General features: G+C 70.1%; 102 protein-coding genes, 4 tRNA genes, 3 pseudogenes and 1 riboswitch (2 of these 110 cut by a window edge). Of the genes and pseudogenes, 58 read left to right on the forward strand and 51 right to left on the reverse strand.

All coding sequences use genetic code 11. From position 1 onward, the window contains the following. Positions 1–1,115, forward strand: the 3' portion of a protein-coding gene (gene hppD / locus ACIQ7Q_RS12285) for a 4-hydroxyphenylpyruvate dioxygenase (protein ID WP_403859343.1). 31 nt of this gene lie to the left of the window's left edge; only the last 1,115 of its 1,146 coding nucleotides appear in the window; the start codon falls outside the window, past its left edge; its stop codon occupies positions 1,113–1,115. A gap of 207 nt (positions 1,116–1,322) precedes the next feature. Here the strand turns inward: hppD and ACIQ7Q_RS12290 are convergent, their stop codons facing one another. Further along, positions 1,323–2,951 (reverse strand): tetratricopeptide repeat protein, encoded by a 1,629-nt coding sequence (locus ACIQ7Q_RS12290; RefSeq protein WP_403859345.1) that lies wholly within the window; start codon positions 2,949–2,951, stop codon positions 1,323–1,325. A gap of 109 nt (positions 2,952–3,060) precedes the next feature. Between ACIQ7Q_RS12290 and ACIQ7Q_RS12295 the strand changes: the two genes are divergently transcribed. Further along, positions 3,061–4,428 carry an FAD-binding oxidoreductase gene (locus ACIQ7Q_RS12295; RefSeq protein WP_403860517.1) on the forward strand — a complete coding sequence of 456 codons (1,368 nt, stop codon included), beginning with the start codon at positions 3,061–3,063 and terminating at the stop codon, positions 4,426–4,428. Between the two features lie 52 nt (positions 4,429–4,480). On the opposite strand, the gene ACIQ7Q_RS12300 is transcribed toward ACIQ7Q_RS12295, so the two are convergent. Then, a complete protein-coding gene (locus ACIQ7Q_RS12300) occupies positions 4,481–4,951 on the reverse strand; it encodes an SsgA family sporulation/cell division regulator (protein WP_403859347.1) in 471 nt (156 codons plus the stop codon). A 225-nt stretch (positions 4,952–5,176) separates the two neighbouring features. On the opposite strand from ACIQ7Q_RS12300, the gene ACIQ7Q_RS12305 reads away from it, so the two are divergent. Both ACIQ7Q_RS12305 and ACIQ7Q_RS12310 read left to right on the forward strand, forming a co-directional pair. Further along, positions 5,177–6,757: an RDD family protein gene (locus tag ACIQ7Q_RS12305; protein ID WP_403859349.1), complete on the forward strand. Its 1,581-nt coding sequence runs from the start codon at positions 5,177–5,179 to the stop codon at positions 6,755–6,757. A 97-nt stretch (positions 6,758–6,854) separates the two neighbouring features. Next, on the forward strand, positions 6,855–7,625 hold the full coding sequence (locus ACIQ7Q_RS12310) for an RDD family protein (RefSeq protein ID WP_403859351.1): 771 nt from the start codon (positions 6,855–6,857) through the stop codon (positions 7,623–7,625). Here ACIQ7Q_RS12310 and ACIQ7Q_RS12315 read toward each other — a convergent pair. Next, a complete protein-coding gene (locus tag ACIQ7Q_RS12315) occupies positions 7,614–7,922 on the reverse strand; it encodes a hypothetical protein (RefSeq protein WP_403859353.1) in 309 nt (102 codons plus the stop codon). The genes ACIQ7Q_RS12310 and ACIQ7Q_RS12315 overlap by 12 nt on opposite strands. A gap of 378 nt (positions 7,923–8,300) precedes the next feature. Here ACIQ7Q_RS12315 and ACIQ7Q_RS12320 point away from each other — a divergent pair, with 378 nt between their 5' ends. Beyond that, positions 8,301–10,718 (forward strand): immune inhibitor A domain-containing protein, encoded by a 2,418-nt coding sequence (locus ACIQ7Q_RS12320; RefSeq protein WP_403859355.1) that lies wholly within the window; start codon positions 8,301–8,303, stop codon positions 10,716–10,718. Between the two features lie 122 nt (positions 10,719–10,840). Then, positions 10,841–11,149, forward strand: coding sequence for a hypothetical protein (locus ACIQ7Q_RS12325; RefSeq protein ID WP_403859357.1), 309 nt, complete (start codon positions 10,841–10,843; stop codon positions 11,147–11,149). A gap of 574 nt (positions 11,150–11,723) precedes the next feature. Here the strand turns inward: ACIQ7Q_RS12325 and ACIQ7Q_RS12330 are convergent. After that, positions 11,724–12,308, reverse strand: coding sequence for an isochorismatase family protein (locus ACIQ7Q_RS12330; RefSeq protein ID WP_403859359.1), 585 nt, complete (start codon positions 12,306–12,308; stop codon positions 11,724–11,726). A 195-nt stretch (positions 12,309–12,503) separates the two neighbouring features. Beyond that, a complete protein-coding gene (locus ACIQ7Q_RS12335; RefSeq protein WP_403859361.1) occupies positions 12,504–13,832 on the reverse strand; it encodes a nicotinate phosphoribosyltransferase in 1,329 nt (442 codons plus the stop codon). Positions 13,833–13,938: 106 nt separating this feature from the next. On the opposite strand from ACIQ7Q_RS12335, the gene clpS reads away from it, so the two are divergent. From clpS to ACIQ7Q_RS12375, 8 genes are all read left to right on the forward strand, one after another. Then, positions 13,939–14,250 (forward strand): ATP-dependent Clp protease adapter ClpS, encoded by a 312-nt coding sequence (gene clpS, locus ACIQ7Q_RS12340; RefSeq protein WP_403859363.1) that lies wholly within the window; start codon positions 13,939–13,941, stop codon positions 14,248–14,250. Then, a complete protein-coding gene (locus ACIQ7Q_RS12345) occupies positions 14,250–14,843 on the forward strand; it encodes a DUF2017 domain-containing protein (protein WP_403859365.1) in 594 nt (197 codons plus the stop codon). The genes clpS and ACIQ7Q_RS12345 overlap by 1 nt, the downstream gene beginning before the upstream one ends. A 351-nt stretch (positions 14,844–15,194) precedes the next feature. Then, the gene (locus tag ACIQ7Q_RS12350) at positions 15,195–16,643 is read left to right on the forward strand and encodes an amino acid permease (RefSeq protein ID WP_403859367.1); all 1,449 of its coding nucleotides are present in this window, start codon (positions 15,195–15,197) and stop codon (positions 16,641–16,643) included. 103 nt (positions 16,644–16,746) lie between these two features. Then, positions 16,747–17,169 carry a M67 family metallopeptidase gene (locus tag ACIQ7Q_RS12355; protein ID WP_356630552.1) on the forward strand — a complete coding sequence of 141 codons (423 nt, stop codon included), beginning with the start codon at positions 16,747–16,749 and terminating at the stop codon, positions 17,167–17,169. Positions 17,170–17,392: 223 nt separating this feature from the next. Beyond that, complete coding sequence (locus tag ACIQ7Q_RS12360) at positions 17,393–17,509, forward strand: putative leader peptide (protein WP_356630550.1); 117 nt, start codon at positions 17,393–17,395, stop codon at positions 17,507–17,509. Positions 17,510–17,600: 91 nt separating this feature from the next. Further along, positions 17,601–17,879 carry a MoaD/ThiS family protein gene (locus ACIQ7Q_RS12365; RefSeq protein WP_356630548.1) on the forward strand — a complete coding sequence of 93 codons (279 nt, stop codon included), beginning with the start codon at positions 17,601–17,603 and terminating at the stop codon, positions 17,877–17,879. A 6-nt stretch (positions 17,880–17,885) separates the two neighbouring features. Further along, positions 17,886–18,836 (forward strand): PLP-dependent cysteine synthase family protein, encoded by a 951-nt coding sequence (locus ACIQ7Q_RS12370; RefSeq protein WP_403859370.1) that lies wholly within the window; start codon positions 17,886–17,888, stop codon positions 18,834–18,836. A gap of 219 nt (positions 18,837–19,055) precedes the next feature. Beyond that, positions 19,056–19,808, forward strand: coding sequence for an MBL fold metallo-hydrolase (locus ACIQ7Q_RS12375; protein WP_403859372.1), 753 nt, complete (start codon positions 19,056–19,058; stop codon positions 19,806–19,808). 102 nt (positions 19,809–19,910) lie between these two features. On the opposite strand, the gene ACIQ7Q_RS12380 is transcribed toward ACIQ7Q_RS12375, so the two are convergent. Together ACIQ7Q_RS12380 and ACIQ7Q_RS12385 are read right to left on the reverse strand one after the other, a co-directional pair. After that, positions 19,911–21,179, reverse strand: coding sequence for a PTS transporter subunit EIIC (locus tag ACIQ7Q_RS12380; RefSeq protein WP_403859374.1), 1,269 nt, complete (start codon positions 21,177–21,179; stop codon positions 19,911–19,913). Positions 21,180–21,430: 251 nt separating this feature from the next. Then, a complete protein-coding gene (locus tag ACIQ7Q_RS12385) occupies positions 21,431–22,687 on the reverse strand; it encodes a PTS transporter subunit EIIC (protein ID WP_403859376.1) in 1,257 nt (418 codons plus the stop codon). A 195-nt stretch (positions 22,688–22,882) separates the two neighbouring features. Between ACIQ7Q_RS12385 and ACIQ7Q_RS12390 the strand changes: the two genes are divergently transcribed. From ACIQ7Q_RS12390 to rdgB, 4 genes are all read left to right on the forward strand, one after another. After that, the gene (locus ACIQ7Q_RS12390; protein WP_356630538.1) at positions 22,883–23,161 is read left to right on the forward strand and encodes a PTS glucose/sucrose transporter subunit IIB; all 279 of its coding nucleotides are present in this window, start codon (positions 22,883–22,885) and stop codon (positions 23,159–23,161) included. Between the two features lie 106 nt (positions 23,162–23,267). Further along, the gene (gene rph, locus ACIQ7Q_RS12395; protein ID WP_403859378.1) at positions 23,268–23,990 is read left to right on the forward strand and encodes a ribonuclease PH; all 723 of its coding nucleotides are present in this window, start codon (positions 23,268–23,270) and stop codon (positions 23,988–23,990) included. Between the two features lie 188 nt (positions 23,991–24,178). Beyond that, positions 24,179–24,565 carry a hypothetical protein gene (locus ACIQ7Q_RS12400; RefSeq protein WP_356630534.1) on the forward strand — a complete coding sequence of 129 codons (387 nt, stop codon included), beginning with the start codon at positions 24,179–24,181 and terminating at the stop codon, positions 24,563–24,565. An 8-nt stretch (positions 24,566–24,573) separates the two neighbouring features. Next, a complete protein-coding gene (gene rdgB, locus ACIQ7Q_RS12405; protein ID WP_403859380.1) occupies positions 24,574–25,176 on the forward strand; it encodes an RdgB/HAM1 family non-canonical purine NTP pyrophosphatase in 603 nt (200 codons plus the stop codon). 53 nt (positions 25,177–25,229) lie between these two features. Here rdgB and ACIQ7Q_RS12410 read toward each other — a convergent pair. The 5 genes from ACIQ7Q_RS12410 to bcp form a co-directional block, all read right to left on the reverse strand. Beyond that, a tRNA-Leu gene (locus ACIQ7Q_RS12410) sits at positions 25,230–25,305 on the reverse strand. A 12-nt stretch (positions 25,306–25,317) separates the two neighbouring features. Further along, complete coding sequence (locus ACIQ7Q_RS12415) at positions 25,318–26,166, reverse strand: HNH endonuclease signature motif containing protein (protein ID WP_403859382.1); 849 nt, start codon at positions 26,164–26,166, stop codon at positions 25,318–25,320. Continuing rightward, positions 26,163–26,789 (reverse strand): HNH endonuclease, encoded by a 627-nt coding sequence (locus ACIQ7Q_RS12420; RefSeq protein ID WP_403859384.1) that lies wholly within the window; start codon positions 26,787–26,789, stop codon positions 26,163–26,165. Before ACIQ7Q_RS12420 ends, ACIQ7Q_RS12415 begins: the two co-directional genes overlap by 4 nt. 130 nt (positions 26,790–26,919) lie before the next feature. Next, on the reverse strand, positions 26,920–28,416 hold the full coding sequence (gene proP, locus ACIQ7Q_RS12425; protein ID WP_403859386.1) for a glycine betaine/L-proline transporter ProP: 1,497 nt from the start codon (positions 28,414–28,416) through the stop codon (positions 26,920–26,922). 151 nt (positions 28,417–28,567) lie between these two features. Further along, complete coding sequence (bcp, locus tag ACIQ7Q_RS12430) at positions 28,568–29,035, reverse strand: thioredoxin-dependent thiol peroxidase (protein WP_356630524.1); 468 nt, start codon at positions 29,033–29,035, stop codon at positions 28,568–28,570. A gap of 135 nt (positions 29,036–29,170) precedes the next feature. Between bcp and ACIQ7Q_RS12435 the strand changes: the two genes are divergently transcribed. The 3 genes from ACIQ7Q_RS12435 (at position 29,171) to ACIQ7Q_RS12445 (ending at position 30,391) form a co-directional block, all read left to right on the forward strand. After that, positions 29,171–29,491, forward strand: coding sequence for a DUF3618 domain-containing protein (locus ACIQ7Q_RS12435; RefSeq protein ID WP_403859388.1), 321 nt, complete (start codon positions 29,171–29,173; stop codon positions 29,489–29,491). Between the two features lie 43 nt (positions 29,492–29,534). Continuing rightward, on the forward strand, positions 29,535–29,891 hold the full coding sequence (locus tag ACIQ7Q_RS12440; protein ID WP_403859390.1) for a GroES family chaperonin: 357 nt from the start codon (positions 29,535–29,537) through the stop codon (positions 29,889–29,891). Positions 29,892–29,955: 64 nt separating this feature from the next. Next, positions 29,956–30,028, forward strand: a riboswitch (guanidine-III (ykkC-III) riboswitch). A 42-nt stretch (positions 30,029–30,070) separates the two neighbouring features. Further along, a complete protein-coding gene (locus ACIQ7Q_RS12445; protein ID WP_403859392.1) occupies positions 30,071–30,391 on the forward strand; it encodes a DMT family transporter in 321 nt (106 codons plus the stop codon). Here ACIQ7Q_RS12445 and ACIQ7Q_RS12450 read toward each other — a convergent pair. Further along, the gene (locus ACIQ7Q_RS12450) at positions 30,385–33,189 is read right to left on the reverse strand and encodes a transglycosylase domain-containing protein (RefSeq protein WP_403859394.1); all 2,805 of its coding nucleotides are present in this window, start codon (positions 33,187–33,189) and stop codon (positions 30,385–30,387) included. The genes ACIQ7Q_RS12445 and ACIQ7Q_RS12450 overlap by 7 nt on opposite strands. A gap of 140 nt (positions 33,190–33,329) precedes the next feature. Here ACIQ7Q_RS12450 and ACIQ7Q_RS12455 point away from each other — a divergent pair, with 140 nt between their 5' ends. From ACIQ7Q_RS12455 to ACIQ7Q_RS12470, 4 genes are read left to right on the forward strand one after another with little or no spacing between them, the layout of a single operon-like run. Further along, the gene (locus ACIQ7Q_RS12455) at positions 33,330–34,130 is read left to right on the forward strand and encodes an ABC transporter permease (RefSeq protein ID WP_403859396.1); all 801 of its coding nucleotides are present in this window, start codon (positions 33,330–33,332) and stop codon (positions 34,128–34,130) included. Next, the gene (locus tag ACIQ7Q_RS12460; RefSeq protein WP_403859398.1) at positions 34,123–34,926 is read left to right on the forward strand and encodes an ABC transporter permease; all 804 of its coding nucleotides are present in this window, start codon (positions 34,123–34,125) and stop codon (positions 34,924–34,926) included. The genes ACIQ7Q_RS12455 and ACIQ7Q_RS12460 overlap by 8 nt, the downstream gene beginning before the upstream one ends. 15 nt (positions 34,927–34,941) lie before the next feature. Beyond that, on the forward strand, positions 34,942–35,898 hold the full coding sequence (locus tag ACIQ7Q_RS12465; protein ID WP_403859400.1) for an ATP-binding cassette domain-containing protein: 957 nt from the start codon (positions 34,942–34,944) through the stop codon (positions 35,896–35,898). Between the two features lie 26 nt (positions 35,899–35,924). Further along, entirely contained in the window at positions 35,925–36,629 is a 705-nt protein-coding gene (locus ACIQ7Q_RS12470; protein WP_403859402.1) for a DUF1707 domain-containing protein, read from the forward strand. 452 nt (positions 36,630–37,081) lie between these two features. On the opposite strand, the gene ACIQ7Q_RS12475 is transcribed toward ACIQ7Q_RS12470, so the two are convergent. Further along, complete coding sequence (locus tag ACIQ7Q_RS12475; protein WP_403859404.1) at positions 37,082–38,326, reverse strand: SGNH/GDSL hydrolase family protein; 1,245 nt, start codon at positions 38,324–38,326, stop codon at positions 37,082–37,084. 113 nt (positions 38,327–38,439) lie between these two features. On the opposite strand from ACIQ7Q_RS12475, the gene ACIQ7Q_RS12480 reads away from it, so the two are divergent. Beyond that, on the forward strand, positions 38,440–39,825 hold the full coding sequence (locus ACIQ7Q_RS12480) for a DUF445 domain-containing protein (RefSeq protein ID WP_403859406.1): 1,386 nt from the start codon (positions 38,440–38,442) through the stop codon (positions 39,823–39,825). Between the two features lie 347 nt (positions 39,826–40,172). Here ACIQ7Q_RS12480 and ACIQ7Q_RS12485 read toward each other — a convergent pair whose 3' ends face one another. Together ACIQ7Q_RS12485 and ACIQ7Q_RS12490 are read right to left on the reverse strand one after the other, a co-directional pair. Beyond that, positions 40,173–40,475, reverse strand: a complete 303-nt coding sequence (locus ACIQ7Q_RS12485) for a hypothetical protein (RefSeq protein ID WP_356630502.1) — start codon at positions 40,473–40,475, stop codon at positions 40,173–40,175. Between the two features lie 162 nt (positions 40,476–40,637). Further along, a complete protein-coding gene (locus tag ACIQ7Q_RS12490; RefSeq protein WP_403859408.1) occupies positions 40,638–41,579 on the reverse strand; it encodes a CHRD domain-containing protein in 942 nt (313 codons plus the stop codon). Positions 41,580–41,760: 181 nt separating this feature from the next. Between ACIQ7Q_RS12490 and ACIQ7Q_RS12495 the strand changes: the two genes are divergently transcribed. Then, a complete protein-coding gene (locus ACIQ7Q_RS12495) occupies positions 41,761–42,366 on the forward strand; it encodes a hypothetical protein (protein WP_403859410.1) in 606 nt (201 codons plus the stop codon). A 42-nt stretch (positions 42,367–42,408) separates the two neighbouring features. Here the strand turns inward: ACIQ7Q_RS12495 and ACIQ7Q_RS12500 are convergent, their stop codons facing one another. The 5 genes and pseudogenes from ACIQ7Q_RS12500 to ACIQ7Q_RS12520 form a co-directional block, all read right to left on the reverse strand. Continuing rightward, positions 42,409–43,263, reverse strand: a complete 855-nt coding sequence (locus tag ACIQ7Q_RS12500) for an excalibur calcium-binding domain-containing protein (RefSeq protein ID WP_403859412.1) — start codon at positions 43,261–43,263, stop codon at positions 42,409–42,411. A gap of 164 nt (positions 43,264–43,427) precedes the next feature. Beyond that, positions 43,428–43,857 (reverse strand): annotated as a pseudogene (locus tag ACIQ7Q_RS12505) (hypothetical protein). 89 nt (positions 43,858–43,946) lie between these two features. Then, positions 43,947–45,185 carry a damage-control phosphatase ARMT1 family protein gene (locus ACIQ7Q_RS12510; RefSeq protein WP_403859414.1) on the reverse strand — a complete coding sequence of 413 codons (1,239 nt, stop codon included), beginning with the start codon at positions 45,183–45,185 and terminating at the stop codon, positions 43,947–43,949. 23 nt (positions 45,186–45,208) lie between these two features. Continuing rightward, positions 45,209–45,418 (reverse strand): DUF397 domain-containing protein, encoded by a 210-nt coding sequence (locus ACIQ7Q_RS12515; RefSeq protein WP_403859416.1) that lies wholly within the window; start codon positions 45,416–45,418, stop codon positions 45,209–45,211. Beyond that, positions 45,415–46,263, reverse strand: a complete 849-nt coding sequence (locus ACIQ7Q_RS12520) for a helix-turn-helix domain-containing protein (RefSeq protein WP_403859418.1) — start codon at positions 46,261–46,263, stop codon at positions 45,415–45,417. Before ACIQ7Q_RS12520 ends, ACIQ7Q_RS12515 begins: the two co-directional genes overlap by 4 nt. Positions 46,264–46,440: 177 nt before the next feature. On the opposite strand from ACIQ7Q_RS12520, the gene ACIQ7Q_RS12525 reads away from it, so the two are divergent. Further along, a complete protein-coding gene (locus ACIQ7Q_RS12525) occupies positions 46,441–47,097 on the forward strand; it encodes an ATP-binding protein (protein ID WP_403859420.1) in 657 nt (218 codons plus the stop codon). A gap of 265 nt (positions 47,098–47,362) precedes the next feature. Here ACIQ7Q_RS12525 and ACIQ7Q_RS12530 read toward each other — a convergent pair whose 3' ends face one another. Both ACIQ7Q_RS12530 and ACIQ7Q_RS12535 read right to left on the reverse strand, forming a co-directional pair. Further along, positions 47,363–50,500 (reverse strand): DUF3427 domain-containing protein, encoded by a 3,138-nt coding sequence (locus tag ACIQ7Q_RS12530; RefSeq protein ID WP_403859422.1) that lies wholly within the window; start codon positions 50,498–50,500, stop codon positions 47,363–47,365. Positions 50,501–50,565: 65 nt separating this feature from the next. After that, positions 50,566–51,576: a YecA family protein gene (locus ACIQ7Q_RS12535; RefSeq protein ID WP_403859424.1), complete on the reverse strand. Its 1,011-nt coding sequence runs from the start codon at positions 51,574–51,576 to the stop codon at positions 50,566–50,568. A gap of 124 nt (positions 51,577–51,700) precedes the next feature. Between ACIQ7Q_RS12535 and ACIQ7Q_RS12540 the strand changes: the two genes are divergently transcribed. Further along, positions 51,701–52,489 carry a class E sortase gene (locus tag ACIQ7Q_RS12540; protein WP_403859426.1) on the forward strand — a complete coding sequence of 263 codons (789 nt, stop codon included), beginning with the start codon at positions 51,701–51,703 and terminating at the stop codon, positions 52,487–52,489. A gap of 25 nt (positions 52,490–52,514) precedes the next feature. Here the strand turns inward: ACIQ7Q_RS12540 and ACIQ7Q_RS12545 are convergent, their stop codons facing one another. Continuing rightward, positions 52,515–53,606, reverse strand: coding sequence for a sugar ABC transporter substrate-binding protein (locus ACIQ7Q_RS12545; protein ID WP_403859428.1), 1,092 nt, complete (start codon positions 53,604–53,606; stop codon positions 52,515–52,517). A gap of 263 nt (positions 53,607–53,869) precedes the next feature. On the opposite strand from ACIQ7Q_RS12545, the gene ACIQ7Q_RS12550 reads away from it, so the two are divergent. Beyond that, the gene (locus ACIQ7Q_RS12550; protein WP_403859430.1) at positions 53,870–54,187 is read left to right on the forward strand and encodes a DUF6412 domain-containing protein; all 318 of its coding nucleotides are present in this window, start codon (positions 53,870–53,872) and stop codon (positions 54,185–54,187) included. Positions 54,188–54,279: 92 nt separating this feature from the next. Beyond that, positions 54,280–55,032 carry a YidC/Oxa1 family membrane protein insertase gene (locus ACIQ7Q_RS12555; RefSeq protein ID WP_403859432.1) on the forward strand — a complete coding sequence of 251 codons (753 nt, stop codon included), beginning with the start codon at positions 54,280–54,282 and terminating at the stop codon, positions 55,030–55,032. 43 nt (positions 55,033–55,075) lie between these two features. Here the strand turns inward: ACIQ7Q_RS12555 and ACIQ7Q_RS12560 are convergent, their stop codons facing one another. Continuing rightward, complete coding sequence (locus tag ACIQ7Q_RS12560) at positions 55,076–55,411, reverse strand: YnfA family protein (protein WP_403859434.1); 336 nt, start codon at positions 55,409–55,411, stop codon at positions 55,076–55,078. 192 nt (positions 55,412–55,603) lie between these two features. Here ACIQ7Q_RS12560 and ACIQ7Q_RS12565 point away from each other — a divergent pair, with 192 nt between their 5' ends. After that, positions 55,604–56,464: a fumarylacetoacetate hydrolase family protein gene (locus ACIQ7Q_RS12565; RefSeq protein WP_403859436.1), complete on the forward strand. Its 861-nt coding sequence runs from the start codon at positions 55,604–55,606 to the stop codon at positions 56,462–56,464. Between the two features lie 144 nt (positions 56,465–56,608). On the opposite strand, the gene ACIQ7Q_RS12570 is transcribed toward ACIQ7Q_RS12565, so the two are convergent. Further along, complete coding sequence (locus tag ACIQ7Q_RS12570) at positions 56,609–57,091, reverse strand: heme-degrading domain-containing protein (protein ID WP_403859438.1); 483 nt, start codon at positions 57,089–57,091, stop codon at positions 56,609–56,611. Beyond that, on the reverse strand, positions 57,088–58,179 hold the full coding sequence (locus ACIQ7Q_RS12575) for a Gfo/Idh/MocA family oxidoreductase (RefSeq protein WP_403859440.1): 1,092 nt from the start codon (positions 58,177–58,179) through the stop codon (positions 57,088–57,090). Before ACIQ7Q_RS12575 ends, ACIQ7Q_RS12570 begins: the two co-directional genes overlap by 4 nt. A gap of 56 nt (positions 58,180–58,235) precedes the next feature. Here ACIQ7Q_RS12575 and ACIQ7Q_RS12580 point away from each other — a divergent pair, with 56 nt between their 5' ends. The 11 genes and pseudogenes from ACIQ7Q_RS12580 to ACIQ7Q_RS12630 all read left to right on the forward strand — a co-directional run bounded on the left by ACIQ7Q_RS12580 (position 58,236) and on the right by ACIQ7Q_RS12630 (position 71,171). Beyond that, positions 58,236–59,435, forward strand: a complete 1,200-nt coding sequence (locus ACIQ7Q_RS12580) for an ROK family transcriptional regulator (RefSeq protein WP_403859442.1) — start codon at positions 58,236–58,238, stop codon at positions 59,433–59,435. Positions 59,436–59,567: 132 nt separating this feature from the next. Further along, the gene (locus tag ACIQ7Q_RS12585; RefSeq protein ID WP_403859444.1) at positions 59,568–60,518 is read left to right on the forward strand and encodes a hypothetical protein; all 951 of its coding nucleotides are present in this window, start codon (positions 59,568–59,570) and stop codon (positions 60,516–60,518) included. 35 nt (positions 60,519–60,553) lie between these two features. Next, entirely contained in the window at positions 60,554–61,339 is a 786-nt protein-coding gene (locus ACIQ7Q_RS12590; RefSeq protein WP_403859446.1) for a GntR family transcriptional regulator, read from the forward strand. A 65-nt stretch (positions 61,340–61,404) separates the two neighbouring features. Then, a pseudogene (locus ACIQ7Q_RS12595) lies at positions 61,405–61,653 on the forward strand (HAD family hydrolase); the annotation flags it as partial. Positions 61,654–62,263: 610 nt separating this feature from the next. Beyond that, a pseudogene (locus tag ACIQ7Q_RS12600) lies at positions 62,264–62,634 on the forward strand (nucleotide pyrophosphatase); the annotation flags it as partial. 89 nt (positions 62,635–62,723) lie between these two features. Next, a complete protein-coding gene (locus ACIQ7Q_RS12605; protein WP_403859448.1) occupies positions 62,724–63,503 on the forward strand; it encodes an HAD-IIA family hydrolase in 780 nt (259 codons plus the stop codon). A gap of 90 nt (positions 63,504–63,593) precedes the next feature. Continuing rightward, positions 63,594–64,334 (forward strand): hypothetical protein, encoded by a 741-nt coding sequence (locus ACIQ7Q_RS12610; RefSeq protein ID WP_403859450.1) that lies wholly within the window; start codon positions 63,594–63,596, stop codon positions 64,332–64,334. Position 64,335: 1 nt separating this feature from the next. Next, positions 64,336–65,016 carry a class F sortase gene (locus tag ACIQ7Q_RS12615; RefSeq protein ID WP_403859452.1) on the forward strand — a complete coding sequence of 227 codons (681 nt, stop codon included), beginning with the start codon at positions 64,336–64,338 and terminating at the stop codon, positions 65,014–65,016. Between the two features lie 495 nt (positions 65,017–65,511). Next, positions 65,512–69,222 (forward strand): hypothetical protein, encoded by a 3,711-nt coding sequence (locus tag ACIQ7Q_RS12620; RefSeq protein ID WP_403859454.1) that lies wholly within the window; start codon positions 65,512–65,514, stop codon positions 69,220–69,222. After that, the gene (locus ACIQ7Q_RS12625; protein ID WP_403859456.1) at positions 69,209–69,715 is read left to right on the forward strand and encodes a hypothetical protein; all 507 of its coding nucleotides are present in this window, start codon (positions 69,209–69,211) and stop codon (positions 69,713–69,715) included. Before ACIQ7Q_RS12620 ends, ACIQ7Q_RS12625 begins: the two co-directional genes overlap by 14 nt. Before the next feature lie 436 nt (positions 69,716–70,151). After that, complete coding sequence (locus ACIQ7Q_RS12630) at positions 70,152–71,171, forward strand: glycoside hydrolase family 6 protein (protein ID WP_403859457.1); 1,020 nt, start codon at positions 70,152–70,154, stop codon at positions 71,169–71,171. Positions 71,172–71,232: 61 nt separating this feature from the next. Here the strand turns inward: ACIQ7Q_RS12630 and ACIQ7Q_RS12635 are convergent, their stop codons facing one another. The 3 genes from ACIQ7Q_RS12635 to ACIQ7Q_RS12645 form a co-directional block, all read right to left on the reverse strand. Next, positions 71,233–73,185, reverse strand: coding sequence for a galactose oxidase-like domain-containing protein (locus tag ACIQ7Q_RS12635; RefSeq protein WP_403859459.1), 1,953 nt, complete (start codon positions 73,183–73,185; stop codon positions 71,233–71,235). After that, positions 73,182–75,128, reverse strand: coding sequence for a glycosyltransferase family 2 protein (locus tag ACIQ7Q_RS12640; RefSeq protein ID WP_403859461.1), 1,947 nt, complete (start codon positions 75,126–75,128; stop codon positions 73,182–73,184). The genes ACIQ7Q_RS12635 and ACIQ7Q_RS12640 overlap by 4 nt, the downstream gene beginning before the upstream one ends. A gap of 465 nt (positions 75,129–75,593) precedes the next feature. Beyond that, positions 75,594–75,667, reverse strand: a tRNA-Lys gene (locus ACIQ7Q_RS12645). Positions 75,668–75,878: 211 nt separating this feature from the next. On the opposite strand from ACIQ7Q_RS12645, the gene ACIQ7Q_RS12650 reads away from it, so the two are divergent. The 4 genes from ACIQ7Q_RS12650 to ACIQ7Q_RS12665 all read left to right on the forward strand — a co-directional run bounded on the left by ACIQ7Q_RS12650 (position 75,879) and on the right by ACIQ7Q_RS12665 (position 79,687). Continuing rightward, the gene (locus tag ACIQ7Q_RS12650; protein ID WP_403859463.1) at positions 75,879–77,153 is read left to right on the forward strand and encodes a peptidoglycan-binding protein; all 1,275 of its coding nucleotides are present in this window, start codon (positions 75,879–75,881) and stop codon (positions 77,151–77,153) included. 109 nt (positions 77,154–77,262) lie between these two features. Then, positions 77,263–78,417: an SPFH domain-containing protein gene (locus ACIQ7Q_RS12655; protein ID WP_403859465.1), complete on the forward strand. Its 1,155-nt coding sequence runs from the start codon at positions 77,263–77,265 to the stop codon at positions 78,415–78,417. Between the two features lie 121 nt (positions 78,418–78,538). After that, positions 78,539–79,126 (forward strand): lytic polysaccharide monooxygenase, encoded by a 588-nt coding sequence (locus tag ACIQ7Q_RS12660; RefSeq protein ID WP_403859467.1) that lies wholly within the window; start codon positions 78,539–78,541, stop codon positions 79,124–79,126. A gap of 165 nt (positions 79,127–79,291) precedes the next feature. Beyond that, complete coding sequence (locus ACIQ7Q_RS12665; protein WP_403859469.1) at positions 79,292–79,687, forward strand: hypothetical protein; 396 nt, start codon at positions 79,292–79,294, stop codon at positions 79,685–79,687. 83 nt (positions 79,688–79,770) lie between these two features. Here the strand turns inward: ACIQ7Q_RS12665 and ACIQ7Q_RS12670 are convergent. From ACIQ7Q_RS12670 to ehuB, 6 genes are all read right to left on the reverse strand, one after another. Further along, positions 79,771–79,844: transfer RNA gene (locus tag ACIQ7Q_RS12670), tRNA-Lys, on the reverse strand. A gap of 102 nt (positions 79,845–79,946) precedes the next feature. Next, positions 79,947–80,705: an IclR family transcriptional regulator gene (locus tag ACIQ7Q_RS12675; protein WP_403859471.1), complete on the reverse strand. Its 759-nt coding sequence runs from the start codon at positions 80,703–80,705 to the stop codon at positions 79,947–79,949. A 167-nt stretch (positions 80,706–80,872) separates the two neighbouring features. Next, positions 80,873–81,649, reverse strand: a complete 777-nt coding sequence (ehuA, locus tag ACIQ7Q_RS12680) for an ectoine/hydroxyectoine ABC transporter ATP-binding protein EhuA (protein WP_403859473.1) — start codon at positions 81,647–81,649, stop codon at positions 80,873–80,875. Next, entirely contained in the window at positions 81,639–82,289 is a 651-nt protein-coding gene (gene ehuD, locus ACIQ7Q_RS12685) for an ectoine/hydroxyectoine ABC transporter permease subunit EhuD (protein WP_403859475.1), read from the reverse strand. The genes ehuA and ehuD overlap by 11 nt, the downstream gene beginning before the upstream one ends. Further along, positions 82,286–83,026, reverse strand: a complete 741-nt coding sequence (gene ehuC / locus ACIQ7Q_RS12690; RefSeq protein WP_403859477.1) for an ectoine/hydroxyectoine ABC transporter permease subunit EhuC — start codon at positions 83,024–83,026, stop codon at positions 82,286–82,288. Before ehuC ends, ehuD begins: the two co-directional genes overlap by 4 nt. After that, on the reverse strand, positions 83,023–83,877 hold the full coding sequence (ehuB, locus tag ACIQ7Q_RS12695) for an ectoine/hydroxyectoine ABC transporter substrate-binding protein EhuB (protein WP_403859479.1): 855 nt from the start codon (positions 83,875–83,877) through the stop codon (positions 83,023–83,025). The genes ehuC and ehuB overlap by 4 nt, the downstream gene beginning before the upstream one ends. A gap of 69 nt (positions 83,878–83,946) precedes the next feature. Here ehuB and ACIQ7Q_RS12700 point away from each other — a divergent pair, with 69 nt between their 5' ends. After that, complete coding sequence (locus ACIQ7Q_RS12700; protein ID WP_356638392.1) at positions 83,947–84,447, forward strand: DUF3830 family protein; 501 nt, start codon at positions 83,947–83,949, stop codon at positions 84,445–84,447. Positions 84,448–84,473: 26 nt separating this feature from the next. Here ACIQ7Q_RS12700 and ACIQ7Q_RS12705 read toward each other — a convergent pair whose 3' ends face one another. Continuing rightward, on the reverse strand, positions 84,474–85,868 hold the full coding sequence (locus ACIQ7Q_RS12705) for an amidase (protein WP_403859482.1): 1,395 nt from the start codon (positions 85,866–85,868) through the stop codon (positions 84,474–84,476). After that, positions 85,849–86,811, reverse strand: a complete 963-nt coding sequence (locus ACIQ7Q_RS12710; protein ID WP_403859484.1) for a D-2-hydroxyacid dehydrogenase — start codon at positions 86,809–86,811, stop codon at positions 85,849–85,851. Before ACIQ7Q_RS12710 ends, ACIQ7Q_RS12705 begins: the two co-directional genes overlap by 20 nt. 96 nt (positions 86,812–86,907) lie before the next feature. Here ACIQ7Q_RS12710 and ACIQ7Q_RS12715 point away from each other — a divergent pair, with 96 nt between their 5' ends. From ACIQ7Q_RS12715 to ACIQ7Q_RS12725, 3 genes are all read left to right on the forward strand, one after another. After that, the gene (locus tag ACIQ7Q_RS12715) at positions 86,908–87,711 is read left to right on the forward strand and encodes a decarboxylase (RefSeq protein WP_403859486.1); all 804 of its coding nucleotides are present in this window, start codon (positions 86,908–86,910) and stop codon (positions 87,709–87,711) included. Then, positions 87,708–88,454, forward strand: coding sequence for a decarboxylase (locus tag ACIQ7Q_RS12720; protein ID WP_403859488.1), 747 nt, complete (start codon positions 87,708–87,710; stop codon positions 88,452–88,454). Before ACIQ7Q_RS12715 ends, ACIQ7Q_RS12720 begins: the two co-directional genes overlap by 4 nt. Before the next feature lie 136 nt (positions 88,455–88,590). Next, on the forward strand, positions 88,591–89,685 hold the full coding sequence (locus tag ACIQ7Q_RS12725; protein WP_403859490.1) for an LLM class flavin-dependent oxidoreductase: 1,095 nt from the start codon (positions 88,591–88,593) through the stop codon (positions 89,683–89,685). Positions 89,686–89,727: 42 nt separating this feature from the next. Here the strand turns inward: ACIQ7Q_RS12725 and ACIQ7Q_RS12730 are convergent, their stop codons facing one another. After that, positions 89,728–91,560: a putative bifunctional diguanylate cyclase/phosphodiesterase gene (locus tag ACIQ7Q_RS12730; RefSeq protein WP_403859492.1), complete on the reverse strand. Its 1,833-nt coding sequence runs from the start codon at positions 91,558–91,560 to the stop codon at positions 89,728–89,730. Between the two features lie 478 nt (positions 91,561–92,038). Between ACIQ7Q_RS12730 and ACIQ7Q_RS12735 the strand changes: the two genes are divergently transcribed. Beyond that, on the forward strand, positions 92,039–93,217 hold the full coding sequence (locus ACIQ7Q_RS12735) for a M6 family metalloprotease domain-containing protein (RefSeq protein WP_403859494.1): 1,179 nt from the start codon (positions 92,039–92,041) through the stop codon (positions 93,215–93,217). Positions 93,218–93,286: 69 nt separating this feature from the next. Here the strand turns inward: ACIQ7Q_RS12735 and ACIQ7Q_RS12740 are convergent. The 7 genes from ACIQ7Q_RS12740 to ACIQ7Q_RS12770 form a co-directional block, all read right to left on the reverse strand. Beyond that, a tRNA-Lys gene (locus ACIQ7Q_RS12740) sits at positions 93,287–93,360 on the reverse strand. Beyond that, positions 93,351–93,968, reverse strand: a complete 618-nt coding sequence (locus tag ACIQ7Q_RS12745; protein ID WP_403859496.1) for a bifunctional DNA primase/polymerase — start codon at positions 93,966–93,968, stop codon at positions 93,351–93,353. Before ACIQ7Q_RS12745 ends, ACIQ7Q_RS12740 begins: the two co-directional genes overlap by 10 nt. Positions 93,969–94,148: 180 nt before the next feature. After that, complete coding sequence (locus ACIQ7Q_RS12750; RefSeq protein WP_403859498.1) at positions 94,149–94,490, reverse strand: hypothetical protein; 342 nt, start codon at positions 94,488–94,490, stop codon at positions 94,149–94,151. A 74-nt stretch (positions 94,491–94,564) separates the two neighbouring features. Beyond that, entirely contained in the window at positions 94,565–95,893 is a 1,329-nt protein-coding gene (locus ACIQ7Q_RS12755; protein ID WP_403859499.1) for an AAA domain-containing protein, read from the reverse strand. After that, the gene (locus ACIQ7Q_RS12760) at positions 95,890–97,479 is read right to left on the reverse strand and encodes a hypothetical protein (protein WP_403859501.1); all 1,590 of its coding nucleotides are present in this window, start codon (positions 97,477–97,479) and stop codon (positions 95,890–95,892) included. Before ACIQ7Q_RS12760 ends, ACIQ7Q_RS12755 begins: the two co-directional genes overlap by 4 nt. Further along, positions 97,470–98,723: a hypothetical protein gene (locus tag ACIQ7Q_RS12765; RefSeq protein ID WP_403859503.1), complete on the reverse strand. Its 1,254-nt coding sequence runs from the start codon at positions 98,721–98,723 to the stop codon at positions 97,470–97,472. The genes ACIQ7Q_RS12760 and ACIQ7Q_RS12765 overlap by 10 nt, the downstream gene beginning before the upstream one ends. After that, the gene (locus ACIQ7Q_RS12770; protein WP_403859506.1) at positions 98,620–99,531 is read right to left on the reverse strand and encodes a phosphatase PAP2 family protein; all 912 of its coding nucleotides are present in this window, start codon (positions 99,529–99,531) and stop codon (positions 98,620–98,622) included. Before ACIQ7Q_RS12770 ends, ACIQ7Q_RS12765 begins: the two co-directional genes overlap by 104 nt. Before the next feature lie 135 nt (positions 99,532–99,666). Between ACIQ7Q_RS12770 and ACIQ7Q_RS12775 the strand changes: the two genes are divergently transcribed. Continuing rightward, complete coding sequence (locus ACIQ7Q_RS12775) at positions 99,667–100,263, forward strand: histidine phosphatase family protein (RefSeq protein ID WP_403859509.1); 597 nt, start codon at positions 99,667–99,669, stop codon at positions 100,261–100,263. A 56-nt stretch (positions 100,264–100,319) separates the two neighbouring features. On the opposite strand, the gene ACIQ7Q_RS12780 is transcribed toward ACIQ7Q_RS12775, so the two are convergent. Beyond that, positions 100,320–101,735, reverse strand: a complete 1,416-nt coding sequence (locus ACIQ7Q_RS12780; protein ID WP_403859512.1) for a tetratricopeptide repeat protein — start codon at positions 101,733–101,735, stop codon at positions 100,320–100,322. 242 nt (positions 101,736–101,977) lie between these two features. Here ACIQ7Q_RS12780 and ACIQ7Q_RS12785 point away from each other — a divergent pair, with 242 nt between their 5' ends. Together ACIQ7Q_RS12785 and ACIQ7Q_RS12790 are read left to right on the forward strand one after the other, a co-directional pair. Beyond that, positions 101,978–102,439 carry a hypothetical protein gene (locus ACIQ7Q_RS12785; RefSeq protein WP_403859515.1) on the forward strand — a complete coding sequence of 154 codons (462 nt, stop codon included), beginning with the start codon at positions 101,978–101,980 and terminating at the stop codon, positions 102,437–102,439. Between the two features lie 118 nt (positions 102,440–102,557). Then, on the forward strand, positions 102,558–103,421 hold the full coding sequence (locus ACIQ7Q_RS12790; RefSeq protein ID WP_403859518.1) for a spermidine synthase: 864 nt from the start codon (positions 102,558–102,560) through the stop codon (positions 103,419–103,421). A 16-nt stretch (positions 103,422–103,437) separates the two neighbouring features. Here ACIQ7Q_RS12790 and ACIQ7Q_RS12795 read toward each other — a convergent pair whose 3' ends face one another. Further along, a complete protein-coding gene (locus tag ACIQ7Q_RS12795; protein WP_403859520.1) occupies positions 103,438–103,974 on the reverse strand; it encodes a hypothetical protein in 537 nt (178 codons plus the stop codon). A gap of 69 nt (positions 103,975–104,043) precedes the next feature. Between ACIQ7Q_RS12795 and ACIQ7Q_RS12800 the strand changes: the two genes are divergently transcribed. From ACIQ7Q_RS12800 to ACIQ7Q_RS12810, 3 genes are all read left to right on the forward strand, one after another. Beyond that, positions 104,044–104,769, forward strand: a complete 726-nt coding sequence (locus tag ACIQ7Q_RS12800) for a response regulator transcription factor (RefSeq protein ID WP_403859523.1) — start codon at positions 104,044–104,046, stop codon at positions 104,767–104,769. Then, complete coding sequence (locus tag ACIQ7Q_RS12805; protein WP_403859526.1) at positions 104,766–106,163, forward strand: sensor histidine kinase; 1,398 nt, start codon at positions 104,766–104,768, stop codon at positions 106,161–106,163. The genes ACIQ7Q_RS12800 and ACIQ7Q_RS12805 overlap by 4 nt, the downstream gene beginning before the upstream one ends. Positions 106,164–106,332: 169 nt before the next feature. Further along, on the forward strand, positions 106,333–107,820 hold the full coding sequence (locus ACIQ7Q_RS12810; RefSeq protein ID WP_403859529.1) for a cellulose binding domain-containing protein: 1,488 nt from the start codon (positions 106,333–106,335) through the stop codon (positions 107,818–107,820). Positions 107,821–107,944: 124 nt separating this feature from the next. Here the strand turns inward: ACIQ7Q_RS12810 and ACIQ7Q_RS12815 are convergent, their stop codons facing one another. The 3 genes from ACIQ7Q_RS12815 to ACIQ7Q_RS12825 form a co-directional block, all read right to left on the reverse strand. Beyond that, positions 107,945–109,369, reverse strand: coding sequence for a GH1 family beta-glucosidase (locus ACIQ7Q_RS12815; RefSeq protein WP_403859532.1), 1,425 nt, complete (start codon positions 109,367–109,369; stop codon positions 107,945–107,947). Positions 109,370–109,438: 69 nt separating this feature from the next. Next, positions 109,439–110,392, reverse strand: a complete 954-nt coding sequence (locus ACIQ7Q_RS12820; protein WP_403859535.1) for a carbohydrate ABC transporter permease — start codon at positions 110,390–110,392, stop codon at positions 109,439–109,441. Positions 110,393–110,402: 10 nt separating this feature from the next. Next, on the reverse strand, positions 110,403–110,611 hold the 3' end of the coding sequence (locus ACIQ7Q_RS12825) for a carbohydrate ABC transporter permease (RefSeq protein ID WP_403859538.1). 727 nt of this gene lie beyond the right edge of the window; only the last 209 of its 936 coding nucleotides appear in the window; its start codon lies beyond the right edge, outside the window — the gene reads right to left on this strand; its stop codon occupies positions 110,403–110,405.

Genomic DNA, 110,611 nt, shown 5'->3' on the forward strand with positions numbered 1-110,611 from the left:
CCGCGCGGCAGGCCGACCCCTTCCCGGTGAAGGGAATGGACGCGGTCGTCTTCGCCGTCGGCAACGCCAAGCAGGCCGCCCACTACTACTCCACGGCCTTCGGCATGAAGCTCGTCGCCTACTCCGGACCGGAGAACGGCAGCCGGGAGACCGCGAGTTACGTCCTCACCAACGGCGCCGCCCGCTTCGTCTTCACCTCCGTGATCAAGGCGTCCACCGACTGGGGCCGCTTCCTCGCCGAGCACGTCGCCGAGCACGGCGACGGCGTCGTCGACCTGGCCATCGAGGTGCCGGACGCCCGCAAGGCGTACGCGTACGCCGTCGAGCACGGCGCCACCGGCATCACCGAGCCGTACGAGGTCAAGGACGAGAACGGCACGGTCGTGCTCGCGGCGATCGCCACCTACGGCAAGACCCGCCACACGCTCGTCGAGCGCAGCCGTTACGACGGTCCCTACCTGCCCGGCTTCGTGGCCGCCGACCCGATGGTCGAGCCGCCCGCCAAGCGCACCTTCCAGGCCATCGACCACTGCGTCGGCAACGTCGAGCTCGGGAAGATGAACGACTGGGTGGCGTTCTACAACAACGTCATGGGCTTCACCAACATGAAGGAGTTCGTGGGCGACGACATCGCCACCGAGTACTCTGCCCTCATGTCGAAGGTCGTCGCCGACGGCACGCTGAAGGTGAAGTTCCCGATCAACGAGCCGGCGATCGCGAAGAAGAAGTCGCAGATCGACGAGTACCTCGAGTTCTACGGCGGCGCCGGCGTGCAGCACATCGCGCTGGCCACCAACGACATCGTCGCGACCGTCCGCTCCATGCGCGCCGCGGGCGTGCAGTTCCTCGACACTCCCGACTCGTACTACGACACTCTCGGCGAGTGGGCGGGCGAGACCCGGGTGCCCGTGGAGACGCTGCGCGAGCTGAAGATCCTCGTCGACCGGGACGAGGACGGCTACCTGCTGCAGATCTTCACCAAGCCGGTCCAGGACCGCCCCACGGTCTTCTTCGAGATGATCGAGCGACACGGTTCGATGGGCTTCGGCAAGGGCAACTTCAAGGCGCTCTTCGAGGCGATCGAGCGAGAGCAGGAGAAGCGCGGAAACCTGTAACCGCCACGCCGGCCACAGCAGCGGCCCCACGGACCTGACCCATGGGGCCGCTGCTGTGCCGTGGGCCTCGGCCTCCCGCTCGTCGCGACCGCCAAAGACGCGGCGCCCCGCACCGAAAGCTCGCGGGCGCCGACTGCCGCGACCGTCGTCCGCGCCGCCGCCGCGGCGTCACGTCAGCCCGCCGTCCGGCACCCCTGCCGCGTGCCGTCAGTCCGCGGTCGCCGGTGCCGAGGGCAGGACCGGACGCAAGTGCGGAGCGGGCCGCGCCGCAGCCGGAGCCGCAGACCCCGTCGCACGCTCGGAAGCCGGCGCGGACGACGGAACCGGAGCAGGCGACGACGACGGCTCCTCCGCAGCCGCGGAGGGCCCGGACGAAGCGGAAGCGGACTGCGAGGGCGAAGGCGTCGACGGTGACTCCGACGGCGACTCCGACTCCTCCGTGTCCCACGGTTCGCCCATCACGTCCGCAGGTCCCTCCAGCGGTGGTTCGCCGAGCGACTCCTGCGCCGAGCGCGCCCGCGGCGCGAGCAGCGGCGAGAAGTGCGGGTTCGTCCGCAGCGCCTCGTCGATGTTGCGCCGTGCCGCACCGTATTCGCCCAGCGTGCGCTGGATCTGCCCGAGGTGGTACGAGAACAGCGCGCTGCGCACTCCCCGGTTGTTGGCGAGCTTCGCGAACGGCAGCCCGTCCTCCGGCCTGCCCGCCTTGTACAGCGCCCAGCCCATCGTGTCCGCGACCTCCACGCTGCGGTGGCCGCGCCGCCACTCGCCCTGCATACGGCGTACCGCCGCCGCCGGGTCGCCGTGGTCGGCCTCGTAGCGGGCCAGGACCAGATCCCCGTCGACACCGTGCTCTCCGGCGCGGGTTACCTGCCGGCGCAGGAGCTCGTACCGGGTGGTGGCGTCCCCGTTCAACCCCAGCGACTCGTACAGCTCGCCCGCCTCCAGCAGGTACTCCGGCAGCGGCAGTTTCTTCAGGGCGATCTCGTAGTCGTGCAGCGCTTCGTCGGTGCGCTCGAGCGCGGCCAGGGCTCTGGCCCGTCCGACCAGCGACCGGTAGTGCTCGGGCACGGCCTTGAGCGCGTCGGTGAAATGCTCGACCGCGTCCTCGGGCTCGCCCCGCTCCCAGGCCAGTTCGCCCTCCCGGTGCAGGGCCATGGCCCTCTCGGTGGGGGTGCGGGAGTTCGCGGTGGCGCCGTACGCCAGGGCCGCGGCGTCCTCGCGCCAGCCCCGGTTCCGGTAGACGGTCACCTCCCGGCCCTGCGCCTGCGGTCCTGAGTGCAGCTCCAGCAGCGTGTCCATGGCCTTGCCCGCGGCGCCGTAATTGCCGAGCCCGTTGTACGCGTCGATCAGGGCCGGATACACGGTCCAGCGCTTCGGCTTCTGCTTTCTGGCGCTCTCCGCGTATCCACGCGCCCCGGCGAAGTCCTGCCGGGCGTTGGCCAGCTCGGCCAGCCCGACCAGCGCCTCGATGTTGCCCTTGGACGCCGGGACCTCGCGCAGCGAGCGTCGCAGCGCGCGTTCCGCTTTCGGGTAGTGGTCCGTCCGCCCGAGCCGTGTCCCCCGTTCGACGTAAGCGGATCCCAGTTGGGCCCACGACAGTGCGTCGTCCGGAAAGGCGCGGACGAGCTTCTCCCGGTCGCGGATCAGTGCGTTCAGATCGGCGAGCGAGGGCGGCGCGCCCGTGTCGGACGCGGCGAGCGCCCGCGCCGCGGGCCCCGATGCGGGCGGCGGGGCCTCCTTCTTCTCCCACCCGGGCGCGAGCATGATCACCCCGGTGACCAGTGCCGCGCCGACCAGCGTGCTGACAGCGGCGTTCTTCAGGGTTTTGCTCCTCATGGCGCTCACTGTGCGGCAGCAGCCAGCCAATACGAAGAACACACTCTGACCCATGGAACGGAACGCATACGGGTTCACACCGATGGCCCCCGGTGCGAGGCTGGGGATCATGGACGATCTTCTCGAGCGGCTGCGCACAGGTCTTCCCGCCGAAGCCCTCATCACCGATCCGGACGTCACCGCGTCGTACGGCAACGACATGGCGAGCTTCTGCGCGGCGGGCACTCCCGCCGTCGTCGTACTGCCCCGCACCGTCGAGCAGGTGCAGCACGTCATGCGCACCGCCACCGAACTGCGCGTGCCGGTTGTCCCGCAGGGCGCCCGTACGGGACTTTCCGGCGCGGCCAACGCCTCCGACGGCTGCATCGTGCTGTCCTTGACCAAGATGGACCGGATCCTGGAGATCAGCCCGGTCGACCGGATCGCCGTCGTCGAACCGGGTGTCGTCAACGCCGTGCTGTCACGCGCCGTGGGCGAGCACGGCCTGTACTACCCGCCGGACCCCTCCAGCTGGGAGATGTGCACGATCGGCGGCAACATCGGCACCGCCTCCGGCGGCCTGTGCTGCGTCAAGTACGGCGTCACGGCCGAGTACGTCCTCGGGCTGAAGGTCGTCCTCGCCGACGGGCGGCTGCTGAACACCGGGCGGCGCACCGCCAAGGGCGTCGCCGGCTACGACCTGACGCGGCTCTTCGTCGGCTCCGAAGGCAGCCTCGGCATCGTTGTCGAGGCGGTCCTGGCGCTCCGTCCGCAGCCACCCGCCCAGCTCGTGCTGGCCGCCGAGTTCCCCTCCGCGGCCACCGCCTGCGACGCCGTCTGCGCGATCATGGAGCGCGGCCACACCCCCTCCCTGCTCGAGATCATGGACCGCACCACCGTCCACGCGGTCAACAAGCTGGCCGACATGGGGCTCCCGGAGACGACGGAGGCCCTGCTCCTCGCCGCCTTCGACACAGCGGACCCCGCGGCCGACCTGGCCGCCGTCGGCGTGCTCTGTGAGGCCGCCGGCGCGAGCGAGGTCGTGCCCGCCGACACCGTCGCCGAGTCCGAACTGCTGCTCCAAGCCCGCCGGATGTCGCTGACGGCACTGGAGGCCGTCAAGCCGGCGACGATGATCGACGACGTGTGTGTACCGCGCTCGAAACTCGGCGCCATGATCGAGGGAACGGCCGCTGTCGCGGAGAAGTACGACCTGACCATCGGCGTCTGCGCCCACGCAGGCGACGGCAACACCCATCCCGTCGTCTGCTTCGACCACCTCGATGCCGACGAGTCGCGCCGTGCCCGCGAGTCCTTCGACGAGATCATGGCGCTCGGCCTGGAACTGGGCGGCACCATCACCGGCGAACACGGCGTCGGCGTGCTGAAGAAGGAATGGCTGGCCCGCGAACTCGGGCCGGTGAGCCTCGAGTTGCAGCGTGGCATCAAGGAGACCTTCGACCCGCTCGGCATCCTCAACCCGGGCAAACTCTTCTGAGGTCGTGTCCCTCCCGGGCGTACGCACTCGGCCGGCGTGGACGGCGTGCCGATCAGATGTCGCCGTCCTGCGCGTCACTGGAGGGGCGGTGGGTGCGCAGCTCGTCCGCGCCGGCCGGCGCGAGCAGTTCGGCCAGGGCCTCGTCGATGCCGAGCCGCTCCGACTCCGAACCCGGTGGGACCATCCGCAGAGTCCGCTCCAGCCACGGGGAGACCGCCGTCGACGGCGCCTCCAGCAGGGCGTCACCATCGGGTGAACTCAACGCCATGAGGATGACGCCGCGGCCCTTGTTCTTCGACGGCCAGACCCGCACGTCCCCGGTCCCGGCCGGCCGGAACACTCCTTCGACGAGCAGCTCGCGCGCGAACGTCCAGTCGACGGGATGGTCGGAGCCGAGGTGGAACACGATGTGCACGGCGTAGGGGTCCTCGGTGCGGTAGGTCATCCGGGCCGGGACGGGGATGCTGCGCTCGGGGGACAGCACCAGGTTCACTTCGAGCTCACGTTCCACCACGGTGTGCATGGCCACTTCCTTCCTCTACGCCTTCTGGGGCGGCCCGCCGGTCGGGCCTCACCAGGAAGAGACAGGCTCCCGCCGCAGCCATTACGCGGGTTTCGTCAATGACTTTCCGTGATGGCATCGTGACCGGAAAGTGGTCGTTACGGCAGGACCGGCCCAGGGGTGCGCGCGGGTCTGATAGATGTGGTGCCTTGTATTGAGGCCTCGAAGAGATACGGGACCACGGTGATGAGCGCCCCAACCCCGGCAACCGGCGACGGCAGCCCCACGCCCGGCTACTACCCGGACCCCTCCATTCCCGGATATGTCCGGTACTGGAACGGCGCGGCGTGGGTGCCCGGCACGAGCAGGCCGGCCCCGAAGGCGGGCGAGGCGATGCCCGCGCCGCCCCACTCGGCGGCGTCCTCGGCCCCGGCCGTGGCAGCCCCCGCCCCGCCCGCGCCCACCCCCTCCATGGAGGAGACGGGCCCGGTCTTCCTCGACGAGGAGCCGTCCGACGAGCCGTCACGCCCCGAACCGGCGAGCGTCTGGCAGGCCGACGTCGCACGCCAGGCCGGTTTCGGCGGCGACCTGGACAGCCGGGTGTCATGGGGAGGCACCGATCCCCGTACGCCCGATCGGCCGGCCGCGTTGGACCCGCGCCGGGCCGCCGCGTCCGACGCACCGTCCGCCGACCCGACCGGCGGCAAGCTGCCCGGCATGCGCTCTGCGGTTCCGCAGGCCGGGCCCGCCGACGACGAGCTCCCCGGCGGCGTCCGCTCGCTGGGCGGCCCTGCCTCCGCCGGAGAGCCGCCGACGGACGGCACCGTCGCCATCCGCGCGCTGCGCCCCGGCGGTGGCGCCCCGTCAGGTACGGGAACGAGTGCCGCCGCGGACGGCCCCCGCATGCCCAAGCCGCAGCAGCCCGCCGAGAACACCGTCACCATCCGTGCCCAACGGCCGGGCGGCTCCGCCCCGCAGGCCGACGGCACGATGACGATCCGTGCGCTCGGGGCGGGCGCGGAAGCGCCCGCGGCCCAGCAGGGTCCGGGCGCCCCTCAGGCAGGCGCGACCTCCCCTCCCCAGCCGCAGGCGCGTCCGATGCACGCGCCCCAGGCCCCGGCGCCCCAGGCCCCGGCCCCCCAGGCCCAGTCGGCCATGCCACAGCAGCAGGCGCCCGCCCCGTCACAGCCGCCCGTCACCACCAGCGCGGGCGGCGGCGCGGCCTCCTGGGCCCAGCAGGTGCATCAGCTCGCCCAGTCCCCGGCCGCCGACGAGGGCGAGCCCGTGCTGCCGTGGAAGCCGCCGGTCAACGACCCGTTCCTGGCCGTCGCGCAGGCCCAGGCGGCGGCCCGACCCGCGGCTCTCGGCAAGCGTCTCGCCGCCCGCCTGATCGACACCGTTTTGCTCGGCGCGCTCGTCGGCGCCGTCGCCGCCCCGGTCTTCGACCGGGCGCGCACCCATATCGACGGCAAGATCGAGGCGGCGAAGCTGTCCGGCGAGACGGTGACCGTCTGGCTGCTCGACGCCACCACGGCGGGCCACATCGGCATCGTCCTGGGCGCCCTGCTCGTCCTCGGTCTGCTCTACGAGTCGTTGCCGACCGCCAAGTGGGGCCGGACCGTGGGCAAGAAGCTGTGCGGGCTCAAGGTCGTGGACATCGAGACCCATGAGCCGCCGTCGTTCGGCGGCGCGCTGCGCCGCTGGCTCCTCTACAGCGTGCTCGGTGTGCTTGTCGTGGGCGTGCTCAATGTCCTGTGGTGCCTGTTCGACCGCCCGTGGCGGCAGTGCTGGCACGACAAGGCGGCGCACACGTTCGTGACCGGCTGACCTCTCTGCTGCCGCTTTCGGACGGCTCGCGCGCCGGCGTTCCCCCGAACGCGCGCGAGCCGTTGCGGGGGCGTCGGGGGCGAGGTGCACTGCCCCCATGAGTAACGACCAGCCGCCGCCCGAGGACGACCCCTTCCGTAAGAAGGCACAGGAACCGCAGGAGCCGCAGGGCCCACGGGAGCCCGGGGGGCCGACCCCGCCCCCGTCGGGGGGCCCGACGCACGGCGGCGGTTCGCCTTACGACTCTCCGCCCGGTGGTTCGGGCGGCACCGGCGGTCCGTACGGTGCGGGGGGCGCCGGCGGCGCCGGTGGTCCCTACGGTGGCGCCGGAGGTCAGCCTCCGCCGTACGACGGAGGGGCATTCGGCGGCCCGTACGGAGGGGCCGACCCGCTCGCGGGCATGCCGCCGCTCGCCGACTTCGGCAAGCGCGTGCTGGCCCGGCTCATCGACATGATCATTGTTTTCGTGCCGCTGTTCCTCATCTCCCTGATCTTCGGCGGCCTCGGCGTGGCCACCGGCGGCGACGACTGGGACGAGATCACGGACCGGGTGAACACCGGTGAACAGTGGCTGTGGTCGCTGATCTCCCTTGTCGTGTACGTCGGTTACGACACGATCATGACGAAGATGGGCGGCCAGACCGTCGGCAAGAAGATCATGAAGCTGCGCGTCGCCATGCTCAACGACGGCAGGGCGCCCGACACCGGCTCCTCGCTGTTGCGCGCCGTCGTGCTGTGGGTGCCGGCGCTGGTGTGCTGCTTCTGCGTCTGGTGGCTGGTCATTCTCATCACCGTGTTCACCAACAAGCCGTACCGGCAGGGCCTGCACGACAAGGCGGCCAAGACGGTGGTGGTGTCAGCGGCGTAGCGAGTGCTCGCCGACCCTGGTCTCGGCGCCGGAGTGGGCGCGCGAATCGCGCACATGGTGGGTGAGGCCGTCCGGGGCGGCGGAGGCGGCCGTCGCCCCCTGGGCGGTCCCCGCCTGCGTGGTGCCGCGGCGAATGGGCAGAGCCAGTGCGACCAGCAGTCCCAGTCCCAGAGAGGCGATTCCGATCGCGGCGACCGCGACGCCGTTGGTGGTGCGGGTCAGCAACAGGAGGGCCACCGTCGAGAAGACGACGGTGGCCGAACCGTAGGCGAGCTGTGCGGCAGTCGGTCGCGGCATGACGGTATCCGTCCTCGGGACAGTGGCAGGTCTGGAGTGTCTGGGACAGTTCGCACTGACACAGACTCTACGACGGTGGATGCCCCTGCCCAACCGGCAGTAAGCGTGACCTAACCCACGGTGCCGATGCATGGGGGGCGCACGGGGTCATTCGACCCGCCAAGTGGCTTGAATTGTGCGCCTCTCGTCCTGATTCGGCGTCGTCCGCATAGCGGAGCCGTGCTCCTGCATAGTGCAGTTGGTATGTCCAAGTCAAGGACTGTCTTTTCTTCCTCAACTCCGGTCGAATGTCGTCACTTGAGACGCGTATACCGCGCGCGCGGATGACCCCACAACCGGTCCGCGGCGGCGACGGAACGCGGGGGAGGACACCATCAAGTGACCAGCAAGCGACGGACGTTCAGAGCGTCCGCGGTGCTCGTGGCCCTTGCCGCGACCACCGCGACCGCGTCTGCGTTCACCAGTGCGCAGGCCGACGGCCAGAAGTCGTCGGACCCTGCGGGCATCGAGCGGCACGACCCGGCACCCAACAAGGGCCATGTCGAGCACGACCTCGAGGGTCCGTTCAGCAAGCAGCAGGAGCAGCAGCGCCAGGCGGCCCTCGAACAGGTCATCTCCGGCGACGCGACCGTGCAGTCGCGCGGTGGCTCCAAGGTGATCAAGCTCGACGACAAGAAGTACGTCGAGCTCGCCCGGGAGAAGACCGACAAGATCTTCACCATCCTCGTGGAGTTCGGCGACAAGGTCGACGACACCACGATGTTCGACCCGGACGGGGCCGCAGGCCCCAAGCCGCCGGTCAAGAAGTACGGCGGCGCGCCCGGTCCGCTGCACAACAAGATCGCCGAGCCCGACCGGTCGAAGGACAACTCGACCGCCTGGCAGGCGGACTACAACCAGCAGCACTTCCAGGACCTCTACTTCGGCACCGGCAAGGACAAGAAAGGCCAGCCGAAGGAGTCGCTGAAGACGTACTACGAGAAGGCCTCTTCCGGCCGCTACTCGGTCGACGGCACGGTCTCCGACTGGGTCAAGGTCGATTACAACGAGGCCCGTTACGGCTCGAACTACTGCGGTCAGTCCAACTGCGCCAACGCCTGGGACGCCGTCCGCGACGGCGTGAACGCCTGGGCCGCGGACCAGAAGGCCAAGGGCAGGACCGACGTCGAGATCAAGGCGACGCTCGCCGAGTACGACAAGTGGGACCGGTACGACCACGACGCCGACGGCAACTTCAACGAGACCGACGGCTACATCGACCACTTCCAGTTCGTCCACGCGGGTGAGGACGAGTCGGCCGGCGGCGGCACCGAGGGCCCGAACGCCCTGTGGGCACACCGCTGGTACGCCTACGGCACCGACGCCGGCAAGTCCGGCCCGGAGAACAACAAGGCCGGCGGCACCCAGATCGGCAACACCGGCATCTGGGTCGGCGACTACACCGTGCAGCCCGAGAACGGCGGCCTCGGGGTCTTCGCCCACGAGTACGGCCACGACCTCGGCCTGCCGGACCACTACGACACCTCCGGCGCCGGCGAGAACTCGACCGGCTACTGGACCCTGATGTCGGCCGGCTCCTGGCTCGGCACCGGCAAGGACTCCATCGGCGACCTGCCGGGCGACATGACCGGCTGGGACAAGCTGCAGCTGGGCTGGCTCAACTACGAGACGGCGAAGGCGGCGACGAAGTCCACCCACACCCTGGGTGTGTCGGCGTACAACACCAAGAAGCCGCAGGCGCTCGTCGTCGAGCTGCCGAAGAAGCCCGTCACCACGACTGTCGTGAAGCCCTCCGAGGGCTCCAAGCAGTGGTGGAGCGACATGGGTGACGACCTCAAGAACACCCTGTCCCGTTCGGTCGACCTCACCGGCAAGGCGAAGGCCTCCCTGGAGCTCGACGGCTGGTGGGACATCGAGGCCGACTACGACTACCTCTACACCGAGGTGTCGACGGACGGCGGCGCCAACTGGACGCCGGTGGACGGCACGGCCGACGGCAAGGCCATCACCCGTGACGCGAGCGACAAGCCGGCACTGACCGGCCCGTCGGGCGCTCACAAGAAGCTCGTCTACTCGCTGGACGCCTACGCGGGCAAGAAGGTCGACGTCCGCTTCCGTTACCAGACGGACGGCGGCGTGGCGGGCAAGGGCTTCTCGGCCGACGCGATCACGATCAAGGCCGACGGCGCGCCGGTGTTCTCGGACAACGCCGAGGGCGAGGTAGAGGGTTGGACCGCGAAGGGCTTCAACCGCATCGGTGAGTCCTTCACGCTCGAATACGAGCAGTACTACATCGCCGAGAACCGCCAGTACGTGTCGTACGACAAGACCCTCAAGGTCGGCCCGTACAACTTCGGCTTCAAGGCGCCCAAGGACGGCTGGGTCGAGCACTACCCCTACCAGAACGGTCTGATGATCTGGCAGTGGGACACCTCCCAGAAGGACAACAACACCAGCGCCCACCACGGCCAGGGTCTGATCCTTCCGGTCGATGCCCACGCCAAGCCCATGAAGTGGGCGGACGGCACGCTGCTGCGCAACAAGATCCAGACGTTCGATTCGTCGTTCAGCACGTATCGCACGGACAGCTTCTGGCTGCACAACGCGGACAAGCCGCAGTGGATAGCCTCGCAGCGCGGCAACCCGGTCTTCGACGACCGCAAGGGCGTCTACTGGTATGCCGAGAACCCGACGGGCAGCGTCAAGGTAACTGACACCAACACCAAGATCGCGATCGTCAAGGAGCCGCGCAGCGGCGAGACGATCACCATCAAGGTTGGTCCGTCGAACAAGTAATCCGTAACGCCGCAGGTCAAAGCATGATCGGCCGTCGCCCTCTAGCGGGCGGCGGCCGTTCGTGTTTAGGTGCGTCTGACGAAGTCCTTATTGACAGTGAGCTCACGGGGGAGTGGTTCCGCATGCCCGGCGGAGGTTTCTGCAAGCTGCCGAACGGCAGCGTGGTCGTCGCGCTCAGCCTGCTCAGCCCAGTCGGCGGCGAAGGAACGGTCCGCTTCCTGGTCCACGCGCCGAACCGCGCGAGAGCGCTGACGCGACTGCGCAACCTGGGGTTCAGAGCGGTGTATCTGCGGGGCAACGCGGAGCCGCCGACGCCGGACGAGATCACGGCGGTGCTGCACCATCCGGACGGCCTGCTGTGGCGTCCGGACCGGAACCCGACGGCAGAACTCTGGCACCCGGCCCGAGCCCTCCTCCGCCGCCCGGCATAGCACTTGTGGGCTCGCCCCCGAGCCGGGGCGAGCCCCAGGGCCCGCGCCTCGGCGAGGCTGAAGCCGCGCCGGGTGGCCTCGGACCGTCCGGCGGTCGAGGACACGGCGCGGTACCGGGACCGGGCGGCACCTTGCGAGGGCGGCAGCGAGCCCGGCAGGTCCGTCACGCGGGCGGCGACGAGCCCTGACCCTGTGCCTCGGCGGGCTGAAGCTGCTGGGCAACCGGCCGGTCGGCGATCGGGGGACACGGCGCGGAGCGCTGTACCGCAGCCAGGACGAGCCGACCACGTACCCGCCACCGGCACGGAGCGCGAACGGCCCCGGGGCAACCCCGCCGCGTGCCTGCTACCGGCGCGCAGCGCCCTGCCGTTCCGGGTCGGTCCCGGGCTCCGCGTGCCGTCGCGCGGGCGGCGACGAGCCCTGGACCCACGCGCCTCGGCGAGGTCGGCCGCCGGGCAGCCTCAGGCCGTCCGACGGCTGCGGGGCACCGCGCGGAGCGCGCTGCCGGGTCCGGGGCGGCCCCGCCACGCGGGGGACGGCGACCCGCCCGGCACAGGCGGCACGCGCCGCGGTGTCAGACCACCGGCTTGCCGGTCAGTTCCACGCCCGCTGCGCGCATCTGCTCCAGCGCCCGCGACGTCGTCGCCTCCGAGACCCCCGCCGTCAGGTCCAGCAGGACCTTCGTCGTGAAGCCCTCCCGGGCCGCGTCGAGCGCGGTGGCGCGTACGCAGTGGTCGGTGGCGATGCCAACCACGTCGACCTCGGTGACCTCCCGTGCGTGGAGCCACTCCGCCAGCGTCGAGCCGTTCTCGTCGGTGCCCTCGAAGCCGCTGTACGCCGCCGCGTACGCGCCCTTGTCGAAGACCGCGGCGATCGCGCCCGACGTGACGGCAGGGGCGAAGTTGGGGTGAAAGCCGACGCCTTCCGTGCCGGCGACGCAGTGGCGCGGCCAGGAGTCGACGAAGTCGGGGTGGTCCGAGAAGTGGTCGCCCGGCTCGATGTGGTGGTCGCGGCTGGCGACCACGTAGCGGTAGCCCGGCTGGGCCTGGCCGATCAGGTCGGTGATGGCGGCTGCGACATCGGCGCCTCCCGCCACCGCGAGGCTGCCGCCCTCGCAGAAGTCGTTCTGAACGTCCACGACGATCAACGCGCGGTGCATGGCGGATGTCCTTCGGTGGGGAGGAGGGCCGGCGGGGGATGCGGGGAGGGGACGAGCGGCTCGCACGCCCGGTGCGCACTGCCGCTCGCACGCCGGGCGTGAACTACCGAGCGTAGCCATTCGTCACGTCGTGCGGGAGGGGGCGTGGCACGTACGCCGCGGTGGGTGCGGATCGCTTGCCCGTTCGCTCGCTGTTCATACGTACTCGGTCGGGATGACGGGCTCGCCCCGCGAGAGCTGGACCGCGGACAACGGCAGCTTGGCCCGTGCCGCGATGTGCCGGTCGCGTGCCGCGTCCAGCGGCTCGCGCGCGACGACCTCGCCGCCCTTGACCAGCTCCACGAGCAGTTGGCGCTCCGCGAGGTCCGCGGGCACCTCGCCGACGCCGATGACCTCGGCCTCCGCGACTCCCTCGGCGTCCAGGCGGCGCGCGGCCCACTTACGGCCGCCGACCGACAGCTTGCCGCCCAGGGACTTCTTGGCCACCGCCTGGAGCGGCGCCGCAGGGTCCGTGGACTGGGCGCGGGCGACGAGCTTGTAGACCATCGAGCAGGTGGGGTGCCCGCTGCCGGTGACCAGTTGTGTGCCGACGCCGTACGCGTCGACCGGGGCGGCGGCCAGCGAGGCGATTGCGTACTCGTCGAGGTCCGAGGTGACAACGATCTTGGTGTCGACCGCGCCCAGCTCGTCCAGCTGCTGGCGCACCCGATGCGCGACGAGCAGCAGGTCACCGGAGTCGATGCGGACGGCTCCGAGATCGGGCCCGGCGATGTCGACGGCCGTCCGGACGGCCTCCGCGACGTCGTAGGTGTCGACGAGCAGCGTGGTGCCCCGCCCGAGCGAGGCGACCTGCGCCTGGAAGGCGCCGCGCTCGCTGTCGTGCAGCAGGGTGAAGGCGTGCGCGCTGGTGCCGACGGTGGGGATGGCGTACCGGAAGCCGGCGGCGAGGTCGGAGGTCGAGTCGAAACCGCCCACGTACGCGGCGCGCGCGGCGGCGACCGCCGCCAGCTCATGCGTGCGGCGCGCGCCCATCTCGATCAGCCTTCGTCCGCCTGCGGCCGTCGACATCCGCGAGGCCGCGGCGGCGATGGCCGAGTCGTGGTTGAGGATCGAGAGGATCACGGTCTCGAGGAGCACGCATTCGGCGAAGGAGCCCTCTACGCGGAGGATCGGGGAACCGGGGAAGTACATCTCGCCCTCGGGGTAGCCCCAGATGTCGCCGCTGAAGCGGTAGTGGGCCAGCCACTTCAGCGTGGCCTCGTCGACGATGCGCCGCTCCCTGAGGAAGCCGAGGATGTCCGCGTCGAAGCGGAAGTTCTCCACGGCGTCCAGAACGCGGCCGGTTCCCGCGACCACGCCGTAGCGGCGGCCCTCGGGCAGGCGGCGGGTGAAGACCTCGAAGACGCAAGTCCGTTCGGCCGTGCCCGCCTTCAGCGCAGCCTGCAGCATGGTGAACTCGTACTGGTCGGTGAAGAGCGCGGTCGACGGCACGTCCACCGGCAGCCCAAGGTCTGCTGTGTTCATGGCTGCGATGCTAGCGCACATTTCGTCACTCTGACGAGATGTCGCGGAGGAAGGTTGTCGCAAGGCGGCGGGGCCGTTTGTGCGACGGGGGCCCTCGGGTGGCAGCATGGGTGGAGTGACTGTGCCCGTAGAGATCGAACGACCGGAGTCGGCCGAGGAGACGCACGCCGTCCCGGAGCCGGATGTGCCCTGGGTGACGCTGGTGCACAACGATCCGGTCAACCTGATGAGCTATGTCACCTATGTCTTCCAGGCCTACTTCGGCTACTCCAAGGACAAGGCGCACAAGCTGATGCTCGACGTCCACCACAAAGGACGCGCCGTCGTCTCCAGCGGCACCCGCGAGGAGATGGAGCGTGACGTGCAGGCGATGCACGGATACGGACTGTGGGCCACGCTGACCCAGGACCGCGGCTGATGAGCTCTCACTTCGAGCCGCTGACCGGCGGCGGGGCCGCCGTCCGCCTGGACGAGGTCGAGATCTCGATCCTTCGCTCCCTGGCCGTCCAGCTCCTGGAGCTCATCGGGCCCGGCGACGAACCGGCGCAGGGGGAGGACCCACTGGCCGCCCTGTTCGCGGAGGGTCCGAGCGAGCCGCCCTCGGACCCGGCGCTCGCGCGCCTGTTCCCGGACGCCTACACCGACCCGGAGGCGGGGCTGCCGGACGAGGAACTGCGCGCCGCCTCCTCCGACTTCAGGCGCTTCACCGAGACCGACCTGCGCACGAAGAAGCGCGAGGACGCCCTCGCGGTCGTACGGTCCCTCGATTCCCTCACGCGGGACGGTGACGGCGGCGCCGTGCTGGAGCTGGGCGCCGAGGACTGCATGCGCTGGCTCGGTGCGCTCAACGACCTGCGACTGACCATCGGCACTCGTCTCGATGTCAGCGACGAGGACCAGAACGAGGATCTGTACCGCCTCCCCGACTCCGACCCGCGCAAGCCGATGGTCATGGCCTACCTCTGGCTGGGCGCGCTCCAGGAGACGCTCGTCGAGACGCTGATGCCCTGAGAGTCGAGCCCTGATGCACTGAGATCGGTGTATGGGGCACCTGTCGTTCTCGTTCGCTCAGCGGATGCTCAAATCCGGATAACGATCCCATTAATCGGGCATCCCCGTTCATCACTCCGCGTGTTTTTTGTCCGCTTCTCCCTGTGGCGTGGGCCACTTTCACCGCAGTGGATCACTGCTGAGGCCGTGATAGATCTTCACGATCGCTCGGGGACGCCATCCCTGTTTCCCGAGTGCGCTACAGCCGGCAGACCGCCGGTGGCACTCCATTCACATCCGGGGGGATCACGATCTGATCCGCAGCCACGCGACGCGGCGGGCGCGGATCGGCATGGAGAAAGGCGCATCACCATGACCTCGGTGCAGGTCGACAAGCACACCGGCGACGAGGCCGGTGGCAACACTTCGCAAGAGGGCTACGAGCGTGGACTCGGGAGCCGCCAGGTCCAGATGATCGCCATCGGCGGAGCCATCGGCGTGGGCCTGTTCATGGGTGCCGGGGCGAACATCGCCAAGGCCGGACCCAGCATCATCCTGATGTACGCCCTCGCGGGTGTCGTCATCTTCTTCATCATGCGAGCGCTCGGCGAACTGCTCCTCTACCGGCCCGTCTCCGGCTCCTTCGCCGAGTACGCCCGAGAGTTCCTCGGCCCGTTCTTCGGTTACGTCACCGGCTGGACGTATTGGCTGATGTGGATCGTCACCGGCATGGCGGAGCTGACGGCCGCCGCCATCTACATCCACTTCTGGTTCCCCGAGATTCCGCAGTGGGTCAGCGCCCTGGTCTTCCTGGTGGTGCTCTTCGGCGTCAACCTGATCTCGGTGAAGATCTTCGGAGAGGTCGAGTTCTGGTTCTCGATGATCAAGGTCACCGCGATCATCGGCATGATCGTGATCGGTCTCGGCGTCCTCACCCTCGGCTTCTCGGACGCCGGTGACACCGCCTCGGTCACCAACCTCTGGTCGTACGACGGGATCTTCCCCAACGGCATCGGCTCCAGCCTGATGACCCTCCAGGGCGTCATGTTCGCCTACCTCGCCGTCGAGCTCGTCGGCGTCACCGCGGGCGAGTCCGAGAACCCGGAGAAGACCCTTCCCAAGGCGATCAACACGCTGCCCTGGCGCATCATCATCTTCTACGTGGGCGCCCTGGTCGTGATCCTTTCCGTCGTGAAGTGGACCGAGTTCTCCGAAGGCGTGAGCCCCTTCGTCCACGCCTTCGAGAAGATCGGCATCCCGCTCGCCGCGGGCATCGTCAACTTCGTGGTGCTCACCGCGGCCCTGTCGTCCTGCAACTCCGGCATGTACTCCACCGGAAGGATGCTGCGCGACCTCGCCGCCAACGGCGAAGCCCCCAAGGCGCTCGGCAAGCTCAACGCCCGCCGCACCCCGGCCGTCGGCATCGCCATCTCCGTCGCCCTCATGGGCATCGGCGTGGTCCTCAACTACATCGTCCCGGAGAAGGCGTTCGGATACGTCGTGTCCGTGGCCACGGCCGCCGGCATCTGGACCTGGATGATGATCCTCGTCAGCCACATCCGCTACCGCTCGGCCGTGGACGCCGGACGGCTGCGCGCCTCGTCCTTCCCCGCCCCCGGCGGTGCGCTCTTCAGCTGGGTCGCCCTGCTCTTCCTGGTCGGGGTGACCGCCATGGTCGCACTCGACGAGGCCGGCCGGATCTCGCTGTACGTGGCTGCCGTCTGGGCCCTGGGCCTGGCCGTCGGCTGGCAGGTGCTGAAGCGGAAGAACCCGCAGATCGCCGACCGCGCGCAGCGCGAGTACGCCACCACGTCCGACTGATCGCCGGCTTCGGCCGACACCCGTCTCAGCGGCGGCCGATACCCGTCTCAACTGATGGCCTCCGGATCTCGTATCCGGAGGCCGTCTGCCTATCCTGTCGCTCATGCTGACCATCACCCAGGCCCTCTTCGACCAGATCGTCGCCCACGCCCGCGAGGACCACCCCGACGAGGCATGCGGCGTCGTCGCCGGACCGGAGGGCTCCGGCCGGCCGGAGCGCTTCATCCCCATGCTGAACGCCGCCCGCTCGCCCACGTTCTACGAGTTCGACTCCGGTGACCTGCTCAAGCTCTACCGCGAGCTCGACGACCGCGACGAAGAGCCGGTGATCATCTACCACTCGCACACCGCGACCGAGGCGTACCCCTCCCGCACCGACATCAGCTACGCCAACGAGCCCGGCGCCCACTACGTCCTGGTCTCGACGGCGGACACCGACGGCGCGGGCCCCTTCCAGTTCCGCTCGTTCCGCATCGTGGACGGCGAGATCACCGAAGAGGACGTGCAGGTCGTCGAGGCGTACTAGGACGAGGCCGCTGAAAGGTGTCCGGACCGTCGTCTCCAGGACTCGGCCGACGTCCCGACGCCGCAGTCGCCCGCCGACGTCCACGAAGCCGGGGGCGCCGGGCACCCTCCCACCGGCGCTTCGGCCACCGCCTATCCGCCTCCTGCCCGGATAGTGAGCCGGTGAGGTCCACCATGCGAGATCACACTCCGGGATCCGGACCGGGAATCGATACGATGACCGCATGGTTCCCCATGACGTGAGCGACAAGACGCCGAGCACCCTGCTGCTCGTGGCGCGGCTGCACGTCGACCTGTGCCGCCTCGCCAGCGCGATGTGTACGGCCCGCGCCGCGGCCTGACGGCCCAGCGCACCTCAGCCAGCACCACCCCCTCGCGCGGGGGCCACAGCCGCGCGCCCCTACGCCACCTTCCACAACAGGAGCCCACGCCATGGCCATCGAGGTCCGCATCCCGACCATCCTCCGCCCCTACACCGACGGCGCCAAGGCCGTCGAAGGCAACGGGGACACCCTCGCCGAGCTCTTCGCCGACCTCGAGTCCCGCCACAACGGCATCCAGGAGCGCATCGTCGACGGCGACCAGCTGCGCCGCTTCGTCAACGTCTACCTGAACGACGAGGACGTCCGCTTCCTGGACGGCATCTCCACCAAGCTCGCCGACGGCGACAACGTCACGATCCTGCCGGCCGTCGCCGGCGGCATGGTCTGATCGCTGATGCGATACGACTCCCCGCTCTCGGCCGTCGGCAACACGCCCCTGGTCCGGCTCCCGCGCCTGTCCCCCTCCGCCGACGTCCGCGTCTGGGCCAAGCTCGAGGACCGCAACCCCACCGGCTCGATCAAGGACCGTCCCGCGCTCCACATGGTCGAGCAGGCGGAGAAGGACGGCCGCCTCACCCCGGGCTGCACCATCCTCGAGCCCACCAGCGGCAACACCGGCATCTCGCTGGCGATGGCGGCCAAGCTCAAGGGCTACCGCATCGTCTGCGTCATGCCGGAGAACACGTCGCAGGAGCGCAGGGACCTGCTCAAGATGTGGGGAGCCGAGATCATCTCGTCCCCCGCGGCCGGCGGCTCCAACACGGCCGTGCGCGTGGCCAAGGAACTCGCGGAGCAGAACCCGTCCTGGGTGATGCTCTACCAGTACGGCAACCCCGACAACGCGGGCGCGCACTACGCCACCACCGGCCCCGAGATCCTCGCCGACCTCCCCTCCATCACCCACTTCGTGGCGGGACTCGGCACGACCGGCACGCTCATGGGCGTCGGCCGCTACCTGCGCGAGCAGAAGCCGGACATCAAGATCGTCGCCGCCGAGCCGCGTTACGACGACCTCGTCTACGGCCTGCGCAACCTCGACGAGGGCTTCGTCCCCGAGCTGTACGACGCCTCGGTCCTCACCAGCCGCTTCTCGGTCGGCTCCGCCGACGCCGTCACCCGCACCCGTGAACTTCTCCAGCAGGAGGGCATCTTCGCCGGCGTCTCCGCGGGCGCGGCTCTCCACGCTGCGATCGGCGTCGGGAAGAAGGCCGTCAAGGCCGGGGAATCGGCGGACATCGTCTTCGTGGTGGCCGACGGCGGCTGGAAGTACCTGTCGACGGGCGTCTACACGGCAGAGACCACGGAAGCGGCCATCGAGACACTGCAGGGTCAGCTCTGGGCCTAGCCTCCGCCGCATTCTGCGGGCGGGGTATCCGTTCACGGCGCGACCGGTCTTAACTTCATACGAACCAGGCGATGTCACCCCTCGTCCCGGACCCGGGACGGGGGGTGACGTTACCCACAACACGGGGCGGCTGAGGAGCGACCAGCCCTTTCGCGCCTTACGCTCGACGGACCGCACGACCTTCCGCCAGCCCTCCCCGTCCACGGAGGTTCCAGCTCCATGAAGCTCACCGTCGTCGGCTGCTCCGGGTCGTTCCCGTCCGCGGAATCGGCCTGCTCGAGCTACCTCGTAGAGGCCGACGGCTTCCGGCTGCTCCTCGACATGGGCAATGGAGCCCTCGGCGAGCTGCAGCGTCACTGCGGTCTCTACGACCTCGACGCCATCTTCCTCAGCCACCTCCACGCGGACCACTGCATCGACATGTGCGGGTACTTCGTCGCCCGCTACTACCGCCACGACGGCGGCCGCTGCGCCCCCCTCCCGGTCCACGGCCCCGAGGGCACGGAACAGCGGCTGACGACGGCCTACGCCGACACCCCCTCCGCCTCCTCCATGAGTGAGGTGTTCGACTTCCACACGCTCAAGTCGGGCCACTTCGAGATCGGCCCGTTCTCCGTACGCACGGAGAAGCTGGCGCACCCCGTGGAGGCGTACGGCATCCGCCTGGAGCACGGCGGCAAGTCGCTGACGTACTCCGGCGACACCGGTGTGTGCGACGGCCTCGACGATCTCGCGCGCGGCGCGGACCTGTTCCTGTGCGAGGCGTCCTTCACCCACGGCAAGGAGGACATCCCGGACCTCCACCTCAACGGCCGCGAGGCGGGCGCGTACGCGGAGCGCGCGAACGCGGGCCGGCTGGTCCTCACCCACATCCCGCCGTGGACGGACCCCACGCGGACCCTGGCGGACGCCAAGGCCGTGTACGGCGGCCCGACGGAGGTCGCCCACCCGGGCGCGGTCTACGAGATCTGACCATGCCGCGGACAAACGCGCCCCGCGCCGAGTACCGAACGCCGAAGCCCCCGCCCTGTGGAGCACAGGACAGGGGCTTCGGCGTTCGGCGGGCCGTACGGCTTACTTCGCCTCGGCCTTCTGCAGTTCGGCGAGCTCGACGTCGGACTCGCGGCCCGGCGTCGGCAGGTTGAACTTGGTGATCGCGAAGCGGAACACCACGTAGTAGACCGCCGCGAAGCACAGACCGACGAGCGCGAGACCCCACGGGTTCGACGCGATGCCCAGGTTCAGGAAGAAGTCCACCGCACCGGCCGAGAAGCCGAAGCCGTCCTTCATTCCGAGAGCCCAGGTCAGGGCCATGGAGACACCGGTCAGCACCGCGTGGACCGCGTACAGCACCGGCGCGATGAACATGAACGTGAACTCGATCGGCTCGGTGACACCGGTGACGAACGAGGTGAGCGCGAGCGAGAACATCATGCCGCCGACGACCTTGCGGCGCTCGGGACGGGCGCAGTGGACGATCGCGAGGCACGCCGCGGGAAGCGCGAACATCATGATCGGGAAGAAGCCGGTCATGAACTGTCCGGCCGACGGGTCACCGGCGAGGAAGCGGGCTATGTCGCCGCTCTTGCCCTCATAGGTGCCGGCCTGGAACCACGGGAAGGAGTTCAGCAGGTGGTGCATGCCGACCGGGATCAGCGCACGGTTGGCGACACCGAAGATGCCCGCGCCCACCGCGCCGGAGCCGACCAGCCATTCACCCAGGTTGTGCAGACCGGTGCCGAGCCAGGGCCAGATCAGGCCGAAGAGGATGCCGATGATCAGGCCGGCGAAGGCCGAGAGGATCGGGACGAGCCGGCGGCCGCCGAAGAAGCCGGCCCAGTCCGGCAGCTTGGTGCGGTAGAAGCGCTGGTAGAGCAGCGCCACGACGACGCCCATGACCACACCGCCGAGCACACCGGCATTGACCGGGGCCTCGTTCATGACGATCTTGCCGTCGACGACGGCGGCGACCTTCGGCAGATTGCTGTCCGTGAACTGGGCCAGGACGTTCTTGAAGACCAGGTAACCGGTCACCGCGGCGAGCGCGGTGGAGCCGTCCGACTTCTTGGCGAATCCGATCGCGATGCCGACGGCGAAGAGCAGCGGCATGTTGTCGAGCAGAGCGCCGCCACCGGCCGCCATATAACCGGCGATCTTGGTGATGAACCCCGGGAACGACTCCTTGCCGAGCATGTCGGGCTGGCCGAAACGCACCAGCAGCGCGGCGGCGGGCAGCACGGCGACGGGCAGCATCAGGCTGCGGCCGATGCGCTGCATGACAGCCATCGCACCCGCGCCCATCTTCTTCTTGTCCGCGCCGGGGGCGGCGCTGGCCGTGGTCATCAACATCCTCCAGTGGGCAAGGCGCCGCCAGAGGACAGACAACGGGGGAGGGCGGCGACTCAAAGGGGAAATGCGGCCGTGGTCTGGACCGCATGGTCTACACCACTGAGTGGTGTAGACCTGTTGTAGCACGGTGAGGGTTGGATAAGGAACCTGCGAATTTCCGGGGCCGCGTAACGATCAGGTCAATGCAGGCAAAGGCCCTCCGCACCCGAGCGGCTCGAAGGCCGCCGCCTCCCAGGTCGGAGCTCCTACTTCGTCGCCTCGCGCTCCATCTCCTGCTGGATCTCCTCCGGCTCGCGGCCAGGTGTAGGAATGTTGAACAAAGTGATCGCTGCCCGGAAGGCCACGTAGTAGACCACCGCGAAACAGGCGCCGATCGGCAGGATCAGCCACGGCTTCGTATCCAGGTGCCAGTTGACGACATAGTCGATCAGACCCGCCGAGAAGCTGAACCCCGCATGCACCCCGAGGGCCCAGGTGATCGCCATCGACACGCCCGTGAGCACCGCGTGCAGCCCGTACAGCAGCGGCGCCACGAACATGAACGAGAACTCGAGCGGCTCCGTCACCCCGGTCACGAACGACGTCAGACCGACCGAGAACATCAGCCCAGCCACCCGCTTGCGGTGCTCGGGGCGGGCGCAGTGGGTGATGGCCAGGGCGGCGGCCGGGAGACCGAACATCATGATCGGGAAGAAGCCCGACATGAACAGCCCGGCGTCCGGGTCGCCCGCGAAGAAGCGCGTCAGGTCGCCCTGCACCACCGTGCCGTCGTCGTCGTACTCGCCCGCCTGGAACCAGAAGAACGTGTTCAGGAACTGGTGCATGCCGATCGGGATCAGCAGCCTGTTGGCGACACCGAAGATGCCCGCGCCCCACGCGCCCAGGTCGATCAGCCGCTTCGAGAAGGCGGTCAGCGCGTCGCCGACCGGATCCCACAGCAGGCCGAACAGCACGCCCAGCACACAGCAGAGGAACGCCATGATGATCGGGACCAGCCGGCGGCCGTTGAAGAAGCCCAGCCAGTCGACCAGCCTGGTGCGGTGGTAGCGCTGCCAGACCACGGCCGTGAGCAGGCCGATCAGGATGCCGCCGAGGACCCCCGGGTTCTGCGGGGTGCCGTCCGGCATCGCCTCCGTCACCGTGCCGTCGACCGGGAAGGCCCTGAGCACGTTGTAGTAGACGAGGAACCCGGCGACGGCGGCGAGGGCCGTGGAACCGTCGGACTTCTTCGCGAAGCCGATCGCGACGCCGATGCAGAAGAGCAGGGGAAGGCCGAGACTGCCGTCGAGGATGCCACCCCCGCCTTTGATCAGGACCTCGGAGGTCCTGTCCCAGAACGGCCCGTCCAACGTGGCGCCGAAGAGATTGCCGAGGCTGACCAGCAGGCCGGCCGCGGGGAGGACGGCGACCGGCAGCTGGAGGCTGCGGCCGATCTTCTGGAGGCCCTGGAAGAGTCCGTTCCACCACTTCTTCCGCGGCGGGGCCGCGCTCTCGGCGCTCATCGGTCCTCCCGGAGCAGGCCTGGTTCGGCAGGTGTTGCAGACTGGTGTAGACCAGTTGCGATACGGTCCCCGGGGGCCGGTCGCGAGACGCGGCACCGGTGATCGTCATCCTTAGGTACAAGACGGTTACTCGCCCGTGAAGATGGGCCAACCGTGCGTTACCGTGACAAACCGGACCTACGGTGGGCCGAGACGGTGGGCCGCGACAGCGCTCAACGCTCCGAACGCAGGGAGAAAGACATGGCCAGCAAGGCTGAGAAGATCGTCGCCGGGCTCGGCGGCATCGACAACATCGAGGAGATCGAGGGCTGCATCACCCGCCTCCGCACCGAGGTCTCCGACCCCAGCCTCGTCGACGAAGCCGCCCTCAAGGCCGCCGGCGCCCACGGCGTCGTCAAAATGGGCACCGCCATCCAGGTCGTCATCGGCACCGACGCCGACCCCATCGCAGCCGACATCGAAGACATGATGTGAACTGACGACAACCCGCCGGCCACCCTGCCGGCCGTCGCGCCCCGAGGGGCCTGATTCCGAACGACCGGAACAGGCCCCTCACCCATGTGCCGATAGGCTCGGCACCATGTCTCGAATCGACGGCCGCACCCCCGAACAGCTCCGCCCGATCACCATCGAACGTGGGTGGAGCAAGCACGCCGAGGGCTCCGTCCTCATCTCCTTCGGAGACACCAAGGTCTTCTGCACCGCCTCCTTCACCGAAGGCGTCCCCCGCTGGCGCAAGGGCAGCGGCGAAGGCTGGGTCACCTCCGAGTACTCGATGCTGCCCCGCTCCACCAACACCCGCGGCGACCGCGAATCCGTACGCGGCAAGATCGGCGGCCGCACCCACGAGATCAGCCGGCTGATCGGCCGCTCCCTGCGCGCCGTGATCGACTACAAGGCCCTCGGCGAGAACACCATCGTGCTCGACTGCGACGTCCTCCAGGCCGACGGCGGCACCCGCACCGCCGCCATCACCGGCGCCTACGTCGCCCTCGCCGACGCCGTCACCTGGGCCCAGGGCAAGAAGCTGATCAAGGCCGGTCGCAAGCCCCTCACCGGCACCGTCGCCGCTGTCAGCGTCGGCATCGTCGACGGCACGCCGCTCCTCGACCTCTGCTATGAAGAGGACGTCCGGGCAGAGACCGACATGAACGTCGTCTGCACCGGCGACGGCCGCTTCGTCGAAGTCCAGGGCACCGCCGAAGCCGAGCCCTTCGACCGCAAGGAGCTCAACGCCCTCCTCGACCTCGCCACCGGCGGCTGCGCCGACCTCGCCGCCCTCCAGGTCGAAGCCCTCGGGTAAAGCCCGCGGGTTGATGCCGTCGGGTAAAGCCCCGCGGGTGATGCCGTCGGGTAAGGCCCGCGAACAAAGCCCGCGAACAAAGTCCGCGAGTAAAGAAGCAACCAAGAAGCCCTCAACGGGCGTCGTCACTGATACGGGCGCACGGGCCGAACCGTGCGCCCGTCCGTATCCGGGGAGGACCGTACCGAATGACTGCGCGCCGCCGCATCGCACTCACCATCGCCACCGCAGCCCTGATCCTGCCCGCCGCCGTCGGCTGCGGCGCCCTCGACAAGGCACTCGAATGTGTCGAGACCGCCGACTCGATAGCCACCAGCGTCGGCAACCTCCAGGACGCCGTCGCCACCGGCACCGAGGACCTGACACAGGCCAAGGAATCGCTCGACGCCATCGACCGCGAACTGAAGAACCTCGGCGACAAGACCGACAACGCCGACCTCAGCAAGGCCGTCGACGACCTCGGCGCCGGCGTCGAATCCGTCCGCAAGGCCATCGAAAGCGGCGACACCACCCCCGACATCAAGCCCGTCACCGACGCCGCCACCGAAATCGGCAAGGTCTGCACGCCCGGATAATCAAGGGCATGACCCGACTGATCCTCGCCACCCGCAACGCCGGAAAGATCACCGAACTCAAGGCCATCCTCGCCGACGCAGGGCTCACCCATGACCTCGTCGGCGCGGACGCCTACCCGGAGATCCCCGACGTCAAGGAAACCGGCGTCACCTTCGCCGAGAACGCCCTCCTCAAAGCCCACGCCCTCGCCAAGGCCACCGGTCTGCCCGCCGTCGCCGACGACTCCGGCCTCTGCGTCGACGTCCTCGGCGGCGCGCCCGGCATCTTCTCCGCGAGGTGGTCCGGCCGCCACGGCGACGACAAGGCCAACCTGGATCTCCTGCTCGCCCAGCTGGTCGACATCGACACCGCCCACCGCGCCGCCCACTTCGCCTGCGCGGCGGCCCTCGCCCTCCCGGACGGAACGGAACGCGTCGTGGAGGGCCGCCTCCCCGGCACCCTCCGCCGCACTCCGCACGGCACGAACGGCTTCGGCTACGACCCGATCCTCCAGCCGGAGGGCGAGACCCGTACCTGTGCGGAGCTGACCCCGGAGGAGAAGAACGCGATCAGCCACCGGGGGAAGGCGTTCCGGGCGCTGGTGCCGGTGGTGAAGGAGCTGCTGGGCTGAGCTCCGGACGCCGAAGGGCGCGGCACCGCCAAGCGGTGCCGCGCCCCTTCACGTGGGCCCGGTGGGACTCGAACCCACGACACACCGGACCTAAACCGGCGCCCTCTTGGCCAGCTGGGGTACGGACCCGCAGTGGTCACTTTACTGTGCCGCGCCTCTGGGCCGTGCAGAAGTACCTCGGGAAAAGGTGCTGGTCTGACTGTGGCATGACGGGCACAAGTACCGGAGATTCGCCTGCCGGTTGTCCAGACGATCGCCGTTGATGTGATCGATCTCCAGAACCAGCGGCCTGCCCTGCCAGACGTCGCCGACTCCGCACTCCGCGCAGATGTGGGGGACCGCCAGTTCGTCAAGGGCGCGTCGGAGCATCCTGGTCTCTGTACGCTGCGAACCAGGCTCCAGGCGCCGCAGCACAGTGGCGGCGGCCTTTCGGTACGGGGACGGGATGCCCCGGCAGTGCGCCTTGCCCGTGAAGTGCTCGACTGACAGGCCGTTGGCTTCGATGTTCCGCTGAACGATCCGCCGTGAGGTGCCGTTGTCCGGCAAGCCCAGAAGCCTGAGCACACCGCCCACGCTCTTGGACGTCTCCACCGTCGGCGCCAGCCTGTCGAGGGGGAGGGTCGCTGCGCGGTATCCCCAGCCGCTGGTGAAGTGCGATGTGTCGATGCCGAATTGGTCGAGCTTTTTTCGGATGTGGCCATACGGACTGTCGTCGGGCAGGTAGCTCAAGTACTGCAGCATCTCCCGGATGCTGTGTGAGTGGGCCGCGGCTTTTGAGAGTCGCTCTCTCGAGTACGAGCGGCGTTCGCGGTGCGGCAACGGCTCGTCGACGAAATGGGAGGTGTCGATGCCGTAGGTCTCGAGTCGGCGGCGTAGATAGCGTTGCGCGATGCTCCCCATCGGGGCTCCTACGCGGCGCATGAGGTCCACAAGACTTGTCGAATTCGCAGCGGCCCTGACCAGGAGGTCCCGGGGGTAGCGGACGCTCATCGTGCGCCCCTCCGCTTCCGGCCGCGGTAGGTGTCCGTCACCGCATGGCAGTTGGGGCACAGGAGTCGCAGATTCTCGGGCCGATTGTCCCACCAGTCTCCGTTGAGGTGGTCCACCTCCAGCCGCAAGGGCTTGTTGTTCCACGCAGTGCGGACACCGCACATCGCGCAGATCTCCGCTACCCCGCGGCGTACGAGACTTTGACGAAGCCGACTGCCCGGAATCCGTCCCTCCTCCCGATCGCGCAGGGTCAGCACATCACCGCGCGAGCCCTTCGGCCGGCCTCGCCGGGCGGCGACGAAGTGCGACGTGTCGATGCCCAGAGTGGCGATCCGGCGACTGATGTGCGCGTGGTTCCCGCCGACGGGGTTGATCCCCAGGCCTCGAAGGACGTCCCTGACGCTGCTCGACTGTGCGACCAGCTGCCGCAACCGCTCTTCGGTGTGGCGCGCCCATCCCGACCGGAAGTGCGACGTGTCTATCCCCCAGGCCGCCATCCGCTGCCGCAGGTAGCGCCTCCTCCCAGGGGTGGGTGTTCCGCCGCATCTTCTGACGGCCTCGTCCCAGTCCGCACAGTCCCGTGCCACCTCGGCCAGCTGCTCTCGCGTGTACTTGACCGGCATCGTCCCCTCCGTCCCGGCCGCGTGTTCGCGGTCTCGTACGGAGTAACGAACCGTTTATCGGACAGTTACTGCCGATAAACGGAACAGCCCGCCCCAGTTGCCTGGGGCGGGCCGTTCCGTCGAGAACCGGTCAGAATTTCGGCTCCGGTGCCGCCGCCAGGACCATTTCGGCGGCCTCCTCCTTCGAGGACACCGAGGGCGGCGAGCCGTCCAGGGGACGCTGGGCGGTCTCCTTCATGCACGCCACGGCGATCACGCCGACCAGGGCCGCTGCCATCGCGTAGTACGCCGGCATCAGGTTGTTGCCGGTCACGCTGATGAGAGCGGTGATCACGAGCGGGGTGGTGCCGCCGAAGAGGGAGGCGGAGAGGTTGTAGCCGACGGACAGGGAGCCGTACCGGACGTGTGTCGGGAAGAGGGCCGGGAGGGCCGCCGACATCGTGCCGAGCAGGCAGACCAGGGACAGGCCGAGCATCAGCATGCCCGCCGTCATCGCCGGGATGTTGCCCTGGCCGATCAGTACGAACGCCGGCGCCGACAGGAACAGGAAGCCCAGCATTCCGGCCATCAGAAGCGGCTTGCGGCCGAAGCGGTCGTTCAGGCGGCCCACCTGGTTGATGATCAGCATCAGGAAGACCATGACGCCGATCAGGATGAGCAGGCCGTCGGTCTCGCTGTAGCCGAGTTCGTCGGACAGGTACGTCGGCATGTACGACAGCAGCATGTAGTCGGTGATGTTGTACGCGCCGACGAGGGCGATGCACAGGATCAGCGTCGGCCAGTACTTGCGGAAGATGTCGGCGAGGTCGCCCTTGGCCGTCGTCTCGACGGTGTCGGCGGCCTCCGAGGCGTGCGCGGACTCCGCTTCCAGCTTCTGGAAGGCGGGTGTCTCGTCGAGCTTCAGTCGCAGGTAGACGCCGACGAGGCCCAGCGGGGCCGCGACGAGGAAGGGCAGGCGCCAGCCCCAGGCCTCCATAGTGTCGTTGCCGAGCCACGCGGTGAGGGCCGTGACCAGGCCGGCCGCTCCGACGTAACCGGCCAGCGTGCCGAGCTCGAGGAAGCTGCCGAAGAAGCCGCGACGCTTGTCGGGGGCGTACTCGGCGATGAAGGTGGAGGCGCCGCCGTACTCACCGCCGGTGGAGAAGCCCTGCACGAGGCGGAACAGGATCAGCAGGACCGGTGCCCAGAAACCGATGGTGGCGTACGACGGGATGAGGCCGATGGCGCCCGTGCCGATGGCCATCAGGATCATCGTGGCGGCGAGTACCTTCTTGCGGCCGATCTTGTCGCCCAGCGGGCCGAAGACCATTCCGCCGAGCGGGCGAACGAGAAAGGCGACCGCGAAGGTCGCGAAGGAGGAGAGCAGCTGGACCGTTTCGTTCCCGGAGGGGAAGAAGACATGGCCGAGGGTGACGGCCAGGTAGCTGTAGATACCGAAGTCGAACCACTCCATGGCGTTGCCCAGCGATGCTGCTTTGACCGCCCGCTTGACCGCCGCTTCGTCGGTGACGGTGATGTCCGTGCGCCGGAGCCTGGGGTTCTGCCGCTGTTTGATGGTGCGGAAGAGTATGGGGTGGCGTTTGACCGCTGCGGGATCGGCCGTCGGCTCCTGGCCGCTTTCCGCCATGACGGTTTCCTTTCGTGGACTCCTGTTCCAAGAAAATCGTCTGCTCGATCGTGGAGTCCGCAAACCGTAGCCCCACCTGAATGGGGCTTCGGTCACACAGCGTGAAGGGCGGCGTAAGGGTGGTGCGAGGTTCGGCCGAGGTGGGGTGTGGTCAGATCCCGAGGTCCTTGATGATCTTCGCGACGTGGCCGGTCGCCTTGACGTTGTACAGGGCGCGCTCGACCTTGCCGTCCTCGTCGACGACGACCGTGGAGCGGATCACTCCCGTCACCGTCTTGCCGTAGAGCTTCTTCTCGCCGAAGGCGCCGTACGCCTCGAGAACCTCCTTGGAAGGGTCGCCGACGAGCGTGACCTTGAGGTCTTCCTTCTCGCGGAACTTCGCGAGCTTCTCCGGCTTGTCCGGTGAAACGCCGATGACCTCGTAGCCGGCGCCGGCCAGCAGCTCGAGGTTGTCGGTGAAGTCGCAGGCCTGCTTGGTGCAGCCGGGCGTGAGGGCGGCGGGGTAGAAGTACACGATCACCTTGCGGCCCTTGTGGTCGGCGAGCGAGACCTCGTTGCCGTCGGCGTCGGGCAGGGTGAAGGCGGGGGCGGTGTCGCCGGGCTGGAGTCGCTCGCTCATGGTTCTCCTCGGTGCTTCCTCGATGGGCGTCGGGGTACGGCCTCGAGGGTAATGGGGGTGCCGCCGGGTGCGGGGGCGGCCGAGCTGACAGACTGTCGACGAAGGACAACCGGACACGACCACGGAGGCAGCGCGGTGTCGGATGCCAGGACCCCTGCGCAGATCGAGGCGGACATCGTCCGCAGGCGCGATCGGCTCGCCGAGACGCTCGACGAGATCGGTGTGCGGATGCACCCGAAGACGGTCATCGGTGACGCGAAGGCCAAGGTCGCCTCGAGCGTGGACCGGACGGCCGGTCGCGCGTTCGTCGCGGTGAACCGGTCGGTGTCGGACGTGAAGGCGCAGTTCGTCTCCGACGACGGGTCGCCGCGGCTCGAGCGTCTGGTGCCGGTGGCGTTGGTGGCGGTCGGCCTGGTGGGTCTGCTGGCGGTGTCGGCACGACGGCGCCGGTTGTGACCCTGCGGAGTACGGGAACGCCCTGAACAGGTAGGTTCGAGCTGTGAGCGTCAACAGCCATGAGCGGAACACCCAGCACGACAAGCTGCCCATCAGGATGCTGCACGACCGTGTGCTGGTGAGGACCGACATCCCGGAGGGCGAGCGGCGCTCCACCGGCGGCATCGTCATCCCTGCGACCGCGGCGGTGGGCCGGCGTCTGGCCTGGGCCGAGGTGGTCGCGGTCGGGCAGAACGTGCGGACGGTGGAGATCGGGGACCGGGTGCTGTACGACCCCGAGGACCGTGCCGAGGTCGAGGTGCGGGGTGTGGCGTACGTGCTGATGCGTGAGCGGGATCTGCACGCGGTGGCGGCGGACCGTTTCCAGGGCTCGGTGGACTCGACCGGGCTGTATCTGTAGCGGCACGGGGCCGGTGATGGTGGCAGGGCCGGTGGCTGAGGTCACCGGCCCTTTTGCCTGTCCGGCGCCCGCTCTTTGCTACGTTGGAGTGACCCCCGACGAGACGCGCCGTACCGGGTAGGAAAAGACGACGCACCCCGTTGTCGTCCGCGGTTTTCCGCGTCTCGGAGGTGCCTGTCATGGCCTGGGTTCTGCTCGTTGTCGCCGGTCTGCTCGAGGTGGGCTGGTCGATCGGGATGAAGTTCACCGACGGGTTCACCAGGCTGTGGCCGAGTGTGTTCACGGGTGGGGGGATCGTCGCGAGCATGCTGTTGCTGTCGTACGCGGCGAAGTCCCTGCCTATCGGTACGGCCTACGGCGTGTGGGTCGGGATCGGTGCGGCGGGTGCGGCTGTGGTCGGCATGCTGGTGCTGAACGAGCCGGTGACCGCCGCCCGGATCTTCTTCGTCTGTCTGCTGCTGGTCGCCGTGGTGGGGCTGAAGGCGACCTCGGGTCACTGAGGTCGGCCGGTCGTCCCGTTCGGGCTCCCCGGCCCGTTCGGATCTCCCGGCCCGTTCGGGCTCCCCGGCCCGTTCGGACCTCCCGGCCCGTTCGGATCCGCGGGAACGGGCTGTGCGGGTGCGGGCTGCGCGGGCGGCGGCGGTGCGGGCGGACTGCCTACGTGGGTGCCGGGCGTGCCGGGCGTGACGGGGGCGCGGGTGCCGGGGACGGTCGGCACGCCGGGTCGCGCCGGCCTTCCGGATGGTCCCGCGGGGGCGCCGGTCGCCGGGCCGGCGCCGGGCCGTCCGCCGTTGCCCCTGCCGCCGCCGTACTGGCGGCCGTCCTCACCGCCGACCTGCCGGTCGGGGTCGCGCGGCCGGTAGGGGTCGCTCGGGTCGCCGGAGCCCGGCTCCCTCGGGTCCCGCTGGCCCGGCGGCGGCTTGTCCGCGCCCGGCGCCAGGCGGAGTTCGAAGTCCTGGACCTCTGTGCCGTCGAGGGCGGTGCCCGTGTACAGCCCCCAGATCTCGGCGGGCGCGCTGCCGCCGTTCATCCGGGAAAGGCCGAGCGCCCCGTACAGCGATGTCTGTGCGCCGGTGGTCGGGTTCTGGCCCATTACGGCGATGACGGTCGCCAGTTCGGGGGTGTATCCGGCGAACCAGGCGGCTCGGTCCTCCTCGGCGGTGCCGGTCTTGCCGGCGGCCGGGCGGCCCGCTGCCTGGGCGGCGGAGCCGGTGCCGCCGTCGACGACGCCGCGCAGGACGGCGGTGGTGGTGTCGGCGGCCTCGCGGCTGATGGCCCGTTGGGCGGTCGGTTCGGGGAGGGCGATGTCGGTGCCGTTCTTGGAGATCTCCTCGACCAGCGTGGACTTGGCGTGCCTGCCGTGGTTGGCGAGGGTGGCGTACGCGCCCGCCATGTCGAGGACGCTCGCGGTGGCCGGGCCGAGGGCGATGGAGGGGGAGGGGCTCAGGTCGGGGGTGTTGCTGGGCAGGCCGAGGTCGATGGCGGTCCGCTTGATGCGGGTGGGGCCCACGTCCACGGCCATCTGCGCGTAGACGGCGTTGACGGAGTTGTCGGTGGCCTCGCGGACGGGGATGGGGCCGTAGGAGCGGTTGTCCTCGTTCTCGGGGGCGTACCGGGGTCCGTTCCAGCCCTGGACGGGGCGCTTGCTGTCGCCGACGTAGATGGTGTGGGGGTTGATGGCGTAGCCGTCCTGCGTGGTGGCGTCGTTCTCGATGGCCGAGGCGAAGACGAACGGCTTGAACGTGGAGCCGACCTGGTAGTCGCGGCGGGTGGCGTTGTTGACGAACTGCTTGGTGTAGTCGATGCCGCCGTACATGGCCACGACCTTGCCGGTGTCCGGTTCGATCGAGGCGCCGCCGACGCGGACCTCGCGGTCGGCCTCACGTTCGCTGTCGAGTTTGGACGTCACCCGGTCGTCGACGGCCGCCATGAGGGCGGCCTGCTTGTGGCGCTGCAGGGTGGTGGTGATGCGGTAGCCGCCGGTGGCGAGGGTCTTCTCGTCGAGGATGCCGTTCTGTTCGAGGTACTCCTTGACGGCCTGGACGATGTAACCGCCCTGGCCGGACAGCCCGCTGACGGGCTTGGCCGTCCGGGGTGTCGGGAAGCTCATGGCGGTGCGGTTCTCGGAGCTGAGCCACTTCTCCTTGATCATGCCGCCGAGTACGTAGTTCCAGCGGCGGATCGCCGCTTTCTTGTTCTCGGGGTGGGTGGCGATGTCGTAGGCGTTGGGTGCGTTGAGGAGCGAGGCGAGGTAGGCGCCCTGCGCGATGTCGAGGTCCTCGACATCCTTGCCGTAGTAGGCGTGCGCGGCGGACTGGATGCCGTAGGCGTTGCGGCCGAAGTAGCTGGTGTTGAGGTAGCCCTCGAGGATCTCGCTCTTGCTCTGGTTGCGGCCGAGTTTGACCGCGATGAAGAACTCCTTGACCTTGCGCGTGACGGTCTGTTCCTGGCCGAGGTAGTAGTTCTTGACGTACTGCTGGGTGATGGTGGAGCCGGACTGCTTGCCCTTGCCGGTGACGGTGTTCCAGGCGGCGCGCATCATCGCCAGCGGGTCGATGGCGGGGGCGTGGTAGAAGTCGCGGTCCTCCGCGGCGAGTACGGCCTGCTGGACGGCGAGGGGGATCTTGTCGAGGGAGACGTTCTCGCGGTTGACGTCGCCGTCGCGGGCGATGTGGGTGCCGTCCGCGTAGAGGTAGACGTTGGTCTGCTTGGTGGCCGCGGCGTTGGCCGGCGGGATGTCGACGAGCATGTAGCCGGTGATGAGGCCGCCGATGACGAGCAGTGAGGCAACGAGCAGGGTGCCGACGGTGACGCGCCAGGTGGGGACGGCGCGGCGCCATCCGGTGCGCTTGGGGCGGGCCTTGCGGCCATTCTTCTGCGCCGCGTGCTCCACGCAGGCCGCGGCCGGCTCTTGCGCGCCCTTGGCCGGGTCCTCGGAGTCGTCGGGGTCCGGGCCCTCGTCCTCCGGATCCTCGTCCTCGGGGTTGTTGCCTTCGGGCCCGTCGTCGGGAGCCGGCTGCTCCTCGGGGTCCTCGGGGCCCGGGTCCTCGGGCTCCTCGGGCTCCTCGGGAGCCGACTGCTCCTCGGGCTCCTCGGGGTCCTCGGGGTTCTTGTCGTCGGGCCCGTCGTCGGGCTCCAGGTCCGCGGAGTCCTCCGGGCTCTTGTCCTCGGCCTCCAGGGCCTCGGGGCCCGCGCCCTGGGGCTCCTTGTCCTCTTTCCCCGTGTCCCTGTCGTCCGGCGGGTCGGCTGCCGTCGCGTCCTGGGGTGTCCAGCCCTGCTGCTGCGGCTCGTCGCTCATGGCACCCATACTGCACTTTTCAGACCATAAACCCGCGTAGCCGGTCTCTTCTTGTGCCGGAAATCCCCTCGCGGTGGCCAGTCGGGGTCGGCTAACGTCGTGCGCTTTGGTGCCTGGACGGTCGCGTGGGGGGAGGCGCTGTGAGGCTGTATGCGGTCGTTGCAGCGGGTGGGTTCCGGCGCTATGCGACGTATCGGCTGGCGACGGCGGCGGGGGTGTTCACCAACACCGTTTTCGGCTTCATCCTGGCGTACACCTATATGGCTTTGTGGGACGAGCGTCCGCAGCTCGGCGGTTACGACCAGTCGGAGGCGCTCACGTATGTGTGGCTGGGTCAGGCGCTGCTGATGACCTGCGCCATGATGGGCGGCGGCTTCGAGGACGAGCTGATCGAACGTATTCGTACGGGAGACATCGCCATCGACCTCTACCGTCCGGCGGATCTGCAACTGTGGTGGCTGGCGGGGGACCTGGGGCGGGCGGCGTTCCATCTGCTGGGCCGCGGCATCGTGCCGATGGTCCTGGGGGCGCTCGCCTTCGATCTGGCGCTGCCCGGTTCGCCGTTGACGTGGGTCGCCTTCCTGGTGTCCGTGGCGCTCGGCGTGGTGGTGAGCTTCGCCGTGCGTTTTCTGGTGTCGCTGTCCGCGTTCTGGCTGATGGACGGTGCCGGGGTGATGCAGATGTGCTGGCTGGCCGGGCTCTTCTTCTCGGGGATGCTGCTGCCGCTGAACCTCTTTCCGGGCGTGCTGGGCGACGTGGCGCGTGCGATGCCCTGGTCGTCGCTGCTCCAGGTTCCCGCGGACGTGTTCCTCGGCAAGCACACGGGCTGGGGCCTCGTCGAGGCGTACGCCTTCCAGGGCGGCTGGGCACTCGTGCTGCTGGCGGCCGGGCGGCTGCTGCAGTCGGTCGCCACCCGCAGGGTGGTGGTCCAGGGTGGCTGACGCACTCCGGGCGTACGGGCTGATCGTGGCGATGTGGGTCCGTTCCACCATGACGTACCGGGTGTCGTTCGCGATGACGACGCTGGGGAACTTCACGGCCACCGCGTTCGACTTCCTCACGATCCTGCTGATGTTCTCTCATGTGGACGCCTTGGGCGGCTACTCGCTGCCGGAGATCGCGTTCCTCTACGGGACGACCAGCACGGCCTTCGGTCTCGCCGATCTGTTGATGGGATCGATGGACCGGTTGGGGCGGCGCGTAAGGGACGGCACGCTCGACACGCTGCTGGTGCGGCCGGTGCCGGTGCTCGCGCAGGTCGCCGCGGACCGGTTCGCGCTGCGCCGGCTCGGGCGGATCACACAGGGGCTGCTGGTGCTGGGCTACGCGCTGGGGACCCTCGACATCGAGTGGACGGCGGCGAAGGTGGCGATGGTGCCGTTGATGCTGCTCTGCGGCGGGGCGATCTTCGCGTCGGTGTTCGTGGCGGGCGGGGCGTTCCAGTTCTTCGCGCAGGACGCGGCCGAGGTGCAGAGCTCCTTCACGTACGGCGGGAACACGCTGCTGCAGTACCCGCCGTCGATCTTCGCGAAGGACCTGGTGCGCGGGGTGACGTTCGTCGTGCCGCTGGCCTTCGTCAACTGGGTGCCGTCGCTCTACGTACTGGGCCGCGAGGACCCTCTGGGACTGCCGGACTGGCTGGTGCTGCTGCCGCCCGTCGTGGCCGCGGGCACTCTCGGGCTCGCGGCGCTGGCCTGGCGGGTCGGGCTCCGTTCGTACCGCAGCACCGGCAACTGAAGGAGGCGCAGGGGCATGGACTTCATTGAACTCGACGGCGTGGAGAAGGTCTTCGACGTACGGCGCAAGGTGGGCCGACTGCGCAGGGAGAAGCACCAGGTACGGGCGGTGGACGGGATCAGCTTCACCGTGCCGCGCGGAGAGATGGTCGGCTACATCGGCCCCAACGGCGCCGGCAAGTCCACCACCATCAAGATGCTGACCGGCATCCTGACCCCGAGCGGCGGCCGACTCCGGGTCGCCGGTATCGATCCTTCGCGCGAGCGGGCCCGTCTGGCCCAGCGGATCGGTGTGGTGTTCGGGCAGCGCACGACGCTCTGGTGGGACCTGCCGCTGCGTGACTCGTACCGGCTGATGCACCGCATGTACCGCATCCCCGATGCCACCTTCCGGCAGAACCTGGACCGCTGCGTCGAACTGCTCGACCTGGGGGAGCTGTTGGAGGTGCCGGTGCGTCAGCTGTCGCTGGGCCAGCGGATGCGGGGAGACATCGCGGCCGCGCTGCTGCACGACCCCGAGGTGCTGTATCTGGACGAGCCCACGATCGGGCTCGACGTCATCTCGAAGGCGAAGGTGCGGGACTTCCTGCGCGACCTGAACGCGGAGAGCGGCACGACGGTCCTGCTGACCACGCACGACCTGACCGACATCGAGCAGCTGTGCAAACGCGTGATGGTCATCGACCACGGGCGGCTGATGTACGACGGTGCGCTCACCGGGCTGCACGAGGTGGGGGAGAGCGAGCGGACCCTGGTGGTGGACCTCGAGCGGGAGTTGCCGCCGATTGAGGTGGAGTCGGCGCGGACGCTGAAGGTGGAGGGCCCGAGGCAGTGGCTGGCCTTCCCGGCGTCGGCGTCGGCGGCACCGCTGGTGGCGGCGCTGGCCGAGCGCTACCCCTTGGTGGACCTCTCGGTGCGGGAGCCGGACATCGAAGCGGTGATCGCCAAGATGTACGCGGAACGCTCGGTCTGAACAGCCCGCTTGGCTAGGCTGACGGTATGACGAGCGAACCTCCGCAGATGCGTGCCTCCGATGCCGAGCGGGAGCGGGTCGCCGAGCGGCTGCGGGACGCGGTCGCCGAGGGGCGTCTCGACATGGACGAGTTCGAACAGCGCCTGGACGCGGCGTACACCGCGCGTACGCACGGCGAGCTGGAGCCGCTGGTACGGGACCTGCCCGAGCCCGGCACGACCGTGGGCGCTCCGGCCGTGGCGTCGTCCAGGGGCGCATGGTCGGCGCGGGTGGGCGGCCCGGCGACGTCGAAGGTCGCCTTCGCGTTCTGGGGCGGCTTCCGGCGCAGGGGGACATGGACGATCGGCCGGAGGTTCACCGCTGTCACGCTGATGGGCGGCGGGGAACTGGACCTCCGGGAGGCCCGTTTCGAGGACCGCGAGACCGTGATCGACTGCGTCGCGATCATGGGCGGGGTCCAGGTCGTCGTGCCGCCCGGCCTGAACGTCGAGGTCAGGGGCATCGGCCTGATGGGCGGCTTCGACGAGCAGGGCAGCGTCGAGCCGGAACCTGACCCGGAGGCACCGCGCGTGATCGTCAGGGGCCTGGCCCTGATGGGTGGGGTCGGCCTGGAGCGCAAGCGCACGAGGGCGGAGAAGCAGCGTCTGAAGCTCGAGCGGCAGGAACGCGAGCGTGCGGCGCGGAACCTGTCGAAGGGCGACGACCGCAAGGAACTGGGCGGCGGCGCGTAGGCCCGCCGGAGGCGGGCCGCGCTGGGTGCGGGTTTGTTCGCGTGCGCGGTCCCTCCCGAACCGGGGCACGTCCGGGCCGTGTCCGCTTCGCGCGGGAGAGGTCCGGCCCCAGCGCATGAACCGGGGCGCCCGGGCCCGGGGTGCGTTCCGTGCCGGTTGACGAGCGGGGGCCGTTCGCTTCCGTTCCCCGGCCGTCGGCCGTCGGCCGTCGGCGGTCGCCTCGCGGTTCGCTGCCGTTCGCCCGGGCCCGTACGGCTGGCCGCGCGGGGTCCGGCGCCGGTTCCCGGAGCGGGGCAGCCCGCGCCCCCGTACCGCGCCCCGGGTACCGCGCCAAGCGACAAAGGCCCAGCGGGCGCCCCCTGTGCCTGGCGTCGAGGGAGATGCCACTGCCCACGTCCGCCAGGCCGCAGGAAGTTCGAGGCGCGGCGCCCCGGATTCGGGAAGGGCGGGGGCTACAGCGCGGCCAAGTCCACCGCTCCGCCCATCCGTGCATACCCCGCGTCGCTCGGGTGCAGATGATCCCCCGAGTCGTACACGGGCTTCAGCCGCCCCGGCGCGTACGGATCGCGCAGTGCCCGGTCGAAGTCGACGACCGCGTCGAAGATCCCGCCCGAGCGGACGGCCGCGTTGATCTTGAGGCGCTCCGCCTCCACCGCGGGGGTGCAGCGGTAGAGCCCGCCGCACGGCATCAGCGTCGAGCCGATGACCCGCAGCCCGCGTGCGTGCGCGCGGTCGGCGATTTCGCGCAGGCCGGCGGTCACGTTGTCGGCGGTGGGCGCGTGCGGGGCGCGGAGTACGTCGTTGATGCCGATTGCGACGATGACGGTGCGGACGCCGGACCGGTCGAGCACGTCGCGGTCGAAGCGTTCCAGCGTGCTGGGCCCGCGGCCGTACTCGAGCAGTCGGTTGCCGCTGATGCCCTGGTTGAGCACGCCGTAGCGGCCGCCGAGCCGGTCGGCGAGGATGTCGGGCCAGCGGCTGTTGGTGTCGGCGGTGGCGGAGACGCCGTCGGTGATCGAGTCGCCGATGGTGACGATCGCGCCGCGCGCCTCCGAGGTCAGGACGTCGACAGCGGTGACGTGGTACCAGGAGAGGGTCTGCTCCGTGTACGCGTCGCCCGCTTCTTCCTGCACGTGGTCGCCGTCCGCGATGTACGACGTCTGGCGTGCCTGCGGGTGGCTGGTGACCGGCCCGCCGGGGGCCGGGGTGTGGACGGAGATCAGCAGATCGCTGTCGTACGGGATCCGCAGCTCGACCGGGTCGCTGACGATCCGCCCGCCGGGGGCGACCGTCGTCTCGTGTACGCCGCCGAAGGTGAGCCGGCGCAGCGAGTCCGTCACGGCGGCCGGGCTCCCGCTGTCGCGCACGGCGAGTGACGCGCCGGTGATGAGCAGCGGCTCGGTGCCGTAGAGGTTGGAGAACGTGACGCGGGCGGCGGTGCCCCCGATGCTGGTGTGGACGACGTTCCGCACGGAACGGCCCTCGCGGCCGCTGGGCGCGCCGGGCGCGTGCGTGACGGGCGCGGCTGCGACGGGGCTCGCGGCCCAGGTGCCGATCCATGCGGGGGCGGAGACCGGGGGTGTACGGACCTCGGGTCGCTTCTTGACGGTTCCGACGCCGAGGTAGATACCGCCACATATCAGGGCAACCGCGGTCATGAGGGCAGCGAGGTTCACATACCCCTGACGCTTATTCATGGACACATCATCCGTCATGCCTCGGGAACTCGATGTGCCGCCCAGGAGTACCTGATGTAGGGACCAGTGATAGGGACATTGTGTACGGACGCAGTCGCGGACGGGTGGAGCGGATGGAACGTACAGAACGGGATCAGCCGGGCGGTGCGAGCGTCGTCGGTGGCGTCGGCGCCGCCGGTGCCGCCGGCGCCGTCGACGGCGTGCAGGCCCGGCCGGCCGCGTCGGCGGCCCTGCCGCCCTTCGCGTACACCGCGGCCGACGAGGAGAAGCAGCGCGGCGTTCGGCGTATGAAGGCCACGGCGACCGGGCTGCTGCTGCTCGTCGCGCTCGTCTTCGTCCTCGCCACCTGGGCGAAGAACGCGGGCCTTGGTGGCTGGGCCGCTTACGTCGCCGCCGCGGCGGAGGCCGGCATGGTCGGCGCGCTCGCCGACTGGTTCGCCGTCACCGCCCTCTTCCGCCACCCCCTCGGCATCCCCATCCCGCACACTGCGATCATCCCCAACAAGAAGGACCAGCTCGGCGCATCGCTCGGCTCGTTCGTCGGCGAGAACTTCCTCTCCGAGGACGTCGTACGGCTCCGGCTGCGCTCCGTCGGCATCGGCAGCCGGCTCGGTGCCTGGCTGGCCGAACCGGCCCACGCGGACCGGGTCACCGCAGAGCTGTCCACCGCGCTGCGCGGTGCGCTGACGGTCCTGCGCGACGCCGATGTGCAGGCGGTCGTCGGTGAGGCGATCACCCGCCGCGCGGAGGCCGCCGAGATCGCGCCCGGCATCGGGAAGACACTCGAGAAGGTCGTCGCCGACGGGGCCCACCACCGGGCCGTCGACCTGATCTGCGCCCGGGCCCACGACTGGTTGGTCCTGCACTCGGACTCCGTGATGGACGCGGTCGAGGGCGGCGCCCCCGGCTGGACCCCGCGTTTCGTGGACAAAAAGGTCGGCGAACGCGTCTACAGGGAGCTGCTGCGCTTCGTCACGGAGATGCGCGACATGCCCGGCCACCCGGCCCGCGCGGCGATCGACCGCTTCCTCGGGGACTTCGCCACCGACCTACAGTCGGACACGGAGACCCGCGGCCGGGTGGAGCGCATGAAGTCGGAGCTGCTGTCCCGTTCCGAGGTGCAGGACGTGATCGCGTCGGCCTGGGCGTCCGTGCGCGCGATGATCATCTCGGCGGCGGAGGACGACCGCAGCGAACTGCGCCTGCGGGCCCGCGCCTCCCTGCTGTCGCTGGGTTCGCGTCTCGCGACGGACAGCCGGCTCCAGGCGAAGGTGGACGGCTGGGTGGAGGACGCCGCGGTGTACGTGGTGACGACGTACCGGGGCGAGATCACCTCGCTCATCTCGGAGACCGTCGCCGGCTGGGACGCGGAGCACACGTCACGCAAGATCGAGGCGCACATCGGGCGCGACCTGCAGTTCATCCGGATCAACGGCACGGTGGTCGGCGCACTGGCCGGCCTGGTCATTTACACGATCGCCCATGCGCTGGGCGCGTGACCGGCGACGGCACCCGCGGCGGGCCTGATCGCCGACCTGGTCCGCGCGCGGGACTGCGGATCGTCGAGCACCTGGAGCGTTCCCCCGCGAGCTACGACCTGGCGTGCGCGCTGGTGGACCACGGGATCGCCGGCAGGGGCCGGATATGCGCTGGGCGCGTGAGGTCCCTGCCTGACGATCACGCGCCCAGCGCCTCTATGGGGAGGTGTAGAGGAATACGTACGGTGTGCCGGAAGTGTTCAGCCCGACCCGGATTTCTCCGGCGCGGCCCGGGGCCCCCGATGCCCCGCCGGTCCCGGGTCCCGGGATGCCCGACGCAGCCCCGATTCAGGGGTGTGCCGCCCCGGTCAGTGGCTGCGCCGGGTGACCGTCCACGAGGCCAGCGCCACTCCGGCGGCCACCGTGAACACCGCCGGCCACGCGCCCACCTTCTTGGCGAGCGGGTGCGACCCGGCGAACGCGGCGACGTACGCGGCGCTCAGCGCCGCCGCTGCCTTGGGCCCCGCGTCCTGATGCCACTGCCGGGCGGCCACGGCCCCGGCGGCGGCGAGGGCGACCCCGCCGAGGGGTCGCTGCCTGGTCCAGCGGGCGACTCCGTACCCGCCGACGAGTCCGCCTGCCGCCACCGCTGCTGCGGGAACCCTGGCCATCGCTGCCGCCTTTCGTTCTTTCGCTGTCACGTCGCTTCGAGCGTAGACGGCGCTCGCTCCCTGCTGGATGCGGGAGGGGCCGGAGGTCTCGGTGGTGCCAGGGGTAGAAGCGGCCCTGGGCGCGGTGGAAACGCTCTCCCGGCCACTGGACCGGCCCCCGGATCAGTGGAAGAGCTGGCCCCGGACCGCACCGTCCGGGAACTCCTCGGTGTGGATGTTGGAGTAGAAGCCCCACGGGTTGTCGCGGATCTCGGTCACCAGCTCGGGCTTCTGGTCGTGGAGCCGCCCGGAGACGGCGAACAGCCCCTCGGGCACCGGCTTGTCGAAGAAGCCGAGCACCACGTCGCCGTTCTTGCCGAAGTCGCCTTTGTGGACGTGCGCTGCGCTCGGCGCCTTGATGTCGACCCACGCGAGGGAGAAGTCGACGGTCGTGCCCTTGGGGTGCAGGAACGTCACCGCTTTGCCGTCGCGGTCGTTGACCTTCGTCGCGTCGTTGTTGGCGACCTCCTGGGCGCCGTTGGCGAGGGCCCGCAGCTTGCCGCCCTTGATGATGTGGAGCGGGTTGATGTTCTTGTGCAGCTGCTTCAGCTGGCCGCGCACGGCCCCGCCGGGGAACTCCTCGCTGTGCAGGTTCATGTAGAACCCGGACGGATGCTCGACGATGCTCTTGGCGAGCGCGGCGTCGGTGACGGTCGTGTGCCCGGCCGCCGAGTGCAGAGACTCGGGCATCGTGCTGCCGAACAGGGGCACCTTCACATCGCCGTTCTGCCCGGCGGCGCCCTCGTGGATGTGGCCCTGGCTCGGTACGAACCCCTTCCACTGCATCGCGAACACCACTCGGTCGCCCTTCACCTGCACGAGGGCGACGGCCTTGCCGTCGGGGTCGTTCACCGCCGCCCCGCTCTCGTCGGGTACCTCGTGCGCGCCGGTGAGGACGGCGGCGAAGGTGACGGCGCGGCCGTGGCTGGGTTTCGAGACCGTGGAGGCGCCGGTTTGCCCTTTGCTTCCGCCCCCTCCGTGGCTGTTGTGTGCGACGGCTGGGACGACACCGGCCACGGCCAGCACGAGGGCGGCGGCCGGCACGGCGAGAGTGCGCTTGTGCATTGCGGATGAACCTCTCGTTGGGGGCCGACCGGTCGTGGTCGGTCGGGGTCTTGTACGAGCCGCCCGCGCGCCCCGTTCAATGGCAGCAACCGCGGACTCCGTTGAACAGCCGCTCAGTTGAGGCCGTACCTCCCGCCGTACGCACCGCCCGCTCCCGCCCCGGAAGCCGAGGGATCACACCATGCGCACCACCCGGACCAGCACGCGCACCAAGGCCTTGATCGCAGCCCCGCTGATGGCCCTGGCGCTGCTCACCGCGACCGCCTGCGAGGACTCGGACGGCTCGGGCTCGTCGTACGGCGCGGGCGCCGCGAAGCAGCCGGCGGACCAGCAGGCCCCGGCCGAGCCGCCCGCCGAAGCGCCGCCGAAGGAGCAGCCCGACGCCGAAGAGCCCGCCGCCGAGACGCCGCCGAAGCAGGCGCCGGCGCCCTCGATCTCGGTCCGCACGGCCGAGTCGGATCTCGGCACGATCCTCGTCGACGACCAGGGCCGTACCCTCTACGGCTTCACCAAGGACAAGCCGGGCCAGGCCAACTGCGACGCCGACTGCATCGCCGTCTGGCCCGCACTCATCTCGGCCAAGGACGTGACGGCGGGAGAGGGCACCGACGCGTCGCTGCTGAAGGAGATCAAGCTCGGCGCGGGCGCGGAGCAGGCCGTCTACGGCGACTGGCCGCTCTACTACTACGTGGGCGATGTGACGGCCGGCGACGTGAACGGCCAAGGGCTGGACGACGAGTGGTTCGTGATCGCGGCTGACGGCAAGCTGATCAAGTCGCAGGCGTGACCTGCGGATTCCCACCCTCTGCCTGCCGCTAAGCGCCCGGGCTCACTCGCAGCCGACACCGTCTCCGTCGCGGTCCAGGTGCCGCCCGTATCCCGGGTCGCCGACGCGGACGGGCGCGGCTCCGGCAGACCGTGCGGCGGAGCAGTTGGCGTAGTACGTGCTGCCCGACCCGCCCCCGGACGTACCGCCGCCGTCACTGCCGCCGCTGCCGCCGCTCGTGCCGCCGCCGTTGTACGGCTCGCACCCCACACCGTCGCCGTCGCGGTCCAGGTGCGACCCGTAGCCGGGCTCCCCTTCGTGGATCGGAGCGGCTCCGGCGGCGCGCACGGCGTCGCAGTTGGCGTACGAGACCTTGGGCTTGGTCTTGGGCTTGGGAGTCGGGGTGGGCGTGGGCTTCGGCTCCGGCTTCGTGACCGTGATCCGTACGACGGCGGTGGCCGACACGGCCTCCGCGCCCGCCCCGGCCTTCACCTCGACGCGGTAGGTGAACTCGTCCTCGCCCCCGTACCCGGCGGTGGGTGTGTAGGTGATGCCCGTGCCGTCGACCTCTGCGGTGCCGTGGCTCGCGGGGCTGTCGACGGTGAGCGTGAAGTCCTCGGCTTGCAGGACGTCCTCGAGCGGCGCGAAGGGCGCGTCGCTGAGGGTGGCCGTGTCGTTCTCCAGCACCTCCACCACGATCTCCTGGCCGGCGTCGGTGCTCTCCTCGTCGTCGACGAGGGCCAGTCCGGGCTTCGGCGAGGGCGTCTTTGTCGGTTCCTGTGTGACTGCAGTGCTCGACGTCGCCGCAACGGGCTTGGCATCCTCGCCCCCGCCCCCGCCGCACCCGACCAGTGCCGCGGCCATTCCCACGACGCAGACGGCCGGAACGATCCGTCCGCGGACTCTTCTTGCTGTCATTGGCCCCCCAAGGCTGTTGAACAGAAAACGAGGGGCCGAGCATGTCATTCCTGTGAGTGAGTTGTGGGCGGAGTTGGAGAAGTTGTGACGAAAATGTGTGCGGCACGGGGATGAGGGCCGGCAGGCTCCGCCCCCACCAGCCGGTACCGTCCGCGACGTTGGCGCTACGCGTCGGCTCGCCGGCCGCCCGCCAGCACGGGCAGGTCGCAGTCCAGCCGGGCAAGGACCCGGCTGCGCAGCAGCTCGTACTCGTCACCGCGCCGCCGCGGCCGGCCCGCGGGCCTGGGGACGGTGCGGCCCGCCGTGACCGTCTGACCGAGCCGGAACTGGTCGCGCGTGAGGTCGATCTCGAGGCCGCCCGGCAGCCGGTTCCACCAGTGGAAGCCGTGCTGCTCGCCGTCCAGGTGCACCTCGCCGACGACGAGGTCGCCGCCGAGCAGGTCGTTCACGAGCAGGGCCGTGATGTCGCACTGCCCCAGGGGCCGGGTTGTCGCCGCTCCAGCTGGTGCGCTCGAGATCGTCGGGAGCGCAGGTATCGGCGGCCCAGCTTGCGCGCAGAACGTTCTCGATGTCGGTCGGAGTCCGCGGAATCATGTCCGCAGGATTCCGCACCCCACTGACAGCGCTGACCGGCGTGCCGCCGGACGGTCAGGGCCCGGGAGCACCTTCTCGCTCCGGACCTGCTACTGGCTCCGGACCTGGATCAGGGCGTGCGTTCCGCTGGTGCGCCATGCGTCGCCGCTCGACTCGAGCGAGGCGAGGACGTCCCGCTCCAGGCCGACGATCACGTCCGACTTCAAGGTGCGCAGCGCGGCCACGGGCCCGGGGAAGTACCCGGTCCGCTCCGCGAACGGCGTTGTTGGTTCCCACAGTTGGTCGCCGACGAGACGGCGGTAGTTCAGATCGCCCTTCAGGACGGTCACCGTGGCCCCCGCGAACTGCTTCCGCAGGCTGTCGGGCATCGCGCCGTACGGGAACGGTGCGCAGAAGAACCCGTGCGCGCGGACCTCGAGCCGCCCGTCGGCCATCGCGGCTCGGAGTCGCTGCCCGATCTCCGAGGCGTACGCCGTCGCGGGGGCGTTCATGAGCCGGCGCAGACTGTCGACGACGTCCGCCATGGTGGCGTCGGAGACGTAGTACGGGTACGGCTTGACGTGCAGGACGACGTCGGCGGCTCGCTCGGTGTGCAGCAGGTGGTCGACGAGTACCAGATCGGGGATGAGTTCCCGTCCCGCGTTGTCCGCGACGAGGTGCACGGTGGCGGCGCGGCCGACCGGCAGCAGCGACCAAAGAGCGTCGCTGTCGTCGGCCACGAGGTGGGAGTCGACGCGGTCGGCCTGGGCGGCGGCGCCGTCGGAGTCGAGACGGAAGCCGAGGTCGGCGCGGTTGCCCCACAGAGCCGCGCCCAGGAACGCCGACGCCCGGACGTCCGCGGGCTGCTCGGCCGGCTCGTCGAGGGCGGCCAGTTCGTCGTCGACGGTCACGCTGCGCAGCTCGGCCGCCTTGAAGGGGCCAAAGGGATCGATGCCCTGCCAAGGTCCGGATGCGAAGTAGCCGAGGGCGCCGAGGAGTTTGCGGTAGAAGTAGCTCTCGGCCCACAGGAACGGCACATCGAACCACGACCGCCCGAAGTGCCCCTGCCCCCAGACGGACCACCGTTCATGGTCGTGCGCGTTCGCGGGGAGCGGCTCGATGACACCGTGGGCGGTCTCCTCGAGGAGCGCGTCGAGGGCGTGATGCTGGGCGGGCCCGAGGGGGAAGGCGTCGCGCACCTGCTGGATGAGCGCCGGGTGCCGCTTGGCGAGGACTCCCCAGGCGAACGACCCGGGTTGGTTGCTCAGGATCACGGGCGCGCGCACGGGGTCGTTGTCGGCGCTTGGGGGCGCGTCGTCGGACCTTGGGGGTGTGGCGTCTGCGGTCATCGGCCTCTCCCAGGACGTCAGTGCTAGCCGAGTCGCTGCTCGCGAACCGCCGAAGCGAAGTGAGTCCAAGCGGGGCAGCTGATGGCCAGTTGAGGGCCATCCTTGTGCTTGGAGTCCCGTACTGATGCGTTGTAAGCGGCCAGGCGAACCTCCACGCACTCACCGCCGGAGCCGTTGCTGTAGCTGCTCTTGAACCATCCGTCGCCGTGGCTAGGTCCGGTGTAGATGCTCATGAGTAGTGCTCCTCCATGACACGCTTGATCAAGGCTGCCGATCGCGGTGGGCTGGAAGCGATGGCTCGAAGATTGTCGTACGCGCGGGTGTATTCGACCACGTCATCCGGCGCCTCAAGGTAAATCGCGTCGGTGAGTCCATCGCGGTACACGACATCTGGGTCTTCCTGCTCGGGAAACCCCAGGATGGTGAACGCACCTGTCGCGGGGTAAGTGCCAGCGTTAAACGGAAGCACCTGCAACGTCACGTTGCGCATGGCAGCGACCTCTAGCATGCGCTGAAGCTGGTCGCGCATGAGCGCGCGGCTCCCCATCACATGGTGCAGCACACTCTCGTGGATGATGCACCAAAGGCTCGGGCCCCCGGGGCGCACGAGCATCGCGTGGCGCTCCATGCGGACGTTCACTGCCCGTTCGACGTCCGAGCTCGCGAGCTGCTTCGAGGCGCGGTGCACCTCGGCCGCGTACTCCGGCGTCTGCATGAGGCCGGGCACAAGTTCACATTGGTACTGGCGCAGGCTTGATACATCCTGCTCAAGCCCGATGTAGACCGAGAACCACTGGGGAACGCCTGCACCATGGGCTTGCCACCAGCCCCGGACCTTAGAGTCTTTCGCCAGCGATTTGAGGAACTCACGTAGTTCTTCCGTCGTGTCGTAGAAGCGGCAGAGCGCATCCACGTCCGAAGGTTGCACGCGACCGCTTCCAGTTTCCAGGCGGTTGACCTTCGAACCGCTCCAGTCGAGGGCTTGGCCGACCTGGTTGCAGGTCAACTTGTTCTCCTCGCGCAGCTTTTTGAGTTCGATCGCCAGGCGACGGCGGCGAGCGGTGGGAGACCCGGCCAACGCAACTCCTCGCTAGTTACAGGTCGTTCAGTGTCCCTTTAAACGTCGCTCTCGCCAATCACTCTATCGAGCGAATCGCATCGTGCACATTGCATGAAGAGGATTGCAGGTGCCACTCTCGCTGAGGGAAGCGCACGATGCGTGGCCGCGCAAAGGCGCACAGTGACGAGTTGAGAGGTGGGCGTGTTGAAGGTCGTGCCGTGTGTACGCCGCAAGCCGCTTGAGCTGCCCTTTCTGGCTGAACCTCCCGAGGTGGCGGGGCTTCGGCGGGTCGTGCGCCTTCACTTGGAGGCCTGGGGACTCCATGAGGTGGTGGACAAAGCCCAGCTCTGCATGAGTGAACTCGTGACCAACGTGATTCGGCACGTTGGGGTCGGCACCCCGACCACACTCAGGCTTGCGATGCAGGGCACTCGCCTGCGCATCGAGGTCCACGATCCGGATGCTCGTGCCCTGCCTACACTTCTCGCCCCCGACTGGGATAGGGAAGAGGGGCGGGGGGTTGTACTCCTCGACTCCATCGCGGACTCGTGGGGAGTGTTCCTCTGGGAGGGCTCGAAGGTCACCTGGTGTGAGCTAGTCACCAGCCTGAGCTCGCCAGAGGGCCACGTGGGCAACCTCGGCGTAGCGAGAGCTGATGCTCTTCTCGGTCTGTACGGCCGGGTCGCCCGCAACCAACTCGGCAGTGCTAGTCGCCTGGACGTCGCGGTGGCGGAGGAAGCGGCAGTGGACATCGTCGCCGATCTGGCGATGTGGCTGCGGGCGCACGGGCGCGACGTGGAGGACGTTCTGGATCGAGCGCTCGTGCACTGTGACGCGGAGTTTGGTCTATAGGACGCTGTCGGCCAGCTCTACGAGTACCGCTACTTCTACTACAGCGAGATCGGACGTCCCGACCCCCGCATGCTCGCGCTCTTTACGAGTGATATAGGTGTCTACTCGCAGTATTTGGAAGGGCATGGCATCGCTTCCCTCTGGCAGACCGAGGATGGGTGGTGGGGATCGCCGATGGCTGTCGAGTGGGAGATGGTGAGCCCCTCGTGAAGCGCAGCGCTGACGTCCCGTCGTGAGGCGGGCCCCAACCGGACCACCCCCCCGGTCAGCTCGCCGCGATCGCCGAGTACGTCCACACGTCCGCCGGGATCTCGTGCCGCAGCCTCCACGTGATGCCCATCGGATTGCTGCCACTGTGCTCCATGTACTCAGCTGGGCCCAGCAGCATCCACGGCTGAGGGCCGCCGATATCCGTCTTCTTGTAGCGGCGGACGAACAGGAGGACGTGCGTCCCCTGTTGCCTATGGCGCTGGTAGCGCACACCTGTTGGGGACGTCTCAGACGTCTGGTTCTGGGACTCCCAGTGGAAGAGGTAGTTGTTTTTGGCATAGTCGCGGTAACGCGTCTGCGGGGAGAAGTCCTTCTCGTCCTTCTCCAGCGTGATCAGGAGCGCGTCGGTCTGGACGCTCTCGCACCACCGCACGCCCTCGCGGAAGTGGCCGGGCATAAAGCCCCCGATAAACGACTGGCCGAGGGCAGGAAGGATCTCCTCGCGGCTGTAGGAGGCGTGGACGGTGAGCGGCAGGCCGGCGAGTTCCCTGAGGAGGGGAACAGGTACGTGGTCGGTGCGGTCGAGTGCCTGAGCCAGCACTTGCCGGACTTCGTCGCGGAAGGCGTGCTGCGGACGCAGTGAGTCTAGGGCTCCTTGGTAGGTGGAGAAGCCGCCCAGGGGCCACAATGAAAAGTAGAGCATTCGTGCGTACGCCTGATCGCGCGCCTCGAGGTCTTCGTAGGCGGGTGCCTCATCTTGGAGGAGCCTGGTGTACGTCGCCACACGCTGCGGGTCGTCCACGTGGTGGAAGGCGGAAACGCGCTTGAGGAGAGCAGCCTCGCCGTCCGGGGCCGGACCCGTGAGGAGATTGGCGCGGCGCAGCAGGTTGGTCCATGAGTTGCCGTTGCCCCGGTAGAGCTCTTTGAGCTCCCGTCCGCTCTCTCGTAGATACCCCGCAAGCCGCGGCTCGGCGTACTCGCCTACCTCGCGGCTGAGCTGAGTGACATTCACGCCAATCTGGCTACGAAGGTTCTTGAGGATCAGGTCCTTGGCCTTGGACTCAAGGATGATCTGGCACCCGGAGGGCAGCTGAGGAAACCCTTGCTCTACGTTCGCCAGAAGGCGGTTGCGCGAAAGGTTGGTCAGTGCCCGGAACTGTTGCTCGAAGCGGAACTCCTTGCGGTGCTGACCGATGAAGTCCAGGACCGTGAGCACCGCCTTGCCTTCACTCCGTCGTAGGCCGCGCCCCAACTGCTGGAGGAAGACGGTGGCACTCGAGGTTGGGCGGAGAAGCAGGAGCGTGTCGACGTCCGGTACGTCCAGGCCTTCGTTGAAGAGGTCAACAGAGAAGATCACCTGGAGCTTGCCGGCTCTCAGGGCGTCCAGCGCGGCCTTGCGTTCCTCGCGCAGGGTCTCGCCCGATAGCGCGACGGCTTCGATATTGGCGCGGCGGAAGAAGTCGGCCATGAATTTGGCGTGGGCGATCGACACGCAGAACCCGAGCGCTCGCATGGAGCGGGCGTCAGTAACCTTGTCCATGACTGCCTGCACGACGAGACGTGCCCGGGCTTCATTGCCCGTGAAGAGGTTGCTGAGCGCAGAAGTGTCGTAGGAACCACGCTTCCACGCGATGGCGCTCATGTCGGTGTTGTCGGTCACGCCGAAGTAGTGAAAGGGGCTCAAGAGGTCGTTCTCAAGCGCCTCCCATAGGCGTATTTCAGCTGCGATGCGCCCATCGAAGAACTCGTCCTGGACGTTGCGACCGTCCATCCGCTCCGGGGTGGCTGTCAGGCCTAGGAGCTCCAGTGGCGCGAAGTGGTCGATGACTTTGCGGTACGTCGGCGAGACCCCATGGTGGAACTCGTCGATAACGATGACATCGAAGTGATCACGCGCGAAGCGCTCCAGTGACTGGGCATTGAGCGACTGAACGCTAGCGAAGACGTGATTCCACTCTTCGGGAACGACTCCGCTGTGGCACTGCTGGCCGAAGTTGGCGTCGACGAGGACGTCTTGGTACGTACGAAGCGACTGCTGCAGGATCTCCTGCCGGTGCGCGACGAACAGTAGCCGCAGGTCCCGTCCCTGCTGCTTCACAAGCCGCTTGTAGTCGAGAGCGGCCATGACAGTCTTGCCGGTTCCTGTAGCGGCGACCAGCAGGTTCCGGTGCCGATCGTGAACTGTGCGCTCGACTTCAAGGCGCTCCAGCATGTCGCGCTGGTGGGGGTAGGGACGCACTTCAAGCCCCGACAGGGTGATGTGGGGACTGTCAGGTCTACTGCCTCCGCGGCCCGCCTGCTGAAGCGCTGCGTCGAGGCGGGAGGCGTCACGCTCTGGGTGGTACAACTCGAAGGCTGAATCACTCCAATAGGAGTCAAACGTGGCCTCAAACTTCCGCAACACATCCGGCGTTGCGATCGACGACAGGCGCACGTTCCACTCAAGGCCGTCAAGGAGTGCGGCCTTGGAGAGGTTGGAGCTGCCGACGTACGCGGTGTCGTAGCCGCTGTTGCGCCGGAAGAGCCATGCCTTCGCGTGCAGGCGGGTGGAGCGCAGCTCGTAGTTGACCTTCACCTGCGCGTTGAACTTATGAACCAGATTGTCCAGTGCCCTTCGTTCGGTGGCACCGATGTATGTGGTCGTGATGACGCGGATCGGGACACCTCGTGCGTTCGCGGCCTCGAGAGCCTGCTCTATGACGCGAAGGCCATGCCACTTCACGAAGGCGCAGAGCAGGTCGACGCGGTCGGCGGTTGCCAACTCCGCACGCAGCTCGAAACCGAAGCTTGGGTCTCCTGGAGAGTTAGTGTTCAGCGCCGTGTCCGAAAGCGGCGTCACCGGGCGGATCGCGTAGACGCCCTTCGCCTCCTGCTCAGCGATGGCGAGAAGCTGGCGAGGACCGTCGGCCACCAGATCAACCCACTCCCGAGCCCCCTCAATGGTGTTCATCGACTCGAGGATGTGATTGGCCGCATGGACGCGCTCGGCGGGCGGTAGCCGTTCGAGGACACGTCTCGTCGTCTCGGCCACGTGCCGCGCCATGATGTGTGGCGACGACTCGGGCCCGATCTGGTGATCGATGGCATGCCATCGATCACTGGTGAGGGCCTTGAGCTGGCTCTCGAGCCGCAAGGTGACCAACTGCTCGTACAGCCCGGTTACAGGCTGATCGGCATGAGTGGGACCCGGCATGCGCATTCCCTCCCCCTATAGGACTGTCAGTGATATCAGGCATCACTGACAGTCCGGGGGGAGTTCTACGCCCCGTGGCAGTCCCGGTACGCGCTCCCCGACCCGCACCAGCACGCTGCACCCCTCGCCGGTGGCCACGCCGCAGCCCGGCCTCGGGCCGCGAGGGTCGTGGCGTACTGGGGGAGGAGGTCCGCGTTCGCGGGGGAGGACTGTTCGGAGGCGGCGAAGGCCTCGTAGGAGGGGACCGTCGCCGTCACGATGCCCAGGTTCTCCGTGCCCGTCGCCGCCAGGTCCCTCAGCGAGGCCTCGATGTCCGTCAGGTGGGCCGCGTGGGTCGGGTACTCGTTTTCGAGTACCGGATACGCCTCGAGCAGCTCGGTCAGTTCCGCCTCCGGCCAGTGCAGCACCGCGACCGGGAAGGGGCGGGAAAGAGCTGAGCGGTAGGAGCCCAGTTCGGAGTGGAGGCGGGCGATCTCGGCCCGCAGTTCGGCCGGGTTGTCGGAGCCGAGCGCCCACAGGCGCTTCGGGTCGTGGAGCTCGTCGAGGGTGACGTCCGGGGTGTGGTCCGCGTGGACGCGGTCGGCCGTTTTATCCCACTCGTCGTGGGGCAGACCCAGCATGCGGCGGACGCGGTGGCGGCCCGAGAGGAGAGAGCGCGTCGCGTACGGGACCTCCTCGTCCCCTTCGGAGAGGAGGAGCGTCAGCGCCGTCGAGAAGCACTCGTGGGAGGCCTCGAGCTCGTCGTGGTTCTCCAGCGTCTCGGCGATGATCGCCCAGGGCGCGGCCTCCGTCGGGGCCGCCGCCTGGATGCCGTTGATCAGGGCGCGTGCCTCGGCTTCGTGGCCGTACTCCCAGAGGTTGGCCGCCTGGAACGCCTTGACGAGCAGCGGGTGCTCCGGGTTCTCGGACGCCAGGAGGCGGTCGTAGAGGCTGGAGGCTTGACCGCGCTCGCCGGCCAGTTCCAGATGGGCCGCCGCCTGGAGGAGCAGCGGTTCCTGGTCCTGCGGATACTGGTCGGCGGTTCGCAGCAGGCGCTCGGCTTCGGCGATGTGGTCAGCAGGCGTGTCGGGGCGCATGCAGCACACCGTACTGCTGTACGGAGCGGGGCATCAGACGACCCGGTGGCCTTGACCGAGCGGGGACGGGGTCGTGTACGTCGCGGTGCTGGTGCGTTGAAGGGCGCCGCCCTACCCTGCGCCCGTGCGATGGCGGCGGGAGCGGGCGTGGATACGGGTGCAGCGGCGCGGGCGCGTGCGGCTCGCCCGCGGGCTGTGGGTGGGCGCGGAGGTCCTCGTCACCTGCGGGGTCGTCGTGCTGCTGCTCGTCGTGCACCAGCTGTGGTGGACCAACCGGCAGGCGCAGGAGGGAGCACAGCGGCAGGTCCGGACCCTGGAGCAGGAGTGGGGGCGCGCGCCCGACGGGGCATCCGAACCGGCGCCGGATAACGGCACGACGACGGAGGACGGGACGGAGGCGGGGAGCGGTCGCGCGGGCGAGCACGTACGGGAGGGGGCACGCGACCCTTCGCCGCCGCGCTGGGATCAGGCCTACGCCGTCCTGCGCATTCCCCGGCTGGGGGTCGTCGCCCCCGTGGCCGAGGGAGTCGGAAAGCGGGGTGTCCTCGACAAGGGGTACGTCGGCCACTACCCGAGCACCGCGCAGCCCGGCCGGGCAGGGAACTTCGCTGTCGCCGGACACCGCAACACCCACGGCGAGCCCTTCCGGTACATCAACCGGCTCCGGCCCGGCGACACGGTGGAGGTCGAGACGCGCGACGGCGTGTACGTGTACGCCGTCGACAGGGCGCTGGCCAGGACGACACCCAGGGACATCGGGGTCATCAACACGGTTCCGCGCAGCGCGGTGCGGCCCGCCGCGGGGTACAGCGCGGCGGGCCACTACCTGACGATGACGACGTGCACGCCCGAGTACAGCTCGAAGTACCGGCTCGTGGTGTGGGGGAAGCTGACGTCGATGCGGCCCCGGTGAGCGCCGCGTACGCCGAGCCGGGCGCCTACGTCAGGCCGAGCTCATCGCAGTCGGCCTCGATGGCGGGGGCGCAGATCTCCTTCACCGTGTAGAGGCCGTCCTGGATGATCGTTTCCTTGATGTTGTCCTTCGTCACCGCGATGACGGGGATGAGCACGGTGGGAACGGACGTGGCGGTCGAGGTGTCGATGTCCGTGTGGGCTGCCGCGCCGAGGGACATGTGCCGGGCCAGCAGAATGGCCATCTCGGCGGCGGACGCGGCCTCGGGGGCGTACTGCTTGTAGACCGTCATGTACTGATCACCGGCGACGATGCGCTGCACGGCGGCGAGTTCGGCGTCCTGGCCGGTGACCGGCGGGAGTTCGGAGAGACCGGACTCCTTGAGCGCGGCGATGATGCCGCCGGCCATGCCGTCGTTGGCGGAGTAGACGCCCGCGATGTTCTCAGCGCCGAGGGACGTGATCGCGCTCCGCATGTGGGCCTGGGCGTTCTGCGGCTTCCAGTCCTTGGTGTCGTACTCGGGGCCGATGTTGACCTTGCCGTCGAGCTCGGTGTGGGCGCCCTTCTTGAACATCGCCGCGTTCGGGTCGGTGACGGCGCCGTGCACCATCACGACCTCGCCGGTCTTCGCGTCGTCTCCGAGGGCTTCCAGCAGGGCCTTTCCCTGGACGTTGCCGACCTGTTCGTTGTCGAAGGAGACGTAGGCGTCGATGGGGCCCTCGGCGAGACGGTCGAAGGCGACGACCGGGATGCCGGCCGCGTCGGCCTTCTCGATCGCGCCGGCGATCGATTTGGCGTCCACGGCGTCGACGATCAGCACGTCGACCTTCTCTTTGATCATGTTCTCGAGCTGCTGCGTCTGCAGGCCGGGGTCCGACTTCGCGTTGGCGTAGAGGACCTTGCCCTTGCTGTTGGTGAGCCGTGCTATCCGCTCCTCGATGACCGGTTTGTCGAACTTCTCGTAGCGGGCGGCCTGGTTCTCGGGCAGAAGCAGACCGACGACGATGTCGTCGCTCAGCCTCACGCCCGGTTCGTCGGAGCCGCCGCAGCCCGAGAGCGACATGGCCAGCACGGTGGCGGCGGCTGCACCAGCCGCACGGCGCAGTTGTGCGTTCATCAGTTGTACTCGACCTCCCTGACAGGCCGCACATTTGCGGCCGAGGTGGCCCAAAGGCAACTCTGTGACGAAAGAAGCGTCAAGACATGCACGATTAACGTGATGGCAACGTGATTGTGCGTAACCAAGTGTCGGAATGCGTGTAGCCCTCACCGGTTCAGATACGGGAATGCGCGATGCGTTCACGCGTTCGGGAACCGTGCGCGCCGGCCGGACGTATATAGGGACGGAAGCGCGAACACATCACTGCGGGGGAGGGGCGTATGGCCGGTCGTACGGTGCAGCTGTTCCGGCTCGCAGCCCTGCTGTTCCTCCTTTTGCTCGAGGTCCTCCTCGTCGACGGCAGCAGCATCTCGGCCGCCCTCGCGCTCGCCGCGACGGCCACCGCTGCCGCAGGTTCCGCCCTCGTCGTCTGCGCCGTCATCAGTGCGCGTTGCGCGCCCGCCGTGCCGCGCACGCGAATACGGACCGCCCTGCGTGACCGGGAGAGGCGCACTGCCTTCCTGCCGCAGCGTGATCCTGACGCTCGCGGGCGCAGGCGCCCCCGAGCGCCCGGCCGTCTCGTCCTGACGGCCCTGTAGGCAGCACCGGATACGCCCCATCGGTCCCCTCGCGGGTCGTCATGCCGTCATGTCCTCGTTCCCGGCACGACGAGACCCCGAAGGGCTCACCCATGTCCGTTTTCGCCACCCTGGTCGAGCAGCTCGCCGACCTGCTCCAGCCCCTGTTCGCCGCGTCCGCCACCGCCGCCGCGATCGTCGTGTTCACCGCGCTCGTGCGGCTCGCGGTCCATCCCCTGTCCCGTGCCGCGGCCCGCGGGCAGAAGGCCCGCACCCGGCTCGCGCCGCGGCTGGCCGAGCTGCGCACCAAGCACGGGAAGAACCCGGAGCGGCTGCAGAAGGCGACGCTGGAGCTGTACGCGAAGGAGAAGGTGTCGCCGCTGTCCGGCTGTCTGCCGAGCCTGCTCCAGCTGCCGGCGTTCTTCCTGATGTACCACCTGTTCTCGAGCGCGGAGATCGGCGACGAGCCGAACGGTCTGCTCGGCCACGCGCTCTTCGACGCGCCCCTCGGAGGCCGGTGGCACGACGCCCTCGCTGACGGTGGATTGTTCGGCGGCGCGGGCCTTGTGTACCTCGTCCTCTTCGTGATCGTCGCCGCCGTCGCGACCTTCAACTACCGGCGTACCAAGCAGCAGATGGCGGCGGCTCCTGTGCCCGTGGCCGGCGCCGGCGGGGAGCAGCTGCCCGGCATGGGGGCGATGGGCGCGATGACCAAGATCATGCCGCTGCTGTCGTTCGCCACACTCGCGACGGTCGCCGTCGTGCCGCTGGCCGCCGCGCTGTACGTCGTCACCTCCACGACCTGGACAGCGGTCGAGCGGGTGTTCCTCTACCGGGACATCCCGGCCCCCGTGGCCCAGCTCTGACGCTCCGGCACGGACGCAGGTGCGGCGCGTCGGTGCGGGGAGGTCAGCGGGCACGGGGTGCGTACATGATGACGGCCATCCCCGCGAGGCAGATCAGGGCGCCGGTGATGTCGTAACGGTCGGGCCGGTAGCCGTCGGCGACCATGCCCCAGGCGATGGATCCCGCGACGAAGACCCCGCCGTACGCGGCCAGGATGCGACCGAAGTCGGCGTCGCTCTGGAATGTGGCGACGACGCCGTACAGGCCGAGGGCGATGACGCCGCCGCCGATCCAGAGCCAGCCCCTGTGCTCGCGCAGGCCCTGCCAGACGAGCCAGGCCCCGCCGATCTCGAGCAGTGCGGCGACGAGGAAGAGGGCGACGGAGCGTGCGACAGACATGGCAGCGACCTTAACCGGGCCGCCGTGGGGTCGGTTCGCACGGCACCGGCCCCGGCTACCGACAGGTAAGGGTCCAGGTTGTGAACAGGGTCTTGCGGAGTGGTCCGGCCTCTTGGAGGATCAGCCAATCCTCCGATCCTCCGATGGCCGCACCTGTCGGGCGGGCTCGCACTCGACCAGGGGAGACAGACCATGAAGTTGCTGCGTGTCGGTACGGCAGGCGCCGAGCGCCCCGCGCTGCTCGACCAAGACGGGACGACCCTGCGTGACCTGTCCGGTCTCGTCACGGACATCGACGGAGAGCTGCTCTCCGACGCCGCCGCCCTCTACCGGATCAGGAATGCGGCCCAGGCGGGTGACCTGCCCGTTCTGGACGCCGCCGGGCTCCGCGTCGGTCCGCCGCTGGGCAGGATCGGCAAGGTCGTGTGCATCGGGCTGAACTACCACGACCACGCGGCGGAGACCGGCGCCGCCACCCCCGCGGAGCCCGTCGTCTTCTTCAAGGCCGCCGACACGGTGGTCGGGCCGAACGACACGGTGCTCGTACCGCGCGGCAGCCGCAAGACCGACTGGGAGATCGAGCTCGCGGTGATCATCGGACGTACTGCCCGCTACATCGAGGCGGACGAGGACCCGCTGGCGTACGTCGCCGGGTACGCGGTCGCCCACGACGTCTCCGAGCGCGAGTTCCAGATCGAGCGCGGCGGCACGTGGGACAAGGGCAAGAACTGCGAGACCTTCAACCCGCTCGGGCCCTGGTTCGTCACCGCGGACGAGGTGCCGGACCCGCAGGCCCTCGGCCTGAAGCTCTGGGTCAACGGCGAGCTGAAGCAGAACGGCACCACCGCCGACCAGATCTTCCCGGTCGCCCAGGTCGTCCGCTACGTCAGCCGGTTCATGACGCTGTACCCGGGCGATGTCATCAACACCGGTACGCCGGCGGGCGTGGCGCTCGGGCAACCCGAGCCCAAGCCGTACCTGCGCGCCGGGGACGTGGTCGAGCTCGAGATCGAAGGACTGGGCCGCCAGCGCCAGGAGCTCAAGGACGCGTAACGCGTCGCCGAGGGCGCGTGAGCCCCCGGCCGTATGGCGCGACCGAGCGCCGAGCGCACAGGCAGCGCCCGGCAGCAGACGGGGGCGGGCGGTACGGCGCGCAGCAGCATGCCGCGCGCCGTACCGCCCCGGCCCGGGACGGGCTCAGGTGGCGAGGAAGCGCTCCAGCGCCTCTACCACCATCGCGTGGTCGTCCGCCTGCGGCAGACCGGAGACCGTGACCGAACCGACCACGCCCACACCGGCGATCGTGATCGGGAACGACCCGCCGTGCGCCGCGTACAGATTCGGGTCCAGGCGTGAGGACTCCTCGAACGTCGTGCCCTTGGCGCGGTGCCGCGCCCCCACCAGATACGAGCTCTCGCCGTACCGCTCGACCACCCGGCGCTTGCGGTCGATCCACGCGTCGTTGTCGGCGCTCGAACCCGGCAGGGCGCAGTGGAACAGCTGCTGAGCGCCGCGGCGGATGTCGATCGCCACCGGCGCCTCGCGCAGGTGCGCCATCTCGACCAGCATGCTGCCGAGCGCCCACGCGTCGGAGTACGTGAACCGGCGGAGCGTCAGCCGACGCTCCTGCTCGACGATCTCCTCGACGGTGAGATGCGGGATCGAGTTCATCGTGCTCATGCGCTGACCTCCACGGTGACGGTGATCCCTTCACGGGCGGAACGGCGGGCCGCCTCCAGCACGTCCAGAGCGGCGGCGGCCTCCTCCGCGGTGACCGGCGGAGCGGTCTTGTCGCGCACGGCGGCGGCGACCGCCGCGTAGTACGCGGGGTAGTCGCCCGGCACGGTCTTCACGGGAACACCCCCGCCGGTCAGCGGCGACTCTCCCGCACCGACCCGGCCCCACATCGACTCCGGCTCCACGCCCCACGCCTCGCCGGCTCCCGGGCGGCGTCCGGCGCGCAGCGCGTCCTCCTGCGGGTCCAAGCCGTACTTCACGTACCCGCCCGTCGAGCCGAGAACCCGGAATCGGGGGCCGAGCTGTGCGGTCGTCGCGCTGGCGTACAGATGCGAGCGCACGCCGTTCGCGTGCGTGATCGCGATGAAGGTGTCGTCGTCGGTCTGCGCACCGGGGCGGCGCACGTCCGCCTCCGCGTACACCCGCACCGCCGGGCCGAAGAGGGTCAGCGCCTGGTCGACGAGATGGCTGCCGAGGTCGTACAGCAGGCCGCCGATCTCCAGCGGGTCGCCGGACTCGCGCCAGCCGCCCTTGAGCTGAGGGCGCCAGCGCTCGAAGCGGGACTCGAACCGCTGGACGTCGCCGAGCTCGCCGTCGGCGATCAGCTTGCGCAGAGTCAGGAAGTCGTTGTCCCAGCGGCGGTTCTGGAAGACGGAGAGCACAAGGCCGCGTTCGGCGGCGAGGGCCGCCAGCTCGCGCGCCTCGGCGGCGGTGCCGGCGATCGGCTTGTCGACGACGACCGCGAGACCGGCCTCGAGGGCGGCACGGGCGATCGGGACGTGCGTCTTGTTCGGCGAGGCGATCACGACCAGGTCGAGCTCGTCGGCGCGGGCCCACAGGTCGTCGGGGGAGGGCACGAAACGGGCATCGGGGAACTCGGCGCGGGCCTGCTCCTGCCGCTCCGGGGAGGACGTGACGACCGTGTCGAGGACGAGGTCGTCGGTGGCGGCGATCAGCGGGGCGTGGAAGACGGAGCCCGCCAGGCCGTAGCCGACGAGGGCGACGCGGAGGGGAGAGCCGGTACCAGTCATGCAAACCACTTAAGCAACGGTGTTGCCAAAGTGCAAGCGCTGCGGAGAATGGCAGGGTGAACAGGACCACGGCGGGAGCCGGAGCCAATCTGCCCGCGCTGCGCAGCCACAACGCGGCGCTCGTCCTCGACCTGCTGCGCACGGCGGGCGAGAGCGGCATCAGCAGGCTCGAGCTGGCCGAGGGCACGGGGCTCACACCGCAGGCCGTCAGCAAGATTGTCGCCCGGCTGCGCGAGGAGGGCCTGGTCACGGAAGCGGGCCGCCGCGCGTCGACGGGTGGAAAGCCCCGGACGGTGCTGCGGCTTGTGCCGTCGGCCGGCCACGCGGTCGGTCTCCACCTGGACCGCGACGAGCTGACGGTCGTCCTCCTCGACCTCGCCGGCACGCGCGTCGCCGACCGCACCGTGCCGATGGACCTGGGGGCGGGCGCGGAGGCGGTCGTCGCGATCGCGGCGGCCGAGACCGAAGCGCTGCTGGCAGGAGCGGGAGCGGACGCGGGCGCGGGCGCGGCGGCGGGCTCCGGGTTGCGGGTGCTCGGGGTGGGCGTGGCCATGCCGGGGCCGTTGGATCACTTCCTCGGGGTGGCGCAGCGGGTCACCGGCTTCCCGGAGTGGGAGGGATTTCCGGTGCGGGAGGCGCTCGCCGGGCGGCTCGGGCTGCCCGTCGTCGTCGACAAGGACACCAACGCCGCCGCTCTCGGCCTCGCCCTTCGCGGTCCCGGCGGCTCCTTCGCCTACCTCCACCTCGGTACCGGCCTCGGCGCCGGTCTTGTGCTCGGCGGCGCGCTCTACCGTGGCGCCCGGACCGGGGCGGGCGAGTTCGGCCATCAGGTCATCCAGCTCGACGGGCCCCCGTGCACCTGCGGCAACCGCGGCTGCATCGAGGCCCTGTGCCTCGCCGCCGTCTCCCGCGGCGACATCGACTCCGCCGCCCGCGTCCTCGGCACCGGCGCCACGAACCTCGTCGAGCTGCTCGACATCGACCGGGTGCTCCTCGGCGGCCGTGTCGTCGCCGCCGCCGAGGACGAGTTCGTACGCGGAGTGGGCGCGGTGCTCGCCGCGCGCACCCGTGTCCCTGTCGCCCCCGCGGGAGGCGGCGCGCACACCGTCGCGGACGGTGCCGCGCAGCTGGTGCTCGCGCCGGTGTTCGGGCGGTCGGAGGCCGTCGCCCCGGCCGCGTCCGGGGATCAACCCCCGCCCGCGACCGCGTCCCAACCCCCGCCCGCGACCAATCGCGGCGGCGCGGAAAAACGCTGACACGAGGGGCGTTGCGCCGCTGATCGGCCGTACGGCGCCTGCGGCGGCCCGGCGACCGGGCGCAGCATGGGGATCGCCCGGGCTTCGTCCCGGGCGGTCCCGGCAGTACGCGAGCAAGCAAAGGCCCTCCTCATGCGAACCCGCAATGCCCTCGCCTTCGTAGCCGCCGCGGCGCTGATCGCGTCCGCGGTGATCAGCGGATCGGCCGCTACGGCGGCGGCGGTGACCACCCGTACCCCCCTCGCCATGGCACCCGGCGGGCCCTTTGCCGCCTTCCGTGCGGAAGGCCGTGCGGAAGGCCGTGTGGAAGGCCGTGTGGAAGGCCGCGCGGAGGTCCGGTCAAAGGTCCGTTCCGGAGACAGCCCCGCCGACCGCGCACCCACCTGCGGCAAGGCGTCCGATCCCGACTTCCCCATCAAGACCCGCATCCACGGCGGCCCCGCCTCCGTCCGGGCCGGTGCCGGCTTCCGGTCGTGGTCCGTCGACCTGACCAACACCACCCGCGAGGTCTGCCACCGGATCCACCCGGTGCTCATCCTCACCGCCCGGGACAGCGGACTGACCGCCGACCGGGTCACGCTGGAGTTCTACGACGAGGAAACGGCCCGCTGGCGCCCCGTCACGCTGGAGCGGACCGCGGAGGACGAGATCGTCGGCGCCTTCGACGACGGCTTCCTCGGGGTCGTCGTACCGGCCGGCGGGACGGTCACCGTACGGGCCCGGCTCTCGTTCGCCGCCGGCACCACCCCGAACACGGTCACCGTCAACGCCGCGATCGTGCAGCGCCAGGGGGACGACGGCGACTGGGTCGGGGAATCCGGCGACTACCGCTTCGCCGTGCTGGAGGGCGGCGCGCCGGGTGAACGGGAGGGCGAAGGAGAGACCGTGGAACCCAGCCCCACGGTGTCGGGCAGGGGGTCGGCCGCTCCCGCCTCACAGTCACCGCCGAGCACCGTCGACCAACTGGCCACCACCGGTTCCGACACCCTGACCCGTATCGGCGTCGGTTCCGCCGTGATCCTGCTGAGCGCCGGGCTGCTGGTCCTGGCGGCTCGCCGGCACTTCGGACCGCGCCGACGCTGACCGTTCGTTCACCCGGGTCTGCGATCATCCGGCAGGTGGACTACCCGAACGACCAGGCGCCCGGCGCTCCCGTGCGCTCCGGCATTCCGGAGCACGGGCGCATCCCCAAGTACTACGCCGTCAAGGCGCGCACCTCCCAGCTGATCGCCGAGCTCGGCGAGGGCAGGCTGCTGCCGCCCGAGCGCGATCTGGCGCCGCGGTTCGAGGTCTCCCGCGAAACCGTCCGCCAGGCGCTGCGCGAGCTGCTGCTGGAGGGGCGGCTGCGCAGGCAGGGCCGCGGCACGGTGGTGGCGGGGCCCAAGCTGGAGCAGCCGCTCTCCCTGGCCAGCTACACGGAAGGCGTCCGCAGGCAGGGGCGCACCCCCGGCCGGAGCCTGATCACCCTTGACCGGTTCCCCTGTCCCGAAGCCCTCGCCGCCGAGATCGGCGTGCAGCGCGGTGAGCCCGTGTGGCACATGGAGCGCGTGCTGCTCGCGGACGACGAACGCGTGGGGCTCGAGAGCACGTACGTGGCGGTGGCGCGCGTACCCGACCTGGATACCGGGTTCGAGCCGGACTCCTCTTTCTACGCGTATCTGCGCGACCGGCTCGGGATCTCCTTCGGCGACGCGGACGAGCGGATCGAGACCGTGCTCGCCACCCCGCGGGAGGCGCTGCTCATCGGCACGCCGCCGGCGCTGCCGATGTTGCTGCTGCACCGGGTGTCACGCGACACGAACGGCGAGCCGCTGGAGCGCGTACGCACCCTCTATCGCGGAGACCGCTTCAGTTTCACCGCCCACCTGCGCGGGGCCACGGGCGGGAGTCCCGTCGCGAGATGAGCGGGAGCACGGCGGAGAGCTGAGCTTCGAAGGCGTCCACCCCGGGTCCTTGGTAACGAGAAGACCAGGGCAGGACGGTGGTCCTGACCACCGGCTTCGCCCGCGTCACTCAGGACGCCATCCTCGCGGCGCTCGGGTGGAAGGACCTGGTGGGCCTCACCCTCTGCCCGGCCGACGCGGGCGGCCGTGGGCGGCCCTACCCGGACATGGTGCTCGGCGCGTTCCTGCGGACCGGTGCCGTGGACGACGTCCGGCAGATCGTCGTCGCGGGCGACACCTCGTACGACATGCTCAGCGGCGTGCGCGCGGGGGCTTTCGGCGGCCAGGAACCGGCCATGGAGTACCTGAGGAAACTCCAGGCCAACAACGTCGGCCCGTCCTCCTCCACCTCCAAGCTCGCGCCCAAGGTCGACAAGGGCGAGCTGCTGGTCGCCAACGGCGACCTCCAGATGAACTTCGCCCAGTCCAAGTCCATGCCCAACCTGGGCATCTGGTTCCCCGCCAAGGACGGCGGCAGGCCCACCACCTTCGCCCTGCCGTACGCCGCGGGCCTGGTCACCGACGCTCCGCACACCGCCAACGGCAAGAAGCTCCTTGACTTCATGCTCGCCCGGCAGGCGCAGCAGCAGGTCAGCGAGATCGGCGGCGGGTTCCCCGCCCACAAGGACGTCAAGCCCGTCGATGCCAACGCGATCGAACTCGCCCAGCTGCTCGAGGGCGTCGAAGTCTTCGAGCCGGACTGGAAGAGCATCGACAAGAACCTCCCGTCGTACATCGACGCGTGGAAGTCCGCGACCAGTAGCTGAGAGTTCACCGCACGACCCCGGCGTGTGCGCGCCGGACAGCGAAAAGATAACGGTTACTGGACCAACGCCCCTGCGACGCAGGGGTGTTGGGCGTGTACGCCGCCCCTTCGACCACGCCGAGCTCTCCGTCCGCGCGCGCGGCGTGTTCGCGGTCGCGGACTCCGACGAGTGGGACGACAGGACGAACCCGGGGCCGTACGACTCGACGCTCGTCTCGCCGGCCTTCGACGTCTCGGTGAAGAGCACGGGACGGCTGGACTTCACCACCTTCCACCGCCAGGAGGGCAGGCAGAGCGCCGGGGTCTGGCCTCTTTCAACGGCGGCACGCCCTCCGTCGTCAAGAGCCACACCGCCGACGTGGTCTCCCAGCGGCAGTCGCTGAGTGTCCCGGTGCCGGCCGGAGCCTCCAGCGTGAGCTTCCGCTTCCACTGCACCGGCGCGAACAACTGGTACTGGGTGATCGACGGAGTCAGGATCCAGACACCCTGACCGGGCCGGACAGGCTCTAGGCTGGGGGCGTCGCCACAGCGCAGTCGCGGCGCCCCAGCACGCACACATGCACGGCAGGAGTCCGTCTGATGGCAGAGCGCAAGCCGATCGAATCCTGGCTCACCGACATGGACGGTGTCCTCATCCACGAGGGCGTCCCGATTCCCGGCGCCGACGCGTTCATCAAGAAGCTGCGCGAGACCGGGAGGCCGTTCCTGGTGCTCACCAACAACTCCATCTACACGGCCCGTGACCTGCACGCCCGCCTGGCCCGCATGGGCCTCGACGTCCCGGTGGAGAACATCTGGACCTCGGCGCTCGCCACCGCCCAGTTCCTCGACGACCAGCGGCCCGGCGGCACCGCCTACGTCATCGGCGAGGCGGGGCTGACCACAGCGCTGCACGACATCGGATACATCCTCACCGACCACGACCCCGACTACGTGGTCCTCGGGGAGACCCGTACGTACAGCTTCGAGTCGCTGACCAAGGCGATCCGGCTGATCAACGCCGGCGCCCGGTTCATCTGCACCAACCCCGACAACACCGGCCCGTCCGCCGAGGGCCCGCTGCCGGCGACCGGCTCGGTGGCCGCGCTCATCACCAAGGCGACCGGCAAGGACCCGTACTTCGCGGGCAAGCCCAACCCCCTGATGATGCGGACGGGGCTGAACGCCATCGGCGCCCACTCCGAGACCAGCGCGATGATCGGTGACCGGATGGACACCGATGTGCTGGCGGGACTCGAGGCCGGCATGGAGACGTTCCTGGTCCTCACCGGCTCCACGACGCCCGCCCTCGTCGACCGGTACCCCTTCCGGCCGTCCAAGGTGGTCGACTCGATCGCGGACCTCGTCGATCGCATCTGAGCAGGTCAGCGGCTTGACCTGACTTCGGCTGCCGTCCCTGCGGATGCGGAAACCACCCAGGCGCGTGACTCTGTCGGCAGGAGGTTCACGATGCGTACTGGTTTCATAGCTTTCCGTGTGGCTGGGGTGGCCGCCGTACTCGTCATGGCGCCCGCCACCGCCGCATTCGCCGGCAGCTCCGTGAAGGCCACGGTGAACCCGGCGGCCATCGCGCCGGACGGCAAGGTCGAGATCCGGGCCGTGGGCTGCAAGGGCAGATCGGGCGTCGCCCGGTCCGATGCCTTCGCCCAGGACGCGAAACTGTCGACGAAAGGGTGGGGCGACGGCTGGCTCGCCGGCGCGGTGAAGCTCAGAGCCGACGTGAAGCCGGGTACGTACGACGTCCGGGTGGGCTGCGACTTCCGTGACCACCCCGGAGCCGGCCGCGTCACGGTCGACCGCCATCCGCTCAAGGCGGGGGGCCTCGCGGACCCGTCGAAGCCCGAGCCGCGCGCGTCGGAGGGCGAGCGGCACGAGGAACCGGACCGCCCGGACGAGCAGGACGAGCAGGACGCGGGCCGGCAGAACACGGGCCGGCAGAACACGGACGAGCAGGACGAGGACGAGGACGAGCAGAGCCACGAGCCGCAGCCGCATGAGTCGCCCGTCGCCCCCGTCAGTGCAGGAGGCGGCGGCGCTGCCGTACTCGCGGCCCCCGTCTCCACCGTCGACACCGACGAGGCGGGCCCCAGCGCTCGGCAGAGCGTCATCGGCCTGATCCTCGCGGCGGTGGCGGCGGTCGCGGTGGCCCTGCGCAGCGCCCGACGCCGGCGCCGTACGAACACCGACTGACATGTCCGGCACCGACGCTCCCGCCACTCCGGTCGCCGGCAACGGCCGGTTGTTCACCGGAGTCGTCTGGGCGGTCCTGGTCCTCGCGCTCTGGCTGTGGGGGCGCGACGCCCCCGGCGCCCTCAGCGGCAGCTCCGCCCCCACCACCGGCGACATCGCGGCGGTGGGCCGCCCGCCCGGCATCCCGATGCCGCCCGCGCACCAGCCGAGCGACGCGGCGCATCCCCGCCGCGTCGCCGTTCCCGCCCTCGGCATCGACGCGCCCGTCGTCGCACGCGGCCTCGACACCCAGGGAGCGGTGGACCCGCCCCCGTTCGAGACGCCGCAGATGGTCGGCTGGTACGGCGACGGCACCCGCCCGGGGGAGCCCGGTGCCGCACTGCTGGTCGGGCATGTGGACACCGAGACGAAGCCGGCGGTGTTCTACGGGCTGAGCGCCGCCCGGCCCGGCGAGAAGATCGAGGTGACCCGGGCCGACGGCTCCGTCGCGGAGTTCACCGTCGACGACGTCCGCGTCTTCGGCCGGGACCGCTTTGACCCGCAGAAGGTCTACGGCCCGCACCAGGAGGGCCGCGCCGAACTACGGCTCATCACCTGCGGCGGCACGTTCGACCAGGACGAGGGCACGTACACGGCGAACGTGGTCGTCTCCGCGTATCTGACGGGCGTCTCCGACACCTGACAGCACCCAGGAGCGTCGGCCAGTGGGCGAATATCGGTGGCGCGGAACGATGTGCCCTCATGTCGCGCCAGAGCACGATCGCACCTCGTGGCGTCCCTGTGGTCAAGGACTCCAAGCCGACTGAAGCGCACGGCGCTTCGGCCACATCGTCCGTAGACGGAGGGTGTGGGTGTGGCCCCCGGTCGTACCGGGGGCCACAAAGTTCGCCCTTCACCAGCGGCAGCCGGCATGCAATGATCGTCGGGCCTTCGGGGGGAGGCGGGGGAAGAACCGTGCGTGGGGAGCGCACGTATCCAGGCGGTGCACCGACCAACGCACCTTCCTGCAAGACCATCACGCAGCCATGCGGCACATCTCGATGCCTGCGGTCCGCAGCGTCGCCCTTTGCGTACTTCCTCCTGGGCTGACCCATACGTCGAGCAGACAGGCTACGAAGTGCGAAGAGCCCTGCCCGGACGACGGCGCGTCAGACGCGTCGGACCGGCGAAGAGAATGATGTCAGGCATCATCCTGGCAACCACGGCCGCCCTCTTGGGCGGCCTCGTGACGGCAGTCCCGGCGGCCGCCGAGGAGCCGAACGACCACCCCACGGACCCATGGCTGCGAAGCAATCGCATCAGCCTCGGCTTCGACGCGCGCGAGGAGCGTTGCCAGGCGGCCCGCTACATCAGCTTCGGCGGCAGCGAGATGAAGGCCACCGCGTCGAAGGCCCTCGCAGGCACCGACGCGGACGTGGCCACAGCACTCACGGACACCGTGGCCGGCTGGGCGCCGGTGAAGCAGGCGCACGACCGCGACCAGGCCGCCGACTCGGCCTACGGCGCGAAATACCAGGCGCGCTACCAAAACCTCAATGCCGACAACAAGCCCTACGCTTCGGCCAATTCGTCCGGCGGGCGTGAATACTTTGCCCCGGAATTCGCCGCCGGTGTCCTCACCCTGCTCGGCGGGGTGCAGCGCGACATCTACCCCAAGGCATGGGGGGATCCCGTTCCCCGAGCGGGCAACGAGGCGATGACCAAGGCCGTCCAGCTCTTCGGGAGTCTGCCGACTCCGGAGGACAACTGGGAGAGCAGCTACCAGTCCTACGCCGGCAGCGAGCTGCTCGGCCCGGGGCACAACGGTGGCAGCGGCGCGGGCTCCGCCAACGACGTGGCGAACTTCCTGCGCTTCGGCGGGTTCCCCAAGAAGGCCCCTGAGCCGGACTCGATGGAGTTCCGTTCCGAGGTCGAGCTGCTCAAGATGGCCTGGGCCGGCTGCGACAGCGCCAACCCCATCGACTTCCATCGTGTGCTGTCCGGGGCGGTGCTCCAGGCCCACATGGAGTGGGAGAGCGAGTACGCGGCACAGGCCAAGCCGCGTGCCGACATCGTGGCGGCCGAGATCAAGGCGTCGAAGGAAGTCCGTACGGCCACCGCCGCCATGGTGGAAGCCGTCAACCAGGCCTGGCGCGCCGACCAGATCCTCTACTGGCAGAAGTACTGGGCGGCACGGCCCGACAGCATCCTCCGGCCCAAGCCTGCGGAGTTCACGAAGGCGACCGCCGACCTCGCGGCGGCTCGCAAGGCCGCAGCGGCTCAGGTGCCGGTCGCTGACAAGGCATCTGCCGCGGCCAAGGTCGCCGCAGATGCTGCCACCACCGCCCAGAACGCCGGGTACGCCCTCGCAGATGCCGCGAAGGCGCCCCGCGGACGCGGCCTGCTGTACGCGCAACAGTCAGCCCAGGTGGCGAAGGCATCCGCCGCCGCCGCGTCGGCCGCGGCGAAGGCAGCCCTGACGGCGTCCCAAGCCGCCAAGGCGACCGTCGCCGACAGCGGTGCGCTCTACTCGCTGAGCAAGACGCAGGCACACGCCATCTCCACAGAGTTCCGCAAGGCTGCCGCCCTGGAGGCCGCCGCCCAGGCGAAGGCCGCCGCCACGGCCGCCGACACCCAGGCCAAGGAAGCCGCCGCCAACGCCACCAAGGCGAAGAACGCGCAGGCGACCGCCGAAGCGGCGGAGCAGACCGCGAAGGCGGGCGCGGCCGAGGCGAAGAAGCAGCGCGGCATCGCGGAGGCCGAGAAGGCCACCGCGGCCCGGGAGCACTCCAACGCCACCCGTGAGCGGGAGAAGGCCGCAGCTGCCGAGCAGCGCGCTCAGGCCGAGCGCGAAGCAGCCGGGCGCGCGCGTGGCTCCGCCGAGTTGAGCGGTGCCACCGCCGCCGAGCAGCGCGAGGCCGCCGAAGTCGCCGAGGCGCGGGCCACGCTCGCCCGGGCCAACGCCGAGGCAGCCGAGCGGAACAAGAACGCGACGGCCTCGCGTGCGTCGGCGCTCGAAGCCGCCGCCGCGGCGGCGGACGGCACCAGCAGTGCCGCCGAAGCGCGCCAAGCCGCAACCGCGGCCCGCGGTGCCGCCAACGACGCGTCCGGCGCGGCCGGGCGGGCTCGCGCCGCCGCGAACGACGCCTCCACGGCAGCGATCAACGCCCGCGCCGCCGCCACCCGCGCGGACGCCGCTGCGTCACGTTCACGGGCAGCGGCCGACCGTGCGTGGTCTGCCTACCTCACCACCAGCGCAGCAGCGGCCACCGCTCACGCCGCCGCGGCCGAGGCCATCGACGCGGCGACCGCCGCCAAGGCCAACGCCCGCAACGCCGAGAGCGAGGCCAAGAAGGCACAGGCCGCAGCCATCAAGGCACGTCAGGAGGCGGATGCGGCAAAGGCTGAGGCAGCCAAGACCGCGGCATGGGCGGCCAAGACCGCCGGCTTCGCGCACGCCGCCGGCCAGGCAGCTGCAGGCGCCCGGGACGCCGCGCGTGCGGTGACCCTCGCCGCGAACGAGGCCGTTGCCGTGGGCAGTCCCTACCGGGAGACCGACACCTCGGCCGCCTTCGCGGTGCTGGTGGGGCAGACCTCCAAGACCCTGGCCGAGCAGCAGGCCGCCGCCGCCCAGGCCAAGGCCAATGAGGCGTCGAAGGCCGCGGCGGAGGCCAAGGCACTCGCGGACAAGGCAGCCGGCGACGCCAAGATCGCGGCACAGGCAGCCGCTGCTGCCGCTGCGGACGCGGCCAAGGCCCTGCAGTCCGTCGCTGCGGCCCGTGCGTCGGCCGCGGAGGCGGCCAAGGCGGCGGAAGCGGCCAAGAAGGCCGACGCCAACGCTCAGAAGTACGACGCGGAGGCCGGAGCCCACGCCATGTACGCGTCGTTCGCCGCGAACGACGCCGAGTCGGAGGCCGCTGCCGCCGACGGTGAGGCGACGGAGGCCGAACGCGACGCCGGCAGCGCGCGAACCGCGGCCACGGCCGCGGAGAAGGACGCCGAAAGCGCCCAGGGCACCGCCACCCAGGCGGACAAGGACGCCACTGCCGCGGAGGGTGCCGCCACCCGCGCGGTGGAGAGCGCCACGGAGGCGGACAAGGCGGCCGACCGTGCCGAGGCTGCCGAGCGCGAGGAGGAAAGGCAGGCGATCAAGGAACGCCTGGAGGCCAACGGCGGTGACACCGGAGCGGACCTCACACAGGACGAGGAAGCCCTGCTGCTCAGGGAGTGCGGCCAGGAGTGCGTCGAAGCTTTCCGTGCGGCCAAGGCATTGGCCGGACAGGGCATCCTGGACTGGCTGAAGGTCAACGGCGGCGAGATCCTACTGGAGGAGATCGGCTATCGGGACCTGGAGCGCTGCTTCACCGAAGGCGATATCGAAAGCTGCCTGTGGACGCTGGCCAAGGCCGTGCCCGCCGCCAAGGCGTGGTCGGTCGGCAAAGCGATCGTCCGGGTGGCCAGTGGCATCGGCGGCTTCCTGGAGAAGTCCGTCACCGCCAAGCGGACGCTGGACAAGTTCCGCAAGATCATCGACGACGCCGAGCAGGGCAAGGGCCGCGCCTGCCCGGTGAAGCCCAAGCCGGCGGCGGTGCGTACTGCTTCGTTCGCCGCTCCGGCTCTGGCCGCGACGGCTCGCTCGGCCGCAGCCTCCGAGTACCCGGGCGTGGGCACCATCGTCAACGAGGGCGGCGTCACCATCCAGATCTACTCCAACGACCACGCTCCGCCGCACGCGCACGTCAAGGGCGGTAAGGGCAAGGAGGTGAGGATCGGCCAGAACGGCAAGCCGCTGGCGGGCGACGGAGAACTGTCCCGCTTGCAGAAAGCCGTGGTCGACAACAACCTCCGTACCATCAGGGAGAACATCCGCGTCGCCATGGAAAGGTTCAAGGCCAATGAGCGATGCTGAGCTCCCTCCCGAGCTCCCTCCTGAGCTGCGGGACGCCCTGCGGAGGGTGGCTGAGCACCTCGGCAGGCCCCTCTCCCACGCCCCCGACGGCCACGCACGCTGGGAGCTGTACCGCGCCGCGCTCGGATCTGACACGGTCCGCCCCGCCCTGCTGGAAGCCGTCGCGGCCGAACCGGACGGTGCACTCGCCTCGGGCGTCGTGGGGGAGGCTCTGGAACGGCTCCCCCGCGCCGAGCGGGACACCTGGGTCCAAGCTCTCGCGCCCGACGTCCGTGCGTTCTGCGAACGCCGGGCCGGGGAACTGGCCACCCTGGAGGACCTCCGGTCCGGAGCACTTGCCCCGGGCCGGGTTCCGGAGCTGATCGACACCTGGAGCGACTGGCTCCAGCTCCGCATCATCACAGAGGCACCCGACGAGACGGCGCTGCGGGCCCTGGCCACAACCGGTCGCACCAAGCGGATCCGGCGCACGGCCACCGAAGCGCTCGGCTGACGGACCTCGTGGCGCCTCCATGAACGGAGGCTCCAAGCCGGTTGCACCGCACCGCGCCGCATGGCACCTGGGCCGCACCGTCCGTACCCGGACGGTGCGGCCCACTGGTGTACCGGCGGTCGATCATCCTTTCGCCGGCAGCGACCGGCGAGGCTCGCCGGGTCTTCGAGGACCCGCGGCGGCACCTTCGACCGGGACGAGGGCACGTACACGGCGAACGTGGTCGTCTCCGCGTACCCCGAAGGGCGTCACCGCGCCCTGAGCAGAGCGGCTGAGCAGTTCCCCGCCAGGCGTGGCACCAGGGGGCGTCACAGTAAGCGCACGAAGATCCGGCGAACCTCGAGACCCTCGGTGGGCGTGTGCCAGGATGGTTCGACCGGTTCGGTCCGGGGAGCTCGGGGCCGGACCGAACGCAATGTGCACCAAGGGGGAGTGGATGTACCGCAGTTTGGCCGGCCGGCGTACCCGCACAGCCGCGGGTCTGGCCGCCGCGGGGGCGGTGCTGCTGATCGCGGGCTGTTCCTCCGACGGCAACGGCGGTGAGGACAAGAAGCCCGTCGTCGGTCAGCAGCCCAAGGGGGAGGATCCCTACTGGGTCAACCCGGACGGGAAGGCGGCGAAGCAGGTCGCCGCCTACCGCGACGCGGGCGACACAAAGAACGCCGAACTCATCAAGAAGATCGCCGAGCAGCCCGTCGGCGAATGGATCGGCCCCGACAATCCGGAGGCGGAGGCCAAGGGCTTCACCGAGGCGGCCGCCGAGGCCGACCGTGACGCCCTCCTCGTGCTCTACAACATCCCGCACCGCGACTGCGGCCAGTTCTCCAAGGGCGGCGCGGCCGACGGCAACGCCTACCGGGCCTGGGTCGACAGCGTCGCCAAGGGCATCGGCGACCGGCGCGCCACGGTCATCCTGGAACCGGACGCGGTGCTGCACCTGGTGGACAACTGCACGCCGCAGGAGTTCCACGAGGAGCGGTACGACCTCCTCAAGGGCGCCGTCGAGCGGTTGAAGCAGCAGCCCGCCACCAAGGTGTACCTGGACGCAGGCAACGCCGGCTGGTCCGACCCCGACGCGCTGCACGAGCCGTTGAAGCGGGCGGGCATCGAGCGGGCCGACGGTTTCGCGGTGAACGTCTCCAACTTCTATCCGACCGACGCGAGCACGCAGTTCGGCAGGACCCTCTCGGGGAAGACCGGCGGCAAGCACTTCGTCATCGACACCAGCCGCAACGGCAACGGCCCCTACACCGAGGGCGATCCGGCGGAGAACTGGTGCAACCCGCCCGGCCGTGCGCTGGGCGAGCCGCCGACCACCAGAACCGGCGACCCGCTGGTCGACGCCTACCTGTGGGTCAAGCGTCCCGGTGAGTCCGACGGCGACTGCAAGGGCGGCCCGAAAGCGGGCGAATGGTGGCCCGAGTACGCGCTCGGTCTCGCCCGGAACACCAAGTAGCGGCCACAGGGAAGGGCACGGCAGCCGGGACGCGCTGCCGTGCCCTTCTCCCGCACGAGCCCTACGGGACCTCCACCCACACCGCCTCGGACGGTGTGCCGGCCTCGTCCGTCACGAAGAACATGTAGTGGCCCGACGGGACCAGCGCCCGGTTCTCGGGCACCGTGACCTCCACGCCGTTCGCCGTCTTCTTCATCTCCAGCGCGATGGAGCGCTGGTCGACGTCGGTGACATGGGTGACCGCGCTCGGCCGCATGAGCTTCGCCGTCTTCAGGGCCTTCTCGCTCTTGACCTCGAACGTGCCCTTCTCGCCGCGCTCGACGGTCTTCGGGCCGCCGGTCACCTCGGGCTTGCTGTCCCGGTAGAGGTAGGGCGGGGTGTAGATCTCGATGCGCTGCTCGAAGACGCCCGGCCGGGTGTTGGCCGCGTCGGAGTAGAGCGAGTCGGAACCGAAGATCATGACCCGTCCGTCGGGCAGCACCACCGACCCCGAGTGGTAATTGCGCCCCACCCGCGGGTCGGCGACGCGCTTGTAGGTCTGGGTCTTCGGGTCGTACGTGCGGGCCTGGAGCACATTGGAGCCGCCGCGCCCGCGGTAGTCCTCCGAGCCGCCGGTGACCAGGACTGAGTCGTCGGGCATGAGCGAGGCGCTCGGGTAGCGGGTGCCCTTGTCCAGCGAGGGGCCGTCCTTGAAGCGGGGGGCGTCGGCCTTGAGGTCGACCAGCCGGGACTTCTCGCTCGACTTCTCGGACTCGCCGACCCCGCCGCCGCCGATGACCATGAACTTCTGGTCCTGGGCGGGCGGCAGCATGACCGTCGCCGAGGTCTCCATCCGGTCGGGGTCGGACAGGCCGGGGATCTTGGTGAACTTGTTGGTGTCGAGGTCCCAGACGCCGGGGTCGCGGCCGATGTCGGCCGGCCCGTACCCGGCGTTGGAGCCGGAGTAGAAGAGCTTGCCGTTGTCCATCAGGAAGATCGCCGGGTAGGTGGGAAACTTCCTGATGATCCCGGTGTACTCCCAGGTCTTGGTCTTCGGGTCGTAGATCTCGTCCTTGCCGGGGACGATCTGCCCGATCTCGTCGAGGCCGGAGAGCGAGAGGACTCGGCCGTCCTCGAGGGTGGTCAGCGTCGGGTACCAGCGGGCCTCGTTCATGGGGTCGACGGGGATGTACTTCTCCGCGACCGGATCGAACTCGTAGGCATCCTTGATGCCCTGGAAGTCCTTCTTGTCGAGGGCGAGCTTCTGGGCGATGCCGTAGACGTTGCGGCTGTCCGAGCCCTTCATGCCCTGGACCCGGTAGTTGTCCTCGGTGCCGGTCTCGTACTGCTTGCCGGACTGTTCGGCCTCGACGTAGATGCGGCCGAGTCCCGCCTCCGTGCGCAGGAAGGCTCCGGTCCTCGGGTCGAAGACCTTCTTCGCCTTCTCCACCAGGACCGGGTCCTTGGAGACAAACGTCCTGCCGTTCTTCTTGCCCGTGAACTTGGTGCCCGCGGGGAGCGTCTTGGGCGCGTCAGGATCCTCGTTGTGGACGATCATCAGGCCGCCGGCCTTGGTGACGTCGCCCTCGAGCTTCTCGTAGCGCTTGGTGCCGCCCGCGACCAGCAGCTTGCCGTCGGGCAACTGGGTGTGCCCGGCGCAGAACATGTCCTTCGGGGTGGGGATCTTCTTGAAGTCGTTCGTCTTCGGATCCCACAGCACCGACTCGAATTTCTTCGCGTCGAAGTTCTTCTGGTTGTTGCCGGACCCGGCGATCAGCAGCACCTTGCCGGTGTGCAGCAGCGCCGCGTGAATGGTGTTGATCTTGAACTCGGACGGGACCTCGAGGAAGTCCCAGTGGCCGTTCTCCGCTTTGTACTCGGGCTTGTTGATCGTGTAGTCGTGGTACTTCTCCGACCCGAAGCGCCAGATGGCGGGGCCGTTGAACCCGGCGACCACCACGATCACCGCGGCGCCGACGGCTATTCGGCGGGCGCGGTTCCTGCGGTGGTTCGGCCGCGCGGGCATCGTGCTCATTTCTTACGTCCCCCAAGGGCGATCTGCATGGTCTGATCCGTGGCTGCGTCGGTGGCCGCGAAGGGGGGCCGCTGCTGCGGCACCTGGGTGCCGCCGGAGCCGGTCCCGGCGGACGGCCCGCCGCCCGCATGACGTCGCCTGCGCTTCTTCTTCTCCGCGGCCATGCCGTGCCGCCAGGCGAAAATGGGCGCCGCCGTGATCAGCAGGGCCAGTGAGGCCCAGGTGATCATCGCCGGATGGTCGTGCCCGAAGTAGAACGAGGAGCCGAGCGAACCACCGAACACGGCAATGAAGAACAGGTGGATGCGGAACGTCCCGAACAGGGTGTCGGGGCTGGACGAGTCGCCCTTGGGGGTCACCACGAACTTGCTCTTGCGCCGCAGCACGGCGTCCATCAGCGAACGGGCGTAGATCGGCGCGGACAGAGCCGACATCACCATGCCGGCGAGGCCGCCGGATCCCTCGGGCTCGTGCGGCGAGACGTTGTGCCGGCGGTTCCAGATGTAGAGGCCGATCTGGAGGGCGGAGGCGTTGCCGTAGAGCATCATCCAGATGGCCGGGTCGATCTGCACACCGGAGGCGCCCATGCCCAGGAACAGGGCGCAGCTCAGGGCCGCGAGGATCCAGTTGAGGGCCGACATCGGATAGAAGATGATCATCATCGTGTAGTTGAAGAGCTTGCCGGCGGGCAGCGTGCCGAAGCCCTTCCAGTACTGCTTGAGGATCGTCTCGTACGTGCCCCTCGACCAGCGCAGCTGCTGGGTGAAGAAGTCGGTCCAGGCGGACGGCCCCTCGCCGACGGCCAGCACGTCGGGGGTGTAGACGGAGCGCCACTTGTTGCCGGTGGCCGGGTTCTTGGCGCGGTGCATCTCGAAGCCCGTGGCCATGTCCTCGGTGATCGAGTCGTACAGCCCGCCGATCTGCTTGATCGCCTTGATGCGTACGGCGTTGGAGGTGCCGACGAACATGGGCGCGCCGTACCGGTTGCCCGCGCGCTGGATCAGCGCGTGGAAGAGGAACTGCTGGGACTCGGCCGCCTTGGTGACGAACGTGTCGTAGTTGCCGTACACCTGCGGGCCGATGACAAAGCCGACGTCCGGGTCGCGGAAGTAGCCGAGCATCCGCTCCAGGTAGTTGGGCATCGGGACATGGTCGGTGTCGACGGAGGCGAAGAAGTCGTAGTTGCCGCCGTGCGCCTCGAGCCAGGCGTTGTAGTTGCCGTGCTTGGTCTTGGCCCGGTGCGCGCCCTTCTCCCGGTTCCACTTCGCGACGCCCTTACGGGAGAAGTGGTGGACGCCGAGACGGGCGCAGACCTCCTTGACCGCCGGGTCGTCGCCCTCGTCGAGCAGCCAGACGTGCATCAGCCCCCGGTGGCGGATCTTCACCGCCGCCTCGAGCGTCTTCGTCACCATCTCCAGGGGCTCCTTGCCCGGCACGAAGGAGGTGAGGAAGGCGACGCGGGTACCGGACTCGGGCACCACGGGCACGGGGTCGCGTGCCACCAGCGTCGCGTGGGCATTGGACAGCACGTTCATCGTCCGGAACAGCTCGATCAGGCCGATCGAGACGAGCATGACGATGTCGAGGGCGAGCAGCAGGTCGTTCTGCAGGTTGGGGTCGCGCTCGGTCCAGTGCTGCGGCTGCATCAGCCAGGCGAACAGTCCCAGCGACACCAGCGGTGCTGCGCCGAGCAGCAGCGCCGCGCGTATGCGGTGCGGCTCCTGCGAGATCAGCGAGCGGTACTGCACCTTGTACGGCTTGGTCGGGTCCGGCTGGGTCAGGGGGCCCGCGAGCCGGCTGTAGTGCTCGTAGTCGTAACGCGGCAGCGTCACCTTCTTGGGCCGCAGCCGCGCCGTGGCGGCGCGCAGGTGCGCGGGCACCCGGAGCTGTGTGGTCCGCGAAGGGTCGTTCGGCTGCCCGGCGCCGTCCGGCGTCGACATCATGTTTCATCCCCCCGCACGCGTGGTTGGCACGTGCAATGGTCGGTCGTGTCACCCCCGGGCCCGCATGGTCCCCTGTTACCTGCGATCCCGGGCGCGTCAATGGTGGCTGGTCACCGTCCCTACAGACATGAGACGGTCACCTGTCGGTTGCATGATGCCGGTCGCGCGTTCGGTCCGTGAATGGGCCCCCGGCCCTCGGCCCCGGCAGCGGGAACGTCCCGCCGAACCGCCCCCCAACTGCACAAAACGGGCGCCCACTTGGGGTCACCGGCTCCAGCATAGGTTCTCGGAGCCCCGTCATGATCGCAAGGTCGATACGGGCCGGTAAGTAGCTGTACGCACGCATTGGGGCGGCCTTGGGTCGGGGGTTTCCGGCCGGTAGGTCGTGGCTGGAAACGATCGATTATGCCGCTGTGCATACGACAGAAGCCCCCTCGTCCGTGACGAGAGGGCTTCTGCTCTGCGTGCGCCGCCAGGGACTCGAACCCCGGACCCGCTGATTAAGAGTCAGCTGCTCTAACCAACTGAGCTAGCGGCGCCTGCTGACCCGGAAAGTTTACCGGACGGTCGGTGGTGCTCCGCGCCACCGCCGCGCGACCGCCCCGCCGTGTGACGCCCGACGCGCGCAACGACTGTCGGGTCATCATTTTTTACCTTTCGTCAGTCAAAATGCGTTATGTCCATACAGTGGGGACGGTGGTGCCCGTGAAACATCGTCAGAGGATCTCGCCGAGCGCGGAGGGGACGCGTATGGCTGCCGTACCGGCCTTCGAGGAGTTCGAGCCTGCCGACGACTGCGACTGCGCCGGGTGCGCACACCGGCGCCGTGCCCTCGCAGCCGGGGAACACCCGTCGGCGCGGGGCTGTCGCAGAGCGCTGGTCCTGGTCACCGCGGCAGGCGTCGTGCTGGGCGCCGGCGGGACGAGCGCCGCGGCGAAGATCGCTTCCCCGCCCGCCGCCCGTACCGGCGGAACGTCCTCGACACCGGAGCCGCCGAGCGAGCAGGGGACCACCTCGCCGCTGCACGGTTCGTCCGGGAAACCGACCACCGGCAAGACATCGCTGCGCGCCGTCACTCGCGCCGAGATCGTCAACCGTGCCAAGAAGTGGGTGACCGCCAAGGTGCCCTACAGCATGTCGGAGTACTGGACCGACGGATACCGCCAGGACTGCTCCGGCTATGTGTCGATGGCCTGGAACCTGGCGAAGAACGAATGGACGGGAAGCCTCGCGCAGTTCGGAGAGCGGATCTCCCGCGAGGATCTGCAGGCCGGCGACATCCTGCTCTTCCACAACCCGGCCGACCCCGGGGGCGGGTCGCACGTCACGATCTTCGGCGGCTGGACCGACTACACGCACGCCTACTACACCGCCTACGAGCAGGCCAAGCCGCACACCCGTAAACAGGCCACGCCCATGGCCTACTGGAACCATTCCGCCTCCTACGTCGCCTACCGCTACAAGGGCCTGGTCACCAGCACCGGCAAGGCCGCTGCCTTCCCGGGCGCGTCGGCCTTGGGCTCCGGCGCGAAGACCAAGTCCGTCACCCGTCTGCGCGAGATGCTCCAGGCGCGCGGCGCCAAGCGCTTCTACACCGGCGCGTCGGGCACCCGCTGGACCGACGCGGACCGGCGCGCCACCAAGGCCTTCCAGGCCGCTCAGGGCTGGCGCGGCAAGGAGGCGGACGGTCTGCCGGGGCCGCACACCTGGCGGCTGCTGGTGAACAAGAAGGGCAAGGACATCCCGGCCGCCGGCGCGGCAGGTCCGAAGAAGCCGAGGACCAAGGCGCCGTCCTTCCCCGGGCGCGGTCATTTCAGACCCGGCCAGTCCAACACCCACGTCACCGTGCTGGGCAAGCAGCTGGTCGAGCGCGGATACGGCACGTACTACACGGTCGGCCCGAGCCCTCGCTGGCGCGAGGCCGACCGGCGCAACCTCGAGGCGTTCCAGCGGGCCCAGGGCTGGCGAGGCAAGGAGGCCGACGGCTCTCCCGGCCCGGAGACCTGGCGGCGCCTCTTCTCCTGACACCGGCAGGGCGGCGCCTCTTCCCGATACGGGCCGCGTCTCGACACCGGTCGGGCCGGCTCCCCGACAGACACGACGACAGACAGAGCGACCAGCTAAGGCGGCAGGCATGAACACCACGACGTCGGAGCCGGACGGCACCGTGCCGTCCGACACCCCGCGGCGCAACTTTGTCATCGCGAGCGAGACGACGACCGAGATCCCGGTGCACCTGCTCTTCCGGGACGACACGGGGGGCCCCCACGCCCTGCGCCCCGCCGTGGTGGCCCGGCGACAGGGCACGGGTGAGCAGCCGAAGGTCGGCCGCCACGAGGCGCCCGTCCCCCCGAAGTCCTCCGCCCGGTCCGCGCCGCCGGTCGACCCCGAGCTCGCCGAGCGGCCGGGGCCCGCGTTGTCCGGCTGGACCGCGCTGGTGGCGGGCGCCTGCTCGCTCGCGGGGATCGGTGCGGTGCTCTGGGGGACCGGGGCCGTGCCGGACGCTTTCGCGGCGCTGTTCGGGCTGACCCCGCCGGCGTACCGGGGCATTGGTATCTGGCTGTGGTGCCTGCTCGCGCTCGGGGTGGTCCTCGCGCTCTTCGCCCTCGGCGGTCTGGTGCGCGGTCAGGTCGGACAGGCGTGGGTGCTCACCCTCTGCGGCGACTACCGGGGCACCGTGCGCCGCACCGGTCTGGTGTGGGTGAGCCCGCTGGTGCTGCGCCGGCGCGTCGATGTACGGATCCGGCACTGGCGCAGTGAACCGATGGCGGCGGTCGACGCCGAGGGTACGGCGCTGCGGGTGGTGGTGCTGGTGGTGTGGCGGGTGAACGACACGGTCCGTGCGGCACTCGGCGTCGCGAACCACGAGTCGTATCTGCGCAAGCAGGTGGAGGCGGCGACCACCCGCGTCGCCTCGCAGCTGCCGGCCGACGCGTTCCTCCCGTCGGTCCCGACGCTGCGCAACGCGGAGTCGGTCGGGAACGCCCTGACGAAGACGCTCGCCGCGGAGTGCGCCGCCGTGGGGATCGAGGTCTTCTCAGCCCAGCCCGTGACCATCGAGTACGCGCCCGAGGTGGCGGCCGCCATGCAGCGGCGGCGGGTGGCGGCGATCGACGCCAAGCACCGGGACAGCGTGCTGACTTCGGTCGTGGACGCGGTGGACGAGACGGTGAGCCGGCTGACCGCGCGCGGTCTGGTCGAGCTGGACGACTACGAGCGCAGGGTGCTGGTGAAGGACCTGACCGTTGCCTTCTACACGGGTCGGGCCGGTGCCGTCGAGGCTCCGTGATTGGTCTGGACAAGGTGAAGAGCCGTCAATACATTGGAGCTTGGTCTAGACCGGAAGATGCCCTACCGCACGCGTGCAGCAAGTGCCTCGGAACTCCCCCACGTTCTCACTGGAGCCAAGCATGCGAAACAAGATAGGCGCGGCCGTGGTCGGCCTCGCCGTGACGGGGGCGACTCTGCTCGCCACCGGCAGCGCGAGCAGCCACGGCTACACCGACTCACCGATCAGTCGTCAGAAGCTGTGCAACAACCAGACGGTGAGCAACTGCGGCCAGATCCAATGGGAGCCGCAGAGCGTCGAGGGCCCGAAGGGCTTCCCGGCCGTGGGCCCCGCCGACGGAAAGATCTGCGCCGGTGGCAACGGCCAGTTCGCCCCGCTCGACGACCCGCGCGGCGGCGCATGGCCCGCCACCCGGGTCGGCTCGGGCCAGAGCTACACCTTCCGCTGGCAGTTCACCGCCAGGCACCGCACCACCGACTTCAAGTACTACATCACCAAGCCCGGCTGGAACCCCAACCAGCCGCTGACCAGGGCGGCGCTGGAGTCGCAGCCGTTCCTCACCATCCCCTACGGCGGCCAGCAGCCGCCGGCCACGCTGTCCCACTCCGGCAACCTTCCCCAGCGGTCGGGCCGCCATCTGATCCTGGCGGTGTGGACGGTGCACGACACGGCGAACGCGTTCTACGCCTGTTCCGACGTGCAGTTCTGAGACCGGTCACGGACGCGGCGACCCCTTCCGCCTGGGGTCGCCGCGGTCGTGTGCCCGTTTCCTTCGCGTTCCTTCGCGTTTGATCACCAAACGCGGGCGCACCTGGCAGGATCATCGGATGACCGTTGAACGATCCCTCCGCGATCCGGAGGACCGCCCGCAGTCATGCTGATCGATCTGGAGAAAACCGAACAACTTTCCGGCGGCCTGTGCCTCGCCCACGCTCGCACCCCCATCGGCCCGGTGGTCGCCCGCTGGTGCGGCGACCCCGACGCGTTGCCCGGCCCGTACGACGCCGAGTGGACGGTCGACGAGGACGTGATCTGGCTCGGCAACACACACCCCGCCCCGGACCGGACCTACCTGCTCTCCCCGCACCCGGACGGTGTGCTGCTGCGCGGCCGGCTCGACGAGATCGCGCGCGCGGCCGCGATCCTGGACCTTGCCGGGACGCGGATCCTGCTGGACCTGGCCGACCCGCTGCCCGAGGGGATCCTCGGGACGTGGGTCGACGTGCTCGCCGAGCGGGAGAAGGTCGCCCTGTATCCGTACGAGCTGTGAAATCCGTACGAGCCGTGCATGGCCGGACCCGGAAAACCCTGTGGGGCTTCTCGGTGAACCGGGAAGCCCCACAGGGTTGGTTGTGCGCCGCCAGGGACTCGAACCCCGGACCCGCTGATTAAGAGTCAGCTGCTCTAACCAACTGAGCTAGCGGCGCCTCTTTTGTCTGCCGCTCGGCGGCTGACACGTAAATAGTACCTGGTCCGAAGGGGTGCTTCGGACCAGGTACCGGGAGCCTCGGGAGAGCTGCGGGCAGCCCCTAGATCGCCAGGGAGAGCACCACCGGAGCCGCCCTGCGGTTCAGGGTGTCGGCCGCCGAGCGGAGCCGGTGGGCGTGCTCGACCGGGAGGGACAGTGCCAGGCAGCCCACCGCGGCGCCGGCCGTCAGCGGCACGGCCGCGCAGACCGTGCCCACCGCGTACTCCTGGAGATCCAGCACGGGGACGGTCGGCGGCTGGCTGTCCAGCTTGGAGAAGAGCAGTCGCTCGCTGGTGATCGTCCGCGAGGTGAGGCGGGCGATCTTGTGACGGGAGAGGTGGTCGCGGCGGCCGTTCACATCGAGCTGGGTCAGCAGGCACTTGCCGACCGCGCTCGCGTGGGCCGCGGAGCGGAAGTCCACCCACTCGTTGACCTTCGGCGCGCGCGGGCCGTCGGCGAACTGGGTGATCTTGACCTCGCCGTCGATGTACCGGCTGATGTAGACGGCGGCGCCCACCGAGTCACGGAGCTCGGTGAGGGTGTCCTGGAGCTTCGCCTCCAGTGCCTCCTGGCGCGTCGCGCCCGAGCCGAGAAGGATCAGTGAGTCACCGATCACATAGGCGCCGTCAGAGACCTGCTCGACGTAGCCCTCGCGGCGCAGCATCGCCAGCATGGGGGCGAGATGACCGGTCGGCAGACCGGTCTCCCGTGCGATCTGGACGTCGGTGACACCGCCACCGTGCTTGGAGATCGTCTCCAGGACGCGCAAGACGTATTGCACCGAGTGGAACGGCGCGGTCGGCTCGGGCTTCAGCGCCACGGTTTCCCCCTAGCAGGTTGTTACCGCAAGCTTCCGTACCACGATAGCGGTCAAGGGCCGTTTGGGGGGCTGCCGTTGGCGTAAATGATGCGGCGCCCCAGCGTCGTACGCTGGGGCGCATCGCATTGGCATATGCCAGTGGCAGACTTGTCGGGCGGAACGAGAGGTCAGAGCACCGCGCCGAGGAACTCGCGCGTACGTTCGTGCTCCGGATCCGAGAAGATTTTCTCCGGCGAACCGGACTCGATCACCTTCCCGGCGTCGAACATCAGCACGTCGTCCGAGATGTCACGGGCGAAATTCATCTCGTGTGTCACACAGAGCATGGTGATGTCCGTGGTGCGTGCGATGTCCCGCAGCAGGTCCAGCACGCCGGCGACGAGTTCGGGGTCGAGTGCCGACGTCACCTCGTCCAGCAGCAGCACCTGCGGCCGCATCGCCAGCGCCCGTGCGATCGCCACCCGCTGCTGCTGGCCGCCGGACAGCTGCGTCGGCTTCGCGTCGCAGCGGTCGGCCAGGCCCACCAGATCGAGGAGCTCCTTGGCGCGGTGTTCCGCCTCGTCCTTGGAGAGGCCGAGCACCCGCACCGGCGCCTCCGTGAGGTTGCGCAGCACGGACATGTTGGGGAACAGGTTGAACTGCTGGAAGACCATGCCGATCTTCTTGCGCGCCTCGCGGCGCTCCTTCTCCGCGGCCGGAAACAGCCGGTTGCCGTTCACCTGTATCGAGCCCTCGTCGGGACTCTCCAGCGTCATCATCAACCGCAGGATCGTGGTCTTGCCGGAGCCGGACGGGCCGATCAGCGTGACGTGCTTGCCCGGGCGGACCGTGAAGCAGAGGTCGTCGAGGACCGTGTTGTCGCCGAATCTCTTGGTGACGTTGTCGAACCGGATCAGTACGTCGTCGGCGTCGCGGGGGGTCGGGATCGTGAGGTCAGCGGACAAGGCGGCGCTCCAGGGCTCGTACGAGAAGAGAAGCCGGGTAGGCGATGAGGATGAAGGCGATGCCGATCAGGGTCAGCGGCTCGGTGTACTGGAACGTCGACGCGCTCTCCAGCCGGGACTGCTGCAGCATCTCCAGCACGCCGATCGCGGCGAGCAGCGGAGTGTCCTTGAGCATCGCGATGACGTAGTTGCCGAGCGCCGGGGTGATCCGGCGGATCGCCTGCGGAAGGATCACCGCGATCCAGGTGCGGTGGGCGGGCAGGCTCAGCGCCTTGGCGGCCTCCCACTGGCCGGGTGGCACGGCGTCGATGCCGGCCCGGTAGACCTGCGCTGTGTACGTCGAGTAGTGGAGGCCGATCGCGATCGTGCCGGTGGTCAGGGCGGAGAACTGGATGCCCCACTCCGGCAGCACGAAGTAGAGGAAGAACAGCTGCACCAGCAGCGGGGTCGTGCGGATGAACTCGGTCACGAGGTTCACCGGCCACCGGACGAACCGGGTCGGCGCCCTGAACGCCATCGCCCAGACGAGACCGAGCGTGAACGAGATCAGCGAGCCGAGCACCAGCACCTGCAGCGTGATCAGCACGCCGTCCCAGAAACGCGGCATGAAGTCCGCGATCGCGGACCAGTCCCAGGTCACTTGGAAGCACCCCCCGCCACGGCCGTGCCGGCGAGCTTGTCCTCGGCGCGCTTGGCGAACATGCCGCCGAGCAGAGCGGGCTCCGGCTCGATGCCGATGTTCCGCTTCGTCTTGCGTTCCAGCGCCTTCATGGAACGCGTGAGGACGAACGCGAGCACGAAGTAGATCACCAGGCTGATGGTGTAGATCTGCGCGCTCTCCTGGGTGGCCAGCCGCACCAGATAGGCGGCGAACGAGACGTCACCGACACCGAGCAGCGACACCAGGGCCGTGCCCTTGAGCAGCTCCACCAGCAGATTGCAGAACGACGGGATCATCTCGGGGACCGCCTGCGGCAGCAGGATCAGCCGCATCCGCTGCCAGGGCGTGAAGCTGAGCGCGACGCCCGCCTCGCGCTGGGAGACGGCCACCGAGTTCAGGGCGCCACGGACGATCTCGGCGCCGTACGCACCGTAGGACAGGCCGAGGGCGAGCACAGCGGCCCACATCGGTACGAGCTGCCAGCCCGCGAGGGGCGGCACCACGAAGAACAGCCAGAACATCAGGACCAGCGCCGAGGTGCCGCGGAAGATCTCGGTGTAGAAGCCCGCGAGGAAGCGGACGGCACGCGAGCGGTGGGTGCGGGCGATGCCGACCGTGAAGGCGACGAATGCGGCCAGCGCCGCGCTGTAGACAAGCAGTTGAACGGTGATCCATATACCGGGCAGCACCCAGTTCTGCCAGAGTCCGGCTGTCATCGGCACAGCTCCTCGGCAGTGAGTGTGGTCATCTCGTTCTCCGTGAAGCCGAACGGCTTCAGGATGCGGAAGAGTTCGCCGCTCTTCTTCATCTTGTGGATCTCGACGTTGAAGGCGTCGCGCAGCTCGGTGTCGGTGGGGCGGAAGGCGAAGCCGCCGCCGTCGATCTGCTTCTCGCCGTCGACGATCGCCGCGAACGGATCGGTCGCCTCGGCCTTCGAGCTCTTCTTCACCACCTCGCGGGTGGTCAGCGCGGTGCCCGCGAAGACGTCGACGCGCCCGGACTCGACGGCGTTCAGTCCGGCCACCTGGTCCTGCAGGATGATGATCTCCTTCTCCGGGATGCCGGCGGCGACCGCGTAACCGATCTCCGCGTAGCCCGTTCCGGTGGAGAATTTCGCCTTGGCCTTCACCACGTCCTCGTAGGTGCGCAGATTCTTGGGGTTGCCCTTGCGCACGATGAACGAGTCGAGCATCTGGTACTCGGGGTCGGAGAAGATGACCTGCTCGCACCGTTCCTTGTTGATGTACATCCCCGCGGAGACGACATCGAACTGCTGCGAGTTGAGGCCGGGTATGAGGGACGCGAAGTCCGTCGCGACCGGCTGGATGCTGTCGATGCCGAGCCGTTTGAAGATGACCCGGGCCAGCTCAGGGGCCTCGCCCGTGAACTCGCCCTGGTCGTCGACAAAGCCGTACGGCACTTCGCCGGCGATTCCGAGTCGGACGGTTCCCTGCGTCTTCAACCGGGCAAGCGCATCACCGGAGGAGACGCGACTGCAGCCTGCGGTGCCCGCGACACCGAGCGCCCCGAGGGCCGCCGTGCCGAGCAGCAGACTGCGTCTGCTCATCGATCCTGCTTGTCTTGTACGAGCCATGGGCGCGCGGCTACCCGAGTCCCCGCCGGGTATGCGTATGAAATGGCCGACCGATACCTGACCGTTGCCCTGGACAAGCGCGGAGTGCGCTGCACCGCCCGCCTGCTGTCCGACAAAGCCCCTCTGACCTGCGACGCCGTGTGGGACGCGCTACCGCTCGCCGGAGATGTGTACCACGCGAAGTATGCGCGCAATGAGATCTATGCGCTGCTGCCGGCCTTCGCCGAGCAGGAGCCGCCGCTGGAGAACCCGACGGTGACCCCCATCCCGGGCGATCTGTGCTATTTCACCTTCACCGACGTGCAGTTGGGCACGGCCTCGTACGGCTACGAGGAGCGGGCCGCCCACCGCGGCCGCCCCACCGTCGTCGATCTCGCGCTCTTCTACGAACGCAACAACCTGCTGCTCAACGGCGACACCGGCTGGGTGCCCGGCATCGTCTGGGGTACCGTCGTCGAGGGCCTCGACGAGATGGCGGAGGCCTGCCAAGACCTGTGGCGCGCGGGCGCGGCGGGCGAGACGCTCAGCTTCCGGCGGGCATAGGCGCCGGATGCTCAGCTTCCGCCGAGTCAAGGCGCCGGAATCCTGGCCCTGCCCGACTCGTAGAGGACGTGTGCGGCGCGCAGCACGATGCCGTCCGCGTGCCGGGGGCCGACCAGCTGGACACCGATCGGCAGGCCGTCCTCGTCCACGCCGCACGGCACCGACGCCGCGGGCTGCTGCGTCAGGTTGAACGGGTAGGTGAACGGCGTCCACCCCGTCCAGCGGTGGTGCCGGGAGCCCGCCGGGACCTCAGCGCCCGCCTCGAAGGCGGTGATCGGCAGCGTCGGCGTGACCAGCAGGTCGTACGAGGTGTGGAAGCGGCCCATGCGCCGGCCCAGCGCCATCCGAGCGTCCACCGCGGCCAGATAGTCCAGAGCGCTGTAGCGCTCGCCGGCCGCGACGACCTCCCGCAGCCCCGGGTCCAGCAGCTCGCGCTGGTCCGCGCTCAGGTGCTGGACCAGCCGGGCGGCGCCGCTGAACCACAGGGTGTGGAAGGCCGCCACCGGGTCCGGGACGTCCGGATCGGACTCCTCGATGTAGGCGCCGGCCTCGGCGAGGGCGCCCACGGCCCGCCGTACCGCCGCGGCGACCGAGGGCCGCACCGCCACCTGGCCGCCGAGCGACGGCGAGTAGGCGATCCGCAGGCCCTTGATTCCCTCGCCCAGGCCCGCGGCCACCTCCGTGGCCGGGCCCAGGTGTGACCAGTCCCGCCAGTCCTCGCCGCTCATCGCGTCGAGCATCAGCGCCGCGTCGGCCGCGTCCCGCGCCATCGGCCCGGCGTGCGCGAGTGTCCCGAACGGGCTGGACGGGTACATCGGCACCCGCCCGTACGTCGGCTTCAGTCCGAAGATCCCGCAGAAGGAGGCCGGGATGCGCACCGAGCCCCCGCCGTCCGTCCCGACCGACAGTGCCCCCGCGCCCAGCGCCACGGCCGCCGCGCTCCCGCCGCTCGACCCGCCCGCCGTGCGCGTGGGGTCGTACGGATTGCCGGTCACGCCGTGCCGCGGCGAGTCGGTGACGCCCTTCCAGCCGAACTCCGGCGTCGTCGTCTTTCCGAGGAACACGGCGCCGTGCGCGCGCAGCCGGGCCACCGACGGCGCGTCCTCGTCCCAGGCGCCGTCCGCGCGGACCGTCCTCGAACCGCGCAGAGTGGGCCCGCCGCGCTGGAGCAGGATGTCCTTCACCGTGACGGGCACCCCGTCGAGCAGCCCCTGCGGTTCGCCCCGGTGCCATCGCCGCGCCGATGCCTCCGCCTGGGCCAGCGCCTCTTCGGCGTCGACCCGGACGAAGGCGTTCACCAGCGGTTCCACGGCCTCGATCCGCTCCAGCGCCGCGCGGGTCGCGTCGACGGGGGAGAAGTCGCCCTTCTCGTAGCCGGCCAGCAGTTGACGTGCGGTGAGGTCAGTCAGGCGAGTCGTCATGCATGGGGACGTACCCACGTTTCTTGTCCACCACGTTCGGCAGGGGCTTTCCGGCCGCCCAGAGTTCGTACATCTCCACGAACTGCTCGCCCAGCCGGTCCCGCCAGCCGACCGTGTCGCCGCTCATGTGCGGGGACACGATCAGACCGGGCACGTCCCACAGCGGGCTGTCGGGGGCGAGCGGCTCGTGCTCGAACACGTCGAGGGCCGCGCCCGCGATCCACCGCTTGTCCAGCGCTGCCGCCAGGTCGCTCTCGACGACGAGCGGGCCGCGGCCCACGTTGATGAAGCGGGCGGAGGGCTGCATCAGATCGAAACGCCGTGCGTCGAACATGCCGCGTGTGTCGTCGGTGAGCGGCGCCGCGCACACCACCCAGTCGGCCCGCGCCATCAGTGGATCGAGGTCGCGTACACCGTGGATGCCGGTGCGCGCGGTGCGGCCGACGAGCGCTGTCCTGACGCCGATCGCCTTGAGCATGCGCGCCGTCGCCCGGCCGATGGGCCCGGCGCCGACCACCACGGCCCGCGTCCCGACCACGCCCATACCCTCGCGGTGACGCCAGCGCCGCTGCCGCTGGAGCTCCAGCGTGCCCGGCAGGTCCTTGGCCATCGCCAGGACAAGAGCCGCCACATATTCGGCGATGGGGACCTCGAAGATGCCGCGGGCGTTCGTCACGACGGTGTCGGATTCGGCCAGTTCCGGACAGAGCAGCCGGTCGACGCCCGCGCTCGGGGTGTGCACCCAGCGGGGCCGCGGCCCGTCGCCCGGCCAGGCGAGACGGACCGCGTCGGAGGTGAAGTCCCACACCAAAAGGGCGTCTGACAACGGAAGTTGAGCCGCGAGCGTGTCCTCGTCCGCGTACGTGACGCGGACCCGCCCGGTGAGCCTGCCGAGCCGCGGAGGAGGGTCCGCGGCCAGTACGAGAAGTGTCGGTTCGGACATCGGGCGAAGACCGTTTCCTCACGTCTGACATGTACGGATTGACCACGCTCGCACCCGAACCTACCGTCGTCAACAAGACACCAAGGGGGCCTGGCGATGGACGTCTCCTTTCTCGGCGGACCGCAGCCGCAGCACGGCGTCGGTGTGGTCGCCCCGTTCGACTTCGCGCTGGACCGAGAGCTGTGGCGATGGGTTCCCGACGAAGTCTCGCTGCGGTTGACACGCACCCCTTTTGTGCCGGTCGGGGTCTCCCTCGACCTGGCCCGAATGGTGAGTGAGCACGAGACGCTGCGCGAGGCCGTGAGGGCGCTCGGGGCGTCCGAACCCGAGGTCATCGCCTACGCCTGCACCTCCGGCAGTTTTGTCGGAGGCATCGCAGGGGAACGCGCCATGTGCGAGGTGATGAACTGCGCGGGCGAAGTGCCCTCACTCACCACGTCGGGGGCGCTGCTCCAAGCGCTCGAAGAGCTGGGCGCCGGCCGGATCGCCCTGCTCACGCCCTACACCGAATCCGTCACCCGGGCACTGGAGGAATATCTGGGAGAAGCTGGAGTGACGGTGACGGGCTGCGCCTTTCTCGGCCTGACCCGGCACATCTGGAAAGTGCCGTACAGGGCGGTGGTCGACATGGCACGCGAGGCGGTGGTCGGCGCGGCCGACGCACTGTTCATCAGCTGCACCAATCTGCCGACGTACGACGCGATCCCGCAGTTGGAGGCCGAGCTGAGGATGCCGGTGCTGTCCGCCAACCAGGTGACGATGTGGGCAGCGCTGCGCACCATCGGCGCCCGCGCCGTCGGCCCCTACCAGGCGCTGCTGATGGAGCCGGAGGCCATGACCGGAACGCTGCCCGACGCACAGCCCGAGACGCAGCCCGAAGAACAGGAAGGCTGGACATGACCACGGTCGGACTTCTCTACCCGGGACACTCCGCGGAGGACGACTACCCACGGCTCGAAGTACTGCTCGACAGCGACATCAGGCTCCCGGTCGTGCACACCGACATCGGTGAGGACGCGCACCGCGTGGACGCGCTGCTGAAGATGGGATCTCCCGAACGGCTCGCCGCGGGCGTCGAGGCGCTGCGCCTGGAGGGAGCCGAGTCGGTGGTCTGGGCATGCACCAGCGGCAGCTTCGTCTACGGATGGGAGGGCGCCCACGAGCAGGTCCGCGCCCTCGCAGAGGCGGCGGGCATGCCCGCGTCCAGCACCTCGTTCGGCTTCGCGCACGCCGTGCGGCATCTGGGCACGCCACGGGTCGCGATCGCCGCGACCTATCCGGCGGACGTCACCGAGCACTTCGCGGAGTTCCTCGAGAAATCCGGCGCCGTGGTGGTCTCCGGCAGGGACGCCGGCATCCTCACGGCGGCGGAGGTGGGCACCTGGGGCCGCGAGGAGGTGCTGGAGCTCGCACGCTCGGCCGATCACCGGAACGCCGACGTGCTGCTGATGCCGGACACGGCCCTGCACACCGTCGCGTACCTCGCCGACCTGGAGGCGGATCTCGGCAAGCCGGTCGTCACCGCCAATCAGGTCACCGTGTGGGAGGGCCTGCGGCTGGCCGACCGGCGCGCCTGGGCGAACGGATTGGGCACGCTGTTCGCCCGGCCGGACCATGTGGCGGACCTGGTGGACGTCAAGTGATCGCGCTTCCGGCGTACCCTCGCGGCGGATCGCATCCGGCATCCCACCGCGGCGGAATCGACCCGACGGAATAAACGGAGAGACCCTCCTGTTGGCTGTTGAACGTACGTACGACAGACGCAGGAGGGCCCCACCGGTGAACGCAGACGCAGTGGACGAGATACGAGGCACGGCGGCCGGAGACGCCCCCGTGCCCCTGTCCGTGCTCGACCTCGTGACGGTCGGCAGCGGACGCACCGCCACGGACGCGCTGCGCACCAGCGTGGACATCGCCCGTCTCGCCGAGCGCCGCGGCTACCACCGGCACTGGGTCGCCGAGCACCACTCCATGCCTGGCGTCGCCTCCTCGTCCCCGGCCGTGATCCTCGCCCACCTGGCCGCCCACACCGAGCGCATCCGCCTCGGCTCCGGCGGCGTGATGCTGCCCAACCACGCGCCGCTGGTGATCGCGGAGCAGTTCGGCACGCTGGAGGCGCTCGCCCCGGGCCGCGTCGACCTCGGCCTCGGGCGGGCACCCGGCACGGACGGGGCGACCGCGGCGGCGCTGCGGCGGACGGACCTCCTGAACGAAGGCGCGGACGACTTCCCCCAGCAACTCGCCGAGCTGACCCGCTTCCTGGACGACGACTTCCCGGACGGGCATCCGTACTCCCGTATCCACGCGGTGCCGGGCCCCGTCCAGGCCACCTCGCCCGGCGGCGTCCAGTCCCCGGGCCGCCCGCCCATCTGGCTCCTCGGGTCGTCCGGCTTCAGCGCGCGGCTTGCCGGAGTGCTCGGGCTGCCGTTCGCCTTCGCCCACCACTTCTCGGCGCAGAACACGATCCCGGCGCTGGACCTGTACCGCGAGTCCTTCCGGCCCTCCGCGGTGCTCGACGCCCCGTACGCCCTGGTCGGCGTCGCGGCGCTCGCCTCGGACGACGAGAAGGAGGCCCGGCGCCAGGTCCTGACGGGCGCGCTGTCGATGGTGCGTCTGCGGACCGGCCGACCGGGGCTGATCCCCACTCCCGAGGAGGCGGAGCGGTACGAGTTCAGCTCCCTGGAAAGGGAGTTCGTCGACAGCTGGCTGAGCAACGTGGTGCACGGCACGCCGGACGCGGTGCGGGCCGGCCTGGACGACCTCCAGAAGCGCACCGGCGCGGACGAGCTGATGATCACGGCGAACGCGCATGGCGGGGAGGCGCGGGTGCGCAGCTACGAGCTGATCGCGGACGCATACGGGCTGAGGGGCTGAGCGCCGGGCGACCGAGGGGCGGCGGTCCGGGCCTTTGGGGAGTCAGCCCGAGGCCGCCGCGCGCGCCGGTCGTGGGTCCGCACCGAGCATTTCCGCGATGCGGTCCGGGCCCACCGCACGTGAGTACAGCCACCCCTGCCCCGTGTCGCAGCCGATCCTGCGCAGCCGGGACGCCTGCCCCGAGGTCTCCACGCACTCCGCCGTGACCGTCAGGCCCAGCCGGTGCGCCAGTTCCACCAGCGCCTGGACGATCGTCTCGTCGGCCGGGTTGGCGTGGGCCTCGTCCTGGAAGCCGCGGACAAACGTTCCATCGAGCTTCAGGACGGATACCGGCAGCCGGCTCAGGTACGCCAGGTTGGAGTAGCCGGTACCGAAGTCGTCGATGGCGATGTGGACGCCCATGTCGCTGAGTGCCTGCAGCGCCTGGAGCGGCCGGCCGGCGGAGCCCATCACGGCCGACTCGGTGAGCTCGAGCTGCAGCAGATGCGCGGGCAGGCCCGTCTCCGCCAGGATCTCCGCCACATCGGCGACCAGATCGGAGTCCCAGACCTGCCGCACCGCGACGTTGACGCTGACGAACAGCGGCGGCACGTCCGGGTGGTCGAGCTGCCACTGTCTGGCCTGCCGGCACGCCGTACGCAGCACCCACTGCCCGAGCTGCACGATCGAGCCGTCCTCCTCCGCGATGGCGACGAACCGATTCGGCGTGAGCGTGCCGAACTGCGGGTGGTTCCAGCGCACGAGCGCCTCCACACCCCGTGTCACTCCGTCCGCCATGCCCACCAGAGGCTGGTACTCGAGCGTGAACTCCCCGCGCTCCACCGCCGGACGGAGCATGGACGAGAGCGCCTGCCGGGTCATCCGGTGCGCGTTGCGCTCCGGATCGAACAGGGTCCAGCGGGACTTGCCGTCCTCCTTCGCCCAGTAGAGCGTCGTGTCCGCGGCCTGCATGAGCCCCGTCGCGCTCGTGCCCGCCGCCGCGCGCTCCACCACGCCGATCGACGCCGAGACCGACAGGCGCTGCCCGGACAGGTCGAACGGCTGCTGGAGCGCGGCCAGCACGGACTTGGCGAGGTCGGCGACCTGTTCGGTGCCCGTGGAGTCCTCGACGAGGATCGCGAACTCGTCACCGCCGAGCCGTGCCACGAGATGACCGCCGCTGCGCCCGCAGTTGTTGGCCTCCGCGCACTCCGTCAACCGGGTGGCGACGGCCGCGAGCAGCCGGTCGCCGACCCGGTGTCCAAGGGTGTCGTTGACGGCCTTGAAGCCGTCGAGATCCAGGTAGCAGAGACCGATCCGGCCCGTGGAGCCCTGGTCGTACGGGGACGACTCGAGCGCGGCGGAGAGCCGCTCGAAGAACAGGGTGCGGTTCGGCAGCCGGGTCACCGGGTCGTGCATCTGGAGGTGGCGCAGCCTCGCCCGCAGTTCGCGCCGGTCGCTGATGTCGGAGACCGACAGCAGCACGGTGGTGCTGTCCGGCACCGGAGCGACGGTCACTTCGGCCCACAGCGCTCGGCCGTCCGGGTGCTTGAGGCGGCGCGTGCAGCGGAACCGGGAGCGCCGGCCGCGCAGCACCTCGCGGTAGGCATGCCAGGTGCGGGCGTCGGAGGCCAGGTCGATCAAGTCGGCCGCGCACTGGGCGCGCAGCTCCGCGGAGCGGGTGCCCAGCAGGGTGGCGAGGGCGTCGTTGGCGCTGATCACCAGGCCCTCGTTGTCGACCACGGCCATGGCCAGCTGTGCCGCGTTGAAGGCGGCCCGGTAGTCGCGCAGTTCGGTGGTGCTCCGGCCGAAGCTGTGACGCTCCGTGACCGGCTGTCGGATGCTTCCGGGGACTGCGACGCCCGCGGGCCCTTGTCCTTCGGAGGTTCCGCTCACCGCTCACTCCCGCAGTGCAGTTGTGTCGTACAGGGTCGTACAAATGTGGTCGAGGGATGGCCCGCCAAGGCAGTCGGCGAAGAAATCCAGCAAGAACTCGGGGAAAGTGTGCCGATCATAGAGGCAGCCGATGGGGCCGTTCCAGCGTGACCATCATGCGACAGGGCCTCCCGGGGCGACGGTCGATCGTTTCTGCTCGGGTCTGAACCGGGCTCTGCCGACCCCTGACCGAATGTGACTTTCCGTGAGCCGTCGGAGTGTCGTCGGGTCTCAGCCCGGCATCGGGCGGGTGTCAGGTCGATCACCCGAGTGGGGCACCGGAACAGGGCGTACCACCAGAAAACATCACAGGGTGGGTGAGGCATCCCGCATTCCGCAGCCGGAGGTCTACGTGGAGGGTCAGCAGTCGCCCGAGAGAACACCCGGGAGAGTGGAACGAGCGCGTCTGCGAAGCGCCGCGGCCGCACTCACCTCTCTCATGGCGTTCGCCGCAACCTCCCTCGTGGCGGGCCCCGCCGTCGCCTCCACCACCGGCGGCCCGTGCGCGCTGCCCAGGACCCACGCCCACCACTCCCTCGGTCTCGACACCTGGAACGGCGCGTACACCCGGCCGGCCACCCGGCTCGACGCGGTCATGATCTTCCTGAAGTTCCCGGACTCCGAGCCGCTGTACTCGCCCGAGGAGCTGGCCGCCGACCACTTCCCCGCCACCAGCGACTTCTTCCGGCAGGCCTCCTACGGGAAGTTCGCGCTGCGCTCGCATCCGCTGAACGAGTGGCTGCAGATGCCGAAGCCCTCCGTCGCGTACGCCATAAAGCGTGACTGGGAACCCGAGCGGCGCGCCGCGTACCTGCGGGACGCCGTCGCCGCGGCAGACGCCCGGGTCGACTTCTCCGCGTACGACATCGTCTACCTCGTCGCCGACCCCGACGCCCCCGGCGTCGACTCCGACGCGACCAAGGTCGTCAACTTCGACCGGCCCCTGCGGGCCGACGACACGGACATCAGGCGGGTCGTCACCGTCTTCGAGCGCCACCCGCCGGACCGCAATGTGCTCGCCCACGAGACCGGACACGTCTTCGACCTGCCGGACCTCTACCACCGGCCGGTGGACGGCAACGCCGACTGGGACACCCACGTCGGTGACTGGGACGTCATGGGCAGCCAGTTCGGACTCGCCCCCGACCTGTTCGCCTGGCACAAATGGAAGCTGGGCTGGCTGAGCCGCTCCGAGGTGCTGTGCGTCACGGCGGAGCCGGGCGGCGACCTGGTGACCCTCGAACCGGTGGCCGCCGCGCCCATGCGCGGCGGGAGCATCGGCACCCGCCTCGCGGTGGTACGGACGGGCCCCAACGCGGCGCTCGCGATCGAGGCCCGCGGAGCCACCGGCAACGACGCGTACACCTGCACGGAAGGCGTCCTGCTCTACCGCATCGAGGGCGAGACGGCGTCCGGCGGCGGGCCGATCGAGGTGGTCGACACACATCCGGAGACGGGGGCGTGCTGGGAGGAGTCGGTCTACCCGCCGCTCGCGGACGCGCCGCTGCGGGTCGGCGAGACCTTCACCATGCCGGGGCCGCCCGGCGGGCGGGCGCGGGTGGAGGTCGCGGAGCGGACGCAGACGGGGGCGTGGACCGTGAAGATCACGACTGCCTAGGGCGCCGCGGCGGTCTGCTGGATGCACGAAAAAGGTCCCTCGCTTTCGCAAGGGACCTTTTCCCGTCTGTGCGCCGCCAGGGACTCGAACCCCGGACCCGCTGATTAAGAGTCAGCTGCTCTAACCAACTGAGCTAGCGGCGCCTGCTGACGTCGTAGACCTTAGCATCCTGATCGGCGGGAGGAAAAATCGATATCCGTACCTCTGCGGAGGCCTTCGCACGCACCGCCCGCACGCACGCCCAGAGCAGGACCTCGGGGCCCGGAAGCCAGGGCTGCCGGGTGTCGGGTGCGACCAGCCAGCGGGGCTCGGACGCGGTGTTCGTCGAGGTCAGGGGCGGGACGGTGACCGCGTCGCCCATGCCGTGGCAGAGCAGCGGCGGCACGGCGTCGCCCCACTCCTCCCAGTCGAGCAGCGACGGCAGACGCTGCGCCGTACCGGGCGCGGCGAACAACATCATCCGGCCCCGGTGCACGGCCACGGGGCCGGATCCCGGACCCTCCGTCCACAACTGGTCGAGCAGCCGTCGCCCGAAGATCGCGGGGACGTTCACCACATCGAAGACCGAACCGCAGGGCAGGACTGCGGGAGCGGTGGGCCGCGCCTCCCACTGGGCGAGCGCGGAGCGCGGATACGTCTCGGCGGAGGCGAGCCACCCGGCACCGGGTGGCGTCACGCGGGCCGCCACGTGCTCCCCGGCGTCGGGGAGGACGGACGTCGGCAGGGACGGGTCTCGCAGCCATGCGGTCATGTCTCCAAGACTTACCCGCGGTGACACTGCAATTTCAGTGAGTTCGCAGAAACGAGGACAGGGTGGGGCGGAGGGGAGTACCTTGCACACCCGGCATATGCGGAGTGATGTTGACGGGGGCGCTTGGGGACGGAGGCGCGGGGCGCACCGCGACGCAGGCGCCCCCGCCCGGTGCGCTTGCTACGTGATCGCGCCGCGGAGCAGGTCCGTGCCGAAGTCGATCATCTTTCTGGCGTAGTCCTCCGTCCAGCCCGCCCGCTCTCCGATGTCCGCCGGGGTCAGGCGGTCGAAACGGCGGGGGTCGGCGAGCTGGGCCGCCGCGATGGCCTGGAACTCGACCGCGCGGTCCGTTGCCGCACGGAACGCCAGCGCCAGCTCCGTCGACCGGCTCAGCAGCTCGCGCGGATCGTCCATGGACTCCAGGTCGAAGAAGTGCTCGGGGTCGGCGGCAGCTTCCGACGGCTCGAAGAGCAGCGGGGCCGGCCGCAACCTGCGCTCGGTCGTCCGCTCGGGTTCCGCCATGTCCGTACTCCTCCTCGGTTCACGGTCCGTGGTCCTGGACCGCCATCCATTGTCCCGCTCGACGCAAGACCGCCTCACGGCTGCCAGCCGACGCGGTGTTCGGCCAGGTGGGAGAGGACCGCGTGGTTCGCCTCCCAGCCATCCGGGAACTTCACCGTCACACCCAGCTGCACCGGCTCCGTCGAAGGGTGCTCGTCGAGGAGGTCGCCCACACCTTCCCGGCACACGACGATGCATGCGTGCCGGTGTCGTGAGGCGAGGACGCACAGGCGGCCCGTTTCGAGATGGAACGCCGTCGCGTCGGGGCGGCCCGACAGAGGGTGGAGCACGACGGTCACGTCGTACTCCCGGCCCTGGAGGCGGTTGGCGGTGTCGACCGTGACACCGGTCACGCCCAGGTCCGCCAGCGCCGCCCGGACCGCCGCGGCCTGGTCGCGATGGGCCGTGCCGACCGCGATCCGGTCGGCGGTGAGCGGCACCGGGTCCTCCGCGCGCTCGGAGACCGCAGCGCCACCGCGGTCCAGGAGCCGCCGGACCACCAGTGCCACGGCCCGGACCGCCTCGGGATCGGTCCGGGGGGTACGCCGCGCGGGGAGCTCGAGCAGCCCCCACCCGGACTCTGCCGCCTCGTCGAGCACCCGGTCCGGGCTCGAGCCGTCGGAGGGGACGCCGAAAGTGAGGCGCCGGTCGCCGACGCCGGTGCCGCTGCGGAACGGCGTGTACGGATAGAACGCGTCGGACACCAGCGGCGCCGCCGACGCCGGCAGCCGCCAGGAGACGGGCAGCCGGTGCTGAGGCAGCTCGGGGTTGTGCGCCAGCAGCGTGGAGACCGCGCTGGCCGACGGGTCGTACGAGAGCCCGGCCCACTGCTCGGAGCCGACGATCGAGAACGGGTCCAGCTGGCCAGGGTCGCCCACGAACAGGGCCCGTTCGAAGAGTCCGGCGACGGCGAGCAGCGCGTCCGAGCGCATCTGGTAGGCCTCGTCGACGATGGCGTGCCGCCAGGGTTCGACGCCTTGTACATGGGCCCACTTGGCCGCCGTGGAGATGACGACGTCCAGGCCGGCGAGGTCCCCCGCCTTCGCCGACTTGCGCACGTTGTCCAGGCCGTCGAGGGCCTTGTCGTAGGGATCGGAGTCGTTCGAATGGAGGCGGCCGACAGGGAGTTCGGGCTCCTTCTCCGCGAGCCGCAGGACCAGGTCGTCGACCTGTGCGTTGGTCTGCGCGACCACCATCAACGGCCGCCCGGCCGAGGCCAGTTCGAGCGCCGCGCGAACGACGAGTGTGGACTTGCCCGCGCCGGGAGGGGAGTCGACGACGACACCCCGGGCGGAGCCGTGGAGGGTGTCGTGCAGGATGGCGCCGGTGGCGCGCGCGGCCTCGGCGGCGGGATCGAACGTCACAGCAGGTCCTCCGGGGTGACGGGGTCGGGGAACTCGGCCGCATCGGACCGCGGCGGACCGCCGTGCGTCCAGGGGGTCTCCTCCGGGTCGGGCAGCTTCGGCCCGCCCCGCTGGTCGTGCTCGAACAGCGTCCAGGCGATGACGTCTCCCTTGGCGGGCACGGACCCTTCCGCGGGCTCCTTGGAGCGCCCCATCCGGTCGGTGACACGCAGCACCAGGGTGCCGTCGCCCTCGTGCCGTACGAACTCCGCGGTCTGCGGCTTGCCTTCGAGGGAGCGGTAGACCTTGACCTTCTCGCCGAGGTGCGGGCTGTCGTCGGTGCGGACGGTGACCAGGGGGCGGGGGCTCGGCCGCTTCGACTCCGACCAGGCCATCTCCACGTCGATCACCTCGGAGGCGAACGCCTCTCCCGCCAGGCGGCGAGCGGCCAGCACCAGTGGATCGTCCAGAGCCTCCTGCGCCTCGAGCTGCGCCTGGGCCGTTTCGCGGGCCGCGAGCTTCTGCGCGGCGGTCACGGCGTCGTCGCGCCTCGGCTGCGGCGGCTCCCCGGCACGGACCCGGTCGCGGTGCGCAGTGAACGACCAGCGGTCGCGGGTCCAGCGGTCGTTGACGCGGGCGCCCTCGGGGAGCTCCCGCAGGAGGCCGACCGCACGCCACACGGCGTCCCAGGTGGGCCGCGTCAGGTCGAGGACCAGACGCCGGATCTCGCTTTCGGCGCGGTGCAGTTCGCCCAGCCGTTCGTCGGCGCTCTCCCCGTCCTCGGCCGTCGCCAGCAGCTGACGGGCCCGGTCGTAACGCTCCATCGCCGGCGCCAGCAGCTTGTTGTCGAACGCCGGGTCGGTCGCCGGTCCCGCCGGCGGACAGAGCAACTGCCCGTCCCGGTCGCGTCCGAGCTCCGCGCACAGCGCCGCCTCCGCACCCGACTCCCCGTCGGGCGGGTCGATCCAGGCGAGCAGAGCGCCGAGGTGCTGGTCCTCCAGCGAGGACTGGCCGGTCGCCCAGTGACGGCCCAGCAGGTCGGTCGCGGCGAGCAGCAGTGAGGAGCCCGGTACCCGGGCGCGCTCCCCGTAATGCGTGAGCCAGCGGCCCAGCAGGGGAACCCGCGGCGGTGCCGGGTAGGGCGTGTCGGGGTCCTGCTCCACCGTGCGCCGGAACCGCATCGAGCGCCCCAGCAGCCGTACGAACGCAATGCCCGCACGGCTTGGAACGATCAACTGGGGTGCGTCCGCGCACAGTTCGGTCTCGACGGTGACTTTCTTGCCGGTCTCGGCGTCGGTCTCCTTGCGCTCGACCAGCTCGACGTCGTCCCCGAACCCGTCCACATACGGCAGGACCACGTCGGCCAGCTCGGCCAGGAACGCCGAGCGCAGGTCCCGGTCGCGCGGCTGTGCGACGACCAGCAGCCGCGGCTCCTCGGCGCGGGTGCCGACCAGGGCGCCGAGCGGCGCGCCCGCCTCGCCGGCGGTGGTCAGGGGTACGACGACGAGCGGGCGCTCCGAGAGGTGCCGGTGGCGGACGGTCGCCAGCGGCTGCGCCCGGCCGCTCTCGACGGCCTCCAGCCGGGCGAGCGTGGCGATCAGCGACATACGCCCGCCCCCTGCTGCTCCCTCTCGGCGAGACCGTCGCGCGGCGCGGGAGGCCGGGCCGGGCCGACCGTGGCTCCGGGCCCGGTCGAGGTCCCGAAGACGCCGGTGAGGGCCTCCGCCCGAAGGGCCGCGGCCCGCCGCAGCGCCGCCACCGCCGGGTCGTCCGGGTCGCCCGCCTCCCCGCGCGCCGCCGCCAGCACGTCGCCGATCGTCGTCAGACCGCCCAGGTCGCCGCGGACCGAGCGGCCCAGCGTCTCCACCGCACCCGCCCGGCGGGCCCGATCACGGCAGTGGAACGCCAGCTCGCACGCGGCCAGGCACTCCGGCGCGTACGCGTGAGGGACCGACTCGACCGCGGCCGTCAGCTCCTCGGACGAGCAGCCTTCGAGGTCGAAGGTGATGCCTTCGGGCAGTGTGGCCGCGATGTCCTCGACGCGGGTGAGCCTCGCCAGCTGGCGGCGGGTCACCGACAACTGCTTGCGCACGTCGACGACGGACGCGGTCGGCAGGTTCGAGAAGTCCTTGGGGCAGACCAGCAGAACGCTGTGCGCGACCCGCGCACCGTCGGTGACCGAGGCGATCCGCTCGAGCGCCAGCACATACACCGCGGCCTGGCGGGCCGCCGCGCCCACCTTTGCCGCGTCCGCCGACGCGTCGATCATCGGGAACGACTTGATCTCCACGACCGTCCACCGGCCGTCGGGATGCACGACCACCGCGTCCGGCTCCAGGTAGGCCGCGGACCCGGCGACGTCCAGTGCGAGCAGCGGGTGGTCGAGCAGCGTCCAGGCCCCGGCGGCCGTGGCCTCGCGCAGCGCGAGGGCCGTGCGTGCCGCGCGGCCCTCGGGGCCCGCCGCCGTCAGGTCCGGCACCCGGGCCTCGGCCGGGTCGTCCGGGCCCAGCAGGCGCAGCAGCTCCTTGCCGCCGTCGGCCTTGACCTTCGCCTCGAAGGCATTGCCCCGCATGAACGCGAACTGCGACTGCCCGAACGTCCCCGGCGACCCGAGCGCGGTGGCCAGGGCCGCCTTGTCCACCCCGGCGCCGTCCAGCAGCGCCCGCCGTCTGCAGCCGGGGTTGGCGGCGAGGGCCGCGAGGGCGCGCGCGTCCAGCGGATGGGGCTGCGCGGCGGGGCCGCGCAGCTCAGCGAGCCGCTGCCGGAGTGCTGTCGCCGGCCGGCCCGGCGCCGGGCCGCTCGCCGTCGGCTCCTGCGGAGGAGGGGGTCCGCTGTCCAGGGATTCGCTCACCCGCGGAAGTCTCGCACCCGGCACCGACAACCGTGGAGTACGAGGCGGTGCCGGCGTAGCCGAAGCGTCCCCGGACCCGGTCGGTGAGCCGCATCGCGGGCCTGGTCAGCAGCGCGGCGACGGCTATGACGGCGGCTCCGGCGACCGCGTCGAGGAAGTAGTGGTTGGCGGTGCCCATGACCACGATCGTGGTGAGCAGCGGGTAGGCGACGGCGAGTGCCCGTTTGAGCGGCGTACGGCCGTGCTGCCACAGCATCACCCCGCACCACAGAGCCCAGCCGACGTGCAGGCTCGGCATCGCCGCGTACTGGTTGGTCATGCCGCCGAGCCCGCGTGGCGCGCTCGCCTCGGCGCCCCACCAGCCGTACGAGCTGTACTGCGCCATGGTGTCGACGAAGCCGTGGCTCGCGCCCAGCAGCCGGGGAGGGCAGGTCGGCATCAGTGTGAAGCCGACGAGCCCGAAGAGCGTTGCGATCATCAGCCAGGTGCGGGCGGCGCGGTAGCGGAGGGGATGGCGGCGGAAGAGCCACACGAGGACCGCCGGGGTGACCAGGTAGTGCAGAGAGGCGTAGAAGAAGTCGGCGGGTATGCCGAGGGCCGGGGCCTCGGTGAGGAGGCGGTTCAGCGGATGCTCCGCGTGGAGCAGGAGTGCCTTCTCGGCCCGGAGTATCGCCAGACCGTGGTCGATCGCCGTGGAGGCGTCGCCGCGGGCGAGGAGCCGGCCGGACGAGTACGCCGCGTAGACGACGGCGATCAGCAGCAGCTCGGTCCACCAGCGGGGCCGGTGGCGAGGTGCGGTCTGCGGCATCCGGTCTGTCTCCGTTTTCGGTTGAAGCCCGCCCGTTCCGGGAGAGGGGACGCCCGGATCGCCCCGCAGGTTGCCTCGTGTTCAGGTGCGGGAAGATGGACCGACACCCGATCGTGAACTTCAGGAGAGCCACCCATGGCACCGCGGATCCTCCTCGCTCGGCACGGCCAGACCGAATGGTCGCTGCTCGGCAAGCACACCGGCAGGACGGACATCCCCTTGCTCGAGGAGGGCAGGCGCGGCGCGAAACTGCTGGGTGAACGACTGCACCGCGCGCCGTGGTCGGGGCTTGACGGTGTCGAGGTCCGCACCAGCCCGCTCGTACGGGCGAGCGAGACCTGCGCGCTCGCGGGCTTCGGGGACCGGGCACAGCCCTGGGACGCGCTGATGGAGTGGGACTACGGAGCGTACGAGGGCCTGACCCCGCCCGAGATCCACGCGATCCAGCCGGGCTGGCTGCTGTGGAAGGACGGAGCCCCGGACGGCGAGAGCCTCGCAGACGTCTCCGCACGCGCGGACGAGATCGTCGAGTGGGCGCGCTCGGCCGACCGCGACGTGCTGGTCTTCGCGCACGGCCACATCCTGCGCTCCCTCGGAGCCCGGTGGCTGGGCGAGCACATCTCCTTCGGGTCACGCATCCGGCTGGACCCCACGAGCCTGTCGGTACTCGGGTGGGCGTACGGGGAGCCGGCGATCGAGCGCTGGAACGACACGGGCCACCAGGAGGCGTGACGCCGCCACGACACGACGCTGGTGCCCCGGCGTGACAAGCCTTCGCGAGAGCGTGGTCAGGCGTGGTGGGGGAGCGAGGCGTGGCGGTGGAGAAACGCGGAGACCGCCGGGGTGCGGCTGTGGGGGAGAAGCACCCTCGCCGTGTCCGCCAGTATCGCCTGGATGCGCGACGACCGGACCTCGCCCAGCAGTTCGAGCACCTGCTCGCCCGCCGCCGCGGCCTCGTCGGGCGCGCCCGCGCGCGCCAGGTCCGCGGCCAGTTCCGCGCGGTACAGCGCCAGGTTGCGGGTGAAGCGCCGGTCCTGGAGCGTGGCCGCGCGCTGCGCGTGGCGGGCCGCGCGGGCCCACTCGCCCAGCGCCGACCAGCACTGGGCCTGGAGGGCTTCCAGTTCCGGTTCCGCGAAGAAGGACATCCATTCGGGGTCCGCGTCCGAGCTGCCCCGCTCGAAGTACGCGTGAGCCCGCGCCAGAGACTGCTCGCAGCCGGCGCGGTCGCCGAGCCCCGCCCAGCCGCCCGCCTCCCGGAGCGCGAGCAGCGACAGCAGTCGCGCGGAGGCGACCTGCCGGGCCGCCTGCTGACCGGCCTGCGCGGTGCGCACGGCCTCCTGGTGCCGACCCCCGTCCCTGGCCAGGAACGACGTGTTGCAGAACGCGTGCGCCTCCAGGGCCGGGTCGCCCGCCACGCGTGCGGTCGCCAGCGCCTCCGCGTAGTGCGAGCGTGCGTCCTCGAAGCGGCCCGAGTCGTGGGCGAGCCAGCCCACGGAGATGGCCAGCTCGCCGGCGCCCGCGTGCAGCCGGTCCGCCGTCGCCCTGCGGGCCGCCGTCCCCGCGTCGAGCAGTGCGTAGGCCGCCCGCAGCGGCTGGGCCGCCTGACGGTAGAGGCCGTCGGCGCCGTGCCGGTCGTCGAGGAGGCGGATGCGGCGCACGGCCTCCTCGACGGCGTTGACCTCGGCCTCGCCGACTCTGCGCTGTGCGGGCACGGACCCCGGTCCGAGCGTCAGCGACGCGGCCGCCACGGTGGCGGTGCCGCTTGTCATGAATGCGCGACGCAGCACGTCGCTCTCCTCGTTGCTGTCACGTTCGCCGCTGCCGAGGTGGAACGGGCAGCAGGGATGGTGGTTCGGTCGGGCCGGATCCGGCGCCCGGTCCGGTGGTTGCGGTGCTGCGGAGCCGGCCTGCCTGCCGGCCCCCCGGCCCCGCACACGTTCCCGGGCGGTGAAGCCCAGGTCCGTCAGCGCCAGACCGGGGAACATGTGCAGGAACACCCGCTCGTACGCGTAGTTGGGGCAGCGGATCTCGCCCGATTCGACGCGGCCGATGTAACGGGCGTCGCAGGAGACCTGCTCACCGATCTCGCGAGCGGCCCTGCGTACGGCCGTCGCGAACTCACCCGGCGAGCGCTGTCCGCGCAGCCGACGGAAAGCCAGGTTGGGAACCGGTGGGACCGGTGGAGCCTTCGACGATGACGCCATGGCCGAGCCCTCTCTTGGTGCGGCCGTGTTCCGGCGGGGCAAGAACGTACCTGCTGTGACGCGGCACTCACGCAGTGTTTGCCTACAAAAGGGGCATCTCGGAGGTGATCTGCCATGAACTGCCATCCTTTGCGGCGGCGTGCCGCCGTAGCCCTTGACGCCCACGGGCGTTGAACCGTACGGAGGCGCTTTTTCGTGTCTCCACTCGAGCGAGGAGGGGGAACCCCTTGTTGGAGGTCGGCATGGAGAGCAGCGCGACGCCCGCCGCGATGTCTGCGACGCCCGCGACCACGGCCGGACACCGGCCCACCCCGGACAGCAGCGCACCGCCCACTCCCGGCGCGCTCGGACCCGTGGAGCCGTGCGACTTGGTGACCGTCCCCGCCCGGCAGGGGCTCGAGGCGGTGGACATCCTGCGCCGTGCCGCCGCGCCGGCGGTCGGGTCGGTGCTTCACGACGGGGCGTGCGACACCCTCGGCTTCCTCGTCCCGCCGGGCACGGCCGACGCCTGGGACGTGCCGGGCAGCGCGTGTACGCAGACGGCGGGACGTGGTCTGCGCATCCCGGCCGAGCCGCCGGTCACCGGCTCGGGCTGGCTGCTGCCGCCCAACGCCGGAGCGGACACGGTCACGGACCCGGTCGTCCTGCGCGAGGCGCTGGGCGAGGCCGCTCGACTGATCGAGGCCGCGGACAACTGCCGCTGACGTTCTCCGCCGCGGCGGCCCCGACGCTCCCGTGGGCGCGGGCGCTTCCCTTGGGCCTCTGCAGCTACGCCGCCGGGCGGGTGGGACGGGCGTGACGACGGCGGGCGATACTGGACGTGTGGCGAAGAGCAAGCGGAGGGGCGGCGGTGCGGCGGAGGCCGTCGTCGCCGCCGTGGACGGCGGGCTCGCGGAGCTGATACCCGACCGGGAGCGCCCACGGGCGTGGACGCTCCTCATCGACGGGGCGCCCCAGTCGCACGTGGACCTCGACGATCCCGGGTATCTGTCGTTCGAGTACCAGCGCAGGCTGGGCCACGCCGTGGACCTTGCCGCCCCGCCCGGCCGTCCCCTGCAGGTCGTGCACCTCGGTGGCGGTGCCTTCACTCTCGCCCGGTACGTCGCCGCGACCCGTCCCCGATCCACCCAGCAGATCGTCGAGTTGGACGCCGCGCTCGTCCAACTCGTCCGCGCGCAGCTCCCACTGGATCCGGGCGCGCGCATACGCGTCAGGTCGGCCGACGCGCGTGCGGGGCTCGCGAAGGTGCCCGACGGCTGGGCGGACCTCGTCATCGCCGACGTGTTCAGCGGCGCGCGCACTCCCGCGCACCTGACCAGCACGGAGTTCCTCACAGAGGTACGCAGGGCGATGAAGCCCGGCGGGTACTACGCCGCGAACCTCGCCGACGGGCCGCCGCTCGCGCATCTGCGGGCCCAGATCGCCACCGCCGCCGCCGTCTTCCCGGAGCTCGCACTCGCCGCCGACCCGACCGTGCTGCGCAACCGCCGTTTCGGCAATGCGGTGCTGCTGGCCTCGGACGCGGAGCTGCCGGTTGCCGAGCTCACCCGCCGCGTCGCGAGCGATCCGTACGCCGGGCGCGTCGAACACGGGCGGTCACTGGCCGACTTCACCGGTGGGGCGCTGCCGGTGACGGACCTCAGCGCCAAGCCGTCACCCGTTCCCCCGCCCGCCGCCTTCCGGTGAGCGAAGCGGTCAAATTCTAGCGTTCGTCGAACTGGACCATCGGGGGATGCCCGTTCCATGTGCAGAACACCGACACCTCGTGGCCGTCCTGGGTGAACGTCACCCGGATCCATGTCGGCTGCTTCCACACCTGCATCTGCCAGTCCGCCGCCGGCGTCGCCGAGACCAGTTCCGCCGAGCTGTCTCCGATGTCGAAGACGACCCGGCCGCCCTTGACGTTGTAGCCCTTCACGTTCCCCGACTCCCCGGAGTAGGAGGCCGAGGGCGAGGGCGACGGCGGCGGGGGCTTCGACGATGACGGCGGCGCACCGGTCGTCGGCGACTTGCTCGGCGACGGGGACGCCGTCGGGCTCTTCGATGCTCGCGTCGACGACTCCTGCGGCTTCGCGGCCTGCGCCGTCGAGTTCTGCGCCGTGATCGGAAGAGCGCGCGGCCGGTCGTAAGCGGTGCCGGCCATGACCGTGTGGACGCCCCACCACGACAGTGTCACCGCCGCCCCGGTGGACAGCGACCACGCCATGGCATGTACGAGTCCTCGATGCATCCGGGCCATAGTGCACCACCCGCCCCGGACTTGTCCCGGACAGGGCCGGCGTACTCCGGATGGCGTACGGTGCCGCCCATGGCAAGTGTGCTCGTGGTCGAGGACGACCAGTTCGTGCGCTCCGCCCTCATCAGGCACCTGACCGAGGCCTCCCACACGGTACGGAGCGTCGGCACCGCCCTGGAGGCGCTGCGCGAAGTGGCCCATCTCCGGTTCGACGTGGTCATTCTGGACCTCGGACTGCCCGATCTGGACGGCGCGGAAGCGCTCAAGATGCTCCGCGGCATAACCGACGTACCCGTGATCATCGCCACAGCGCGGGACGACGAGACGGAGATCGTGCGGCTGCTCAACGACGGCGCCGACGACTACCTGACCAAGCCCTTCTCACCGGAACACCTGTCGGCCAGGATGTCGGCCGTCCTGCGCCGTTCCCGCTCGTCGGCCGACGAGACGCACCCCTCGCGGGTGATCCAGGTCGGTGGTCTGTCCATCGACCCGCTGCGCAGGCAGGCCGAGCTCGACGGCCACCGACTCGACCTCACCCGCAGGGAGTTCGACCTGCTGGCCTTCCTCGCCGGGCGGCCCGGAGTGGTCGTGCCCCGCAAGGAACTGCTGGCCGAGGTCTGGCAGCAGAGCTACGGCGACGACCAGACCATCGACGTCCATCTCAGCTGGCTGCGCCGCAAGCTCGGCGAGACGGCGGCACGGCCGCGCTACCTCCACACGCTGCGCGGCGTCGGGGTGAAACTCGAGCCGCCGGGCGGGCAGGCGGACGGGCAGCCGAACGGACACCGGCCATGAGATGGGCACTCGTCAAGGTCTCCCTGGCCGTCACGGTCATGGTCGTGCTCGCGTTCGCGCTGCCACTGGGCATGGTCATCAAGGAGATGGCCCGCGACCGCGCCTTCTCCAACGCGGAGCGGCAGGCCGCGACGATCGGCCCCACTCTGACCGTCACCACGGAACGCCGTCCGCTGGAGCGTGCCGTCGAGTCCACACCCGCCGGAGCTGTCGGCCGGATGGCCGTGCACATCCCGGCAACCGGTGAAGCGCGCAGCGTGCCGCTGGAGATAGGCACCCGCCGCGCGGCACGCAAGGACCTGGAGACCGTCGAGCGGATCGGCCGTGCCTCGATCACCGAGGTGTCCGGCGGGTCCGCGCTGCTGCAGCCGACCGCGATCGGCACCGGTCAGATCGCCGTCGTCGAGATCTTCGTACCGGAGGGCGAGGTCTCCAACGGCGTGGACACCGCCTGGCTCGTTCTCGCGGGCGTGGGTGTCGCGCTGATCGTCGGCTCGGTCGCGGTCGCCGACCGGCTCGGCGTACGGATGGTGCAGCCGGCACAGCGGCTCGCGGGCGCCGCGCACGACCTGGGCGAGGGCAAGCTCGGGGCGCGCGTCCCCGAGGAGGGTCCGCCCGAACTGCGCTCCGCGGCCGTCGCGTTCAACTCCATGGCCGACCAGGTCGTGCAGCTCCTCGCCAACGAGCGCGAACTCGCCGCCGACCTCTCGCACCGGCTGCGCACCCCGCTGACCGTGCTGCGGCTGAACGCCGCGTCGCTCGGTGAGAGCGCCGCCGCCGAGCAGACGCGGGCGGCCGTCGCGCAGCTGGAACGTGAGGTCGACACGATCATCCGCACAGCCCGCGATGCCAAACCGCAGACGGCGGCGACCGGTCCCGGCGCGGGCTGCGACGTCTCCGAAGTGGTGCGGGAACGGATGGGTTTCTGGTCGGCGCTCGCGGAGGACGAGGGCCGCAAGGTACGGCTCGCCGGTGTCGACAGGCCTGTCCGTATCCCGGTCGCCCGCCCCGAAGTGGCCGCCGCGCTCGACGCGCTGCTCGGCAACGTCTTCCGTCACACGCCCGAAGGCACGGCCTTCTCCGTCGACGTGCACAACGGGGACGACGCGGTCATCGTGCTGGTCTCGGACGCCGGTCCCGGCATCGCCGACCCGGCCGCCGCGATGGCCCGCGGCAACAGCGGGGCCAGGGACGGCTCCACGGGGCTGGGACTGGACATCGTGCGCCGGGTCGCGGAGTCGACGGGCGGGGATGTACGGATCGGCTCCTCGGTGCTCGGCGGCACCGAGGTACGGATCTGGATCGGTCTCGACCCCCGCGAGGCGGCCCGCGCCGAGCGCCGGCGCGGGCACCGCGGGCGGGTCGGGCGCCGGCGCAAGGCAGCGCTCCGATAGGGCGGGTGGGACCCCCGTCCGCTCTTGAGCATTAATCGCTTCCGATGCCTTCCTTAAGCGCGCCCTAAGAAGCCCGACCACCGTCCACGTTCGGTCGTTTGTCCGTTTCAGGGTCGCTAGCGTGCAGCGCACCACCCCCCAACTTCCGTTTTGCAGAGGCAGGCACGCGATGGGCAGCAGCACGCACCGGCGCAGGGCGAGCGTCAGGACGAAGGCGATCGGCGCGGTCGTCGTGACCGCGGTGATCGGCGGCGCGGCGATCGTTCTCACCGGCACCGCCCAGGCCGCGGCCGTCGGCGCCGCATACACCAGGACCAGCGCCTGGGACGGCGGCTACACCGGCCAGTACGTCATCACCAACGAGACCGGCAAGGCCCAGACGGACTGGACGCTGGAGTTCGACCTGCCCGCCGGGACGAAGATCGGCTCGCTGTGGAACGGCGAGCACATCGCCGAGGGGCAGCACGTCACGGTGAAGCCCGCTAGCTGGAACAAGAGCCTCGCCCCCGGCGCGTCCGTCACCGTCGGCTTCGTCACCACCGCGAGCGGCAAGGCCGCCGACCCGACCTCCTGTCTCATCAACGAGGTCACATGCTCGGCCGACGCCGACGCCGACGCCGGCGCCACGCCGCAGCCGACCGGCCGGCCCACGGAGCAGCCGACGCCCACGCCGACGGCGTCGTCCTCCCCCTCGTCCCCGTCGACACCCACGCCGACTCCGACTCCCACCGCGCCCCAGACGCAGACACCGAAGCCCGGCGCGGCCGCCGCCCGGTACGCCCCGTACATCGACACCTCGCTGTACCCGGCCTACGACATGCTCGACACGGCGGAGAAGACCGGCGTCAAGGAGTTCAACCTCGCCTTCATCACCTCCGGCGGCAGCTGCGCGCCGCTCTGGGGCGGCGTCACCGGACTGGCCGATGACAAGGTCGCCTCCCAGATCGGCGCGCTGCGCGCCAAGGGCGGCGACGTCCGAGTCTCCTTCGGGGGTGCGGCCGGTCGTGAACTGGCGCTGAACTGCTCGTCCGCCGACGACCTGGCGAAGGCGTACAGCAAGGTCGTCGACACCTACAAGCTCACCAAGGTCGACTTCGACATCGAGGGTGCCGCGCTGCCCGACACCGCCGCGAACTCGCGCCGCTCGCAGGCCATCACGCAGCTCCAGAAGTCGCACCCGGACCTGAACGTCTCCTTCACCCTGCCCGTCATGCCGGAGGGGCTGACCCAGCCCGGCGTCGACCTCCTCGCCGACGCCGAGAAGAACGGCGTCCGTGTCGACGCGGTCAACATCATGGCGATGGACTACGGCCCGGCGTACAGCGGTGACATGGGCGAGTACGCGATCCAGGCGGCCACGGCGACGCAGGCCCAGATCAAGGGTGTGCTCGGCCTGTCCGACGCGGCCGCGTGGAAAACGGTCGCCGTCACGCCGATGATCGGCGTGAACGACGTGGTCACCGAGATCTTCAAGGTCGAGGACGCCACGCAGCTGGTGGAGTTCGCCACGGCGAAGAACCTGGGCTGGCTGTCGATGTGGTCCTCGACGCGGGACAAGCAGTGCGCGGGAGGGGAGAAGCCGGCGGCGGACGCCACGTGCAGTTCGATCCTGCAGGAGCCGCTGGCCTTCACCAAGGCGTTCTCGGCGTACAAGTAGACCTCACCAGCCCCCCAGCAGCGCCCCGGCCGGGACCGACCCCCACTCCCACCCGGCCGGGGCGCACCCCTGTGCGTGGCGCGCTTGTCCTCACCCGCCGGACGGACCGGCGCACGTTGTCCGGTCAGTCGGGGATCGGGACAGCCCCCGTGGCCTCCGGCAGCACCCCCGTCCGGGCCAGTCGGCCGTACCAGCGGGCGCTCGTCTTCGGCGTCCGCGAGCGGGTGGCGTAGTCGACGTACACGGCACCGAAGCGCTTGCTGTACCCGTAGGACCACTCGAAGTTGTCGAGGAGGGACCACAGGAAGTACCCGCGGACATCGGCACCGTCCGAGATCGCCCGGTGGACGGCGGTGAGGTGGCCGTGCAGGTAGCGGATGCGGTCCGGGTCGTGGACCGTGCCATCGGCGGCCGGCACGTCGTCGTACGCCGCCCCGTTCTCCGTGATCATCAGCGGCAGGCCGGGTGCCTCGTGGGTGTACTGCATCAGCAGGTCGTACAGGCCGGACGGATCAACGCTCCAGCCCATCTCCGTGCGCTCGCCGGGCGGCTGGTGGAAGGAGACCGAGTCGGCGGCCGGCCAGGGCGAGTGCTCGGCGGAGGCATGCCCGTCGCTGCCGTGCGCGGGGCCGCCGTCCGAAGCGGAGACGACGGTGGGGGCGTAGTAGTTCAGCCCGAGCCAGTCCAGCCGCCTGCCGATCGCGGAGAGGTCGCCGTCCTTGACGAAGCCCCAGTCGGTGAGTGACGCGGTGTCCGCGTGGAGGTCGTCCGGATAGGCGCCCCTCAGCAGCGGGCCCGAGAAGATCCGGTTGGCGAGCGCGTCGATGCGGCGGCGGGCGTCCAGATCCCCGGGGCTCTCGGTACGGGCCCTGACGACGCTCGGGTTGAGGCTGATCCCTGTCCGCGCGCGGCGGGGCAGCGCACCGCGCAGCGCCTGGACGGCGAGACCGTGGCCGAGGTTGAGGTGGTGGGCGGCCCGCAGCGCGGCGACAGGGTCGGTGCGGCCGGGGGCGTGGACGCCGGAGGCGTAGCCCAGGAAGGCGCTGCACCAGGGCTCGTTGAGGGTGGACCACATCTCGACGCGGTCGCCGAGTGCCTCGGCGACGTGCCGCGCGTAGTCGGCGAAGCGGTAGGCGGTCTCGCGCTCGGGCCAGCCGCCCGCCGACTCGAGCTCCTGCGGCAGGTCCCAGTGGTAGAGGGTCAGCGCCGGCTGGATGCCGTGTTCCAGCAGGTCGTCGACGAGTGCCCGGTAGAAGTCGAGGCCGCGCTGCACGGCCGGCCCGCGGCCGGTGGGCTGCACTCGGGACCAGGAGACGGAGAAGCGGTACGCGCCCGCCCCGAGGTCTGCCATCAGCGCCACGTCCTCGGCGCGGCGGTGGAAGTGGTCGACAGCGGTGTCCCCGGTGTCGCCGCCCAACACTTTGCCCGGGGTGTGGCTGAAGGTGTCCCAGATGGAAGGGGTGCGGCCGCCTTCCCGTGCCGCGCCTTCGACCTGGTACGCGGCAGTGGCGGTGCCCCACAGGAAGCCGTGCGGAAAGGTTACGGACATGCCGGAACTCCCAACGTGTGTGAACGACGGGTGATGGAGCGGGGTGATGGACCCGGGCCGGGGGGCGGGTCAGCCCTTGACCGCGCCCTGCATGATGCCGCCGACGATCTGCTTGCCGAAGACGACGAAGGTGATCAGCAGGGGCAGGGTTCCGAGCAGGGCGCCCGCCATGATCACCGACTGGTCGGGGATGTGGCCGCGGCCCAGCCCGGTCAGGGCCACCTGGACGGTTGGGTTGCCGTTCTGGGTCAGGGCGAGGATCGGCCAGAAGAAGTCGTTCCAGGCCATCACGAACGTGAGCATGCCCAGGACGGCCATCGCGGGCCGTGCGGCGGGGAAGACGATGTGCCACACCACGCGCAGGCTGCTCGCGCCGTCGACCCGGGCAGCCTCGACCAGTTCGTTCGGCAGCGCCTCCGTCAGGTACTGCCGCATGAAGAACACCCCGAAGGCGCTGACCAGGGTGGGCAGGATGACGGACTGCAGCTGGTCGGTCCAGGACAGCTCGGCGATCAGCATGTACAGCGGTACGACGCTGAGCTGCGGCGGGACCATCATGGTGCCGATCACCAGCAGCAGGAGTGTGTTCTTCAGCCGGAAGCGCAGTTTGGCGAACGCGAACCCGGCGAGCGTGGAGAAGAGAACGGTCCCCGCGGCGACGGAGCCGGCGACGATGGTGGTGTTGAGCAGGGCGACGCCCATGTTGGCGTCGGTCCAGGCGATCTCGAGGTTCTTGAGGAGATTGCCGCCGAACCAGAACGGCGGCGGAGTCTGCGCAAGACGGGTGTTGGTGCGGGAGGCCGCGATCGCCGTCCACACGAGGGGGAAGAGGGAGCCGGTGGTGAACACGATCAGGACGGCGTAGGCGATCCGGCCGCCGTGGAACTGCCGCCCCGGACGCCCGGCGCGTCCCCCACGCCCGGTCCCTCCGGCGCGCTCGGCGTCCTCGGCCCGTTCGGTGTCTGCGGCTGCTCCGGCCTGTCCTGCCTGCTCGGCACCGTCGGCGCGTGCGGTGTCGGTCATGTCGTCCCCCTCACGTGCTCTTGCTCAGACGGCGAGTGATCAGCCAGTTCACCGCGCCGATGATCAGCAGGATCAGGAACATCGCCCAGGCGATCGCGGAGGCACGGCCGAGGTGCAGGTTCACCCAGCCCTGCTCGTACAGATAGAGGCCGAGCGTCTGGAACTGGTGGTCCGGACCGCCCGTCGCGCCTCCGCCGCCGTTGAAGAGCAGGGGCTCGC

This window comes from Streptomyces sp. NPDC096176 (genome assembly GCF_044763255.1).
GTDB lineage: Bacteria > Actinomycetota > Actinomycetes > Streptomycetales > Streptomycetaceae > Streptomyces.

Excerpts from the sequence above, each read along its gene's own strand:
- ACIQ7Q_RS12290 (WP_403859345.1), bottom strand. The coding sequence starts at position 2,951 with ATGAGGAGCAAAACCCTGAAGAACGCCGCTGTCAGCACGCTGGTCGGC.
- ACIQ7Q_RS12295 (WP_403860517.1), top strand. The coding sequence starts at position 3,061 with ATGGACGATCTTCTCGAGCGGCTGCGCACAGGTCTTCCCGCCGAAGCC.
- ACIQ7Q_RS12300 (WP_403859347.1), bottom strand. The coding sequence starts at position 4,951 with ATGCACACCGTGGTGGAACGTGAGCTCGAAGTGAACCTGGTGCTGTCC.
- ACIQ7Q_RS12305 (WP_403859349.1), top strand. The coding sequence starts at position 5,177 with ATGAGCGCCCCAACCCCGGCAACCGGCGACGGCAGCCCCACGCCCGGC.
- ACIQ7Q_RS12310 (WP_403859351.1), top strand. The coding sequence starts at position 6,855 with ATGAGTAACGACCAGCCGCCGCCCGAGGACGACCCCTTCCGTAAGAAG.
- ACIQ7Q_RS12315 (WP_403859353.1), bottom strand. The coding sequence starts at position 7,922 with ATGCCGCGACCGACTGCCGCACAGCTCGCCTACGGTTCGGCCACCGTC.
- ACIQ7Q_RS12325 (WP_403859357.1), top strand. The coding sequence starts at position 10,841 with ATGCCCGGCGGAGGTTTCTGCAAGCTGCCGAACGGCAGCGTGGTCGTC.
- ACIQ7Q_RS12330 (WP_403859359.1), bottom strand. The coding sequence starts at position 12,308 with ATGCACCGCGCGTTGATCGTCGTGGACGTTCAGAACGACTTCTGCGAG.
- ACIQ7Q_RS12335 (WP_403859361.1), bottom strand. The coding sequence starts at position 13,832 with ATGAACACAGCAGACCTTGGGCTGCCGGTGGACGTGCCGTCGACCGCG.
- clpS (WP_403859363.1), top strand. The coding sequence starts at position 13,939 with ATGGGTGGAGTGACTGTGCCCGTAGAGATCGAACGACCGGAGTCGGCC.
- ACIQ7Q_RS12345 (WP_403859365.1), top strand. The coding sequence starts at position 14,250 with ATGAGCTCTCACTTCGAGCCGCTGACCGGCGGCGGGGCCGCCGTCCGC.
- ACIQ7Q_RS12350 (WP_403859367.1), top strand. The coding sequence starts at position 15,195 with ATGACCTCGGTGCAGGTCGACAAGCACACCGGCGACGAGGCCGGTGGC.
- ACIQ7Q_RS12355 (WP_356630552.1), top strand. The coding sequence starts at position 16,747 with ATGCTGACCATCACCCAGGCCCTCTTCGACCAGATCGTCGCCCACGCC.
- ACIQ7Q_RS12360 (WP_356630550.1), top strand. The coding sequence starts at position 17,393 with ATGGTTCCCCATGACGTGAGCGACAAGACGCCGAGCACCCTGCTGCTC.
- ACIQ7Q_RS12365 (WP_356630548.1), top strand. The coding sequence starts at position 17,601 with ATGGCCATCGAGGTCCGCATCCCGACCATCCTCCGCCCCTACACCGAC.
- ACIQ7Q_RS12370 (WP_403859370.1), top strand. The coding sequence starts at position 17,886 with ATGCGATACGACTCCCCGCTCTCGGCCGTCGGCAACACGCCCCTGGTC.
- ACIQ7Q_RS12375 (WP_403859372.1), top strand. The coding sequence starts at position 19,056 with ATGAAGCTCACCGTCGTCGGCTGCTCCGGGTCGTTCCCGTCCGCGGAA.
- ACIQ7Q_RS12380 (WP_403859374.1), bottom strand. The coding sequence starts at position 21,179 with ATGACCACGGCCAGCGCCGCCCCCGGCGCGGACAAGAAGAAGATGGGC.
- ACIQ7Q_RS12385 (WP_403859376.1), bottom strand. The coding sequence starts at position 22,687 with ATGAGCGCCGAGAGCGCGGCCCCGCCGCGGAAGAAGTGGTGGAACGGA.
- rph (WP_403859378.1), top strand. The coding sequence starts at position 23,268 with ATGTCTCGAATCGACGGCCGCACCCCCGAACAGCTCCGCCCGATCACC.
- ACIQ7Q_RS12400 (WP_356630534.1), top strand. The coding sequence starts at position 24,179 with ATGACTGCGCGCCGCCGCATCGCACTCACCATCGCCACCGCAGCCCTG.
- rdgB (WP_403859380.1), top strand. The coding sequence starts at position 24,574 with ATGACCCGACTGATCCTCGCCACCCGCAACGCCGGAAAGATCACCGAA.
- ACIQ7Q_RS12415 (WP_403859382.1), bottom strand. The coding sequence starts at position 26,166 with ATGAGCGTCCGCTACCCCCGGGACCTCCTGGTCAGGGCCGCTGCGAAT.
- ACIQ7Q_RS12420 (WP_403859384.1), bottom strand. The coding sequence starts at position 26,789 with ATGCCGGTCAAGTACACGCGAGAGCAGCTGGCCGAGGTGGCACGGGAC.
- proP (WP_403859386.1), bottom strand. The coding sequence starts at position 28,416 with ATGGCGGAAAGCGGCCAGGAGCCGACGGCCGATCCCGCAGCGGTCAAA.
- bcp (WP_356630524.1), bottom strand. The coding sequence starts at position 29,035 with ATGAGCGAGCGACTCCAGCCCGGCGACACCGCCCCCGCCTTCACCCTG.
- ACIQ7Q_RS12445 (WP_403859392.1), top strand. The coding sequence starts at position 30,071 with ATGGCCTGGGTTCTGCTCGTTGTCGCCGGTCTGCTCGAGGTGGGCTGG.
- ACIQ7Q_RS12450 (WP_403859394.1), bottom strand. The coding sequence starts at position 33,189 with ATGAGCGACGAGCCGCAGCAGCAGGGCTGGACACCCCAGGACGCGACG.
- ACIQ7Q_RS12465 (WP_403859400.1), top strand. The coding sequence starts at position 34,942 with ATGGACTTCATTGAACTCGACGGCGTGGAGAAGGTCTTCGACGTACGG.
- ACIQ7Q_RS12470 (WP_403859402.1), top strand. The coding sequence starts at position 35,925 with ATGACGAGCGAACCTCCGCAGATGCGTGCCTCCGATGCCGAGCGGGAG.
- ACIQ7Q_RS12475 (WP_403859404.1), bottom strand. The coding sequence starts at position 38,326 with ATGAATAAGCGTCAGGGGTATGTGAACCTCGCTGCCCTCATGACCGCG.
- ACIQ7Q_RS12480 (WP_403859406.1), top strand. The coding sequence starts at position 38,440 with ATGGAACGTACAGAACGGGATCAGCCGGGCGGTGCGAGCGTCGTCGGT.
- ACIQ7Q_RS12485 (WP_356630502.1), bottom strand. The coding sequence starts at position 40,475 with ATGGCCAGGGTTCCCGCAGCAGCGGTGGCGGCAGGCGGACTCGTCGGC.
- ACIQ7Q_RS12490 (WP_403859408.1), bottom strand. The coding sequence starts at position 41,579 with ATGCACAAGCGCACTCTCGCCGTGCCGGCCGCCGCCCTCGTGCTGGCC.
- ACIQ7Q_RS12495 (WP_403859410.1), top strand. The coding sequence starts at position 41,761 with ATGCGCACCACCCGGACCAGCACGCGCACCAAGGCCTTGATCGCAGCC.
- ACIQ7Q_RS12500 (WP_403859412.1), bottom strand. The coding sequence starts at position 43,263 with ATGACAGCAAGAAGAGTCCGCGGACGGATCGTTCCGGCCGTCTGCGTC.
- ACIQ7Q_RS12510 (WP_403859414.1), bottom strand. The coding sequence starts at position 45,185 with ATGACCGCAGACGCCACACCCCCAAGGTCCGACGACGCGCCCCCAAGC.
- ACIQ7Q_RS12515 (WP_403859416.1), bottom strand. The coding sequence starts at position 45,418 with ATGAGCATCTACACCGGACCTAGCCACGGCGACGGATGGTTCAAGAGC.
- ACIQ7Q_RS12530 (WP_403859422.1), bottom strand. The coding sequence starts at position 50,500 with ATGCCGGGTCCCACTCATGCCGATCAGCCTGTAACCGGGCTGTACGAG.
- ACIQ7Q_RS12535 (WP_403859424.1), bottom strand. The coding sequence starts at position 51,576 with ATGCGCCCCGACACGCCTGCTGACCACATCGCCGAAGCCGAGCGCCTG.
- ACIQ7Q_RS12545 (WP_403859428.1), bottom strand. The coding sequence starts at position 53,606 with ATGAACGCACAACTGCGCCGTGCGGCTGGTGCAGCCGCCGCCACCGTG.
- ACIQ7Q_RS12550 (WP_403859430.1), top strand. The coding sequence starts at position 53,870 with ATGGCCGGTCGTACGGTGCAGCTGTTCCGGCTCGCAGCCCTGCTGTTC.
- ACIQ7Q_RS12555 (WP_403859432.1), top strand. The coding sequence starts at position 54,280 with ATGTCCGTTTTCGCCACCCTGGTCGAGCAGCTCGCCGACCTGCTCCAG.
- ACIQ7Q_RS12560 (WP_403859434.1), bottom strand. The coding sequence starts at position 55,411 with ATGTCTGTCGCACGCTCCGTCGCCCTCTTCCTCGTCGCCGCACTGCTC.
- ACIQ7Q_RS12565 (WP_403859436.1), top strand. The coding sequence starts at position 55,604 with ATGAAGTTGCTGCGTGTCGGTACGGCAGGCGCCGAGCGCCCCGCGCTG.
- ACIQ7Q_RS12570 (WP_403859438.1), bottom strand. The coding sequence starts at position 57,091 with ATGAGCACGATGAACTCGATCCCGCATCTCACCGTCGAGGAGATCGTC.
- ACIQ7Q_RS12575 (WP_403859440.1), bottom strand. The coding sequence starts at position 58,179 with ATGACTGGTACCGGCTCTCCCCTCCGCGTCGCCCTCGTCGGCTACGGC.
- ACIQ7Q_RS12585 (WP_403859444.1), top strand. The coding sequence starts at position 59,568 with ATGCGAACCCGCAATGCCCTCGCCTTCGTAGCCGCCGCGGCGCTGATC.
- ACIQ7Q_RS12605 (WP_403859448.1), top strand. The coding sequence starts at position 62,724 with ATGGCAGAGCGCAAGCCGATCGAATCCTGGCTCACCGACATGGACGGT.
- ACIQ7Q_RS12610 (WP_403859450.1), top strand. The coding sequence starts at position 63,594 with ATGCGTACTGGTTTCATAGCTTTCCGTGTGGCTGGGGTGGCCGCCGTA.
- ACIQ7Q_RS12615 (WP_403859452.1), top strand. The coding sequence starts at position 64,336 with ATGTCCGGCACCGACGCTCCCGCCACTCCGGTCGCCGGCAACGGCCGG.
- ACIQ7Q_RS12620 (WP_403859454.1), top strand. The coding sequence starts at position 65,512 with ATGTCAGGCATCATCCTGGCAACCACGGCCGCCCTCTTGGGCGGCCTC.
- ACIQ7Q_RS12625 (WP_403859456.1), top strand. The coding sequence starts at position 69,209 with ATGAGCGATGCTGAGCTCCCTCCCGAGCTCCCTCCTGAGCTGCGGGAC.
- ACIQ7Q_RS12630 (WP_403859457.1), top strand. The coding sequence starts at position 70,152 with ATGTACCGCAGTTTGGCCGGCCGGCGTACCCGCACAGCCGCGGGTCTG.
- ACIQ7Q_RS12635 (WP_403859459.1), bottom strand. The coding sequence starts at position 73,185 with ATGAGCACGATGCCCGCGCGGCCGAACCACCGCAGGAACCGCGCCCGC.
- ACIQ7Q_RS12640 (WP_403859461.1), bottom strand. The coding sequence starts at position 75,128 with ATGATGTCGACGCCGGACGGCGCCGGGCAGCCGAACGACCCTTCGCGG.
- ACIQ7Q_RS12650 (WP_403859463.1), top strand. The coding sequence starts at position 75,879 with ATGGCTGCCGTACCGGCCTTCGAGGAGTTCGAGCCTGCCGACGACTGC.
- ACIQ7Q_RS12655 (WP_403859465.1), top strand. The coding sequence starts at position 77,263 with ATGAACACCACGACGTCGGAGCCGGACGGCACCGTGCCGTCCGACACC.
- ACIQ7Q_RS12660 (WP_403859467.1), top strand. The coding sequence starts at position 78,539 with ATGCGAAACAAGATAGGCGCGGCCGTGGTCGGCCTCGCCGTGACGGGG.
- ACIQ7Q_RS12665 (WP_403859469.1), top strand. The coding sequence starts at position 79,292 with ATGCTGATCGATCTGGAGAAAACCGAACAACTTTCCGGCGGCCTGTGC.
- ehuC (WP_403859477.1), bottom strand. The coding sequence starts at position 83,026 with ATGACAGCCGGACTCTGGCAGAACTGGGTGCTGCCCGGTATATGGATC.
- ehuB (WP_403859479.1), bottom strand. The coding sequence starts at position 83,877 with ATGAGCAGACGCAGTCTGCTGCTCGGCACGGCGGCCCTCGGGGCGCTC.
- ACIQ7Q_RS12700 (WP_356638392.1), top strand. The coding sequence starts at position 83,947 with ATGGCCGACCGATACCTGACCGTTGCCCTGGACAAGCGCGGAGTGCGC.
- ACIQ7Q_RS12705 (WP_403859482.1), bottom strand. The coding sequence starts at position 85,868 with ATGACGACTCGCCTGACTGACCTCACCGCACGTCAACTGCTGGCCGGC.
- ACIQ7Q_RS12710 (WP_403859484.1), bottom strand. The coding sequence starts at position 86,811 with ATGTCCGAACCGACACTTCTCGTACTGGCCGCGGACCCTCCTCCGCGG.
- ACIQ7Q_RS12715 (WP_403859486.1), top strand. The coding sequence starts at position 86,908 with ATGGACGTCTCCTTTCTCGGCGGACCGCAGCCGCAGCACGGCGTCGGT.
- ACIQ7Q_RS12720 (WP_403859488.1), top strand. The coding sequence starts at position 87,708 with ATGACCACGGTCGGACTTCTCTACCCGGGACACTCCGCGGAGGACGAC.
- ACIQ7Q_RS12735 (WP_403859494.1), top strand. The coding sequence starts at position 92,039 with ATGGCGTTCGCCGCAACCTCCCTCGTGGCGGGCCCCGCCGTCGCCTCC.
- ACIQ7Q_RS12745 (WP_403859496.1), bottom strand. The coding sequence starts at position 93,968 with ATGACCGCATGGCTGCGAGACCCGTCCCTGCCGACGTCCGTCCTCCCC.
- ACIQ7Q_RS12750 (WP_403859498.1), bottom strand. The coding sequence starts at position 94,490 with ATGGCGGAACCCGAGCGGACGACCGAGCGCAGGTTGCGGCCGGCCCCG.
- ACIQ7Q_RS12760 (WP_403859501.1), bottom strand. The coding sequence starts at position 97,479 with ATGTCGCTGATCGCCACGCTCGCCCGGCTGGAGGCCGTCGAGAGCGGC.
- ACIQ7Q_RS12770 (WP_403859506.1), bottom strand. The coding sequence starts at position 99,531 with ATGCCGCAGACCGCACCTCGCCACCGGCCCCGCTGGTGGACCGAGCTG.
- ACIQ7Q_RS12775 (WP_403859509.1), top strand. The coding sequence starts at position 99,667 with ATGGCACCGCGGATCCTCCTCGCTCGGCACGGCCAGACCGAATGGTCG.
- ACIQ7Q_RS12780 (WP_403859512.1), bottom strand. The coding sequence starts at position 101,735 with ATGGCGTCATCGTCGAAGGCTCCACCGGTCCCACCGGTTCCCAACCTG.
- ACIQ7Q_RS12785 (WP_403859515.1), top strand. The coding sequence starts at position 101,978 with ATGGAGAGCAGCGCGACGCCCGCCGCGATGTCTGCGACGCCCGCGACC.
- ACIQ7Q_RS12795 (WP_403859520.1), bottom strand. The coding sequence starts at position 103,974 with ATGGCCCGGATGCATCGAGGACTCGTACATGCCATGGCGTGGTCGCTG.
- ACIQ7Q_RS12800 (WP_403859523.1), top strand. The coding sequence starts at position 104,044 with ATGGCAAGTGTGCTCGTGGTCGAGGACGACCAGTTCGTGCGCTCCGCC.
- ACIQ7Q_RS12805 (WP_403859526.1), top strand. The coding sequence starts at position 104,766 with ATGAGATGGGCACTCGTCAAGGTCTCCCTGGCCGTCACGGTCATGGTC.
- ACIQ7Q_RS12810 (WP_403859529.1), top strand. The coding sequence starts at position 106,333 with ATGGGCAGCAGCACGCACCGGCGCAGGGCGAGCGTCAGGACGAAGGCG.
- ACIQ7Q_RS12815 (WP_403859532.1), bottom strand. The coding sequence starts at position 109,369 with ATGTCCGTAACCTTTCCGCACGGCTTCCTGTGGGGCACCGCCACTGCC.
- ACIQ7Q_RS12820 (WP_403859535.1), bottom strand. The coding sequence starts at position 110,392 with ATGACCGACACCGCACGCGCCGACGGTGCCGAGCAGGCAGGACAGGCC.